Origin of the sequence: Salipiger bermudensis (assembly GCF_017309175.1) — a bacterium.
GTDB classification, from domain to species: Bacteria; Pseudomonadota; Alphaproteobacteria; order Rhodobacterales; family Rhodobacteraceae; genus Salipiger; species Salipiger bermudensis.
The window spans coordinates 112,964-228,306 of the sequence record NZ_JAEKJV010000004.1 but is presented as its reverse complement, the minus strand read 5'-3'; the positions used below and the strand labels follow the sequence as shown (position 1 = coordinate 228,306).

80 protein-coding genes and 1 pseudogene (1 of these 81 cut by a window edge) are annotated in these 115,343 nt (G+C 67.4%); 44 read left to right on the top strand and 37 right to left on the bottom strand.

Annotated elements, in window-relative coordinates:
* From JF542_RS07490 to JF542_RS07480, 3 genes are all read right to left on the bottom strand, one after another.
* On the bottom strand, positions 1-25,760 hold the 5' portion of the coding sequence (locus JF542_RS07490) for a hypothetical protein (RefSeq protein WP_207075366.1). It extends 4,363 nt beyond the left edge of the window; only the first 25,760 of its 30,123 coding nucleotides appear in the window; its start codon is at positions 25,758-25,760; its stop codon lies off the left edge, out of view.
* Between the two features lie 168 nt (positions 25,761-25,928).
* Complete coding sequence (locus JF542_RS07485) at positions 25,929-26,501, bottom strand: AAA family ATPase (RefSeq protein WP_207075365.1); 573 nt, start codon at positions 26,499-26,501, stop codon at positions 25,929-25,931.
* Positions 26,498-27,493, bottom strand: coding sequence for a methyltransferase (locus tag JF542_RS07480; protein ID WP_207075364.1), 996 nt, complete (start codon positions 27,491-27,493; stop codon positions 26,498-26,500). Before JF542_RS07480 ends, JF542_RS07485 begins: the two co-directional genes overlap by 4 nt.
* Before the next feature lie 80 nt (positions 27,494-27,573).
* On the opposite strand from JF542_RS07480, the gene JF542_RS07475 reads away from it, so the two are divergent.
* Positions 27,574-28,386, top strand: coding sequence for an efflux RND transporter periplasmic adaptor subunit (locus JF542_RS07475; RefSeq protein ID WP_242533645.1), 813 nt, complete (start codon positions 27,574-27,576; stop codon positions 28,384-28,386).
* 42 nt (positions 28,387-28,428) lie between these two features.
* Here JF542_RS07475 and JF542_RS07470 read toward each other — a convergent pair whose 3' ends face one another.
* From JF542_RS07470 to JF542_RS07455, 4 genes are all read right to left on the bottom strand, one after another.
* Positions 28,429-29,589, bottom strand: coding sequence for a YbfB/YjiJ family MFS transporter (locus tag JF542_RS07470; protein WP_207075363.1), 1,161 nt, complete (start codon positions 29,587-29,589; stop codon positions 28,429-28,431).
* Positions 29,590-29,798: 209 nt separating this feature from the next.
* A complete protein-coding gene (locus tag JF542_RS07465; RefSeq protein WP_207075362.1) occupies positions 29,799-30,767 on the bottom strand; it encodes an MYG1 family protein in 969 nt (322 codons plus the stop codon).
* A 140-nt stretch (positions 30,768-30,907) separates the two neighbouring features.
* Positions 30,908-34,069, bottom strand: a complete 3,162-nt coding sequence (locus JF542_RS07460) for a multidrug efflux RND transporter permease subunit (RefSeq protein ID WP_207075361.1) — start codon at positions 34,067-34,069, stop codon at positions 30,908-30,910.
* A 4-nt stretch (positions 34,070-34,073) separates the two neighbouring features.
* A complete protein-coding gene (locus tag JF542_RS07455) occupies positions 34,074-35,204 on the bottom strand; it encodes an efflux RND transporter periplasmic adaptor subunit (protein ID WP_207075360.1) in 1,131 nt (376 codons plus the stop codon).
* Between the two features lie 498 nt (positions 35,205-35,702).
* Here JF542_RS07455 and JF542_RS07450 point away from each other — a divergent pair, with 498 nt between their 5' ends.
* The 8 genes from JF542_RS07450 (at position 35,703) to JF542_RS07415 (ending at position 45,626) form a co-directional block, all read left to right on the top strand.
* The gene (locus tag JF542_RS07450; RefSeq protein ID WP_007801862.1) at positions 35,703-36,746 is read left to right on the top strand and encodes a substrate-binding domain-containing protein; all 1,044 of its coding nucleotides are present in this window, start codon (positions 35,703-35,705) and stop codon (positions 36,744-36,746) included.
* 103 nt (positions 36,747-36,849) lie between these two features.
* Positions 36,850-38,346 (top strand): sugar ABC transporter ATP-binding protein, encoded by a 1,497-nt coding sequence (locus tag JF542_RS07445; protein ID WP_207075359.1) that lies wholly within the window; start codon positions 36,850-36,852, stop codon positions 38,344-38,346.
* A complete protein-coding gene (locus JF542_RS07440; protein ID WP_007801858.1) occupies positions 38,343-39,344 on the top strand; it encodes an ABC transporter permease in 1,002 nt (333 codons plus the stop codon). Before JF542_RS07445 ends, JF542_RS07440 begins: the two co-directional genes overlap by 4 nt.
* Positions 39,345-39,346: 2 nt before the next feature.
* Positions 39,347-40,318: a sugar-binding transcriptional regulator gene (locus JF542_RS07435; protein ID WP_207075358.1), complete on the top strand. Its 972-nt coding sequence runs from the start codon at positions 39,347-39,349 to the stop codon at positions 40,316-40,318.
* Positions 40,315-42,033 (top strand): glycerol-3-phosphate dehydrogenase/oxidase, encoded by a 1,719-nt coding sequence (locus JF542_RS07430; protein ID WP_207075357.1) that lies wholly within the window; start codon positions 40,315-40,317, stop codon positions 42,031-42,033. The genes JF542_RS07435 and JF542_RS07430 overlap by 4 nt, the downstream gene beginning before the upstream one ends.
* On the top strand, positions 42,030-43,568 hold the full coding sequence (locus JF542_RS07425; protein WP_207075356.1) for an FGGY-family carbohydrate kinase: 1,539 nt from the start codon (positions 42,030-42,032) through the stop codon (positions 43,566-43,568). The genes JF542_RS07430 and JF542_RS07425 overlap by 4 nt, the downstream gene beginning before the upstream one ends.
* Positions 43,561-44,451 carry a 3-hydroxy-5-phosphonooxypentane-2,4-dione thiolase gene (gene lsrF / locus JF542_RS07420; RefSeq protein WP_207075355.1) on the top strand — a complete coding sequence of 297 codons (891 nt, stop codon included), beginning with the start codon at positions 43,561-43,563 and terminating at the stop codon, positions 44,449-44,451. The genes JF542_RS07425 and lsrF overlap by 8 nt, the downstream gene beginning before the upstream one ends.
* Positions 44,448-45,626 (top strand): class II aldolase/adducin family protein, encoded by a 1,179-nt coding sequence (locus JF542_RS07415; protein WP_207075354.1) that lies wholly within the window; start codon positions 44,448-44,450, stop codon positions 45,624-45,626. Before lsrF ends, JF542_RS07415 begins: the two co-directional genes overlap by 4 nt.
* 58 nt (positions 45,627-45,684) lie before the next feature.
* On the opposite strand, the gene arsH is transcribed toward JF542_RS07415, so the two are convergent.
* Together arsH and arsB are read right to left on the bottom strand one after the other, a co-directional pair.
* Positions 45,685-46,347 (bottom strand): arsenical resistance protein ArsH, encoded by a 663-nt coding sequence (arsH, locus tag JF542_RS07410; protein WP_207075353.1) that lies wholly within the window; start codon positions 46,345-46,347, stop codon positions 45,685-45,687.
* A gap of 37 nt (positions 46,348-46,384) precedes the next feature.
* On the bottom strand, positions 46,385-47,431 hold the full coding sequence (gene arsB, locus JF542_RS07405) for an ACR3 family arsenite efflux transporter (protein ID WP_207075352.1): 1,047 nt from the start codon (positions 47,429-47,431) through the stop codon (positions 46,385-46,387).
* Between the two features lie 113 nt (positions 47,432-47,544).
* Here arsB and JF542_RS07400 point away from each other — a divergent pair, with 113 nt between their 5' ends.
* Positions 47,545-47,883 (top strand): ArsR/SmtB family transcription factor, encoded by a 339-nt coding sequence (locus tag JF542_RS07400; RefSeq protein WP_007801847.1) that lies wholly within the window; start codon positions 47,545-47,547, stop codon positions 47,881-47,883.
* Positions 47,884-47,915: 32 nt separating this feature from the next.
* Here JF542_RS07400 and JF542_RS07395 read toward each other — a convergent pair.
* Together JF542_RS07395 and JF542_RS07390 are read right to left on the bottom strand one after the other, a co-directional pair.
* Positions 47,916-48,065, bottom strand: a pseudogene (locus tag JF542_RS07395) (SDR family oxidoreductase); the annotation flags it as partial.
* Between the two features lie 58 nt (positions 48,066-48,123).
* Positions 48,124-49,017 carry a LysR substrate-binding domain-containing protein gene (locus tag JF542_RS07390; protein ID WP_007801843.1) on the bottom strand — a complete coding sequence of 298 codons (894 nt, stop codon included), beginning with the start codon at positions 49,015-49,017 and terminating at the stop codon, positions 48,124-48,126.
* A gap of 127 nt (positions 49,018-49,144) precedes the next feature.
* Between JF542_RS07390 and JF542_RS07385 the strand changes: the two genes are divergently transcribed.
* The 14 genes from JF542_RS07385 (at position 49,145) to JF542_RS07320 (ending at position 64,287) form a co-directional block, all read left to right on the top strand.
* Positions 49,145-50,275, top strand: a complete 1,131-nt coding sequence (locus JF542_RS07385) for a TauD/TfdA family dioxygenase (RefSeq protein WP_242533644.1) — start codon at positions 49,145-49,147, stop codon at positions 50,273-50,275.
* The gene (locus JF542_RS07380) at positions 50,272-51,003 is read left to right on the top strand and encodes a class II aldolase/adducin family protein (RefSeq protein ID WP_207075350.1); all 732 of its coding nucleotides are present in this window, start codon (positions 50,272-50,274) and stop codon (positions 51,001-51,003) included. The genes JF542_RS07385 and JF542_RS07380 overlap by 4 nt, the downstream gene beginning before the upstream one ends.
* On the top strand, positions 50,930-51,973 hold the full coding sequence (locus tag JF542_RS07375) for a LysR substrate-binding domain-containing protein (RefSeq protein WP_242533643.1): 1,044 nt from the start codon (positions 50,930-50,932) through the stop codon (positions 51,971-51,973). The genes JF542_RS07380 and JF542_RS07375 overlap by 74 nt, the downstream gene beginning before the upstream one ends.
* 102 nt (positions 51,974-52,075) lie before the next feature.
* Complete coding sequence (locus JF542_RS07370) at positions 52,076-53,110, top strand: ABC transporter ATP-binding protein (RefSeq protein ID WP_340689145.1); 1,035 nt, start codon at positions 52,076-52,078, stop codon at positions 53,108-53,110.
* Between the two features lie 91 nt (positions 53,111-53,201).
* Positions 53,202-54,314 (top strand): ABC transporter substrate-binding protein, encoded by a 1,113-nt coding sequence (locus JF542_RS07365; RefSeq protein WP_007801833.1) that lies wholly within the window; start codon positions 53,202-53,204, stop codon positions 54,312-54,314.
* 55 nt (positions 54,315-54,369) lie between these two features.
* Complete coding sequence (locus JF542_RS07360) at positions 54,370-55,179, top strand: ABC transporter permease (RefSeq protein ID WP_007801831.1); 810 nt, start codon at positions 54,370-54,372, stop codon at positions 55,177-55,179.
* The gene (locus JF542_RS07355) at positions 55,176-55,994 is read left to right on the top strand and encodes an ABC transporter permease (RefSeq protein WP_207075348.1); all 819 of its coding nucleotides are present in this window, start codon (positions 55,176-55,178) and stop codon (positions 55,992-55,994) included. Before JF542_RS07360 ends, JF542_RS07355 begins: the two co-directional genes overlap by 4 nt.
* 77 nt (positions 55,995-56,071) lie before the next feature.
* Positions 56,072-57,232, top strand: coding sequence for an acyl-CoA dehydrogenase family protein (locus JF542_RS07350; RefSeq protein ID WP_207075347.1), 1,161 nt, complete (start codon positions 56,072-56,074; stop codon positions 57,230-57,232).
* 3 nt (positions 57,233-57,235) lie between these two features.
* Positions 57,236-59,281 carry an acetate--CoA ligase family protein gene (locus JF542_RS07345; protein ID WP_207075346.1) on the top strand — a complete coding sequence of 682 codons (2,046 nt, stop codon included), beginning with the start codon at positions 57,236-57,238 and terminating at the stop codon, positions 59,279-59,281.
* Entirely contained in the window at positions 59,278-60,060 is a 783-nt protein-coding gene (locus JF542_RS07340) for a carnitinyl-CoA dehydratase (RefSeq protein ID WP_007801823.1), read from the top strand. Before JF542_RS07345 ends, JF542_RS07340 begins: the two co-directional genes overlap by 4 nt.
* A gap of 9 nt (positions 60,061-60,069) precedes the next feature.
* Complete coding sequence (bcoG, locus tag JF542_RS07335; protein ID WP_207075345.1) at positions 60,070-60,990, top strand: 3-dehydrocarnitine:acetyl-CoA trimethylamine transferase BcoG; 921 nt, start codon at positions 60,070-60,072, stop codon at positions 60,988-60,990.
* Positions 60,987-62,408 (top strand): carnitine 3-dehydrogenase, encoded by a 1,422-nt coding sequence (locus tag JF542_RS07330; protein ID WP_207075344.1) that lies wholly within the window; start codon positions 60,987-60,989, stop codon positions 62,406-62,408. The genes bcoG and JF542_RS07330 overlap by 4 nt, the downstream gene beginning before the upstream one ends.
* A gap of 15 nt (positions 62,409-62,423) precedes the next feature.
* Positions 62,424-63,158, top strand: a complete 735-nt coding sequence (locus JF542_RS07325) for a class II aldolase/adducin family protein (protein ID WP_207075343.1) — start codon at positions 62,424-62,426, stop codon at positions 63,156-63,158.
* Between the two features lie 121 nt (positions 63,159-63,279).
* Complete coding sequence (locus tag JF542_RS07320; RefSeq protein WP_207075342.1) at positions 63,280-64,287, top strand: zinc-dependent alcohol dehydrogenase family protein; 1,008 nt, start codon at positions 63,280-63,282, stop codon at positions 64,285-64,287.
* A 274-nt stretch (positions 64,288-64,561) separates the two neighbouring features.
* Here JF542_RS07320 and yghX read toward each other — a convergent pair whose 3' ends face one another.
* A complete protein-coding gene (gene yghX / locus JF542_RS07315) occupies positions 64,562-65,455 on the bottom strand; it encodes a YghX family hydrolase (protein WP_207075341.1) in 894 nt (297 codons plus the stop codon).
* A gap of 472 nt (positions 65,456-65,927) precedes the next feature.
* Between yghX and JF542_RS07310 the strand changes: the two genes are divergently transcribed.
* Entirely contained in the window at positions 65,928-66,413 is a 486-nt protein-coding gene (locus tag JF542_RS07310; RefSeq protein ID WP_207075340.1) for a peptidase associated/transthyretin-like domain-containing protein, read from the top strand.
* 13 nt (positions 66,414-66,426) lie between these two features.
* The gene (locus JF542_RS07305) at positions 66,427-67,044 is read left to right on the top strand and encodes a ferric reductase-like transmembrane domain-containing protein (RefSeq protein ID WP_340689144.1); all 618 of its coding nucleotides are present in this window, start codon (positions 66,427-66,429) and stop codon (positions 67,042-67,044) included.
* A gap of 164 nt (positions 67,045-67,208) precedes the next feature.
* Here JF542_RS07305 and JF542_RS07300 read toward each other — a convergent pair whose 3' ends face one another.
* Genes JF542_RS07300 through JF542_RS07290 form a run of 3 tightly spaced genes read right to left on the bottom strand, consistent with a single transcriptional unit; the run spans position 67,209 to position 70,124 of the window.
* Complete coding sequence (locus JF542_RS07300; protein ID WP_207075339.1) at positions 67,209-67,919, bottom strand: FadR/GntR family transcriptional regulator; 711 nt, start codon at positions 67,917-67,919, stop codon at positions 67,209-67,211.
* Between the two features lie 58 nt (positions 67,920-67,977).
* Positions 67,978-69,000, bottom strand: a complete 1,023-nt coding sequence (locus JF542_RS07295) for a four-carbon acid sugar kinase family protein (protein WP_207075338.1) — start codon at positions 68,998-69,000, stop codon at positions 67,978-67,980.
* A gap of 5 nt (positions 69,001-69,005) precedes the next feature.
* Positions 69,006-70,124 (bottom strand): iron-containing alcohol dehydrogenase, encoded by a 1,119-nt coding sequence (locus tag JF542_RS07290; RefSeq protein WP_207075337.1) that lies wholly within the window; start codon positions 70,122-70,124, stop codon positions 69,006-69,008.
* A gap of 387 nt (positions 70,125-70,511) precedes the next feature.
* On the opposite strand from JF542_RS07290, the gene JF542_RS07285 reads away from it, so the two are divergent.
* From JF542_RS07285 to pdxA, 6 genes are all read left to right on the top strand, one after another.
* On the top strand, positions 70,512-70,967 hold the full coding sequence (locus tag JF542_RS07285) for a tripartite tricarboxylate transporter TctB family protein (protein ID WP_207075336.1): 456 nt from the start codon (positions 70,512-70,514) through the stop codon (positions 70,965-70,967).
* A 38-nt stretch (positions 70,968-71,005) separates the two neighbouring features.
* Positions 71,006-71,965: a Bug family tripartite tricarboxylate transporter substrate binding protein gene (locus JF542_RS07280; protein WP_207075335.1), complete on the top strand. Its 960-nt coding sequence runs from the start codon at positions 71,006-71,008 to the stop codon at positions 71,963-71,965.
* Positions 71,966-72,074: 109 nt separating this feature from the next.
* Positions 72,075-73,559, top strand: coding sequence for a tripartite tricarboxylate transporter permease (locus JF542_RS07275; protein ID WP_207075334.1), 1,485 nt, complete (start codon positions 72,075-72,077; stop codon positions 73,557-73,559).
* 15 nt (positions 73,560-73,574) lie between these two features.
* Entirely contained in the window at positions 73,575-74,462 is an 888-nt protein-coding gene (locus JF542_RS07270; protein ID WP_207075333.1) for a dihydrodipicolinate synthase family protein, read from the top strand.
* Positions 74,462-75,442: a phosphoglycerate dehydrogenase gene (locus JF542_RS07265; protein ID WP_007801795.1), complete on the top strand. Its 981-nt coding sequence runs from the start codon at positions 74,462-74,464 to the stop codon at positions 75,440-75,442. The genes JF542_RS07270 and JF542_RS07265 overlap by 1 nt, the downstream gene beginning before the upstream one ends.
* A gap of 31 nt (positions 75,443-75,473) precedes the next feature.
* The gene (gene pdxA / locus JF542_RS07260; RefSeq protein WP_207075332.1) at positions 75,474-76,463 is read left to right on the top strand and encodes a 4-hydroxythreonine-4-phosphate dehydrogenase PdxA; all 990 of its coding nucleotides are present in this window, start codon (positions 75,474-75,476) and stop codon (positions 76,461-76,463) included.
* Between the two features lie 234 nt (positions 76,464-76,697).
* Here pdxA and JF542_RS07255 read toward each other — a convergent pair whose 3' ends face one another.
* Complete coding sequence (locus tag JF542_RS07255) at positions 76,698-77,480, bottom strand: UTRA domain-containing protein (RefSeq protein WP_207075331.1); 783 nt, start codon at positions 77,478-77,480, stop codon at positions 76,698-76,700.
* Positions 77,481-77,839: 359 nt separating this feature from the next.
* Between JF542_RS07255 and JF542_RS07250 the strand changes: the two genes are divergently transcribed.
* Positions 77,840-78,442, top strand: coding sequence for a flavin reductase family protein (locus tag JF542_RS07250; protein ID WP_207075330.1), 603 nt, complete (start codon positions 77,840-77,842; stop codon positions 78,440-78,442).
* Positions 78,443-78,523: 81 nt separating this feature from the next.
* On the opposite strand, the gene JF542_RS07245 is transcribed toward JF542_RS07250, so the two are convergent.
* From JF542_RS07245 to JF542_RS07235, 3 genes are all read right to left on the bottom strand, one after another.
* The gene (locus tag JF542_RS07245; protein ID WP_207075329.1) at positions 78,524-79,561 is read right to left on the bottom strand and encodes an ABC transporter substrate-binding protein; all 1,038 of its coding nucleotides are present in this window, start codon (positions 79,559-79,561) and stop codon (positions 78,524-78,526) included.
* Positions 79,562-79,629: 68 nt separating this feature from the next.
* On the bottom strand, positions 79,630-80,478 hold the full coding sequence (locus JF542_RS07240) for an ABC transporter permease (protein ID WP_207075328.1): 849 nt from the start codon (positions 80,476-80,478) through the stop codon (positions 79,630-79,632).
* On the bottom strand, positions 80,475-81,320 hold the full coding sequence (locus tag JF542_RS07235) for an ABC transporter ATP-binding protein (protein WP_207075327.1): 846 nt from the start codon (positions 81,318-81,320) through the stop codon (positions 80,475-80,477). Before JF542_RS07235 ends, JF542_RS07240 begins: the two co-directional genes overlap by 4 nt.
* Positions 81,321-81,847: 527 nt before the next feature.
* On the opposite strand from JF542_RS07235, the gene JF542_RS07230 reads away from it, so the two are divergent.
* Genes JF542_RS07230 through JF542_RS07220 form a run of 3 tightly spaced genes read left to right on the top strand, consistent with a single transcriptional unit; the run spans position 81,848 to position 85,469 of the window.
* A complete protein-coding gene (locus tag JF542_RS07230; protein ID WP_207075326.1) occupies positions 81,848-83,953 on the top strand; it encodes an acetate--CoA ligase family protein in 2,106 nt (701 codons plus the stop codon).
* Entirely contained in the window at positions 83,950-85,122 is a 1,173-nt protein-coding gene (locus tag JF542_RS07225) for a thiolase family protein (protein ID WP_207075325.1), read from the top strand. Before JF542_RS07230 ends, JF542_RS07225 begins: the two co-directional genes overlap by 4 nt.
* A complete protein-coding gene (locus JF542_RS07220; protein ID WP_207075451.1) occupies positions 85,122-85,469 on the top strand; it encodes a Zn-ribbon domain-containing OB-fold protein in 348 nt (115 codons plus the stop codon). Before JF542_RS07225 ends, JF542_RS07220 begins: the two co-directional genes overlap by 1 nt.
* A gap of 42 nt (positions 85,470-85,511) precedes the next feature.
* On the opposite strand, the gene JF542_RS07215 is transcribed toward JF542_RS07220, so the two are convergent.
* The gene (locus JF542_RS07215; RefSeq protein WP_207075324.1) at positions 85,512-86,996 is read right to left on the bottom strand and encodes a class I adenylate-forming enzyme family protein; all 1,485 of its coding nucleotides are present in this window, start codon (positions 86,994-86,996) and stop codon (positions 85,512-85,514) included.
* A 162-nt stretch (positions 86,997-87,158) separates the two neighbouring features.
* On the opposite strand from JF542_RS07215, the gene JF542_RS07210 reads away from it, so the two are divergent.
* From JF542_RS07210 to JF542_RS07200, 3 genes are all read left to right on the top strand, one after another.
* Positions 87,159-88,121, top strand: coding sequence for a TAXI family TRAP transporter solute-binding subunit (locus JF542_RS07210; RefSeq protein ID WP_207075323.1), 963 nt, complete (start codon positions 87,159-87,161; stop codon positions 88,119-88,121).
* 70 nt (positions 88,122-88,191) lie between these two features.
* On the top strand, positions 88,192-90,498 hold the full coding sequence (locus JF542_RS07205; protein ID WP_207075322.1) for a TRAP transporter permease: 2,307 nt from the start codon (positions 88,192-88,194) through the stop codon (positions 90,496-90,498).
* Positions 90,495-91,319 carry an alpha/beta fold hydrolase gene (locus JF542_RS07200; RefSeq protein ID WP_007801767.1) on the top strand — a complete coding sequence of 275 codons (825 nt, stop codon included), beginning with the start codon at positions 90,495-90,497 and terminating at the stop codon, positions 91,317-91,319. Before JF542_RS07205 ends, JF542_RS07200 begins: the two co-directional genes overlap by 4 nt.
* Positions 91,320-91,343: 24 nt before the next feature.
* Here JF542_RS07200 and JF542_RS07195 read toward each other — a convergent pair whose 3' ends face one another.
* Genes JF542_RS07195 through JF542_RS07160 form a run of 8 tightly spaced genes read right to left on the bottom strand, consistent with a single transcriptional unit; the run spans position 91,344 to position 97,718 of the window.
* Positions 91,344-92,204: an amidohydrolase family protein gene (locus JF542_RS07195; protein ID WP_207075321.1), complete on the bottom strand. Its 861-nt coding sequence runs from the start codon at positions 92,202-92,204 to the stop codon at positions 91,344-91,346.
* Positions 92,205-92,235: 31 nt separating this feature from the next.
* A complete protein-coding gene (locus JF542_RS07190) occupies positions 92,236-93,375 on the bottom strand; it encodes an acyl-CoA dehydrogenase family protein (RefSeq protein ID WP_207075320.1) in 1,140 nt (379 codons plus the stop codon).
* A 3-nt stretch (positions 93,376-93,378) separates the two neighbouring features.
* Complete coding sequence (locus tag JF542_RS07185) at positions 93,379-94,149, bottom strand: ABC transporter permease (protein WP_007801762.1); 771 nt, start codon at positions 94,147-94,149, stop codon at positions 93,379-93,381.
* 1 nt (position 94,150) lies between these two features.
* Positions 94,151-94,900, bottom strand: coding sequence for an ABC transporter ATP-binding protein (locus JF542_RS07180; RefSeq protein WP_007801759.1), 750 nt, complete (start codon positions 94,898-94,900; stop codon positions 94,151-94,153).
* A gap of 27 nt (positions 94,901-94,927) precedes the next feature.
* Positions 94,928-95,938 (bottom strand): ABC transporter substrate-binding protein, encoded by a 1,011-nt coding sequence (locus JF542_RS07175; RefSeq protein WP_207075319.1) that lies wholly within the window; start codon positions 95,936-95,938, stop codon positions 94,928-94,930.
* 37 nt (positions 95,939-95,975) lie between these two features.
* Positions 95,976-97,331, bottom strand: a complete 1,356-nt coding sequence (locus tag JF542_RS07170) for an amidase (RefSeq protein WP_207075318.1) — start codon at positions 97,329-97,331, stop codon at positions 95,976-95,978.
* The gene (locus JF542_RS07165; RefSeq protein ID WP_007801756.1) at positions 97,328-97,525 is read right to left on the bottom strand and encodes a hypothetical protein; all 198 of its coding nucleotides are present in this window, start codon (positions 97,523-97,525) and stop codon (positions 97,328-97,330) included. The genes JF542_RS07170 and JF542_RS07165 overlap by 4 nt, the downstream gene beginning before the upstream one ends.
* A gap of 4 nt (positions 97,526-97,529) precedes the next feature.
* Entirely contained in the window at positions 97,530-97,718 is a 189-nt protein-coding gene (locus JF542_RS07160) for a hypothetical protein (RefSeq protein ID WP_207075317.1), read from the bottom strand.
* A 190-nt stretch (positions 97,719-97,908) separates the two neighbouring features.
* Here JF542_RS07160 and JF542_RS07155 point away from each other — a divergent pair, with 190 nt between their 5' ends.
* Positions 97,909-98,691 carry a GntR family transcriptional regulator gene (locus JF542_RS07155; RefSeq protein ID WP_207075316.1) on the top strand — a complete coding sequence of 261 codons (783 nt, stop codon included), beginning with the start codon at positions 97,909-97,911 and terminating at the stop codon, positions 98,689-98,691.
* A 71-nt stretch (positions 98,692-98,762) separates the two neighbouring features.
* Here the strand turns inward: JF542_RS07155 and JF542_RS07150 are convergent, their stop codons facing one another.
* From JF542_RS07150 to rocF, 9 genes are all read right to left on the bottom strand, one after another.
* A complete protein-coding gene (locus JF542_RS07150) occupies positions 98,763-100,463 on the bottom strand; it encodes an ABC transporter ATP-binding protein (RefSeq protein WP_207075315.1) in 1,701 nt (566 codons plus the stop codon).
* Between the two features lie 8 nt (positions 100,464-100,471).
* Positions 100,472-101,245, bottom strand: coding sequence for an ABC transporter ATP-binding protein (locus JF542_RS07145; protein ID WP_207075314.1), 774 nt, complete (start codon positions 101,243-101,245; stop codon positions 100,472-100,474).
* Positions 101,242-103,179, bottom strand: a complete 1,938-nt coding sequence (gene fhuB, locus JF542_RS07140) for a Fe(3+)-hydroxamate ABC transporter permease FhuB (protein ID WP_207075313.1) — start codon at positions 103,177-103,179, stop codon at positions 101,242-101,244. The genes JF542_RS07145 and fhuB overlap by 4 nt, the downstream gene beginning before the upstream one ends.
* Entirely contained in the window at positions 103,176-104,012 is an 837-nt protein-coding gene (locus tag JF542_RS07135) for an ABC transporter substrate-binding protein (protein ID WP_207075312.1), read from the bottom strand. Before JF542_RS07135 ends, fhuB begins: the two co-directional genes overlap by 4 nt.
* Before the next feature lie 47 nt (positions 104,013-104,059).
* On the bottom strand, positions 104,060-106,174 hold the full coding sequence (locus JF542_RS07130) for a TonB-dependent siderophore receptor (protein WP_207075311.1): 2,115 nt from the start codon (positions 106,172-106,174) through the stop codon (positions 104,060-104,062).
* 49 nt (positions 106,175-106,223) lie between these two features.
* A complete protein-coding gene (locus JF542_RS07125) occupies positions 106,224-107,129 on the bottom strand; it encodes a helix-turn-helix domain-containing protein (RefSeq protein WP_207075310.1) in 906 nt (301 codons plus the stop codon).
* Positions 107,130-107,377: 248 nt separating this feature from the next.
* Positions 107,378-108,376, bottom strand: a complete 999-nt coding sequence (locus tag JF542_RS07120; protein ID WP_207075309.1) for a siderophore-interacting protein — start codon at positions 108,374-108,376, stop codon at positions 107,378-107,380.
* Positions 108,377-108,639: 263 nt separating this feature from the next.
* Positions 108,640-109,704, bottom strand: a complete 1,065-nt coding sequence (locus tag JF542_RS07115; RefSeq protein ID WP_207075308.1) for an ornithine cyclodeaminase — start codon at positions 109,702-109,704, stop codon at positions 108,640-108,642.
* Positions 109,704-110,633, bottom strand: coding sequence for an arginase (rocF, locus tag JF542_RS07110; protein WP_207075307.1), 930 nt, complete (start codon positions 110,631-110,633; stop codon positions 109,704-109,706). Before rocF ends, JF542_RS07115 begins: the two co-directional genes overlap by 1 nt.
* Before the next feature lie 119 nt (positions 110,634-110,752).
* On the opposite strand from rocF, the gene JF542_RS07105 reads away from it, so the two are divergent.
* The 4 genes from JF542_RS07105 to paoC all read left to right on the top strand — a co-directional run bounded on the left by JF542_RS07105 (position 110,753) and on the right by paoC (position 115,324).
* A complete protein-coding gene (locus JF542_RS07105; RefSeq protein WP_207075306.1) occupies positions 110,753-111,223 on the top strand; it encodes an Lrp/AsnC ligand binding domain-containing protein in 471 nt (156 codons plus the stop codon).
* Between the two features lie 330 nt (positions 111,224-111,553).
* Positions 111,554-112,195, top strand: a complete 642-nt coding sequence (paoA, locus tag JF542_RS07100) for an aldehyde dehydrogenase iron-sulfur subunit PaoA (RefSeq protein WP_207075305.1) — start codon at positions 111,554-111,556, stop codon at positions 112,193-112,195.
* Positions 112,192-113,142 carry an FAD binding domain-containing protein gene (locus JF542_RS07095; protein ID WP_207075304.1) on the top strand — a complete coding sequence of 317 codons (951 nt, stop codon included), beginning with the start codon at positions 112,192-112,194 and terminating at the stop codon, positions 113,140-113,142. Before paoA ends, JF542_RS07095 begins: the two co-directional genes overlap by 4 nt.
* Position 113,143: 1 nt before the next feature.
* Positions 113,144-115,324 (top strand): aldehyde oxidoreductase molybdenum-binding subunit PaoC, encoded by a 2,181-nt coding sequence (gene paoC, locus JF542_RS07090; RefSeq protein ID WP_207075303.1) that lies wholly within the window; start codon positions 113,144-113,146, stop codon positions 115,322-115,324.
* Positions 115,325-115,343: the final 19 nt, after the last annotated feature.

Genomic DNA, 115,343 nt, shown 5'->3' with positions numbered 1-115,343 from the left:
ACGGTGTTGTCCGAGAATGTGTTGGTGGCGAGCACGGTGAAGTCGTCATCCGCAGCGCCAAGCAGAACGTCGACGATCTCGACGTTGTTCATGGTGATGCCCTGCGCGTAGCTGACGATCTCGGAGCCGTCCTGTGCAATGCTCTCGTCGAAATCGACGGTGCCGGTGCCCATGCCGAGCCCGTTGACCAGCAGCCGCTCGGTGTCGTCGGGCAGGGTGGTTGTGGTCATGTAGCCCGCCGCGCCGGTCACGTCGGTGTCGTTGAAGATGTTCACGCGGTCGTTCTGCTCGGTCTCGTCGGTGACGATCTCGAGCTCGATCGGGCCCGGATCGCTTTCGGTCGGCAGCATCACCGGTGCCAGCAGGGTGCGGTCCTCGGTCGGCGCGCCCTCGATGATCAGCGGGCCGTAGACCTTGGAGGCGGTGTGCTCCTCAGCCGGGAACACCTTGGTGATGTAGTCGGTCTCGGAGGGTACGTAGTCGGGATCCGCCTCGAGCGTCACCGCGACCTCATCGAACCAGTTCGCGGTGGTGAAGGTGATCTGCGCCGCGGTGACGGTGAAGCTGGCGCTGCCGCTCTCGTCGGTGAGGCTCTTGCCGCCCGAAACGTAGAGCCGCGTGCCATCCGCCGAGACCGCGCCGATCAGCACCGCGCCGTCATTGGCGCCGCTGCCCGAGATGTCGAGGGTCTGGCCCGAGCCGAAGCCGCTATCGGCCCAGCTTTGACCGTCGCTGCGCTCGATGTAATCGGCGCCGTCCGCGACCTCCACGAAGCTGACCGCGAGCGTTTCGTCCGCCAGCGTGGCGAGCGACACCCGTCCGCCGGGCACGATCCGGGTCTGGCCGTCGTCGAAGATCGAGATGGTGACATCCGCGGTGGGCGCCTTGGTCAGGCGCACGGTATAGCTGTCGGTCTCGTCATAGGCATCGTCGGCGCTGTCGATCACCACCGTGTCGCCCTGCGTCTCCTGGATCAGCACGCCGGCATCGTCGCCGTCGATGGCGGTGAGGGTGAGATCCTGCGCGCCGGCCGAGGCATAGGTCGGGCCGTCGCTGCTGACGGTATGGGTGACGATGATGCGCTCTGCATTTTCAACGCCGTCATTCGCATTGGCGGTGACGGTGACGCTTTGCGCGATGTCCCAGTTCGAGGCGTCGAAGCTGAACACCGTCTGGCTGAAGCTCAGGTCGCCCGAGTTCGAGTTGTCGCTCAGAGTGATCGTGACGGTCTCGCCCGCCGCCGGGGCGCGCGACAGTTTCAGCGCGTAGCTGTCGGTGATGCCCTGCACGCCTTCCAGCACCAGCGTTTCCGATCCGGTCTCGGTGATTTGCAGCTCGGCGAGATCGTTGTCGCGAACCTCGACCACGAGGTTCTGCACCTGTGCGGCGTCGAACGCCGGATCGACCGACTGCACCGAGTGGCTGATCACCACGTCGCGGCTGCCCTCGGCGGCGGCGTCGTCCTGCGCCTCGATGGTGACGGTTTGGGCCTGATCCCAGTTGCCGGCGTCGAAGGCCAGCACGATGGCATCGCTGAAGCTGGTGCCGTCGGCGCTGATCAGGACGGAGTCCGCCTCCTGTCCGGTGAGGGTGATGCCGGTGTCGCCATTTGCGGCGATGGCGAAGGTCTCTTCGACGACGATCTCGGTCGCAGTGACCGAGACGATCTTGTAGACGCCGTCGGCATCGCCGTCGGTGGTGCCCGACAGGCGGATCGACTGGTAGATGTCGAAGCCGTCGTCGAGGAAGCTGCCGCTGTCGCGGGTGATCGTGCTGCCGCCCTGCGCGAAGCTGAGCGCGGTGCCGTCGGCCACGGCCGGAACCGCGAGATTGCGGTCGGCGCTCGAGGCGCGGGTGGCCGAGACGGTGACATAGACCACGCCGGTCGGCACGTCGGTCAGGCGGATCGAGTAGACATCGGTGCGGCTGCCTTCGGCCTCGCTCACCAGCGTCTCGCCCGGGGTTGCGTCGCCTGCCACCTCCTGGCTGATGACGATCGCGCCCTGGTTGCCGTCGGCGACCGTGGTGCCGAGCCCTTCGATGAAGGTCTGGTCGTAATCGTCGTCGGCACTGCTGGCTTGGTGGTTGATCAGCCCCGAGCGCCCGGCGAGATCCGCCGAGACGATCTGCTCGGTGACGTCGCCGGTCACGTCGAACGTGTCGGAGCCGAGCCCGCCAATGACGCGGGTCACGGAGCTGGCCGAGGTCGACAGGATGAAGAAGCTGTCATCGCCCTCGAGGCCGTCGACCTCGAGCAGTTCTTCCGTGTTCGACAGCGACACGTTGAGCCCGGCGCCGAACACGCCGTCCTCGGTGATCACGAAGGCGTCGTCGGCCTCGGTGCCGAGCACCACGACCTTGTCGAAGCCGGCCCCGCCGTCGATGTCGAGCGGCGCGTTGATGTTGTAGCGGATCAGGTCGTCTCCGCTGCCGGCATTGAGCTCGGTGTCGTCCTGCAGCGACGAACTGCCGTCGCTGTCGAGCAGGAAGGCACGCACGGTGAATTCGTCATTGCCGCTCTCGCCCTCGAGCTTGAGCTGGGCGCGGTTGGCGTAGACGGTGAAGCTGTCCTGCCCCTCGCCGCCGAAGGCGACTGTGGCGAAGCTGATGCCGTCCGACAGCCAGCCGCGGGTGGTGAGCACGGCGTTGATCTCATCGCCCGGGGCGATGCCGTTCTCGGTGCTGGGGCTGTTGGGGTCGTTGCCGAAAAGCTGGCCGAACTGGAAGCTGTCGTCGCCGAGGCCGCCATCGAGGGTCATGATCGCGGCGTTGTCGTCGGCGATGAAGGTATCATCGCCCGCCTCGCCGAGCAGGGTCACCCGGCCGTTGATCGCGCGGTCGTAGTTGATCCGCTCGACGGTATCGGGCCGGGTCGGGTCGTCGCCGCGCATCTGGTCGATATCGCCATGCAGCACCGCGAAGAAGGTCGAGCGGCTGAGGAACACGTCGTCCTTCTCGGTACCGATCACGACCATGCTGTCGGCGTCGAGGGGGCTGCCGGTGTCGAACACGTCGATGATGTAATCGACCAGCTCCCCGTCGACCGAGCCGTGGGTCTGCAGCAGGATATCGTCGGAGCCGTCTCCGCCGTCGATCCAGAAGCTGTCGGTGGCGCGGTTCTGGCTGACCAGGCGGACGATCTCGACAAGATCGTCACCGGCCCCGGCGAGCACGGTGGCGTGGCCGGTCATGGTGGTGGCGTCGAGGAAGCGGATGGAATCCGCCCCCGCACCGCCCTCGACGAGGATCTCGGTCGCCGCCGTGAAGCCGCCGGTCAGCACCATCTGGTCGTCACCACCGCCGAGCGCGATGGCGATGTTGCCGCCCGAGACGAAATCGCCCGAGATGTCGAGGAAGTCGCGGGTCTCGCCGGTATCGACGGTGAGCGTCGTTCCGGCCGAAAGCAGGCCGGAGATATCGAGCCGGTCCTCGCCCTCGGCGGTGGTGACGGTGAGCGTGCTACCGGAGAGCATCGCGCCGGAGATGTCGAGCAGGTCGATCCCGGCGCCGGTGTCGATGGTGGTGGCAAGCGCCGTGGTCATCGTGCCGGTGACGGTTACGCTGTCATCGCCGGCCCCGGTGGAGATGGCGCTGTTGCCGCTCGCGCCGGTGGTTCCGTCGATCGTCACCGCATCCTCACCGAAGCCGGTGGAGACCGAGAGATCGCCCGCAAGGACCGAGCCGGTCGCGCTGACGGTGACCGCGTCGTCCCAGGCGCCGGTGTTCAGAGCCACGGTTCCGAGGCCGTCCAGCGCGCCGTCGATCAGGATATCGGCCCCGACGGCTTCCCAGCCTGCAAGGTCCGCGTTGAGGGTGATGCTGCCGGTCTCGGCGATCAGGCTGGCGCCGGTCTGCACGTGCATGTCGTCGCCGGCGGTGAAGACGATGTCGCCGCCGGTCGAGCGCACCTCGACCCCGGCGTTGACGGTGAAGTTGTCGTAATTGTCGGGCGCCGATTCCGTCGCCGTCTCGATGATGTCGCCGGCGGCGAGAATGTCGTTCTCGATGGTGATCGGGCTCGACGCGACGGTGTAGATGTCGCCGCCCGACTGCTGGCCGTAGCCGGCGCCGCCGTCGATGGTCAGCAGCGTCAGCGCGCCCTGGTTATCGACATAGGTGGAGCCGGTGGTCGAGAGCGACTGCAGCGCCCCGATCTCGGTGTAGATCCAGTTGTCGGAGGTGCCGATATCTCCCTGTGCGATCAGGTAGGCGCGCCCGCCGAGCACGTTGCTGGTGTTGGGCGGCTGCACGCCGTTGTAGATGCTGCCCACCACGGCGGTGAGGTAGGCGGTGGCGAGAAGCGGATTGCTCTGGGTCACCTCGACGGTGTTGAGCCACATGTCGCCCGCCTGCTCGATCAGGAAGGTGTTCTCGCGGCTGGTCACGGTCACCACGCCATCGCTGCCGGAGCGACGGCTGTCGATGTCGAGTTCGTTGCCGAAGGCGCCGATATAGCCCAGATCCGCGGTCAGGGTGATGTTGCCCGCCGCCAGCACGTCCGCGGCGAGGCGCGATCCGGTGTCGTTGCCATCGGCGCTGGTCTCGGGGCTGGTCGGATCGACCAGATCGACCGCGTCGAAGATCGACAGCTGGGCGTAAAGCTCCACGTCTCCGCTGCGCGACAGCACGTTGCGGATGTTCATGTCGCCTTCCTGCTCGTAGACGATCACGTCGCCCTCGGCGGTGAGCGTCAGCAGACCGAGATCGTCGCCCAGATCGCCGCGCGCCTCGACCTCCAGCGCGTTGCCGACCACGCCGATCGAGCCGGTCTGCGCCGTGAGCGTGATGCTGTCGGCCTCGATGTTGACGAACTCGGTGTTGTTGTGATCGAGGATCGAGCCGTCGGCCACCAGCGTGACGTCGCCGCCTGCCGAGTAGACCGTGTTGATGTTCATGTCGCCGGCGCGCTCGGTGATGTTGATGTCGCCGGTGCCGCGCGCGGTCAGGGTCGCGCCGACAGTCTGGTCGACATAGACCATGCCGTCGCTGCCGATGCCGCCATCGCCGGACTCGAGCACGAGGTTGTCGGAGGTGATGTTGGTCGAGGCGCTGTTGCCGCCGTTGCTCAGCTCGCCCTGCGCCCGCACCCGGAGGTTGCCGTCGACATTCAGCGAGCCAAGCTCGATGGCGGATTCCGAGCCCACATAGCTCTCGCCGCCTGCGGTGACATCCAGCTGGCCGGTCACCACGATGTCGAGATCCTCGCGCAGTTGTACCTGCACCATCGACAGCTCGACATACTCGTTCACGTCGAGCGTGACGCCGGTCTCGGTGGTGAGCGCGGGGCCGTCCACGGTGATCGTGGTGGCCGTGGCAGCGGTTATCTCGTAGAGCGTCTCGTAATCGTTGGCGTTCTCGGTGTCGCCGGCGAGGATCAGCTTCATCCCGGCGCGGTAGTCCGAGAAGTCTCCGTTGCCGCTGAGCAGCGTGATGGTGTTGCCCGAGATGTCGACGGTCATGTCCTGAAGGTCGACGCCGCGCGGATCGAGCGCGAGGCCCGAGACATGCACCGCGACGTTGGTCTCCGACGACGTCAGCAGCACGCGCGAGGTGTCGAGTTGAAGCGTCGTGCCGCCGTTGGTGATCGCTTCCACGGTGTAGAACGGGCCTTCCTCGGTGGCGTTGGCGCTGTTGCCCTCCACTTGGATGACCTGACCGACGAGATCGCTGTCCCAGGTGCCCGAGCTGCGGGTGATGGTGTTGGCCGAGGCGTCAAAATCGACGGTCGCGCCTAAGCGGTCGGTGGTCAGGAAGAACAGGTCGTCACGCTCGGCCGCCGAGAGCAGCACGCGCTCATCGGGCGTGAGTTCGGTGTCGGGGTCGATGGCGATGGACTCGAAGCCCTCGGTGGCGCCGATCTGGCCCGAGACGTCGAGCTCGACATTGGCGCCGACGATGTTGGGATCCTCGATCACCGTGTCGGTGTCGGTCACCGGCACCAGAAGGCCCGCGCCGATGGCGTTGATCAGCTCGTCCTCGGTCCAGATCTTGATCGAGCTCTCGATCAGCTCGTTCTCTTCGGTGGTGAGCTCGTATTCCCACGTCTCGTCATAGACATCCGGATCAAGCGGGTTCGAGATCCCGCCGGTATAGCTGCCCCAGACGGCGTCGAGGTTGCGATACTGCTCGGTGCGGCTGGTGCGCAGTGTCAGGATCGCGTTGGCAACATAGGCGGCCACGTCTCCGGCCCCCTCCGAGATCGCCTGCGCGGTGTAGAACTCCTCGTAGTAGGCTTCCTCGTCCTCGGTCAGCAGCAGCATCTGAGCCGCATCGTATTCCGAGGAACCGGGCCGGAAGGTGAGATAGAAGTCCGCCGCCGCGGCGTCGAGCGTGGCGTCGTCCCAGCCGGGATTGGCCTCGGCCAGATCGAGACGGTATTCCTCGACCTGCGCCAGACGGGTCTGCCAATACTGTTGGTACTCCGAGGTCTTGGCGTTGGCGAGCGTGTCCTTGACCTCGTTGAGCTTGTCGGTGGCGTTGCCGGTATAGACCTCGACGCCGTTCTCGTCGGTCTCGTAATCGGTGAGCTTGAGCGCACCCCAGACACCGTCGCGCAGCTCCGAGACGGCGCGTTCATCGGTCTCCTCGATCTGGTTGCCGTCAAGCAGGTCGCCGGAGAGCACGCCGAGATAGACATCGCCCTGGGCCTGGATCTTGAAGAGCCGCAGGTCGCCATCGGTTTCGACCACGTAGACCGCGCCCTGCAGCGCCGTCGCGGTCAGCAGCGACTGGTCGCGGGTGCCGGTGTCGATCTGGATGGCGCGCGCCGAGGCGCCGATGTCGCCATCCTCGGCGATCAGGTCGATGGCATCGCCGATGATTCCGTGGTTGCTGGACGCGGCAAGGATCGAGCCCGCCGAAGTGATCACCGCGTCATAGCCGCCATTCGCTGCCGAGATCATGCCCAGCGTCAGGTCGCCGACGGTCTCGTAGAGGCTGACGATGCCGTCGCTCGCGGTGGCATCGATGCGCTGTCCGGTGACACCCTCGATATCCGAGAGGTTGACGTGCACGTCCTCGAAGGCGCTGCCGATGGCGCGGGCGCTGAGGCCGATGGTGCGGCCACCGATCTCGCCCGAGATCGCACCGCCGGTGTTGGTGGTGATCACCCCGGTGGTGTTGAGCTGGGTGTGGCCGTATGCGTTGCGCAGCGGCCCGTCGACGGTGATGTCCGAGGCCCCGGCATTGACGACGATCGAGCCGGCATCGTGGCCGATGAATGTGATCCCCACCGGGCGGTCGGCCTCGATGGTGTGGGTCACGTATTCGACGCTGTCGGTGACGGTCGTGTACTGGAACCAGCTGTAGTTGGTGCCGTACCAGGTCGACCAGTGGTCATAGCCGGTGCGGTTCGGCCCGTTCACGTTGCCAACCACCTCCACGCTGTCATAGGTGTAGGCGTCGCCATCCTTGGCGGTGTCGAGATAGAAGTAGTTGGAATCCGGGACAAGCTCGCCCTCGGTCTTGGTGCTGTCGGTGCGGTCGGGCGCGCGGCTGTCGGGCGCGAAGGCGTCGATGCCGAGCCAGTCGCCCTCGGTCCACTCCTCGACCAGCACCTCGCGGGTGCCCTGCGCCAGCATCCAGCCGTAGCGGTAGCCGGCTTCCGGCGTGTAGGTGAACTCCTTGTCCGAGCCCTGGCCGACGAAGCCGCCGCCATTGTCGCTGATCTCGACCACGCCGTCGTCGTTGACCTGGTAGATCGTGGTGTAAGGCACGCCGTTGGTATCCGGCTTGGCCAGGTCCTTGATGATCAGCTCGCCGGTGCCGCGGGTGGTGGCGTCAAGCTCCTGCACGATGATCTCGGGGGTGTAGCCGCCCGCGAACACCATGCTGTTGGTGATCTCGATCTCGGGATAGCCGCCATAGACGATGATCTCACCGTTGCGGGTGTTCATAACCCGTGCGGTGATGTCGACATAGCCGCCGCCGGGACGCAGCGGCGTGACGAGCACCGCGCCAAGCCCGGCATTCGCGGTCGGGTCGAAATAGATCTGGAAATCGGGGTTGGTGGTCGGCAGCAGGATGGTGGTCGACGAGCCGCTCTGGCGATGCTCGTCGATCTTGGCGCGGGTGGTGTCGTCGAGGGTGACGTGGAAGTCCTCCTCGCCCGACTGGATGATGCCGTTGATGTTGAGATACTGGCTCTCGATATAGATCCGGTCACCGGTGATCGACGCCTCGGTGGGCGTCACCGCGAGGAAGTCGTCGATGGCGGTCTGATCGACCTCCTCGGCGTTCTCCATCCCGGCGGTGCGGTTGACATAGTCGTCGCCGGTCAGGTCCGAAGTCTTCCACTTCGCGTAGGGCTCGCCGGCAAGGTGGTCTTGCGTCGCGCCGGTGTCGAGGATCGTGGTGCCGTTCGACAGGGTGCGCACCTCGAGGCCGTTGACCTCGGCGTTGATGATCACCGAGCCGGTGGACGATCCGTAGCCCGAGTTGTTGTCGAGCGTGATGTCGCCGCGCAGGTTGAGCACCGGGCCTTCGATGAACAGGTCGGGCCACACGGCGGTGTTGGTGTTGGGATCGCCATCGTTGAGCACCGCGCCAAGCGCGTCGTAATCGATGGTGATGTTGATCTCGGGCACGCCGCCCGAAGGCGTGGTCGAGGCGGCGGTAAAGCCGAAATTGGGTGCGATCGTGGTCCAGTAGCCGCCGTCATCCTCGAGCACCTCGGCATTCTCGGCAAGGATCGCCGCGCCGGGATCGCCAAGCATCGAGACGTCGACGCTGTTGAAATAGACCCCGCCATTGACCTCGGGGATTTCGGCCCCGTTGATCACGAGATAGGCGGCGGTCTGGTTGGTGATGTTGATCGAGGCGTCGCGCGGCGTGTCGAAGGTGCCCGAGCCGTAGAGCTGGTCGGTGATGATCTCGACAAGGCCCGCCTGCGCGAAGACCGGGTCGACCTCGATGACCTGCACCGTCGGTTGCAGCGCCACCAGCTCGTCTTGATCGATGTCGATCACACCATTGTTGTTGTTGTCGAACCAGTTGGCCTCGCCGAAGGCCAGCATCTCCTCGAGGATGCGCTCGATCTGGTCCTGGTAGAACTGCACGAGGTCCTCGTTGACCAGTTCTCCATCCGCGTCGGTGACGTTGTAGAGCGCGAGGTTCTCGCGCGCGATGTCGAGCTGGGCCGAGCGTGTCGTCTCGACCTGCTCGAGCTTCACCGTGAAGGGAATGTCCGACTCTTGCCCGTTGGTGGTCAGGTCGAAGCTGCCGGTGCTGTCGGGCCCGGTTATCGAGCCGGGATCGAAGGTCCAGGTTTGTACGCCGGCGCTGGTGGTGGAGGTGCCGATGAAGCTGTTGGTGTTGGCGTCGAAGGTGATCGTGAGATCCTTGTTGCGCTGTGCGCCGGTGCGGATCGTGCCGTCATTGACCACGCTGCCACGCGCCACCGCGGCGCCGAAGCCCGGCCCGAGATTGGCGTTGTTGCCGCCAAGCGCGGAATCGATGGCATCGCCCACCGCCGATGCCCAGTTCACACCCTTGGCCTTCACGTCGAGATTGGCGATGCCAAGCTCGTCGGAGAACAGGTTGATATTGGCATACCCCTCGAGCAGCGCGCCGCTTTCGACGGTGATGGTGTTGTCGGTGATGACCACCGCGCGGGTCTCGAGATCGTCGATCGGGATCAGCGAGCCGGCGAAATTGTCGACCCGAGCCTTGAGGCTGTGGTCATAGATCCTGCGGTCCATATCGGTGCCGGTGGTCAGGTATGCATCGCGCCCGGCGGTGACGGTGCCGCCGATGGTGATCAGGTTGTCGGGGGCGAGGTCGATCTTGGCATGACCCAGCGCCACGGTGCCGAGGCCATAGGTCTCGGACTTCGAATGCAGGTCGATGTCGTGAAGGCCGTTGGCCTCGAGGATCAACTGGCCCGCCGCGTCGATCACCGCGTCGTCGCCGACCACGATCTCGGCCAGCAGCGTGTCGGCATGCAGATCGATATAGGCGCCTGCGCCCGAAAGCGCGCCGGCGGTGAACAGCGCCACGTCATCCTCGATGTCGAGCGCGTTGAAGGCCTTGGCGGTGAAGCTGCCGTATGCGTCCGTGGTGGTGATCTGGCTGTGATCGTCGACGACGACCTGCGTGGTGAGGGCAATGTCGATCTGCGACGAGGACAGCGCGCCGCTGGCAAGACCGCCGGCGTCGCCATCGAGATGGTTGCCGCTCACACCGTCCTTGACGACGGTGTTGGTGGCGGCGGCGAAGATGCTTTCGGCGGTGACGTTGGCACCGGTGGAGTCATCGTCGGCGGTGCCGAAACGGACCACCACGTCGGCGGTCACGTCGGTGTTGGCCTCGGCGCCGCTGCCGGCGATCAGGCCGTAGCTGTCGGTCTTGACCAGCGCGTTGGGGCGCGAGGTGAAGGCGGCGGTGACATTGAGCCCGCCGGGCACCTCGTCGATCTGGTCGGCGTAATAGGCGAGGATCGAGGCGTTGTTGGTCGCGACCTCGATGTCGGCGCCGTCGTTGATCTGGGCAAGAACGTCCGCATCGATGGTGGCGGTGGGTGCCGCGCCAGCGCCGGCAACCGCGCCACCGGACCCCGCGCGGGTGTCGGCGGTGGCCTCGGCCTCGCCGTCGGCGCTGACGTTGACCAGCGCGGCGGAAATATCGGCATTGTTGCCGACCCGCGCGGTCGAGCTGACATCGGCGTCGGCATTGGCGATCGAGGCCCCGATCCCCACCAGGCCGAAGGCGGCGGAGTTGGCGTCGGCGTATTGCGAGCTGTCCGCGATGGCCGCCACGTCGACCACGATCAGCGCGGTGATGTCGGCATTGGCACCGATCTGCGCGGTGACGTTGTCTTCGACCCGGGTTTCCGCCAGCGTGGAGGTTGCGCCGATGAGGCCGCCCGCGGCGGCGTGCGCCTCGGATATGGCGTTGGTATTGTTGTTGAATTCGTCGGTGCGCGCTTCGACACTGAGAGTGTCGACCGTCATCGTGCCGCCGCCGGTGGCGGTAACGTCGCTGGCGACGAGGACATCGACGAAATTGGCCGATGCGGCAAAGCCCGAGGCCAGAGACACGCCCACGGCGAAGCCGTCGGCCATGGCGCGCGAGGTGGCGCCGATGGCGACGTCGGTGGCATCGACCTGCACGCCGGTGACGCTTGCGGTGACCTCCGGTGTCACGTCGAGATCGACGAAGCTGCCTGCCGCGCCGAAGGCGGCAAAGCCCAGAGACAGCGAGGCGGTGACGGTTTCGGCCTCGACCCGCGGACGGGCCTCGGCGGTGACGGACATGTCACCCGAGAGCGTGATGACGTCGTCGGTGCCGCTGCCCGAGACCAGCGCCTCGGTGGTCGAGCTGTTGCGCCCGCGCACCTCGGTGCCGGCGCCGGCAACGCTGAAGCCCAGCGAGATCGAGGCCGAGACGGCGGCGGCGGCCGCGGCGGCGTAGGTGTCGCTGTCATCCTCGGCATTGACCGCGAGATCGGCGGCGGTGACATCGGAATTGTCGACCTGCGCGCGGATCGTGTTGTCGACGCTGTTCTCCGACAGGCCCACGGCGATGGAGACCGAGCCTCCCACGAGACCGGCGGAACCCGCGACGCTGGCAGCGCCGACGAAGCTGTCGATGACGGAATTGTCCTGCGCATCGACGGTGACGGTGTTGCCCGAGGCGGTGACGCCGCTGTCGTCGATCTCGGCGATGACGGCGTAGTCGATCTCGTTCAGCGCGTCCGAGCCGCTGCCCGCGGCGGCGCCGGCCACGGCGCCGCCTGCAATGGCGACCGAAAGCGCCACAACGGTGGCATCGATCGTCGCGTCGTCCATCTTGGCCAGCACGTCGACATCGCCGCCGGCGGTGACCGTGCTGCCGTCGATGGCGGCGAACACGCCCGATCCGTCGCCGTTGCCGATGCGGTTCTCGGCGAGGCTGACGCCGATCGAGGCGCCGAAGCCCCCCGCGCCGACGCCGATGGCCGCGGCGGCGGACAGCACGATGGCGTCGATGGTGGCATCGCTCTCGGCGCTCACCAGCACGTCGGTCTGTGCATCCACGGTGGCATCCGTGATCCGCGCGGCGGTGGCGCCGATAATCTCGTTCTCGGCGTAGGCGCCGGCGCCTGCGAAGCTCACCCCGACGAGCCCGCCCGACACCGCAAGGGCGGCGGCGGCGGTGCCGGCGGTGATCGCGGCGGTGTTCATCGCTTCGATGGTGACGGCGCCTGCGGTGCTCTCGACCCCGTCATCGGTGTTGCGGATCTCGGCCAGCACGTCGCTGCCGATGGCGTTGAAGCCGATGCCGATGCCGGCAGAGACCGCCACGCCCACCATGCCGAAGCCCGCTGCCACGGCGACCGAGCCGCCATAGGCGTCGATGGTCGAGGCATCCTCGGCCGAAACGCTGACCGCCGAGGCGCTGATGCCAGTGCCGTCGCCGTCGATATAGGCCTCGGTGGTGGCGTCGATGACGTTCTCGGCATAGGCGCCGGATCCTGCGACCCCGACGCCGACCTGACCGGCGGCGACCGCTGCGGCGCCGGCGAAGGTCAGAGCGCGGATCGACTGGGCGCTCTCGGCGTGGATCGTCAGATCGCCGCTCAGATCCATCGTCGTGTCCGAGGCAAAGGCCGAGACCGCGCCGGTATCGGCGACGGTGTTGCCGGTGAGGTCGCGACCGATGAAGTTGCGCGCCACCGAGACGCCGATGCCCACGCCGACGCCCACCTGGCCCGCGGCCACGGCGGCGGAGACCGCCAGCACGGCGGCGTTGATCTCGACATCCGAGCGCGCGTCGATCACCACGTCGCCGCTGCCGGTGGTGGTGAGATCGGCGCCCGAGGTGGAGGCCGCGACGTTGGTCTGGATGGCGTTGAGCGCCACCGCACCGGCCCCGGCGATGCCGACCCCGATCTGGCCTGCCGCGACCGAGAGCGCCGCCGCGCCGGAGACCGCGTTGATGCCGGCCTTGCTGGCGAGGATCTGTCCGTTCACGAGGCTGAGCGCGACCGATCCGCCTTCCTCGTCGATCGCGGTCCAGCGCTCGCCCTCTTCGAGGGCCGCGACCTTGACCGTGCCGACGATTTCGAAGCCCTGTCCGCGAAGCGCGTCGGCAATGCCCTCCGCGAGGATTGCATCGGCGGCGAAATCGACTTCGTCGCGGGTGTCCTCGCCGTCCATTTCGGCCACCGCGAGGTCATCGAGATCGCTGACGCTGACCGGGATCACCACGTCGGCGACGGGCGCGTCGATCGGCAACTCGGGCGTCGAGGCACTGATGATGATGCCCTGCGCGCCGCTGGTGCTGACCGCACCATCGGCAATGGTGGCGGTGACATCGTTGGCGATGTTGTTGATCGCGACCGAGATCCCGATGGACACCGCAACGCCGGTCTGGCCGAAGGCCGCCGAGATCGCCATCGCCGCCGAGACCGCGTCGATGGAGGAGATGTCGTCGGCGTTGACCACCACGTGGTCGGCCTGCATGTCGGTCGCGGCGCCCGCGATGCGGGCCGAGACGTCCGAGTTGATGCGGTTCTCGACCGCCGAGCCGCTGCCCGAGACCGCCACGCCGACCTGTCCGCCAGCCACGGCAACCGCGCCGGCGAGGCTCGCCGCCCTGATCGCCTGAGTGCTCAGCGCATCGACGGTGACCCCGCCATCCGCGGTCACGTCGCTGCTGACGATGGCGGCGTCGACGACGGCCGCGGCCTCGTCGAGATTCACCAGCTCCCACAGGTCGGTGTTGCCGTAATCCTGCGAATTCAGAGCGTAGGGCGCGGTATTGTCATCTTCGTCGATGACGTTATCGGCCTCGGTCACCGTGTCGCCGATATAGCGGTAGACGTCGCCCTTGCGGGCGCCCTGCTCGATCAGGACGGTGGTCGAATTCTGGGTCAGCTGAGTGACACTGTCGCCGGTGGTGTTGCCATAGGCCACGGTGCCCTGCTGGTAGCCGATCAGGTTGCGCGACACCGCGACGCCGATCGAGGCGCCGACTCCGGTCTGGCCCACCGCAACGGCGGCAGACGCGGCGATGACGATGGCGTCGATGTCGCCCGAAGCCTCGGAGGTCACCGAGACGCCGCCCAGCGTGGCGGTCACGTCACTGCCCGAGATCAGCGCGCGGGTCTCGCTGCCGATGCGGTTGGTGGCCTCGGCGCCGGCGCCCGAGACCGCGACGGCGGTCTGCCCGAAGCTTGCGGCGATGGAGGCGGCACCTGCGAAGGCCGAGATGTCGGCGGCATTGTCCGCCGCCACGGTCACGTCGCCGCTGCGCGCGGTCACGCCGTCATCGGCGTTCTGGATGCGAGCGATGACGGTGCCGCCGATGTCGTTCTGTCCGAGGCCGAGCCCGATGGAGACCCCGACGCCGGTGCTGCCCACCGCGACCGCGACCGAGGCCGCTCCCGCGAAGGCATTGATCTCGGAAGTGTTCGTGGCCGAGACGGTGATCGCGTCGCCTTGCGTGTCATCCGCCAGAGCGCCCGCGTCGCCGTCGATGGCGGCGAGCACGTCGACATTGATGGCGTTCTCGTTCCACACGCCCGAACCCGAGACCGCAACACCGGTGGAGCCGACCGACACCGCGACCGAGCCCGCGAAGGTCAGCGCGTTGATGCTCTGCGCCGCGTCTGCGGTGAGGATGAGATCGCCGCCCGCGTTGACGCTGCTGTCGGAGAGATAGGCCTTCACCTCGAGCGCGTCCTCGTTGCCCAAGCGGTCCTGCCCGAGGAAGTTGCGCGCGATGGCGACGCCGATCGAGGCGCCGACACCGGTCGAACCCGAGACGGCCACGGCGGCGGAGGCGGCGATCACCGTGGCATTGATGGTGCTGTCGCCCTGTGCGTCGACCACCACGTCGCCGGCGGTGCCGACCGTGGCATCGTCGATATGGGCCAGCGCGGCCGAGGTCACGACGTTCTCGGCATAGGCACCGGCGCCGCTGACGGAGATCGAGTTGGACGAGCTGACCGAAACCGAGACCGAGGCGGCCGCGGCGATGGCGTTGATGGTGGTGCGCTCGACCACCAGATCGCCGTTGTCGAAGCTCAGCACGAAGCTGCGGCCCGCGCCCTCGCCATCGCCGTTGCTGTCCTCGACCACGGCGAGCCACTTTCCGAACCCGGCGCTCGAGACGCGCAGCGTGTCGGTGTCCGAGACCTGGTCCTGCGGTCCGAGCGCGCCGTTCAGCGCATCGCGCAGATCGTCGAGGATCGCGGTGTCGGCGGCGAGATCGGCGGCATCGCGCGAAACGGTGTCGTCTTCCTCGTCCTCGGGCGTGCCGTTGTCGTCGTTGACCATCGCCGCTTCGGCGGCGTTGTCGAGGTCGTCGCCATCGAAGCCGGGCGAGCCGACGCTGAAGCTTTCGCCCGCCGAGGTTTCGGCCGAGACGATCAGCGAGGTGGTGTCGAGCGGCTCGACCGCGCCGGTGCCGCTAACCGCGACATCGGCGTCGGCGACATAGGCTTCTGCCTGGTTGGAGATCTCGTTCATCGAGATCGCCACACCGAAGGCCACCGAGACCGCGTTGGCCGAGGTGCCGACGCCCACGGCCACCGAGGCCGCACCGGTGATGCTGTCGATGGTCGAGCGGTCGAAGGCCTGCACCCTTCCGGTGGCGAGCTCCAGCGTGCTGCCGCCGTCGCCGCTGATATAGGCCGCGGCATCCGATGCGATGCGGTTGCGCGAGAAGCTGCCGCTGCCGCCCACGGCGGTGCCAGACTTGCCAACCGCCACCGCCACGGCGCCTGCCAGCACCAGCGAGCTGATGCTCTGCTGGGTCAGGGCTTCGATCTCGAGCGCCGCGTCGGCGCCGAGCCCGGTGGTGATGCTGCTGTCGTCGAGATGCGCCGAGGTCAGCGCGCCCTCGCGCGAGAGGCCGACCTGCTTCCACTTCTGGGTGTCGCCGTAATCCTCGACCGAGAGATCGACGGCGCTGGCCTGACCCGCTCCGATATATTCGTAGAAGCGCCCGCGATGCGCCCCTTCGGTGACCTCGACCACGTCGCCTTCGGCCAGCGCTGTGCTGTCGTCGCTCTGGTGGTCTGCGGCGACGGCAGTGTCCTGCCAGCCGATCATGTTGTCGGAGACCGAGGCGCCGATGGCCACCGCGGTGCTGTCGCCCGAGGCGGAGACCGAGACCGAGGCGGCAACGGCGACCACGGTGGCATCGATGCGCGAGACGGATTCCGCCTGGATCGATACGGAGTTCGCCACGAGATCGCTGTCCACGATGCTGGCCTCGGCGCCGCCGAACAGGCGGTTGACCGCGACCGCGCCGCCGACCGAGACGCCAACCGCGTTGCCGTCCGCCGCGCCCGAGACGCTGGCCGCGACCGCGGCGGCGGTGGATTCGATCACCCCGTCGCGGCTGGCGATGAGGGCGATCTCGCCGGTTGTCGCCTCGACGCCGCTCGACGCGATGCCTGCGTCCACGGTGTTGCGCAGGGTGTTGCGGGCGATCGAGGTGGCCACGGCCACCGAGAGCGACTTGCCGGTGCCGACCGCGATGGAGGCGGAGGCTGCGATGTTCTCGGCGTGGATGAAGCTGGTGTCGATCGCCGAGACCGAGACGTTGCCGGTGGCGGTCTCGACCGTGGGCGCGTTGAGGATCTGCGCTTCGGCGGCCGAGCTGCCCCGGTTCAGCGCCACGATGGGCGCCACGGTGATCGAGGTGTTGTCCTCGAGCGCGATGGAGGTGGCGAGCGCCGCGTTCAGGATATCCGCGGTCAGGTCCATGTCGCTGGTGGCGTCGACCGAGACCCCGGTCTCGGCGGTGACCTCGCTGCGTGCGATGCTGGCCGAGGCCATCGCCGGGATCTCGTCGGCGGGCAGCAGGCCGAACAGGGCGTCAATGGTGTTGAACAGCAGGTTCTGGCTGTTCACCCCGACCGAGTTGAAGGCCAGTGTGACGCCGATGCCGTAGCTCTCGCCGCCGCCCTCGGCCACGGTGGTCATGTCGATGTCACTGTCGATGAAGGCGGTGTTCGCCGCCTCGACCGTGACCGCTCCGAGCGCGCTGTCGACATCGCTGTCCTCGAGCGAAGCCTCGGCGGTCGAGAGCACCACGTTGGTGGCGATCAGCGCGTTGACCGCGAGCGTGGTGCCGCCCTCGCCGAAGGCGCTGCCGCCATCAGCGGAGACATCGCCGATATTGTGTGCCTCGATGCCGGCATTCTCGGTGGCGATGATGGCGATGTCGCCGGTTGCGGTGTCGACGGTGGCCTCGTCGACGCGGGCAATGACGCCGCCGCGCACGTCATTCATAGCGGCCATGCCGCCACCTGCGGTGGCATCGGATTCCGAGAAGTTGAGGTTGATGCCAGGCGGCAGCAGGCTCTCGATATCGAGCGGGTCGATCTTCACCCAGTCGGCATCGGCATCGTAGTCGAGCGTGGAAAGATCCACGTCGGTGCCGGTCTGGTCGGCGCCGAAATAGATGTAGAGCGCCTCGGGCTCGGCTTTGTTGGCGTCGTAATCGTCGGCGATGTAGACCATGTCGCCGAAGGTCACGCCGCGCTGCACGCCCGAGCGGGTGGTGTACTGGTACTCGTTGACCACGTTCTCGAGCGACGTGAAGATGATGCCGAGACCCGCGTCGTTGGTGACCGTTGTGGTCACCTCGAGCGTGTTGGTGACGTCGATCAGGTTGTTGTCGGTGGCCTCGACCCGCACGCTGCTGCCGGCGTCGATGTCGTTGGCATAGCCCGAGTCGTCGCCGACATCGGTCCAGAGCGTGGCGCCGAAGCTCTCGGAGGCGAGGTCGATCACCGCCTCGGGGCCGCTGTATTCGTAGACCGTACCGTCGAGCGCGATCACACGGTCGCCGGTCTCGACCCTCTGGGCGCCGTCGGCGGCGCGCAGGTTGGCCACGTCGATATAGGCCTTGGCCGCGCCCGACACCTTGTTGGTCGCCACGATGGCGCCCACGGCGGTGCCGCTGGCGTTCTCCAGCGCCGCGGCGGCGGATGTGGCCTCGTTGCTGGTGGTGGCGATGATCTTGGCATCGTTGCTGCCCAGCACCTCGACTTTGCCCGCGGCATTGACCGAGGAGTTCAGGATGTAGGCCTCGGCATCGACCGGTGCCTCGCCGTTGAAGGCCGAGGAGATCAGCGGATCGCCGAGGATCCCGTCGAGCGTGTTGAACAGCACGTTCGACGGCTCCCAGCCGACCGAGTTGAAGGCCAGAAGCACACCGACGCCGGTGTCGCCGCTGCCGACCATGGCGAGGTTCTCGGCGGTCAGGTTGGCGGTGTTCATCGCCTCGACCCGCACGTTGCCAAGCCCGCTGCCAGTGTCGCCGGCGGTCAGCGCGCTGTCGAGCACCGCCGCGTCGGCGCCGCCCTGCAGGACGTTGGTGGCGATCACGCCGTTGAAGGCGATGGAGGTGCCCTCGCCGAGATTGCTGCCGCCAGAGGAGGATGTGGAGGCATCGACATTGGCCTCCATCGTGGCGTTCTCGATTGCCTCGACGACGATGTCGCCGTCATCAGAGCCGACCGTTGCGCCACGGATCACTGCCTCGACATCCGACCGCAGATCGTTGAGCACGACCAGTGTGCCGACGCCGACGGAGTCGCTCTCGGAGACATTGCCGAAGCTCGGGATGCCCTGCGTCGTCTGCGTGGGCTTCCAGAGGTTCTTGTCCTCGTAGTTGACGCTGTTGATATCGATGATGCTATCGGTGCCGAGATACTCGTAGACACCGCCCGCGACGCCGCCGCCGCTATAGCCGTCGTCAAGGCGCACCATCTCGCCGAACTTGACCGTGACCTCCTGGAGGCCGGCACCGCTCAGCGCCAGCCAGTCGGCCTGTTGCAGATCGTTGAGGGTCTCGGCCGCGACCGCCTGGCCACCATCGTTGGTGGTGGTCGAGCTGCTCACCAGCTTCGAGTTCGACCACAGGCCGATATCGTCCTGAGCCCGCACCGTGACGGTGCCGCCCGCGCTGATCTCGGTCAGGGCGGGGGCATCTTCGTTGTCGATCGCCGCGTAGGCCCGGCCGCTCACCTTGTTCGAGGCCAGCACCACGCCGACGCTCTTGCCGCTGGCATCGGTCTGCGCCGAGGCCTCGGAGACGGTGGAGTTCGACACCGTGGCGTTGAGCTTCTCGGTCGAGAGCGCCTCGACGGTCAGGTCGGTGCCGGCGGTGAGGTCGCTGTCGATCACCAGCGCGCGGGCCATCGAGGGGTCTTCGCCGTCGAGCGCTTCGGAGATCAGCGGATCGCCGACCAGCGCGTCCACCGCGTTGAACAGCAGGTTCGATGCCTCCCAGCCCAGCGTGTTGAAAGCCAGCGTCACGCCGACGCCGGTGTCGCCGGTGTTGGTCTCGGTCTGGGTGGTGGCGTCGAGCACTGCGCGGTTGTCGGCGAGGATGTCGATGGCGCCGCCCGCGTCGAGCACGCTGTCGCGCACCAGTGTGGTCGCCGAGGCGCGCACCATGTTGGTGGCGATGGTGGCGTTGACCGCAAGCGACTCGCCGGTGCCCCAGGCGCTGCCGCCCGAGGACGTGACGTTGGAGGTCAGCCGCGCCAGCATGGTGGCGTCGGCCTCTGAGGAGACGGTGATGCCGCCGGAGGTGGCGGTCAGATCGATGCTGTCGACCGTGGCGCGGGCCTCGGAGCGCACGTCGTTGGTGACCACGATGCCGCCCACCGCGCGCGAGTTGCTCTCGGCGAGGTTGCCGACATTGGGGAAGATGTCCTGCGGCTCGACATTGCCGTTGAGCACCGTCCAGTTGTCCTCGTTGCCGAGATCCAGCGCCGGGATGTCCGCAAGGTCATAGCTCTGGATCGGGCCGGAATACTGGTAGTACTTGCCCGCCTCGGCGCCGCCATTGGAGCCGATATAGATGACGTTGCCTTCGATCAGGGTCTGGGTGCCGGAGAACGAGGTATAGACGTACTCGTTCTGCAGCGCCTGATTGGCGAGCGCGGTGAAGGCGTCCATGTTGTTGGACACCACCGCCGAAACCTCGATGTTGCTGTCGGCGCGGATATGGGCATTGTCGGAGGCCGACACGGTGATCTCGCCTCCCGCGGCGACACTGCCTTCGGGCAGGGTGTCGTCCTTCTGCTGCCAGTCGGCATTGTTGGCGTAATCCTGCGCCAGATCGCTCAGGTCGATGCTGAGGGGCGCGTTGCCGAGGGTGAAATCGCCGGGCTGGCCGTCGATCACGTCAAAGAGCACGATGGGGTCGTAGCCCGGCTCGGGCGGGTCGGTCTCGGTCGAGGCGAGGGTGGGGCCGGAATAGACCACGATATCGCCCTCGGACCACGCCCCGTGATCCTCGTGGATGCGGATGCGGTCGCCGGCCTCGAGCAGTTGCACGTCGCTGCGCGACGAATAGAGGAAGCTCTGGTCGGCGCTCTGAGTTTCGCCGACATATTCGTAGACCTCTGCGCCCACGCTGACTGTCTCGCCGGTGCTGAGGGTCTCGGGCGTGTCGGCATCGTCATGGCTGGTCGTCGTGCTGTTGCTGATCCACGCCGCGGTGTCCGAGGCGATGCGGTTGGTGGCCAGCAGACCGCCGCCGGCCGTGCCGTTGGCGCCGTACTTCAGATCCTTGATGCCCTTGCCCTTGTTGTCCTCCTTGGAGCCTTCGACATAGGCGTCGAACAGGGCGCGGTTGTTCTTGGCGATGGCCGAGGTCTCGTTGCCGACGCGGGCGTCGAGCAGGTTGGCCTCGAGCAGCACCAGCGTGCCTTCGCGGTTCTCGATGATCCAGGTGCGGCCGACGTCGTCCGAGACATACCAGCGGAACTGGGTCTCGACGGTCTCCACCGAGAGGCTGCCCTCGAAGGCGATGTCGGCGGCCTCGAACTCGGCCTGCAGGTTCTCGAGCGCGGCGGCATCGCCGGCTTCGTCCTCGTCGTCGAGCAGCTTTTCGTCGGCCATGTCGTCGAGCAGCTGTGCGGTGGTGTCGGTGAAGGCGATGTCGGTCAGCTCGGCGCTGGTTTCGGCAGTGACCGAGACGTCGCCCGTGGCCGAGACCACGGCATCCTCGATATAGGCCTGCGCGCCCACCGGCTCGGCCTCGATCAGGTAGTCCGAGCCGAGGATCGCGTCGATGGTCTGGAACAGCACGTTGCTGCCGTCGAAGCCCACGGAATTGAATGCCACGACCACGTTGATCGCGTCGCTGGCACCGGTCATCGAGCTGAGCGTTGTGGCATCGAGCACCGCGAGGTTCAGCGCCTCGACGGAGACGTCGCCGGCGGTGGCGGTCACGTTGCTCTCGGTGATCCGCGCCGAGGCGCGGGAGTTCAGCTCGTTGGTGACCATCAGGCCGCCATAGGTCTCGGTGGCGTTGATGGTGGAGCCATCGACGGCCTTCATCGTGGCGCGCTCGCGGGCCTCGACCGAGACCGAGGCGCCGGTGACATCGTAATCGTCGATAAAGGCGTTGGCGCCGCCCTCGGCCTCATTGCGGCTGACCATGACGTAATAGGCCTTGGCCGAGCCGGTCTTGATGCCTGCGCCCTTCGCCGCCACGCCGATCAGGGCAGGGGGGATGACGTTGGTTTCGTCGAGCTCTTTCCACAGGTCGATATCGGTGTAATCGGCGGTGACCAGCGGCACCGAAGCGCCCGAGCCCATGTACTGGAACCGCTTACCGTGCAGGTCGCTGTTCGCATGGTTGGTGCCGATGAAGACACGGTCGCCGAAGACGAGCGCCGGAGAGCCGGACTCGGTGGTGTACTGGTAGGTGTCGAGCAGTTCCTGCGCGAGGTTGTTCAACAGCCCGAGACCGAGGTCATTGGTCCGCGAGGCCCCGGTGTCGATCAGAGTCTGGCTCTCGAGCACGACCTCGTCGCTGGCGGCGACGCGCACCATGGCGGCGGCGGAGGTGACGCTCTCGCCCGAGGGCGTGGCATCGGTGTCGTCGATGAAGGCGTTGGCCGCCCCGGCGAGCATGTTCGAGGCCAGCACGCCCTGCGCCGCCATCGCTTCGGCGCCCTGGAAGGCAGAGGGGTCCGAGCTGACATCGGTGCCGATGCGGGCGGTCAGTTCGGCCGAGTTGGTGGCGGTGACGGTGACGCCGGCCTGGCCGGCCACGTCGCTGTCGATGATCCGCGCCTCGGCGTCCGAGAAGCTCTTGTCCCCGATATCGGTGCCGATCAGCGCATCGACGGTTTGGAACAGGATGTTCTCGGCCTCGTAGCCCAGCGTGTTGAAGGCGATGAGCACACCGACACTGTCACCGGCCGAGCTGATCGCCGCGTCCAGCTGTGCGTCCAGCGAGGCGATGTTGTCGGCCTGCACGGTGACGTGGCCTCCACCGGAGGCCACGTCGGCGGATTGCTCGACGGTGGCCAGCGCACTGGCATTGGCGGTGTTGACCACGATCAGCGCGCCCACGGCGACGGAGTCGCCCTTGTCGCCCTGCACCGAACCGCCGCCCGAGCTCGACACGCCGACATCGCCGGTCGAGGTCAGGCTGGCCATCTCGACGGCCTTCACGGTCATGTCGCCGACGGATTCCACGTCGGCGTTCGAGATCCGGGCTACCGCCTGCGCATCGAAGGTGTTGCGCACCGCCATGCCGCCGACGCCGACGCTGTCGCTGTCCGACAGGTTGGTCCCGGTGGGGATCAGCTCGGTCTCGGGCACCCGCATCCAGAAATCGGTGTCCTCGAAATCGGTGTCCAGAAGATCGATCTGGTCGGTGCCGTCGCCCATGTATTCATAGACCGTGCCGGCCTGGCCATTGGCGTCGTTGAAGGCGAGCCAGTCATAGTCGAGCCCGACGCGGTCGCCGAAGGAGACCGCCCATGTCGGGCCCGCCACCTGAGCGCCGGAGGAGTCCACCACTTCGGCGCCGTTGGTGCTGTAGGTCGCGGGCAGCAACGTGCCGAGCGCGGCGTCGACACCCGAGAGGCCGCCGTCATTGGTGGTGACCGACGAAGAGGTGACCTTGGCGTTCGAGGCGAGGGTGGTGGTGTCTTCGGCGGTCACGTCGAGCGCGCCGCCGGCGGTGATCGCACCATCGGCCGGCGCATCGACGATCTCGGCCACCGCGTCGGAGGCAATCTTGTTGTTGGCGAGGATCAGGGCAAAGCCCATGCCCTGCGCATCGTAGAGCGGGTTCGCGGTGGCGCTGTCCGAGGCCTGCGAGGTGGCCGAATTGGTCACCGTGGCGTCGATCAGGCTCTCGTTCCGGGCGCTGACGCTGAGCGCGCCCGCGGCGGCCACGTCGGAGGCCGAGACATAGGCATGCGCGTTCGACGGGTCCTCGTTGCCGAGATACTGGTTGATGCCGATCAATGTGTCGATGCCGAGCGCGAAGGCGTCGAGCACGTCGATGTCGAAGCCGATCAGGTTGAACGAGATGCTGACCCCGACTGCCGAGTTGTTGCCGCTGGTGACCTTGGTCGAGGCCTCCGAGAAGGTGTCGAGGATGGCGGCGTTTGTGGCGCCCACGGCGATGGTGTCGCCGGACACGTCGGCCCCGTTGCGGATCGCCGCGATGGTCTCGCCGCGCATCTCGTTGAAGGCCAGCGTGCCGCCGAAGGCGACGGTCTTGCTGCTCGCCACGAGGCTGGCCTTGCTGGGCGTGTTGCGGGTGTCGCGCACGCTCAGCGCTTCGGCATGAGAGACCAGCGTCTGGGCGTTCTCGGCCTCGACGGTGACGTTGCCGGTGGCGCTGACCGAGGCGCCGTCGATGGCCGCCTCGACGGTCTTGTCCATCTCCGAGATCGCCGCGGCGACCTTGATATCGGCGTTCGACTGTTCGCTGAGGTCGATGGCGGTCAGCTCGTCGAGATAGGCGTCGAAATCGTTCGACATGGAGGTGAGGCTGCTGGTGTCCAGCGCCGACACGTTCAGCGCGCCGGCCAGCGAGATCGTGCCCCCCTCGACCAGCGCGCGGGTGCTGCCGCTGATCGTATTGACCGAGATCTTGGCGGTGACGTCATAGCTCGAGCTGTTGCCCGCGCTGACGGACAGACTCGTCCCGGTGAAGTCGCCGGTGAGCTGCGCCAGAACGGTATCCGAGGCATAGAGATAGGTGGCGCCGATCAGCGACGCCTGCACCTTGTTCTCGAAGCTGCCGTCATTCATCGCCTCGATCGCGAAGGCGTTGCCCGAGGTGATGGTCCCGTCGACAATCGCTTGCGTGTCGCGGGTCACCGTCATGATGCCGATGGAGACCTCGAAATCGTCAAGCATCGAATTGATGATGCCGGTGGCGTCGGCGCCTTCGGTGCCGTCCTCGTCCGGTGTCACGTCGAGGATCAGCGACGAGCTGTCGCTCGCCCGTACGAGACCCGAGACGGACTCCCCCTGCAGGGTCGTGCTGCCGACGTTGATCTCGGCGCCCGACTGGATGGTGGCATGGGTGGTCACGTCGGCGATCACCGCGTTGGCGAAGGATCCGAGCACCGACTGGCTGCCGTCGATCTCGACATCGAGCAGGGTCGAGGCTTCGAGGCGGAAGGCGTCTGCGGTGATCTCGGACGTGCCGGCCACGTTGGCTGTGGCGCTGACCGTGGGCATCTGCAGCGGGTTGCCCTCGCTGAAGTTGAAATCCGAGAAATCCCCGGTGGCGTCGAGCACGCGCTCGGCATGGGCCGAAAGCGCGACGGTGCCCGAGGAATGGATGTCGCCCTGCACGTCGAGCGAGGCCGAGACCGAGCCGATGCCGGTGAGTTGCAGCAGGGTCAGCCCGACGCCCGACGCGGCGTTCGACGCCTCCAGCGTCACGTCGCCCAGCGGATTCAGCGCGGTCCCGAGCGAAACGCCGCTGGCGAGGGTGATGCCCTCGGTCTGGACGCTGAAGTTCATGCCCTCGGTCGCGGTGCTGTCCCAGCCGTCGATGCTGAGCGCGACGTCGGGGTTCAGCAGGCCGAACTCGCTCACGATGGAGAGGCTGTCGGTCGGTGCGTCGAAGGAGAGGCTTTCGAGCCCAGGGCCGTCGATGATGAAATCGAACCCGCCCGGATCGAGATCGAGCGAGGCGCTCTGCGTGCCGGGCAGCAGCGTCTGCATGTCGATGGTGATCGTGCTCGCGGTGTTGGTCAGGTAGACCGGCTCGAGCCCGGAGAAGCGCAGTTCGGTGCCGTCGATCAGGAAGCTGCCGCTGTTGGGATCCTCGGGCAGGTAGGTGACGCTCTCGCGCTGGCCGTCGATCACCAGCGTGTCGAAGCCACCGTCGCCGCCGTCGATCCCACCGGAGAGGGCGCCGCTCGCATCCAGAGTGAAGGTGTCGTTGTTGTTGGCGGCGCCGGTCAGGGTCTCGACATTGTCGAAGCTGAGGCTGACGAAGCCGTCGGTGGCCACGCCCGCGTCGGGCGCGCCGATGGTCCACTCTACGTCATTCGCCGTCTCGAAGGCGAGGCCATCGAGCCCCTCGCCGCCGTCGAAGCTGAAGCTGAGCGGGGTCTGGTCGCCGAAGCTCAGGCCGTCCAGCGTGATCACGTCGCTGCCCGCGCCGCCGGTGATCGAGACGCCCGAGATCTCCGCGAGGTCGCCGAAACTCAGCACCGTGCCGCCGCTTCGGTCGATGATCTGGACCCGCTGCACCTCGGTGGCGGTTTCGCCCTCGCCTTCGATCTCTTCGTGCAGTTGCACCAGCAGGTCGGTGTCGCGATTGTCCTGATAATACGCGCTGAGATCGAGCGCCAGGACGTCGCCGTTCAGCAGTACGCGCTGCTCGAGCGGGTCGAGCATGAGCTGCCGCGCCGCCCGTTCGAGCGCTGCGAAACGCCGTTTGTCTTTCCGTTTCAGTCGGCTCTTCACGCGACGGGTGAAGGGAATCCGCGGTAGCTGGCCGGGGCGTTGCTGGGCGAACGGAAATGACATGTCAAAATTCCAGAACTGAGTTCCAATCTGCCCAAATCTCGCCACCTTGTCCCCAGGCGGCGCATGTCTTGCGACATATGTGGCTCGGGCATAGCTACTATGCGCATCCATTGGTTGTGGGGCAACGGTTTATGTTTCTTGTGTGGTGAGGTGATGTTGGCGGAAATCTCAGTTTTCGTGATTTGTGGCTGCTGACATTCTAGGTATGAGATCCGTAAGTGCGGATTCCGCCGGGATTGTCCCGTCAATCTCGCAATCACTGCGCGACCGCAGCCGCTGGCGCTGGATCTGACAAGCGTGGTGAACGAAATCCTGATACGCCGCAAGATAGCCGCCGAGCCACCGGAGAAACCGTGGTTCCTGCCCGTTCGGAACCGAATCGTTCAATTGTGTCAACTTTCGGGCAAGGGCGACGTCCAACGGAAGCTCGATCCAAACGGCAAAGGCGCGACGTTCGCCAAGCGCCGGATCGAGAGGGCCGAGCGGGGTGTCGAGGAGCACCGTCGCTCGCGATGCCAGTGCACGCTCGATGGCATTGGCAAGGCCCGGAGCCTCCATTTCCTCATAGGGCGCCCCGCGCGCGATCCAGTCCCGCATCGCGGCGGGGCCGTTGCGGGTGAAGGTCTCGAAGTCGTCGTAGCGGAGCAGCGTCGCCCCGGTCCTTTCGGCGAGCGCCGTCGCGAGCGTCGTCTTGCCACTGCCCGGCGGGCCCGAGATCGTGATGAGCCGGGGCAGGGTCATGCAGGCTTCTCCGCTGCGGTGACGTGGAAGGTCATGTCGAGCCGTGCTGAAAGCGGCGGCAGGGGGCGCAGCCCGGCGGCCTCCATCCAGCCGCGATAGACCGTCGGTGGCCGGTAGAACGGCCCAAACACCAGATTTGCCGCCGCTGCGAGGCCCGATGGTATCGGCTCATCCGCCAGCGCACCGCGCTCGCAGACGATGAGCCGCCCGCCGGGAGGCAGGTGCTTGGCCGCTTTATTCAGAAAGCCGCGGGCCTCTTCCGGCGCCCAGTCATGCAGCACCGACTTGAACAGCACCGCGTCCGCTTCGGGCCAGGCGGTGTCGCGGGCGTCGCCGGGCAGGAAGGTCAGGCGCGGTTCCGGCGCAGGTTTCATCCGGGTGCGGCCAAGCTGGCAGACTGCCGGCAGGTCGAGCACCGTGGCGTGCAACGAGCGGTGCCGCGCCAGCAGCGCTTCCGCCATCACGCCGGTGTTGCCGCCGATCTCCAGCAGGCGCGTGCAGCCCTCGAGCGGCATCAACGGCGCCAGCACCGGGGCCTCGCGGCGCGACAGCGCGGTGACGTAGGCGACCCACGGGGCGGTGTCCTCGATCTGTGCCGCGCCGGTGCCACGGGCGCGCTCATAGCGGAAGAAGCCGAAGGTCTCGGCCCGCGACTGAAAGGCCTGCACCCTGGACGACAGCGCCGGGCCGTGGCGCAGCATGTCGCAGGCGGCCAGCGCGGTGAACTCGACAAGCGCGGCCAGATCGTCGCGCGCGCGCAGCAACTCGGCCATCGGGGGGCTTGGGCGCCATCCGGCATCGGTGGCCCGGAGCGCGCCGCGTTCGGAGAGGATCTGCACCGTCCATGCCTCCTCGGAGCGCGGGCCGGGGGCGGGCAGACGGTCGAAGAGGCGATGGTGCAGCGCCGCCCGCAAGGCCGACAGTGCGGGCACCTCGTCGAGCAAAGCGTCTTGAAGATTTCGGGCCTCTTCGTGCAATTCTGGGGTGTTCATCCAGTACTCCGGTTTCGGCAAGCTTGCGCCAGCGGCAGGCGCCATGCAACATGCCCGCACGCCTTACCGGAGGATGAGAGATGTCCGCTCGCACCCGATTGCCGGCGCTCCTGCTCGGCTTGACCCTTGCTGCGCCCGTCAGCGCGCTGCCGCATGATTGCCTGATCGAGCCGCAGGCGGTGATCTCGCTCACCTCGACCGAGCAGGGCCGTATCGACGAGGTTCTGGTGCGCCGGGGGGATCGCGTAAGCGCGGGCCAGCCACTGATCCGGCTCGAGGAGTCGATCCAGCGCCTGCAGCTCGAGATGGCCAGCGCCAAGGCGGGCACGGATGTCGAGCTGCGGGCCGCTGCGGCACGGGTCGATTTCCGCCGAGAGGCGCTGGCGCGGTCCGAACGGCTCTTCGCCAAGCAAACGGTCACCGAGGCCTCGGTCGAGGACAAGCGCATTGAGCTGACCCTGAGCGAGATGGCGCTGGAGGAGGCCCAGGTGGCGCGGGAACTGGCGCAGATCGAGCGCCGGATGGCGAGCGCGCTGCTCGACCGGCGCACGATCTCGAGCCCGGCGGACGGCATCGTGCTCTCGGTCGAGGCGGCGCCGGGCGAATACGCCTCGGACACCGAGGAGATGATGGTGCTGGCGGTGATGGACCCGCTGCTGGTCGAGGTCTTCGTGCCGCTCGATTATTTTGACCGCATCGCCGTGGGCGATAGCTACGAGGTCGCGCAGGTGGCGCCGCTCGACGGCCGCTTCGAAGCCACCGTGCGGACCGTGGATCGCGTGTTCGACGCCGCCTCGGGCACGTTCGGGGTCCAGCTCGAAATGGCCAATCCCGGCACCGAGATCCCCGCCGGGATACGCTGCACCGTCGACTTCGATCAGGCCTCGCACTGACGACAGTGCCCGGCCGAACCAGCCGCGGTCGGGGCAGGCGCGTCAGGACAGGCGGCGGCTGAGGAACAGAGCCACGATGCCGAGCGCCATCAGCAGCGCTGCGAGCAGCAGGGCCAAGGTGTAACTGCCCGTGACGCTGCGCAGCGCGCCTGTGACCAACGGTCCGCCGACCTGCCCGATGCCATACATCAACGTCATGCGCGCCATGGCCCGGCCCGGCTCGGCTGCGCGGATGCCGGCCTCGGCGAGCGATAGCGAGACGATGGCGATGAAGGTGCCTCCGAACAGCGCGGCAGAGAGGAGCGCCAGGGACTCTGCCATCGGGACCGCGAGCATCGCGAGTGCAACGATCTGCACCACGTAGCAGCCGGTCAGGGTGAGATGCGCGCCGAAGCGCCGGGCGAAGGCGGAGCCCGCTATGGCGCCGGCGCTACAGGCCAGACCGAGCAGGATCCAGAACATGTTGCTGCCGAGGATCGAGACATAGAACGTCGCGCCGACCGCGTAGCCCCATCCCGCGGTCAGGTAGGCGAGGCCGAAGAGCCAGAACCACGCGGCCGAGGAAGCAGGGCGTGTCGGCTGCCCGGTGCCGTCGGCTCGGGTGGGCGCGGGGCGCGGCGCCGGGGCGGGGACGAGCAGCCAGCAGGCCGGCGCCAGCACCAGCGCCAGTGCGCCGAAGGCGAGCCACTGGCCGTCCCAGCGCAGTTCGGGGATCATCAGCGCCACCACGCCGCTCAGGGAGATCCCGAGGCCCAGCCCGGCGAAATGGGGCGCCAGATCGCGCGAGCCGCCGCGCGCGGTCAGCCAGCCAAGGAGGAACTCGCTGGCAAGCAGCATCCCGGCGGCGCCGCTGGCCCCGGCGAGAAAGCGAGAGATGGCCCAGAGGAGGCTGTTCTCGGCGATCGCCATGGTGAAGCAGGTCAGCACCGCCAGCACGATCCCGGCCCGATACAGCGCCCAGCGGGTCGCGGGCGCCCGGACGAGGCTCAGCAGCAGCGTTGCGGCGAGGTAACCGGCATAGATCGCACCGCCGAGCAGCCCGCCGGTCACAGGCGACAGCGCCGTCTGCTCGAGCATCACCGGCAGCAGCGGGGTGAAGGAAAACCGTGCGATGCCGATGGTCAGCAATTGCGCGGCGATGCCGCCCGCGAAAACCATCGCCACGGTGCGTCGGCGCCCGCTGCCCGTCATTGCCTGTTCCATGCCACCACCTTCGGTTCAGCGAGGCGGCATCCCGGTCCGGGGCCCCCGCTGTTGCCATCACGCCGATGCATGACACCCCGGGCCGCAATTGGCGAGGTCGGAACCGCGCCTTTCACGATGCGGTGGCGCATCTGATGCGGTCTCCGGCAACAAGCAGGCCCTGCGTCGCTAGAGAAGGCGCAGTCTGCCTGCGACGCCCGCATGAGGTCTCAGGACCTTGCGTCGGCGGCCTCTTGCACGTCGCCCGTGGGCTCGAGGCGGCGGGCCTCGTCGACGGCCAACTCGGCCATCTTGATGATGGCCTCCCGGCTCGAGGCAGCGGCGATGAAGCGCGCCTTGTGACAGAACTTGGCGCCGGGCACGCCCGAGACCTGCTCGAGCTCGGCGCCGGAGAGGCCGGCCCAGGCCGCAGGCAGATCGGCCCGCTGCTCGAACCCCTGCTCGTGCTTGCGGATGCCGCCAAGGGTCCACTCGCCGGCGCCGCGCGGGGTCACCACGAAGAGCAGGTGATCGGCGCCCGCCTCGATCACTGCGGGCCGGAAGGGCATCCCCGTCGGCAGCTCGAGGATCGGGCTGTCTCCGGCGGCACGAATGGCCTCGGCGGCCAGCACCTCGGCACGCAGCTTGGCGGCGCTGCGGCCGATGCGGGCCTCGACGAACTGCCGCGCGATCCCGACCGCGGCATGGAAGGCGCGGGTCTCGCTCTCGGGGTCGGTGTCGTCGAAGACGGGCTTCAGCGTTTCGATCAGGCCGGGCAGGGTCATCGACGACAGCGGACCTGCCTCGGACAGGCTCACCGTGCCGTTGTCGACCTGATCGACCGGCAGCACGAAGCTGCGGTCGAAGGAGGCGTGCACCGTCTCGAGATGCGCTTCGGGAATATCGAAGCTCTTCAGGAAGTCGATTCCAAAGTGCTTCCAGACGAGCCCGAAGGAGCTGTAGGGGGTGTCGTCCTCGCGCAGCGGGCTTTCGCGCTGGTGGTGATCGAAGATCCCGGCATCGGGGTCGTAGGCCCCGCCGACATCGTAGATCAGCCTGCCGTCTGCGGGCGTGATCCACTCGGAGGACCGGCTGCGGACGACCTCGGCCTCGGGGTAGAGGCGGGTGAGGATGACGGTCGACAGCACTTCATCCGCATGGAAGCCGCCGGAATGGGTAACGAGGGTGCTGATGGCCATCTGGGTCGTCCTGCTGCTGGGAATGCCCGCCCCCTATGGCATCGCTTGCGGGGCCGCAAGATGCGACCCGGTCAAGGCCCGCCCGCGCAACCGCTCTGGCAGGGGGCGAGCTTGCTCCGGCTCCGGCAGGAGGTCCGGTCTCAGGTGTCGCCTTCAGCGGCCTCGGCCCTGTCGGGGGCGGTGTGCCCCGCGCCGCCATGGCGCCCGGAAAGCTTCTCGCGTCCCGACTGCAGCGCGACGTAGAGGATCGGCGTGAGGATGACGCCAAACGTGCTGGCAAACGCCATGCCGCCGAACACCGCGATGCCGATGGCCTGCTGGCTTCCCGCCCCGGCGCCCGAGGCGATCACCAGCGGCACCACGCCCAGCAGGAAGGACAGCGCCGTCATCATGACGGCGCGGAAGCGCAGCCGTGCCGCCTCGGTGCCGGCGTCGAAGATCGACCTTCCCGAGGCCCGCAGATGCATGGCGTACTCGACGATCAGGATGGCGTTCTTGGCGCCGAGCCCGATCAGCATGATCATCCCGATCTGGGTGTAGAGGTTGACGTCGCGCCCGGCGATCAGCACGGCGACATAGGCGCCCAGCAGGGCGAGCGGCACGGTGAGCAGGATCGCCAGCGGCATCGTCCAGCTCTCGTACTGGGCGACCAGGAAGAGATAGGCGAAGATCACCGCCAGCCCGAGGATGATCACAACGATGCCGCCCGACTCCTGCTCCTGCAGGGCCGAGCCGGTCCACTCGAAGCTGTAGCCCGGTGGCAGGGTCTCGGCCGCGACCTGCTCGAGCAGGGCGATCGCTTCCCCGGTCGAGGTGCCCGGGCTGGTGTTCGCGGTCAGCGCGGCAGAGCGGTAGAGGTTGTAGCGCGGCAGGTTCATCGGTCCGACGGTGTTCTCCACCGTGACCAGCGTGCGCAGCGGCACCATCTCTCCGGCCTGCGAGCGCACGTAGAGATTGGCGATGTCGTCGGCGGTGTCGCGGAATTCGCCCTCGGCTTGGATCTTTACCTGATAAACTCGCCCGAACAGGTTGAAATCGTTGACATAGATCGACCCGAGATAGGCCTGAAGCGCGGTGAAGACCTCGGAGACGTTGACCCCGAGCGCCTTGGCGCGCTCGCGGTCGAGATCGACGAAGAGCTGCGGCACGTTGGCCCGGAAGGTGGTGTAGCTGCGGGCGATCTCGTCGCGCTGGTTGGCGGCGAAGATCATCGACTTGACCACCGCGTCAAGCTCCTGCGGGGTGCCGGCGCCGGTCTGCTGGATCTGCATCGTGACGCCGTCGCCGCTGCCGAGGCCAGGGATCGGCGGCGGGCTGAAGGTGATGATCGAGGCGCTGGGGATTTGCTGCAGGCGCCGCTCGACCCGGCCGCGGATCGCCTCGGCGTGCAGCTCGGGATCGCTGCGTTCGTCCCACGGGTCGAGCACCACGGCGAGGAAGGCGCCGTTGGCGGCGGCCCCGCCGGAGAGGATCGAGAAACCGTTCACGGTGACGTATTCCTTGACGCCCGGCGTGTCGGCGATGATCTCGCCGACCTCGCGCGCGACCGCTTCTGTGCGCGCCAGTGTTGCCGCGTCTGGCAGCTGGATGTCGATGGCGAAGGTGCCCTGATCCTCGTTCGGGATGAAGCCCGTGGGCGCGATCCGCGACAGCCCGCCGAGCCCGAACAGCACCACGCCGACAAGGACGATCCCGATGATCGACACCCGCGCGAGCCGCGACACGATCCCGACATAGCCGTTGCGGGTGACCGAGATCGCGCCCTCGAAGACGCGCAGCAGGCCACGCGGCTCGCCCTTGCGGGGCTTCAGGATCAGGCTGCAGAGCGCCGGCGACAGGGTCAGTGCGTTGAGCGAGGAGATCAGCACCGCACCGGAGATGGTGATCGCGAACTCGCTGTAGAGCCGCCCGGTGATTCCGGGCATGAAGGTCACCGGAACAAAGACTGCCAGCAGCACCAGCGTGGTGGCGATCACCGGCGCGGTGACCTCGCGCATGGCCCGCCGGGTCGCCTCTTTCGGGGCGAGCCCCTCGGCGATCAGGCGCTCGGTGTTCTCGACCACGACGATGGCGTCATCGACCACGATGCCGATCGCCAGCACGAGGGCAAACAGCGAGATCGTGTTGAGGCTCATACCCGCCGCCTGCATCACCGCGAAGGCGCCGATCAGCGAGACCGGGATGGCGACCGCCGGTATCAGCGTCGCGCGCCAGCTGCCGAGGAAGATGTAGACAACCGCGAGCACCAGCACGAGCGCGAGGAGCAGCGTCTGGATCACGTCGTCGATCGAACTCTCGATGAAGTCGGTGTTGTTGTAGGTCACCGCGTAATCCATGCCCTCGGGCAGGTTGGCGGCGAGGCGGTCGATGGTCGAGATGACCCCTTCCGAAACCGCCACGGCGTTGGCGCCCGGCGCCTGGTAGACCCCGATGACCGATGACGGGACGCCATTGAAGGAGCCGGAATAGGTGTAGAACTGCGAGCCCAGCTCGACCCGGGCGACATCGCCCACGGTCACCTGCGCGCCGTCGCGGCCGGTGCGCAGCACGATCTGCTCGAACTCTTCCGGTGCGTCGAGAAGGCCCTGCGCGGTGACGGTATAGGTCAGCTGCGGATCGTCTCCGCCCGGAGGTCCGCCCACTGTCCCCGCGGGGACAATGGCGTTCTGATCCTGGATCGCGGCGACGAAATCGCTCGGGGTCATGCCAAGCGCGGCAAGGCGCTCGGGATCCATCCAGATCCGCATCGCGTATTTCAGGTCGGTCAGGACGTCGGCCCGGCCGACGCCGGGCACCCTGGCCAGCGGATCGCGGAGGTTGATGTTGGCATAGTTGGACAGGAACAGCTCGTCATAGCTGCCGTCCTCGGAATAGAGCGCGACCATCAGCAGCATGTTGCTGCTCGACTTGCTGGTCGAGACACCGTTGCGCACCACGTCGGCCGGCAGCTTGCTGTTGGCCTGCGAGACCCGGTTCTGCACGTTGACGGTGGCGATGTCGGGATCGGTGCCGACCGCGAATGTCACGGTCGTGGTGTAGAGGCCGGAATCTGCGCTGCTCGAGGACATGTACATCATGTCGTCAACGCCGTTGATCTGCTCCTCCAGCGGCGCCGCGACCGACTCTTCCACGGTGGTCGCACTGGCGCCGAGGAAGGCGGTGGAGACGTTGACCTCGGGGGGCGTGATGTCGGGGAACTTCTCGACCGGCAGGGTGAGGTAGGAGATCAGGCCAAAGAGCGAGATCACCAGCGAGATGACGAGGGCGAATTTCGGGCGGTCGATGAAGAAGGACGAGAACACGGGCCTACTCCTCCGTCGCTGCGGCTCCGGCCGGCGCGGCCGCCGGGACCGGTTCGACCGGCTGGCCGATGCGCACCCGCTGCAGGCCCTCGACGATCACCTGCTCGCCTGCCTCGGCCCCCGACAGCACCACCACGTCGGCGCCGAGATTGTCGCCCAGCTGCACGTAGCGCTGCTCGACAAGATCGTCCTCGCCGACCACAAGCACGTAGCTGCCCTGCTGGTCCTGTTGCAGCGCTGCCTGTGGCAGGATGTTGCGGATCTCGGGGTCGCGCCGGCCGATCTCGACATTGACGAACATGCCGGGCACCAGCGTCTCGGAGACGTTGGCGAACTCTGCCCGCAGGTCGATCGTGCCAGTGGCCGGATCGACGCGGTTGTCGACGAAGACCAGCCGACCGTCTTCGTCCAGCATCCGCTCGTTGGGCAGTTGTACGCGCACCAGCACCGCCTCGCCGGTGCCGGCGTCGCGGGGGTTGCCGCCGCCGGCCCAGTCGATCAGTGCGACGAGATCGCGTTCCGACAGCCCGAAATTGACATAGATCGGAGACATCCGGGTGATGTTGGTGAGCGTCCCGCTGGCCGGCCCGACGACCTCGCCCTGGCTGAACTCGATGCGTCCGATGCGGCCATCGAAGGGCGCTTTCATCTCGGTATAGCCAAGACGGATCTCGGCCTCCTGCCGGCGCGCCTCTGCCGCCTGAAGCCGGGCCTCGGCGGTGGCGCGTTGGGCCACGGAGGCGTCGTAGTCGGCCTGAGAGATGGTGTCTCGCTCGAGCAGCTGGGTGTTGCGCGCCAAATCGACCGCGGCAAGCTCCAGCGCCGCCTCGGCCTCGGCGACCGAGGCCTCGGCCTGTGCCAGAGCGGCCTCGTAGGGCGCAGGTTCGATCTTGAAGAGCGTGTCGCCTTCGCTGACGCGCTCGCCCTCGCGGACCCGGCGCTCTTCGAGGAACCCTTCGACACGGGCGCGCAGGTCGGTGGTGTCGACCGCCTCTGCCCGGCCGATGAAGCGTTCCGTCTCGACGACGTCGCGCGAGGTGACCTCGGTCACGACCACGGAAGGCAGCGCCCCGGATTGCGCGCCACCCTCGGCGTCCTCCTCGTTGCAGGCGGAAAGCGCGATCGCCGTAAACATGGCGAGACCAAAATGAAAAATACTGCGTCCGAAACGAGGCATATGCTGTTCAATCTCTATCTTGGACTCACGAAGAGACAATATGTCTTAGGTTAACAGCACTTTTTCGCGTTCTGCACCTGTCAATCGACGCACTGGCAGGCGAATGGTCGCAGGTTGCCGCTATCAGGGCGCCTTAGGTCTTCTCTGGACGCGAGTTTTTCCGGTCTCTGCCGTGCCTGAAATGCCAGCGTCTCCCGCATGAGACGATGCGTCGCGCAACGCGGCGCGCGCCATTAAGCACCGCGCCGGCGGCACGCCGACCCCCCCCGTCCCGGGGGCGATGCGGTGGTCGCATCCTGGCCCGAGAGGCGGCATTCGCTGCCGCGATGCGGCATCGTGAAATAAATTTCAGGCCTCAGGATTTATTGACAGCAGCGGTGCCGGTCCGCATCCTGAGCCCATCAGACACCGGCCCCGCCATAGGAGAGAGTGGGCCCGGATCAGGGAGGACATCCGATGAAGACCAATTTCCTTGCGGCGGCAGCCGCCTCTTTTGTCGTGGCCGGTGCTTCGGTCGCCAGCGCACAGGACGCCGACGCGCCCTGGGAACAGAGCCCGTTCCGCTGCGAGCCGGGCGAGACCTACGTGATGAACGTGATGGTGTCGGGCGTGGAATACTGGTTCCCGGTCTACGAGATGTTCAAGCAGGCGGCGCACCAGTTCGGTTGCGAGGCGGATTACACCGGCACGCCGGAATATGACGTCAACAAGCAGATCGCCACCTTCGAACAGGCGCTGGCCAAGCAGCCCGCCGGCATCCTGCTGCACCCGATGAACCCCGATCCCTTCGTCGAGCCGATCAACCGTGCGACCGAGGCGGGCACCGCCGTCGTCACCTTCGCCGCCGACAGCCCCAATTCGAAGCGCGTGTCCTACGTCACCTCCGACAACGCCCGCGAGGGCCGCGTGGCCGCGCAGCAGGTCGCCGAGGACATGGGCGGCAGCGGCCAGTACGCGGTGCTCGAGAACCCCGGTCAGGACAACCACGACCGCCGCGTCGCCGCCTTCATCGAGGAGATGGAGGACAACTACCCCGACATGGAGCTGGTGGGTCGCGCCTCGACCGGTCAGGACCCGAACAAGGCCTATCAGGCGGTGCTCTCGCTGGCTCAGGCCAACCCGGAACTGGGCGCGGTCTTCATGCCCGAGGCCTCGTCCGCGATGGGCGCCGCACAGGCCGCCAAGGAAGCCGGCGGCGACATCCGCGTGATGTCGGTGGACGTGAACGCCAGCGTTCTGGACATGATCCAGGCGGGAGAAATGTTCGGCGCGATCAACCCCAACCAGGGCACGCAGGGATATTACGGCTTCCTGCTGCTGTGGCTCGCCAAGCACCCCGAGCTGATCGACCCGATGAACGACCATGCCGAGGCGGGCTTCAACCCGATGGGCATTCCGGTGCTCGACAACGGTTACTCGGTGGTGACGCAGGAGAACGCCGAGAGCTTCTACTGGGACAAGTACCTCAAGAAGCGCGGCACGCGCGGCATCGAGGGCTGATCCTCATCCGATCCCGCGCCCGCCCGGTTCGAGGGCGGGCCTCCTCCCGGCGGATCGCCTTCGCGCGATCCGCCGCCCACTCCCCGCATATCCGGAGGCCACCATGCCGCCCCTTTTGCAACTCAACAGGATCGCGAAGAGCTTCGGCCCGGTGAAGGCGCTGCGCGACGTGTCCTTCGAGCTGCGCGCCGGAGAGATCCACGCCCTCGCGGGCGAGAACGGCGCAGGCAAGTCGACCACGATGAAGATCGTCGATGGCATCCTGCAACCGGACGCCGGAGAGATCCGCGTCGACGGTCAACGTCGCCGCATCCGCTCTCCGCTGGAGGCGCAGGCGCTCGGGATCGGCTTCGTGCATCAGGAAATCGCGCTCTGCCCCGACGTGAGCGTGGCCGAGAACATCTTCATGAGCGCCACCGCCACGCAGCGCGGCCTGATGAACTTCGCCGCGCTGGAGCGCAAGGCAAAGGCGGTGCTGGCGGAACTTTGCGACGTCGATCCCGCCGCAACGGTCGGGAGCCTGAGCATCTCGAACCAGCAGCTTGTCGAGATCGCCAAGGCGCTGACGCTGGATGCGCGCATCCTCATTCTCGACGAGCCGACCTCGGCTCTGACCGAGACCGAGACGGAAAAACTGTTCCGCATCGTGCACCGACTGCGCGAGCGGGGGCTTGGCATCATCCACATCTCGCACCGCATGGCCGAGATCTTCGAACATTGTGACCGCGTCACGGTGTTCCGTGACGGCGAATATGTCACTTGCCTCGACATCCCCGAGACCACCCCGCAGGAGGTGGTGAACAACATGGTCGGGCGCGAGATCTCACATCTTTACCCGGCCAAGGCCACGCAGGCGCCGGGCAAGCCGCTGCTCGAGGTCGAGGGTGTGTCCTGTGACGTGCTCAGCGATGTGTCGCTGACGCTGCGCGAGGGCGAGATCCTGGGGCTCGGCGGTCTCATCGGAGCGGGCCGGTCCGAGCTCGCCAAGGCGATTTGCGGGCTGCGGCGCAGCAGCAAGACCGTGCGCCTGATGGGAGAGCCGGTCGACATTCCCGATTTCTCCACCGCGCTCGAGCGCGGCATGGTCTACGTCTCCGAGGACCGCAAGGGCGAGGGACTGTTCCTCGACATGCCGATCTCGCAGAACGTCTCGTCGCTGCGCCTGAGCCAAGTGACAAAGGGCGGGCTGGTGGACCGCGCGGCGGAAACTGCGCAGGCCGAGACGCTGGGCCGCCGGCTGCGGCTGAAGGCGGGCAAGCCCGAGGACCCTCCAAGCACCCTGTCGGGCGGCAACCAGCAGAAGGTTGCGCTGGCGCGGATGCTGTCGGTGAACCCGAAGGTGGTGTTCCTCGACGAGCCGACACGCGGCGTCGATGTCGGCGCCAAATCCGAGATCCACGCCATCCTGCGCGAGCTTTGCGAACAGGGAGTCGGCGTCGTGGTGATCTCGTCCGAACTGCCCGAGCTGATCGGGCTCAGCGACCGCATCGTCGTCCTGCACGAGGGCGAGATCACCGGCGAGCTGGGCGCTGACGAGATGACCGAAGAGGCGATCATCCACCTTGCCTCGGGCCTGCACATTCAAGGAGACGCAGCATGAGCGAGACCAGCCTTCCCGGCGGCATGACCGAGACCCGCGCCCCCGGCGCCCTGCGCAAGCTTGCCGGCATGCGCGAAATGGGGCTGCTGTGCATCATCCTCGCGCTTTGCGTCGTGATGAGCTTTGCCAGCCCGTATTTTCTCACATGGTCGAATTTCCGCACCATCTTCCTGAGCTTCTCGATCGAGGGGATCGTTGTGATCGGCATGACGGTGCTGCTGATCGTCGGCGGGCTCGACCTGTCGGTGGGCTCGGTGGTCTGCCTTGCGATGGTGGTCGCGGGCAAGCTGTTCCTGCTGGGCGTCGACCCGTGGCTGGCCTCGGCCGCCGGGGTCGGCGCGGCGGCGGCGGTGGGTGCTGCGATGGGGCTCTTCGTGGTCCGGGTCGGCCTGTCGCATTTCATCGCGTCGCTGGCGGCCATGGTGATCGTGCGCGGCCTGTGCCTGCTAATCACCAAGGGCACGCCGCTGTCGCTGTTCTCCCTGCCCCCCGAGTTCAAGTTCGTGGGCCAGGGCAGCCTTGGCGGGCTGCCGGTGGTGGTGCTGATCTTCGTGGTGCTGGCGGTGGTCTTCGACTTCCTGCTGCGCCGGTCGGCAAAGTTCCGGACGATCTTCTACACCGGCTCGAACGAGAAGGCGGCCGAGTATTCCGGCATCCGCACCAAGCGCGTGATCTTCTGGGTGACCGTGCTGTGCTCGACCCTGACGGGTCTGGCGGGCGTGATCTTCATGGCGCGCTTCGGCTCGGCCACGCCGCAGTTCGGCGTCGGCATGGAGCTCAACGTCATCGCCGCGGCGGTGATCGGGGGCGCCTCGCTCAAGGGCGGGCAGGGCTCGATCTTCGGCGCGGTTCTGGGGGTGGCACTGCTGTCGCTGGTGACGTCCTCGCTGATCCTGCTCGACGTGAGCGTCTACATGCAGGACATGATCAAGGGCTTCATCTTGCTCGCGGCGGTCAGCTTCGATCACCTGATGAACAAGCGCGGAAAGCGGGGCTGATCATGGACCAGCTTCAGGACATCGCGCAAGTGCGCCGGATCTACACCGCGCTGACGCTGCACTACGTCGACGGTCTGACCCAGGCCCAGGTGGCAGAGCGGATGGGGCAAAGCCATTCCACCGTGAACCGGATGATCAAGGCGGGCCACGACATGGGCATGGTCGAGATCACCATCCGCTCGCCGTTTCAGGATCATCTCGCGCTGGAGCGCGAGCTGGCCGAGGTCTCGGGCCTGCGCGAGGTGGTGATCGAGACCACCGCGTCCGACAACCCCGAGGCCGTGCTGACCCGGGTCGGCATCACCGCCGCCGAGTTGCTGGCGAGCAAGCTCAAGCCCGGCATGACGGTCTGCCTGACGGGCGGCAAGGGTGTCAGCGCCTGCGTCGCCGGCCTGCGCCAGGTGATGCCGCTGCGCGGCATGACGGCGGTGCCCGCGACGGGCCTCGTGCAGGGCAAGCACTACACCGACGTCAACCACGCCGCCGCCACGCTGGCGCGGGCCTTCGGCGGCGAGGCGGTGCAGATGCTCTCGCCGATGTTCGCCGAGACCGAGGAACAGCACGCGATGATCACCGGCATGAAGACGGTGAGCCGGGTGATGGAAGCGGCGCGGGCCGCCGACGTGGCGCTCGTCGGCATCGGCGGGCTGCGCGAGAAGGCGACCTCGTATTTCGATCTGCACCGCGACGTGCCGGCCGAGGAAGAGGCGCTCTATGCCTCGGGCGCCGTGGCGGAGCTGATGGCGCATGTGCTCGATGCCCAGGGCGCAGTGACCGGCTACGTGCGCAACCGCCTGGTCGTGGCGATCTCACCGGATGATCTGGCCAAGGTGCCGGTCAGCATCGGCGTCGCCGCCGGGCAGGAGAAGGCCGAGGCCATCTGCGCCGTCGTGCGCGGCGGCTATATCAACACGCTCGTCACCGACGAGGCCACCGCCAGGCTTGTGCTGGCGCGCCTGAAGGAGGCCGCATGACCCTGCAAATCGTTCCCCCCACGACCCGTGCCGCGCGGCTCGATGCGATGGACGGTGCCGCGCCGAAGGTGCTGGTGATCGGCGGCGGCATCAACGGCGCCTCGGTTTACCGCGAGCTGGCGCTGAACGGCGTGCCGGTGATGCTGGCCGAGAAATCGGATTTCTGCGCGGGGGCCTCCTCGGCGCTGAGCCGCATGGTTCATGGCGGGCTGCGCTATCTCGAGAACGGCGAGTTCGATCTGGTGCGCGAGGCGCTGGACGAGCGCAACCGCCTGCTGAAGAACGCGCCGCATCTCGTGAGCCCGCTGCGCACCATTGTGCCGATCGACAGCTGGGTGTCGGGCGCGCTGAACGCGCCGCTGAAATTCGTCGGCCTGTCGAAGGCGCCCTCGCGGCGCGGCGCCCTCCCGGTGAAGCTGGGGCTGTCCTTCTACGACCTCTACACCCGTGGCAAGGGTGGACTGCCGCGCCACGCATTCTGGTCCTCGGACAAGGCCAAGGCGCGGTTTCCCTTCCGACCCGCAGTGCGCTGCGCTGCCACCTATTACGACGGTCAGGTCAGCCACCCCGAGCGCGTGGTGACCGAGATCTTCGAAGACGTGGCGCGCAGCGGCGCCGATGCGGTGGCGCTCAACCATCTCGAGGTCACGCGTGTGGGGACAGAGGTCGCGCTGACCGACCGCATCGGCGGGCGCGAGATCACCCTGCGCCCCGAGATCGTCGTCAACGCCACCGGAGCCTGGATCGACCGCACCAATGCGCGCGCCGGCACCACCGGTGAGATGGTGCAAGGCACCAAGGGCGCGCACCTTGTGCTCGATCATCCCGAACTGCGCGACATGCTTGGCGACGACATGGTCTATTACGAGAATGTCGACGGGCGCATCTGCATCATGTTCGGCCTGCACGGGAAAGTGCTGATCGGCTCGACCGACATCAAGGTGCCGGACCCCGACAAGGTGCGCTGCGAGGCGGACGAGCGGGCCTATATCCTTGAAGGCATGTCCTGGGTGCTGCCCGGCGTGACGGTGCGGCCCGAGCAGGTGCTGCACGTCTTTGCCGGGGTGCGGCCGCTGCCGGTGAGCGGGGCTGGCACTACCGGGCAGATCCCGCGCGGGCATTTCAACCGCTGGACCGAGGGCGCGATGCCGGTGCTGAGCATGATCGGCGGCAAGTGGACCACCTTCCGCGCCTTTGGTGAACTGGCGGCGGATGACGTGATGACGCGGCTCGGAATGGCGCGCACGAGCGGCACGCAGGAGCTCGCCATAGGCGGCGGTGCCGATTTTCCGGAGGACCGCACCGCGTGGTGCGCCGAGGTCGCGGCGGTTTCGGGGCTGGCTCAGGCGCGCGTCGCGACGTTGCTCGAGCGCTATGGTACGCTGGCGAAGGCGCTTGCGCAGGCCTTCGCGGGTGAGCGGATGCTGCCCGGTCTGCCGGGCTATTCCGAGGCCGAGATCGACTACCTGATCGCTCACGAGCAGGTCGAAACACTGGCCGATCTGGCGCTGCGCCGCACGGTGGTGGCGCTGGCAGGCGGGCTCGACGCGGCGGCGCTCGAGACGCTGGCCGACCGGCTGGCGGCGGCGAAGGGCTGGAGCCCGACCCGCCGGGAGGAGGAGTTGCACGGCTTCCGCGTGAAGCTGGCAACGGATCACGGGGCCGACCCCGAAAGGATCGGCCTGCATCGCAAAGGGGAGGTTGCGGCGCAATGACAGGGTATCTCATCGGCGTGGACGCCGGAAACACCATGGTGAAGGCGGCGCTGTTCGACGCCTCCGGCCAGACGCTCGCCGTTGCCGCGCGCAGCTCCGAGACGCTGCAACCGGCACCGGGCTTTGTCGAACGCTCTCCGGAGGGCTTGTGGCAGGCCGCCTCGGGCGCGATCCGCGATTGTCTCGAGCAGGCCGGGGTGAGCGGCGCGCAGGTGCTGGCGGTCGGGGCTGCGGGCCACGGCAACGGCCTTTACCTGCTGGACCGGGAGGGGCAGGGCCTGGTCGGCATCCAGTCGATGGACAACCGGGCCGAGACGCTGGCTTCCGAGATCGCCGCCGCACATGGCGACGAGATCCTGAGCCGGGCGCAATCGCGCCCCTGGCCCGCAATGACCCCTGTTCTGCTGCGCTGGATGGCCGAGAACCGGCCCGAGATCATGGCGCGGGCGCATGTCGCGCTGCTGTGCAAGGACGTGATCGTGCACGGGCTGACCGGTCGCATGGGTTCCGAGGTCTCGGACCTTGCAGGCGCCGGGCTGCTGGCGCTTCCCGCCCTGCAATACGATGACGCGCTGTTGCGGCTCTACGGGATCGAGGGGCTGCGGCATATCCTGCCCGAGCCGGCGCAGAGCGATGCCGTCGTGGGCCATGTCACCGCCGCCGCAGCCGACGCCACCGGCCTCGCCAAAGGCACGCCGGTGGTGGGCGGGCTCTTTGACGTGCTGGCCTCGACGCTGGGGGCGGGAACTTCGCAGCCCGGTGAGGCCTCGATCGTGGCGGGAAGCTGGTCGATCAACCAGGTCTTCGCCCGCGCGCTACCCGAGAAACCCCGCGCGCTGCTCGCCAGCGTGCTGGGGCGGGACACCTGGGTCAGCTGTGAATGCTCGCCGACCTCGGCGGCGAACCTCGAGTGGTTCGTGCAGACCTTCCTCGCGGACGAGGCCAAGGCCACCGGCGAGGACCCGTTCGCGCTGTGCAACCGGCTGGCAGCCGGCTCCGACCCGGAAAGCGACCTGCCGGTGTTCCACCCGTTCCTCTATGCCGGGCCGGTGCCCGGGGCCCGCGGTGGCTTCAGCGCCATGGGCGCGTGGCATTCGCGCGGCGACATGGTGCGTGCGCTCTACGAGGGGGTCGCCTTCGGGCACCGCGCGCATTTCGAGATCCTCGACCCGGACCGCGCCTTCCGCACCGCGACGCTGTCGGGCGGGGCCGCCAAATCGCAGCTCTGGGCGCAGATCTTTGCCGACACGCTCGGCATGACCCTGCGCCTGTCGGATTGCCTCGAGACCGGTGCGCGGGGCGCGGCCATTGCCGCCGCCATCGGCGCGGGGCTGTTCGACGGCTTCGACGCGGCGACCGGTGCCATGGCCCGGCACACCGAGGAAATCACCCCCGATCCGGCGGCGCAGGCGCAGCTGGACGCGAGATACCGGCGCTGGTGCGCCTACCGCGATGCGCTCGGGGCGGCCTGGGCGCCGCCGCAGGTGCTCGCCTTCGAACCAAGAGAGACACAGGAAAGGACATCACATGGCTGATCTCGACGACATCATCGACGGCAAGGATTTCGGGCTGACGACCCCTGCAAAGAACGATCCGTTCTTCCTCAAGGGTGCGGGCGCCTATGACTGGGGCATGCAGAACCGGCTGGCGCGCATCTTCCGCCCCGACACCGGGCGCACGGTGATGCTGGCCTTCGACCACGGCTATTTCCAGGGCCCGACCACCGGGCTCGAGCGGGTCGACATCAATATCGCGCCGCTGTTCGAGCATGCCGATGTGCTGATGTGCACCCGGGGCATGTTGCGTACCTCGGTGCCCGCTTCGACCCGCAAGCCCATCGTGATGCGCGCCTCGGGCGGCAACTCGATCATGTCCGAGCTGTCGAACGAGACCATCGCCGTCGACATGGAAGACGCGCTGCGGATGAACGTGGCGGCCATGGCGGCGCAGGTCTATATCGGCTCGGAGTTCGAGCATAAGAGCATCACCAACATCATCAACCTGATCGACCGGGGCAATCGCGTCGGGATGCCGACCCTCGCGGTCACCGGCGTCGGCAAGGACATGGCGCGCGATGCGCGCTACTTCGGCCTTGCCACTCGCATCGCCGCCGAGATCGGTTCGCAGTATGTGAAGAGCTACTACGTCGACGAGGGCTTCGAAAAGGTCTGCGCCGGCTGCCCGGTGCCGATCGTCATCGCCGGGGGCAAGAAGATCCCTGAGGCCGAGGCTCTGGAGGTGGCGTTCAAGGCCATTGATCAGGGCGCTGCGGGTGTCGACATGGGGCGCAACATCTTCCGCGCCGGTGATCCGGTGGCGATGATCCAGGCGGTCTCGGCGGTGGTGCACGAATTGCTCCCGGCAGCGCAGGCGTTCGAGATGTACAACGATCTCGCCACGCGCAAGGCGGCGGCATGACACTGACGCTCGACGAGGCAGACGCGCTGCTGGCGCAGCGCGTCGAGAGCTCCAGACAGCTCGGAGGGAACCCCGAGCTGTCGATGCATGGCGGTGGCAACACCTCGGTCAAGGTGATGCGAGAGGGCCGGCGGGTGCTGCACGTCAAGGGCTCGGGCTGGGATCTGGCGACGATGGAGCCGCAGGGCATGCCCGGCCTCTGGCTCGACCCGCTCTTCGAGGTCAAGGACGGGCCGCGGCTCAGCGATACCGAGATGGTGCGCCTGCTGCGTGCCAACCTGCTCGACCCCGCCGCGCCGAACCCGTCGGTCGAGACGCTGCTGCACGGCTACCTGCCCGCGCGCTTCGTCGATCACGGGCACGCCTCGGCGGTGCTGGCTCTGGCGAGCCGCCCCGAGGCCGAGCAGCGCGAGATGGTTGAGGCGCTTTTCGGCGACAGCATGGTTTTTCTGCCTTACGTCTTTCCGGGGTTCGACCTGTCCATCGAGGGCGCGCGGGCCGCTGCGGCGCAGCCGCAGGCCACCGGCATGTGGCTGGCACAGCACGGGCTTTTCACATGGGGCGACACGGCGGACGAGAGCCTTGGCCGGTTCCGCGATGCCGTGGCCGTCTGCGAGGCGCATCTTGCCGCCCGCGGCGCCGCGCTGATGCCGCCAACCGCGCGCGAGGGCAACGCGGTGCTCGAGGCGCTGCGGCCACATCTGCGCAGCGCGTTGCCGGGCTTTGCCGAGCACGACCTGCGCGGGGCCGAACCGCTGGCCCGTCTCTCGGGGCAGGACGGCATGGCCGAGGCCGTCAGCCGCGGAACCGTGACGCCGGATCATGTCATCCGCATCAAGCCCTGGCCGATGGTTATCCCGGCGGACGCGGATGCGGGCACCGTCGCGAAGGCCGCCGAGGCTTTCGCCGGGTCCTATACCCGCTATTTCGAGGCGCACACGGACGGCAGCCTGACGATGCTCGACCGGTCTCCGCGCGTGGTCTTTGTTCCCGGTGCCGGGGTGATCGGCCTCGGGCGCAACAAAACCGAGGCGCGGATCAACGCGGATCTGGCCGAGCAGAACCTGCGCGTTGCGGCGTCTGCCGAGGCGCTTGGCGGCTACCAGCCGCTGCCTCGGCACGAGCAGTTCCGCATCGAATACTGGGAGTTGGAGCAGGCCAAGCTGCGAAAATAGAGGCAGACCGGGCCGACGGTTGCGAAGGCCCGGTCGATGACCGCCCGGAGCCGGGTGGTCACACCGCCTTGGACTGGTTGACCCGCGCCGATAGCGCCGCGTGATCCTCGACCCGTTCCGAGTAACGGTCCACGAGGTGGTCGCGGATGTCACGGGTCAGGAGGGTGAACCTGACCAGCTCCTCCATCACGTCGACGATACGGTTGTAATAGGGCGAGGGCTTCATCCGTCCGTCCTCGTCGAACTCGTCCCAGGCCTTGGGCACGGAGGACTGGTTGGGAATGGTCAGCAACCGCATCCAGCGCCCGAGGATGCGCAGCCGGTTGACCGTGTTGAACGATTGCGAGCCGCCGCAGACCTGCATCACCGCGAGCGTCTTGCCCTGCGTCGGACGCACCGAGCCCAGTGACAGCGGGATCCAGTCGATCTGGCTTTTCATGATGCCTGTCATCGCGCCGTGGCGTTCGGGCGAGGACCAGACCATGCCCTCGCACCAGCTTACCAGGTCGCGCAGTTCGGCCACCTTGGGGTGATCGGTCGGGGCGCTGTCGGGCGCGGGCAGGTCGCGCGGATCGAAGAGCTGCACCTCGGCGCCGAAGCGGGTCAGGACGCGGGCGGCCTCTTCGGCGGCAAAGCGCGAGAAGCTGCGCTCGGACGGAAACAGCGCGTCGGGATCGATGGGTGCGAAGGCGGCATCGGTGATCTGCGGCGTGTCGGTCATGTCGGACTCCTTGGGACGAGGCGCGTGGCAGCGCGGCTCAGGCCGCAGCCCCGGGAAAACGGGCACGCGTGCGGTTGGCGAAGGCCACGAGCGACAGCATCACCGGCACCTCGACCAGCACACCCACCACCGTGGCCAGCGCCGCGCCGGAGTTCAGGCCGAAGAGGCTGATGGCAACCGCGACGGCCAGTTCGAAAAAGTTCGACGTGCCGATCATGGCGCAGGGCGCGGCGATCCGGTGTGGTACCTTCAGCAGGAAGGCCGCGCCATAGGCCAGCGCGAAGATGCCGTAGCTCTGGATCAGGATCGGCACCGCGATCAGGGCGATGATCCCGGGGCGCGAGAGAATGGTGTCGCCCTGCAGGCCGAAGAGGATTGCGACGGTGGCGATCAGGCCGATCATCGACAGCGGCTTGATGCGGGCGGTGAAGGCCGCGATGGCGGCGTCGGACCCGAGCGCGCGGCGCGTCAGCAGCCCCGCCACCAGAGGCAACACCACGTAGAGCACCGTGGCCAGCACCAGCGTGTCCCACGGCACCGCGATCTCGGTCACCCCGAGGAGCAGTGCCACGATCGGCGCGAAGGCCACCACCATGATCAGGTCGTTCACCGAGACCTGCACCAGCGTGTAGGTGGCATCGCCGCGGGTCAGCTGGCTCCAGACGAAGACCATCGCGGTGCAGGGCGCGGCCCCGAGGAGGATCAGCCCGGCGATGTATTGCGCGGCATCTTCGGGGGCGATCCACGGCGCGAAGAGGTGATCGAAGAACAGCACCGCGAGAAAGGCCATGGTGAAGGGCTTGATCAGCCAGTTGACGACCAGCGTGACCATGAGCCCCTTGGGCTGTCGCGCGACCCCGGCCACGGCGCCGAAATCGACGCTGACCATCATCGGATAGACCATCGCCCAGATCAGCACCGCCACGACGAGGTTGATCGAGGCGACCTCGGCCGCCGCGATGGCGTTGACCAGCCCCGGCGCCGCCGTGCCGATGGCGAGGCCCGCGGCCATCGCTATCGCAACCCAGACCGTCAGAAGGCGTTCGAAGCGGCCCATCGGGGCGGGGGCGGACGTGTCGGACATGGAGCCTCCGGAGCTTTGATGAATTCGTCATTTCGCGCATTTACGAATTGATTGACGGATAGGTCAGACGTGGCTCGCTTGTCAACATTCCTCATTTCGCGTAATGACGAATTATGGAACAGACCGCCGCCATCGACGCCTTCAGCGCGCTTGCCCATGACACCCGGCTCAGGATTTTCCGGCTCCTTGTCCAGCGCGGCCCCGGGGGCACGCCGGCGATGGAGATCGGGCGGCTGCTGGACATCAAGCCCTCGACCCTGTCGGGCCATCTGGCCGCGCTGAAGCGCGCCGGGCTGGTCAGCAGCGAACGCCAGCACCGCGAAATCCAGTACGCGCCGCGCCTGGACGCGGTGAACGGGTTGGTGCGGTTCCTGCTCGAGGATTGCTGTGGCGGCGACGAAGGCGCCTGCTCGGGGATCGGTCTGACGGGGCAGGGCTGCAAGACGGCATAGGGCGCGGCCTTTGGGCCACGTCCTCCCCCCGGTCAGTCGGCTGTCCAGCCGCCATCCACCATCAGCGACGTGCCTGTCACGAGGGCCGAGGCGTCGGAGCCCAGGTAGACCACTGCGCCCATGATGTCCTCGATCTCGCCGCCGCGGCCGAGCTTGATCTTGTCCTCGATCCACGCCCACCGAGGCCTGGTAGGTGTCGGGGAAACTGGCGTTCACGACCGGCGCCAACGATCCGAAGGCTCAGCCCTCGGCGTGCTCCGTGGCGCTGATCCAGTCGAGAAACGTTTTCGCGGGGTGCGACGGTCGGCGCGCGCCGGTCACGAAGTAGGATGTCCCGAGATCGAGCTCGCCCCCGGGCCACATGCGCAGCGCGCCGTCGCGCACCGCGCCGCTGGCAATCGAGCGCCAGCCAAGCATCACGCCGCGCCCGTCCAGTACCGCCTGCGCCGCCTGCACGTAGTTGTTGAAGGTCTGCCCCGAGAGCCGGCTGCGCGCGATGCCGCGGGCGCGCAGGTAGTCCTCCCAGCCGGCCCAGTGCTGGTTGTGCGGGCTGCGCACGTGGATCAGCGGCGCCCCGTCGAGCCCGATGCCCTCGGCCTCGAGGCGGTCCAGCAGGGCGGGCGCGGCGACCGGACAGACGCGCTCGTCGAAGAGCTTCTGCGTCGTGCCCTCGCGCCAGCCTCCGGTGCCGTAGCGGATGGCGATGTCGATGCCCGGCGACAGGTGCGGCAGGTCCGTCGCCGGAGCCTGCACGTTCACCGTGATCTCGGGGTGGCTTGCATAGAACTGCGGCAGCCGCGGCATCAGCCAGTAGGTCGCCATGCCGAGCGTGCAGGACACCATGACCTGCGCGCCGTCCTGGCCGCTGAGCGCGCGGATGTCCTCGAGCGCCGCCGAGATCTGCCCAAGCCCGTCGCGTACCGCCCGGGACAGGAGCTCGCCCGCCTCGGTGAGTTGCGCGGGCCGGGTGGCGCGGTCGAACAGCGTCGTGCCGACATGCTCCTCCAGCGCCTTAAGGGCCTGGCTGACCGCCGGCTGGGTGACGTTGAGCCGTGCCGCCGCCAGCCGCATCGAGCCATGACGCGCGACGGCCTCGAAGGTGGTGAGCAGGCGCAGCGGTGGAAATCGCTCCATTAGATTAACCCCGGGATTAAGTTAGCTTCACGCTAATCCGCCTGTTGGCCAAAAGGAAGACGTGGAATGCTTCTTTGCAGAATCCTCCCCAATTCACGCCAACACATCGAGAACACGCATGAATGTCATGACCTCCCCTGTGGCTGCCCCGGTCCTCAAGGACAAGGGGCTCGAGATTATCCTCTCCGATGGTGAAAGCCATTACTTCAACTACCATTGGCTGCGCGACAACTGCCCGAGCTCGTTCAGCGCGGCCACTCGTGAGCGCAGCTTCGACATCTTCCACCTCGACGCGGCGCCGCGGGCGAAGACCGCCGAAGTGGCCGGCGACGCGCTCGAACTGACCTGGGAAGCCGAAGACCACGTCACCCGCTTCCCCATCGCATGGCTCGAGGCCTACAAGGTGCCGCAGCGCCGCCCCGATCCGGCGGACCTGCCGCGCAAGGCGTGGTATGGCGATCACTACCCGGACGTGCCGCGCTTCAGCCAGCCCGAGCTGCTGGCAGACGAGGCGCTGCGGGCCAAGTGGATCGAGGCAATGCTGGTCGAGGGCTTCACCATCCTCACCGATATGCCCGACAGCAACGCGGGCCTCACCGAGACGGCCGAGATGATCGGTCAGGTGCGTCCGACCTTCTTCGGTGACTATTTCGACGTGAAGACCCACATCAACCCGACCAACACCGCCTACACGGCCTCGGCGCTGGAGCTGCACACCGACACCCCCGCCGAAGAGCACGCGCCGGGCGTGCAGTTCCTGCATTGCCGTGCCAACACCGTGGATGGCGGCAACAGCCTCTACGCCGATGGCGTGGCGGTGGCCAACGACTTCCGCACCCGCGACCCCGAGGGGTTCAAGCTTCTCTCGGAGGTGCCGGTGCCGTTCTTCTGCGAGCATGACAATTACGACATGCGCTCGCGCCAGACGATCATCGAGCTGGACCAGCATGGCGAAGTGTCGGGCCTGACGATCAGCCAGCACATGCTTGACCTCTCCGATCTCGACCAGCACTTGCTCGACAGCTGGTACCCGGCCTTCTGCCGCTTCGGAAAGATGCTGCAGGAAGAGAAATACATGATGACCTTCCTGATGAAGGCAGGCGAATGCATGGTGTTCGACAATCACCGCATCGTGCATGGCCGCGCCGCCTATACCGCCGAAAGCGGCGACCGTTACCTGCGCGGCTGCTACACCGACCGGGCCGAGATGCGCTCGACCTATCGCGCGCTGGTCAGCGAAGGGCGGTTCAAGGCATGAACGCGCACAGCCTTCCCGACGAAGAGACTGCCGCCCTGCGGCAGGATCTCTCGGCGGCGTTCCGGATCTGCCACCAGATGGGATGGAGCGAATCCGTCGGAAACCACTTCAGCGCGGCGGTGTCCGAAGATGGCGCCGCGTTCCTGCTGAACCCGTGCTGGCAGCACTTTGCCACCATCCGCCCCGAGGACCTGCTGCGCATCGATGCCCGCGACGGGCGGGTGCTGGAGGGGCAGGGGACGCCGGATGCCTCGGCCTGGTGCGTGCATGGCACGCTGCACCGCAAGAAGCCGGAGGCGCGGGTGGTCCTGCACGCGCATTCGCCCTATGCCACGGCGCTGGCCTGCCTGAAGGATCCGACCGTCGTGCCGATCGACAACAACACGGCGCGGTTCTATGGGCGCACCGCCTATGATCTCGACTTCGGTGGCATCGCCGATGCCGAGGAAGAGGGCGAGCGGCTGGCCGAGCGGCTGGGCGACAAGTCGGTGCTGGTGATGGGCAACCACGGCGTCACCATCGTTGGCGACACGGTCGCCGCGGCCTTCGAGGATCTCTATTTCTTCGAGAAGGCGGCGCAGACGCTGATCCTCGCACGCTCGACGGGCGCGCCGCTGGCGGTGCTTTCGGACGCGGTGGCGCAGAACACCGCCGATGGCTGGCGCGCCTATGCGGGCATGGCCGACCGGCACTTTGCCTTCCTCAAGGCGCAGCTTCCGGCGCTCTGAGCCCTCGCATGACAGCCCTCGCCGGTGTATCCAGCGGGGGCATCCACGCGCGAGGCCCGTCATCAAACGTTATCCTTCCATCCAGGCGCTGCGCGCCATCGAGAGCGTCGCCCGCAACGGTGCGCTTTGGCGTGCCGCGGCCGAGCTCAACGTCACCCGCAGCGCGATCAGCCACCAGCTGCGGCTGCTCGAGGCCGATCTCGGCTTCAAGATCGTCGAGCGCAGCGGCAACAAGTCCGAGATCACCCCCCGCGCCCGTGCCTATGCCGAGGACGTGCGCCGCGCGCTGAGCATGATCGCCAGTTCCACCGCGCGGGTGGCGCAGGAGGGGCTCACCGGCTCGCTCACGATCAGCGCCACGCCCGGTTTTGCCGATGGCTGGCTGTGCCTGCACCTTGGCGATTTCATCGCCGAGCATCCCGACGTGGTGGTGACGGTGCTCAGTTCGCACAAGATGGCCGACACCACCAATCCCGAGATCGACACCTTCATCACCTTCGGGCACGAGCCGCGCGCCAATCTCAGGAGCGTGCCGCTGTTCTCGGTCGAATTCACGCCGCTTTGCAGCCCGGCCTATCTCAGCCGGTTCAAGAGCTTCAACGACCTGCGCATCCTGCAGCAGGCGACGCTTCTGCACATGAGCGACTTTACTGACTGGGAAGACTGGATGACCCTCTCGGGGCTGCCCTCCGAGGATGCCCGGCGCGGCATCTGCTATTCCGACATGAACATCGTGCACACCGCGGTTCTCGCGGGCGAGGGAATTGCCATCGGAGACACCGTTCTGTGGGGGAAGGATCTTCGCGAGGGGCGTTTGATGCGGCCTTTCGCGGCATCATTGCACGAAAGCACGGGTTATTTCATTTGCACGCCAGAGGAGAACGTCGAAAATCCCATCGTCGATGAATTCCACAAGTGGCTGAAATCTAAGATTGAATTCTCCAGACTCACACCCATCCGGAAGTCGTGACAAAAGAAGTTTGTCGAGCGTCTGAATAAGTTTCATTTGCAGTTCACCTCTTGCCGCCTCACCCTTGGGCCAACACGGACAGGAATGAAAAGCGAGGCGATTGTGTCGAACACAACGCAGATCGAAGCACGTTCGGTCGGAAAGACATTCGGGAAGTTCCACGCGCTGCGTGATGTTTCCCTGCAAATCTCTGAAGGCGAGTTCCTCTCGCTTCTGGGCCCCTCCGGTTCGGGCAAGACCACCTTTCTCACGCTGCTTGGCGGCTATGAGCCGGTGACGCGGGGCAGGCTGATGCTGGAAGGGCAGGACATGACCACGTGGTCGGCCAACCAGCGCGGCTTCGGCATGGTCTTCCAGGGCTACGCCCTGTTTCCGCACCTGACGGTGGCCGAAAACATCGCCTTCCCGCTGAAGGTGCAGAAGCGCTCCAAGGCGCAGGTCACCGACCGGGTCGCGCAGATGGTCGAGATGGTCGGGCTCTCGGGCCACGAGCACAAGAAACCCAAGGCGCTCTCCGGTGGCCAGCAGCAGCGCGTGGCGCTGGCGCGGGCGCTGGCCTACGAACCCAAGGTGCTGCTTCTCGACGAGCCGTTCTCGGCCCTCGACAAGAACCTGCGCGGCCAGATGCAGGAAGAGCTGCGGCGCCTGCACCGCGATCTAGGCACCACCTTCGTCTTCGTGACCCACGACCAGGAAGAGGCGCTGGCGCTGTCCTCGCGCATCGCAATCTTCAACCACGGCGAGTTGCAGCAGATCGGGACCCCGGACGAGGTCTATGAGCGTCCGGCGAACCGGTTCACCGCGGAGTTCCTTGGCGACATCAACATCCTGTCGCTCGACGCCGAGGCCGGCGGCATCGCCGGTACGCCGCTCGAGCTGCCTGCGAACGCAACCGCTTACGAGCATGTCGCCATCCGCCCCGAGCACATGCGCCTCGCCGCGGCAGGGGACGGCAACCAGCTTCCGGCACGGGTGCGCGACCGGGTCTATCTTGGCTCCAAGTCGCGGCTGCTGCTCGAGACCCGCGCCGGCGAGGAGCTGATGCTCTACTTCGACAACGGCCCCGGCCTGCCGCCGCCGGACCGGGGGGGCGAGCTGAACGTCGCGTGGGACACCCGCGACAGCTTCGCCATCTGACCATTTCCCGACAGCCGATCCCGTGAAACCGGGGCGCCTCAGCGCCCGGGGCGGGAAAGGTCTACCCGATAACCAAGCAACAGGTGAGACAATGACCAATCACTTCCAGAACGACCTCGTGGAAATCCTCAAGGAACGCACCGCGAAGGGACAGATCTCGCGCCGCCAGATGCTGCAGGGGCTGGGCGCCCTGATGGGCACCACCGCGCTCGGCCTCGGCGCCGGCAGCGCGCAGGCTCAGGAGGGCCGGCTGGTGTTCGTGAACTGGGGCGGCGACGCGCTCGACGCCATGGACGCGGCCTTCGGCCAGCCCTTCGCCGAGGAAACCGGCATCAACGTGCTTTATGACGGTTCCGGCCCGACCGAGGGCGCAATCACCGCGCAGGTGCAGGGCGGCCGTCCGACCTGGGACCTCGTCGATGCCGAGCCGTTCTCGTCGCAGGCGCTGGGTCGCCAGGGCATGATGGAGCCGATCGACTATGACGTGGTCGACCCGGCCAAGCAGCGCGAGGGCTTCCACTGGGAGTACTCGTCGTCGTGCTATTTCTACAGCTACGTCATTGCCTACGACGCGACCAAGTACGACACCCCGCCGACCTCGCTGGCCGATTTCTTCGACACCGAGAAATTCCCCGGCAAGCGCTCGATGTACAAGTGGGGCGCCGGCATGTGGGAAGCGGCGCTGCTGGCCGACGGCGTGGCGCCCGAGGATCTCTACCCGCTCGATCTCGACCGGGCGCACGCCAAGATCGAGGCCTTCAAGGAGCATGTCGGCGCGTTCTGGGGCGGCGGTGCCGAAAGCCAGTCGCTGCTGCTCAACGGCGATGTCTCCATGGCGCTGATCTGGAACACCCGCGCGAGCCTGCTGCACAAGGACACCGAGGGCGAGATCACCTTCACCTGGGATGACGGCATCATCGGCCCGGGCGGCATCGGCGTGCTCAAGGACAATCCGGGCGGCAAGGAAGCGGCGATGAACTACATCGCGGCGACCCAGGAGCCCGAGCGCCAGGTGGTGCTGTTCCAGATGCTGGGCAACGGCCCGTCCAACCCGGCGGCGGATGCGCTGATCCCAGAGGAGGAGCGCCGCTTCAACCCGATGGACCCGGCGAACCTGCCCAAGCAGGTGGCGCTCGACATGGCGTGGTACGAGGAGAACTACAGCGCCGCGCTCGACGCGTATCTCCAGATCATCTCCGCCTGATCCCCCGAAACCGCCGCCCCCGTCCCAGTGGCGGGGGCGGCGTCAAGGAGCCTACATGCGCCCCGTTCTCTTTCTCATCTGTCCCGTGCTGCTGTTTCTCGGAGCGAGCTACCTGCTGCCGTTCCTCGGGATCGTGCAGCTCAGCTTTACCGACCCCGACCCGGGGCTCGCGCAATATGGCCGCGTGCTGACCGAGGATCTGCCGACCGGCGTGATCTGGCGGACCCTGCGGCTCTGCGTCATCGTCACCGCCGTGTCGGTGAGCTGCGCCTATGTCATCACCCTGCTCTGGGTGCGGGGCAGCCCGCTGGTGCGCTCGATCACCGAGCTCTGCATCATGATCCCGTTCTGGATCTCGGTGCTCAGCCGTGCCTTCGGCTGGCTGTCGATGCTCTCGAACCGTGGCCTGCTCAACACCTGGCTGCAGGATCTCGGCCTGATTGACAGCGCCATCCAGATGACCCGCAACGAGTTTGCCGTCGTCGTCGGCATGTCCCACTACCTCATTCCCTTCGCGGTCTTCCCGCTCGCCACCGCCATGCGCAACGTGGACGAGCGCGTGCTCACGGCCGCCGACGGCATGGGGGCCTCGCGGCTGCGGATCTTCTGGCAGGTGTTCCTGCCGATGACCGCCAGCGGCATCATGGGCGCCACGCTGCTGGTCTTCGTCTTCTCCATCGGCTTCTACGTCACGCCCGCGCTTCTGGGCGGCGGACAATCGGTGCTGGTGGCCGAGCTGATCTACCTCTGGCTCTTCCAGATCCCGCAATGGGGCATGGCCGCCGCGATGAGCGTCGTGCTGATGCTCGGGGTCGGCGGCATCCTCTTCATCCTCATGCGTCGTTACGGGGAGATGGCAAAATGAACCGGCTTCGTCCCGGCGTGCTCGCCACGCTTCTCTCCTCGCTCGTCGCGCTGTTCCTGCTGATGCCACTGATCGCGGTGGTGCCGGTGAGCTTCACCTCGCGCCGCTACCTGTCGCTGCCCAATGGCGACTGGTCCTGGCGCCACTACACCGCGCTGTTCGAGGATCCCGACTGGGGCAGCAGCCTGCTGACCTCGGTGCAGGTCGGCGTGCTGGCGAGCCTGTTGGCGGTGGCGCTCGCCGCGGCCTTCTGCATCGGCATCTGGATGCTGCGCCCGCGCGGCGCGGGGCTGATGACCGGCTTCGTGCTGCTGCCGATGGTGGCGCCGCCGGTGGTGTCGTCGCTGACGCTTTACTTCTTTCTCAACCAGCTGGCGCGGTGGAACTCGCTCGTCGCCTACGACAAGCTCGGCGGCGTGGTGCTGGCCCACATGGTGATGATCGTGCCCTACGCGGTGGTGGTCATCATGGTTTCGCTCAGCCAGCTCGACCGGCGCATGGATCTTGCCGCCCAGTCGATGGGCGCCAGCGTGCCGACCCGCGTCTTCGGAGTGATCCTGCCCAACATCCGCTTCGGGCTGCTGGGCGCGTTCTTTCTCTGCTTCCTGCTGAGCTGGGACGAGATCGGCGTGACGCTCTTCGTCACCTCGGTCGAGACCATCACCCTGCCGCGCCGCATGTGGATGGGCCTGCGCGACAATGTCGATCCGGCCATCGCCGCGCTGTCGGTGCTGCTGATCCTCGTGGTCACGGTACTGGTGGTGATCCGTGCCGCCATGCTCATGCGCAAGGAACGACGGGCCCGCGGCGCCTGACCCGACCTGCGCCGCCGGAGCGGCGCGGCTCTCCCTCTGCAACCCACACACTCCCGACCCAAAGAAAAGGGTGACCCATGCATTTTGGACTGACCGAAGAACAGGAGATGATCGTCTCCACCGTGCGGAGCTTCGTCGAGAACGAGATCTACCCGCACGAGGCGCTTGTCGAGCGCACTGGCGAGGTGCCTGCCGAGATCGCGCAGGAGATCAAGCAGAAGTGCCTCGACCTGGGCTTCTATGCCTCGAACTTCCCCGAGAGCGTCGGCGGGCCGGGCCTCAGCCACGTGGATTTCGCGCTGGTCGAGCGCGAGCTCGGCCGCGGCTCGATGGCGCTGACCCATTTCTTCGGGCGCCCGCAGAACATCCTGATGGCCTGCGAGGGCGAGCAGGTCGAGAAGTACCTTATGCCTGCCGTGCGTGGCGAGAAGATGGACGCGCTGGCGATGACCGAGCCCGACGCGGGCTCGGACGTTCGCGGCATGAAATGCCAGGCCGTGCGTGACGGCGGCGACTGGGTGCTGAACGGTTCGAAGCATTTCATCTCGGGCGCCGAGCACGCGGATTTCGTCATCGTCTTCGTCGCCACCGGCGTCGACGAGACCCCGCGCGGCCCCAAGAAGCGCATCACCTGCTTCCTCGTGGATCGCGGCACGCCCGGCTTCGAGATCGCGCGCGGGTACAACTCGGTCTCGCATCGCGGCTACCAGAACTCGATCCTCTATTTTGACAACTGCCGCCTGTCGGATGCGCAGGTGCTGGGCGAGGTCGACGGCGGCTTCGACGTGATGAACGAGTGGCTCTATGCCACGCGCATCACCGTGGCGACCAACTCGGTCGGCCGCGCCCGCCGGGTCTATGACCACGCGGTCGCCTATGCCGCCGAGCGCAAGCAGTTCGGCCAGCCGATCGGCAAGTTCCAGGGTGTGAGCTTCCAGATCGCCGATATGATCACCGAGATCGATGCCGCCGACTGGCTGACCCTCTCCTCGGCATGGCGCCTTGACCAGGGCCTTCCGGCGAACCGCGAGATCGCCTCGGCCAAGGTCTATGCCTCGGAGATGCTCGCGCGTGTGACCGATGCCGCGCTGCAGATCCACGGCGGTATGGGCCTGATGGACGAGCTGCCCATCGAGCGCTTCTGGCGCGACGCCCGCGTCGAGCGGATCTGGGACGGGACTTCGGAGATCCAGCGCCACATCATCAGCCGGGAGATTTTCCGGCCGCTGGGAGCCTGAGCCATGTCGCCGCTGAGCCGTTTCTTCTCGCCGAAGGCCATCACCGTGATCGGTGGCGGCGCATGGTGCGAGGCGGTGGTGCGCCAGTGCCGCGCCACCGGCTTCACCGGTCCGATCTGGCCGGTGCATCCCAAGAAATCGGAGGTTGGCGGCGAGCCGGCCTATCCCGATCTCGCGTCGCTGCCCGGCGTGCCGGATGCCGCCTTCATCGGCGTCAACCGCGAACTGACCGTCAAGATGGCGGGCGACCTATCTAGGATGGGCTGCGGCGGCGCGGTGTGCTTCGCCGCCGGCTTCTCCGAAGCGGTCTCCGAGCTTGCCGACGGCGATGACCTTCAGGCAGAGCTGGTTGAGGCCGCGGGCGAGATGCGCGTGCTTGGCCCCAACTGCTACGGCATCGTCAACGCGCTCGACGGTGTCGCGCTCTGGCCCGACCGGCACGGAATGAGCCCGGTCGAGAGCGGCGTGGCCGTGATCGGCCAGTCGTCGAACGTGCTCATCAACCTGACCATGCAGCGCCGTGGCCTGCCGCTCGCCGCCGTTGTCGCGGCGGGCAACCAGGCACAGACCTCGATGTCGGACCTCGGCATCGCGCTGCTGGAAGATCCGCGCATCACCGCGCTTGGCCTGCATATCGAGGGGATCAGCGATCTGCCGGCCTTCGAGGCGCTGGCCGCCCGCGCCGCCGAACTGGGCAAGCCCATTGTCGCGCTGCGCGTCGGCTCGTCCGAGCAGGCGCAGGCGGCGGCGGTGTCGCACACCGCCTCGCTCACCGGTTCGGACGCGGGGGCACGGGCGCTCTTGCGCCGCCTCGGCATCGCGCAGGTGGAGACCCCGACCGAGCTGGTCGAGACGCTGAAGATCCTGCATGTCACCGGGGGCTTGCGCTCTGCGCGCATCGCCTCTGCGTCGTGCTCGGGCGGTGAAGCCTCGCTGATGGCCGACATGGGCGAGATCGCCGGGGTCGCGTACCCCGCGCTCACCGACACCCAGAAGACCGGCCTGCGCGCCGCGCTCGGCCCCAAGGTCGCGCTGGCCAACCCATTGGATTACAACACCTATATCTGGGGCGACGAAGACGCTTTGACGGCGACCTTCACGGCTCTCTGCGATGCCGGGGCCGCGCTTGGCCTGGGCTGCGTGGTGGTGGATTACCCGCGTGATGACCGGTTCGACGCGCCCGATTACGATCAGGTGCTGCGCGCCGTGGCCAAGACCCGCGATGCGACGGGCACTCCGATGGCAATGGTCTCGCTGCTGGCGGAAGGGCTGCCCGAGCCGGTGGCGCGACGGGCGCTTGAGGTGGGCGTCGTGCCGCTCTGCGGCATGGGCGATGCACTGAAGGCGATCCGCGCCGCTGTCGCCGTGCCGCCGGGGGGGAATGCGCGCCCCGATCCGGTGACCTTGCCGGTCAACGGCAGCGGCGCGGCGCGGGTGTTCTCCGAGGCCGAGGCCAAGGCGCTGCTCAGCGGCGTCGGTGTTCGGGTGCCCGGCTCCGGTCGCGCGGCGGATGCAGCCACGGCGGCCGAGACCGCCGCCCGGATCGGCTTTCCCGTGGTGCTCAAGGGCGAGGGCATCGCTCACAAGACCGAGGCCGGGGCGGTGGTGCTGAACCTCGCCTCCGCGCAGGAGGTCAGCGACGCGGCGGCAGGAATGCCGGCCGAGAGCTTCCTCGTCGAGGAGATGATCACCGGCACCGTCGCCGAGCTGATCCTCGGGGTGACGCGCGATCCGGCGCATGGCTTCGTGCTGACGCTGGGCCTAGGGGGCATTCTCACCGAGCTCATCCGCGATACCGCCTCGGTGCTGATCCCCGCCAGCCGCGACGACATCGCGGCGGCGTTGCAATCCTTGCGCACCGCGCCGCTGCTGACCGGCTACCGGGGCCGCCCCGGGGCCGACATGGACGCGATCATCGACACCGCCATGGCCCTGCAAACGCTTGTACAGGACAACGCGAGCGCCCTGCACGAAATCGAAATCAACCCGCTGATCTGCCGCGCCACGGACGCGGTGGCGGCGGATGCCCTGATCAGGATGGAAGAATGACCCAGAACGTCTTGACGACGCGCCGCGGTGCGGTGCTTGAAGTCACCCTGAACCGGCCCAAGGCCAACGCCATCGACATGGCGACGAGCCGCGAGCTGGGCGAGATCTTCACCGAATTCCGCGACGATCCCGCGCTGCGCGTGGCAATCCTCACCGCGCAGGGCGAGAAATTCTTCTGCCCGGGCTGGGATCTCAAGGCCGCGGCCGAGGGCGAGGCGGCGGATGCCGATTACGGCGTTGGCGGGTTCGGCGGGTTGCAGGAGCTGCGCGGCCTCAACAAGCCGGTGATCGCCGCCGTCAACGGCATCGCCTGCGGCGGCGGGCTCGAGTTGGCGCTCGGCGCCGACATCATTCTGGCCGCCGATCATGCCAGCTTTGCCCTGCCGGAGATCAAGTCCGGCACCGTGGCCGATGCCGCGACGATCAAGCTGCCCAAGCGCATCCCCTACCACATCGCGATGGAGCTGCTCTTTACCGGGCGCTGGTTCGACGCCGAGGAGGCGCATCGCTGGGGCCTGATCAACCGTATCCTGCCCGCCGCAGACCTGATGGCCGAGGCGCGCAAGATGGCGGACGAACTCGCCTCCGGCCCGCCGCTGGTCTTTGCCGCGATCAAGGAGATCGCCCGCGAGGCCGAGGACATGAAGTTCCAGGACGTGCTCAACCGCATCAATGGCAGCCAGTTCGAGACCGTCGAGCGGCTCTACCGCTCCGAGGACCAGAAGGAAGGCGCCCGCGCCTTCGCAGAGAAACGTGACCCGGTCTGGAAAGGCCGGTAAGGAGATCCTATGACCCTCCAGATGAACCGCAAGCCCTTCATCACCGCCGCCATCACCGGCGCGGGCGCCACGCAGGACAAGAGCCGGCTCGTGCCGCGCTCTCCGGCCGAGATCGCCGAGGCCGCCATCGATGCCGCCAAGGCCGGTGCGGCGGTGGTGCATTGCCACGTCCGCGATCCCGAGACCGGCGCGCCCTGCCGCGACCGGGCGCTGTTTCGCGAGGTGACTGACCGCATCCGCGCGTCCGAAGTCGACGTGGTGCTGAACCTGACCGCCGGCACCGGCGGTGACCTGACCTTCGGTGATGTCGAGATCCCGATGGAGCTCGACGGTCCCAATACCGACATGGCGGGCGCAACCGAGCGCATGGCGCATATCCGCGACTGTCTGCCCGAGATCTGCACCCTCGACTGCGGCTCGATGAACTTCGGTGACGGCACCTACGTGATGACCAACACCACCGAGATGCTGCGTGCCATGGGCCGGATGATGACCGAGCTTGGCGTGAAGCCCGAGATCGAGGCTTTCGACACCGGCCACCTGTGGTTCGCCAAGCAGCTGGTGAAAGAAGGCGTGCTCGACGATCCGGCGCTGGTGCAGCTCTGCATGGGCATCCCGTGGGGCGCGCCGGGCGACATGAACACCTTCATGGCGATGGTGAACAACGTCCCCGAAAGCTGGACCTGGTCGGCCTTCAGCCTTGGCCGGGACGAGATGCCCTATGTCGCCGCCGCGGCGCTTGCGGGTGGCAACGTGCGCGTGGGGCTCGAGGACAACCTCTATCTCGAGCGCGGCGTGATGGCGACCAACGCGCAGCTCGTCGAGAAGGCCGCCAGCATCCTGTCCAACATGGGCGCCTCGCTGATGGGGCCTCAGGAGGTCCGCGACCAGCTCGGCCTCGTCAAGCGCGCCATGCCGGTGCCCGCATGAGCCGGGCAGCCATCATCGGCGGCGGCGTCATCGGCGGTGGCTGGGCGGCACGCTTCCTGCTCAACGGCTGGGACGTGGCGCTGTTCGACCCGGATCCCGAGGCCGCGCGCAAGGTCGGGGCGGTGCTCGATCGCGCCCGCGCCTCGCTGCCGGCGCTCTACGACCGGCCTCTGCCGCCCGAAGGCGCGCTGCGCGTCTGCGATACGCTCGAAGACGCCGTGCGAGGCGCTGACTGGGTGCAGGAAAGCGTCTCGGAGCGGCTGGAGCTGAAGCACAAGGTCTATGGCCAGATCGCCGCGCTCCTGCCCGAGGGCGGCTTCATCGCCTCCTCGACCTCAGGCTTCAAGGCCTCCGACCTTGCCGCGACCGGTGCACCGGTGGTGGTCGTGCATCCGTTCAACCCGGTCTACCTGCTGCCGCTGGTCGAGATCACCGGCGCGCCCGAACTGCGCGCAAAGGCCCTGCCCGTGGTGCAGTCGCTCGGGATGTTCCCGCTCGAGATGCAGACCGAGATCGACGCCTTCATCGGCAACCGCTTTCAGGAGGCGATCTGGCGCGAGGCGCTGTGGATGATCCGTGACGGCATCGCCACCACGGCGCAGATCGACGATGCCATGCGCATGGGCTTTGGCCTGCGGCTGGCGCAGATGGGCCTGTTCGAGACCTACCGCCTTGCCGGCGGCGAGGCCGGCATGGCCAGCTACATGGAACAGTTCGGCCCGTCGCTGCACTGGCCGTGGTCAAAGCTGACCGACGTGCCCGCGCTCGACGCCGCGCTGGTCAGAACGATCAGCGACCAGTCCGACGCCCAGTCGGGCCACCTGAGCATCGCGGAGCTGGAGCAGCTCCGGGACGACAATCTCGTCGCCATCCTGCGCGGGCTGCGCCGCACCGAGAGCGGGGCAGGGGGCGTCATCGTCGCGCATGAGGCGCAGCTTGCCGCGGGTGGCGAGATCGACGGCCTGCCGATCACCTCGCGCCGCGCCGTGCCGGTCACCTGGACCGACTACAACGGCCACATGAACGAGGCCGCTTATCTCGAGCTTGGCACCTGGGCCACGGATGGCCTGATGAAGCTTGTGGGCGCCGACGAAGCTTATGTCGCGAGTGGCAAGAGTTTCTTCACTGTCGACACCCGCATCCGCTATCTCGACGAGGTGCACCGGGGCGCGCTGCTCACGGTGACCACGCAGGTGCTCGAGGGCGCCGGCAAGAAGATGAAGCTCTTCCATCGCGTGCTGACCGAGGACGGCAGCCTTGCCGCCACCATCGAGACGCTAATGCTGCACACCGACCTGACCACCCGCCGGGCCTGTCCGCCGGAGCCACAGGTGGCGCGGGCGCTCGAAGACCTTGCCGCCCGCCACACCGGGCGCCCCGCCGAGGGCGCAGGCGGGGCGGTCGGCCAACGCAACTGACCAACGGAGATCGCCATGTCCCCCGAAGAGAAACAGACCCGCGAAGAGCTCGCCGCCTGCTACCGGCTGGCGGCGCTGCACAAGTTCACCGACCTGATCTACACCCACATCACCGCCCGGGTGCCGGGCGAGGACGGGCATTTCCTGATCAATCCCTACGGCTGGCGCTGGGAAGAGATCACCGCCTCGTCGCTGGTCAAGATCGACGTGGACGGCAACAAGGTCGACGGCAGCCCGCACCGGGTGAACCCGGCCGGCTTCACCATCCACTCCGCCGTGCACATGCACCGTCACGATGCGGCGTGGATCATGCACACCCACACCCGCGCGGGCGTTGCGGTGTCGTGCATGGAGGAGGGCCTTCTGCCGCTGAACCAGATCTCGCTGCAATTCCACAACCGCATCGCCTATCACGACTTCGAGGGCATCGCGCTCGATCTCGAAGAGCGCGAGCGCATCGTGGCCGATTTCGGCGATCACCCGGTGCTGGTGCTGCGCAACCACGGGCTCATCGCGACGGGCGGCAGCGCGGCGGAGATGTTCAACAACATGTTCTACCTCGAGCGCGCCTGCGAGATCCAGGTCGCGGCGACATCGTCGGGGCAGCCGCTGCGGCTCGTGGATGACGAGATCGCCAGCCATGTCCATGCGCAATACGCGCAGATGAACGAAGAAGACGGCGACCTGCAGCTCGAATGGGAGGCGCATCTGCGCTCCATCGACGGGCTTGGCAGCGACTACCGCGCCTGACCTCTCGGGCCGGCATCAAGCGGGGCGCGCGCCGGTATGGCCGCGCCCTTTTTGCAGGCTAGGTAAGCGCCAACGCCCGCGTTCCGGCGGGCCGACACGATACAGGACGAAAGGCAGTCTCATGAAACAGGTGGCGATCAAGGCGCCCGGCGGGCTCGACAATCTGGTGGTAAGCGACGTTGCAGATCCGGCGGCCCCGGGCCCCGGCGAGATCACCGTGCGGCTCCATGCCAGCTCGCTCAACTACCACGACTACCGCGTCTGCGCGGTCGAGGGGGCGCTGCCGGACGGGCGTATCCCGATGGCCGATGGTGCCGGCCTGGTCGAGGCGATCGGTGCAAATGTCGACGCGTTCGCGGTGGGCGACAGCGTCGTGTCGGGCTTCTTTCCCGACTGGCAGACCGGGGACGAGCGCCCCTGCGATTTCTCCACCACGCCGGGCGACGGTCGCGACGGTTATGCCCGCGAGCGCGTCACGCTGCCGGCGACCTGGTTCACCCACGCGCCCGAAGGCTGGTCGCACGAGGAAGCCGCGACGATCACCACGGCGGGCCTGACCGCGTGGCGGGCGCTGGTGGTGGATGCCGGCATCAAGGCCGGCGACGTTGTCGCCGTTCTCGGCACCGGCGGCGTCTCGATCTACGCGCTGCAACTGGCCAAGGCGATGGGGGCGACGGTGATCGCGACCTCGTCCTCGGATGCCAAGCTCGACCGCCTGCGCGAGCTCGGCGCGGATCATGTCATCAACTATCGCAGCACGCCCGAGTGGGGCGAGGAAATGCGCCGCCTGACCGGCGGTCGCGGCGTCGACATCGTGGTCGAGGTCGGCGGACCGGCAACGTTGGCGCAGTCGATTGTCGCCGGCCGTCCGGGGGCGCATCTCGCCCTCATCGGCGTCTTGACGGGCCGTTCGGGCGAGATCCCCACCGCGCTGCTCATGGCGCGGCAGCAGCGGCTGCAAGGGCTGATCGTCGGCTCGCGTGAACATCAAGAGGACTTCGTGAAGGCGCTTGAAGCGCTCGATCTGCGCCCGGTGATCGACCGCAGCTTCCCGCTGGCGGAGCTGGCCGAAGCGTTCCGCTACCAGGAGAGCGGCGCGCATTTCGGCAAGATCTGCGTCACCATCTGACGGATCGACCCAAGGCAAAGCCCTGGCGCGACGAGACATGCTCGGCGGCCCACTCTTGAGTGGGCCGTCAAGCGCGTGTGCATAACCACCTGCCATCGCGCCGAAAAACTCGACGGTGCCGACGCGACACTGGTGACCGCGTCTGACATGCGAGACGCGTGACCCTCTCGAGGCCATCGCCGTCTTTCGAAGTGCCTCGGGGCCGCGCTGCGGCGGGCCGATGCGTTGCAAGGTGGCGCGGCGGTCCCGGTGAACGACCGCGCCGGTCAAAGGGTCAGCCCAGATATTTGCGAAACCAGTCGAGCGTGCGCGTCCATGCCAGTTCGGCGGCATCCTCGTCGTAGCGCGGCGTGGAATCGTTGTGGAAGCCGTGATTGGCGCCCTCGTAGATATACGCCTCGTAGGTCTTGCCATTGGCGTCGAGCGCCTCCTTGTAGGCTGGCCAGCCGGCATTCACTCGCTCGTCGAGCGCACCGTAGTGCAGCAGGATCGGAGCCTCGATCTTCGGCACGTCCTCTGCGGCGGGCTGGCGTCCATAGAAGGGCACCGCCGCGCCGAGCTCGGGATAAGCGACCGCGGCGGCATTCGAGACGCCGCCGCCATAGCAGAAGCCGGTGATGCCGACCTTTCCGGTCACCTCCTCCTGCGCCATCAGGTATTCGATCGCGGCAAAGAAGTCGTTCATCAGCTTCTCCCCATCGACCTGGCGCTGCAGTTCGCGGCCCTCCTCGTCATTGCCGGGATAGCCGCCCATCGGGGTCAGACCGTCCGGCGCCATGGCGATGAAGCCGGCCTTGGCCAGCCGCCGCGCCACGTCACGGATATAGGGGTTGAGACCGCGGTTCTCGTGCACGACGACCACGCCCGGCGCGGTCTCGAGTCCGGTGGGTCGGACGTAATAGGCGCGCATCTCGCCATGGCCGTTGGGCGACGGGTAGGTGATCCACTCCGCTTTGATGTCGGGGTCATTGAAACTGACCTGCTCGGCCATGGCATAGTCCGGTGACATCATCCCGAGGATCGCGGCTGCGGTCAGCCCGCCGACGGCAAACTTGCCGGCGCGGTCGAGAAACTCGCGCTTGGTGATCATGCCGTGGGCGTAGAAGTCATAGAGCTCGAGCAGCTCCGGGGCGAAATCCTTCGCGGTCATGCGGGGTTGCTGTGTCATGCGGTCGTCCTCCTCAGTTGACCTCTGTGCGGCGAGCCCTCCGTGGGGGCCGTGGCGTGGTTGGCGGAATCGGATGCCCTCCAAGAGCGAGTAGAGCACGGGCGAGACGAGGAGCGTGAGCACGAAGGCGTGGGCCGCGCAGTTCGGGGGCGCTGCCTCCGTGCCGCGAGGCGGGCGCTCGCACCGTCCAGCGCGTCCGTAGGCGGGGAGCGTTCTGGTGTGGAGATCGTGCGTGGCGTGGCGAGCCCCGAGAAGATCGAGGCGCGGAGATGCGATAGACCTGCGTGACGCGAGACCGGGCGAAGGGGGGATGCAGGCTCGGGCCCGCTTCCGATCAACGGATTTTTACCGCAAGTCATCTCGATCAACCGGCTTGAACTTTGGTGCCGAGGCTTCGACGCGCTACACTTCGCTGACCCGAGCGGCTGCATGGCCGCCGGACCCTAACAGGGACTGACAGGGAGATGCCCGGATGACCACCCTCATCACACGCCGCCACCTGATCGCCTCCAGCGGGGCGGCCATCGCCGGCGCCATCGCCGCCCGGCCCACCCCCGCCCGCGCGCAGGGGCTTGCCCCGACCCCGTCGATGCGCGGGGGACGCAACAACTACCGCCCCGGCGCGCCCATCGTCGAGCGCATCGGCAATGGCGGGTTCTGGATGACCGGAACCGTCCGGCGCGCCGGGGACGGGGCGCCTCTGGCCGGCCAGCGGATCCAGATCTGGGCCCACACCACCGAAGGTCACGAGCGTGACCCACAGAGCCACGGCGCGACGCTCACGGACGCCGACGGGGTCTTCCGGCTCGAGATGCCGCAGATCGTGCCGGCCTTCGGACAACCGCACGGCCATCTGGCCTATGACAGCGGCGACTTCGAAACCGTCTTCCTCCGGCCCTTGATGAGCAGCGCGCGAGACAGCAGTCTCGAGGCGCATTTCGTGCTGCGCCCGGTCTGATCGGGGTTCGGGCTTGAACCATCGTCAATCACAGAGGCTCCGGGCGGTGTTCGTCTGGGGAGCGCTCGCGCTCGCAATCGCCGTTCCGTTGCTCGTCGCGGCGGGCAGTCCGCTCTTGGCGTGGCGGCGGCCTGTCTACATCGTCGCGGGCTTTGCTGGCATCGCCGCGATGGGCGTGCTGCTGCTGCAGCCGCTGCTGGCCACGAGCCGTCTGCCGGGGCTGCACGGAGTGCGTGGAAGGCGCATGCACCGACGCGCCGGGACTGTTCTTGTCCTGTGTATCTTGGTGCATGTGGCGGGCCTGTGGATCACAAGCCCTCCGGATGTCGTCGACGCCCTGCTGTTCAGGTCGCCGACGCCTTTCTCGGCATGGGGGGTGATCGCCATGTGGGCGCTTTTTGCAATGCAGGGCATGGCGGTGACGGGGAACAAGACCCGGCGCTGGCATCTGGTGCACCGCGTGCTGGCGGTCGTGGTGGTCGTCGGCAGCGTGGTGCATGCGCTTCTGATCGAGGGCACCATGGGCACGGCGTCGAAGGCGCTGCTTTGTGGTCTCGTCGTGCTGGCCTGTGGTCTGACGGTTCTACGACACCGCATCCGCGCGCCGCGTTTGAGTCCACGCAGGAGCTGATCACCGCCGCGGACCTCGCACAAAGGTCGCGCTGGACCGGTCGGGGTGTTCGGCGGCTCCACGACTGGAAGCACGTGGGCTCTCGGTGCCCCCCCCGGTCAAAGCCTTCCCGTCCAAGCCTTCGCTTACAGGCGATCGCGGTCACGGCAATTGTCGCCGAGCGTCTAGGAGTCCTGATCTTCGGGCATCATGAGGTCGAGCACGCCGCCGCCGAACAGGCGGTCGCGCGAGTGCCGCAGGTGGTTGAGCATCTCGCGGCGGGCCTCTTCCGGTGCGCGCGCACGGATCGCCTCGAAGATTGCCGTGTGCTCGGCCAGAACCTCTTCGAGGCCCTTGCGGCCATCATTCATCAGCGACTCGCCGTGCAGCTTCATGCCCACGTTCACATGGTCGCGCAGGGCCCGGAAGGTGGCCTCGAAATACTGGTTGTTCGAAGCCTGTGCCACGGCGCTGTGGAACATGAAATCCGCATCCTCGCGGTGCTGCAGCGTGCCTGTGGCGGCGCGCAGCAGGTCGAGCGCCTGCTCGATCTCGGTGAGAGCGGCGGTGTTGCGGCGCACGGCGGCGAGCGCCGCCGCCTCGGTTTCGAGGTTGATGCGGAACTCGTAGCAGCGCTGGATGTCGGCCAGCGTCTCGACCTTGGCAAAGCCCAGCGGCACGTTGGGCTGCGTCGCACGCACGAAGCTCCCGGCCCCCTGACGCGAGACCACGAGACCTTCCTCGCGCAGGCGCTCCAGCGCGGTCCTCAGAACGGGGCGCGAGACGCCGAACTCTTCGGCGAGCTGGATCTCCGCGGGCAGCTTGTCATTGGCGGGGTAGTCGCCATTCACGATGCGGGCGTGCAGCGAGTGATAGACCTTGTCCGCCAGTGGCATCCTGGATCTGGGTTTCCCGTTCGGCATGTGGGGTTCGGCTCCGTGTCACCCTCTGGGCTTAGCCATTCACGAGGAATTTTACAAGTTTGACAAGCGTGTCGGGCGGTCCGAAGCCGCCGGACTTGGTGATCAGCAGCAATGGCGGCCCGTCTGCACATCGCGCGACCGGCACCCCGGGCAGCGCTTCGCCCAACACGTCGAGCTGGCCGATCTTCAGCCGCGCCAGCAGCGCCGCAGCGCTCTCTCCGCCGCAGGCGAAGAGCGTCGCGGGCTGCAGGCGGTCATGGGCCGTGGCGATCGTCTCGGCAAAGGCCGCGCCGGCCTGCGCGCCGTCAATGGCCTCGGATCCTTGGGTCATGCGCAAGAGCAGCAGTGGCACGTCGGGCAGGGCCGGGCATGCGCCGTTCGGGGCCTCGGCCAGCGGAACATCGCCAAGCGCGGCGAGCTGCGCCGAGGTCACCGGATCGCGTGAACCGATGGCGAGCAGCGCCGGCAGGCCGGGCCGGGGCAGGGCGCGCGGCTGCGGCGCGGGCCAGAGTCGGCGGGCGAGCGCCTCGGCCAGGCCCGCCGCGCCGACAAAGACCGTTTCTTCAAGTCTATCAGGCAGCTGCGCATCCAGAGAGGCCTGGTCGGGCGTGTCCGGAACGGCCACCGCGCGGCCGATCCGGTCGGCCACGGCAATGGGCGTCTCGACGCCGGCGCCGGTGATCGCGCCATCGCTGCAATAGCGTCCTAGCGCCGGGATGGACGGATTGACGCGAAGCGAGGCGCCTGCGGGAACCAGAGCGTCGAGCTCAGCTCCGATATGCCCCTTGAGCCGGCTGTCGATTTTCTTGAAGAGCAGCCCGTCCCGCCCGTCGAGTGCTTGTGCCACGATGCGCGCCTTAGAGATCGCGTCGGCCTCGCTGCCGTCGCGCGTGCCTGTCGCCACCGCGACCACGTCGGCCCCGGAGGTCAGTGCGGTGGCGAAATCCGCAGGCGTGCAGGCCACCCGCACCCGGGCGCCCCGCGCTGCGAATGTCGCCGCGCTGTCGAGCGCGCCGGTCAGGTCGTCGGCAACAATATGGACGCGCGGCGGCATGGCGCTCAGAACGCGCGTCGGTAGATTGCCTCGATCTCGTCCACCGAGAGATCGCGCGGGTTCCAGTCAAGCAGCCGGCGGATGCCGTGGGCCTCCTCGGCCATGGCGCGTAGGCTGTCTTCGGTCACGCCATGGGCGCGCAGCCGCATGTCCAGGCCGAGCGCTTCGCAGAACGCGGTTGCGCCGGCGCGGACCGCGTCCTCGCTGCCGCCGTCGAAGCCGAGCGCGGCGGCGATCTGCGCCGTCTTCTCGGGGCGCGCCTCGGCGTTGGCGGCCAGAACATGCGGGAAGATCAGCGCGTTGGCGATGCCGTGCGGGAGCACGTAGCGGGTGCCGAGCGGGTAGCTCAGGGCGTGGCCGGCGGTGGTGTTCACCGGTCCGAGGCAGACGCCGCCATAGAAGGCCGCGAGCGCGAGCCCGGCGCGCGCCTCGGCATCATCGCCATTGTCGACGGCGCGTTTGAGATACTGCCCGACGAGCTCGATCCCCTGCAGCGCGTAGCCGTCGATCAGCGGGTGGGCGCGCTTGGAGGTGAAGGCCTCGGCGCAATGGGCCATGGCATCGACGCCGGTGGCGGCGGTGACATGCGGCGGCACGGTCATCGTGAGATCGGGGTCGATGATCGCCAGATCGGCGAGCATGTGGGGGCTCTCCGTGGCGATCTTGCTGTTGGTTTCCGGATCGGTCACCAGCGCACGTGTGCCAACCTCGGAGCCGGTGCCCGCCGTGGTCGGGATCTGCACGAGGCCGACCTTGCGGGCGGGGGCGCGGTTCGGGCCGCTGATCTCGGACAGCGGCTTGTCCTGTCCCATCATCACCGCGACGAGTTTGGCGAGATCCATCGCCGAGCCGCCGCCGAAACCGATCACCAGATCGGCATTGCCTGCCGCCGCGACCGCCTGGTTCAGGTTGTCGGTGCCGGGCTCGGGCACAACCTCGCCAAAGCAGGCGACGGCGCCGAGACCGAGCGCCTCGAGGCGGGCTGCGTTGATCGGGTCGGCGACCACGAAGGGGGTACTGTAGCCCTCGGCCGCGATCCACTCGGCGAGCTTTGCGAGCGTGCCGCTGCCGTAGTGAACAAGAGCCGGACGGCGCAATTCGATGGGGGTCGTCAGGTTGTGCATCGCGAATCCTCCTCGGGGACGAAATCGGCGTCTCGCCGCTGGTCTGAGTCGGCGCCCATGGGGGTGAGTGCCGGAAATATGGCCTCAGGACTGGCGCAAGTTTTACAACTTGTCAAATGGTAACTCTCAACCTGAGCGAGGCGCTCTCGCGCGCATGTGGTGCTATAGAGGGGTGAAAGTGTTGAGAAAATGCGAATGAAAATAGTTATTTGAATGCGGTATTTTGATGTGGCGTCCGTCTTTCAGCTCGGCGTTTCCACGGGCGGATCGTCAGAATTTCAAGAAATATGGTTTCACCAATTGACAGGTTGTCAGCTTGTCGCCATGTTGACCGGCAAGACTCGGGAGGCGGCGCGTCCGCCTTCCCCGACGCGAGGAGGACCATTGATGATCGTTCGTGAAGCTAGGGCAGATCTCTGGATCGGCGGCGGATTGCTGGCGCTCTGCGGCTTTGCCGGCTGGCGTGCAACCTACATCAATCAGGGTTTCAATCCGGGTGTTGCCGGGCCGAGTTTCGTGCCGTGGCTTGTCACCGTCCTGATCGCCCTGCTGGCCGTCCTGCTGATCATCCGTGCGCTGCGGGCCGAGCACGATCCCGCCTCCGACGTCTCGCTGCCGGGCAAGTCGGTGCTGCTGTCGATGGCCGCCTTCACGCTGGTGATGATCGGCTACGCCGCGGCCTTCATGCCGGTGGGCTACCTGCCTTCGACGATGGTGGCCTTCATCCTCGGCCTGCTGCTTCTGGGCGAGCGCAACTGGCTGGTGGTGATCCTGTTTCCGATCGGCATGACCCTCGCGATCTACTTTGGCTTTACCGAGCTTCTCTCGGTCTGGCTGCCCTGAGCGTTATTGCACTCATTCAATCTGAAGGGAGGAACTTCATGTTCAAGACGACATTCATCGGCGCCGCCGTGGCGGCTATCGCGGCGACCGGCGCCCTGGCGCAGGATTTCCCGCAGCGCCCCGTGCAGGTGGTGGTGCCCTACTCCGCGGGCGGCTCGACCGACCTGTCGATGCGGGTTGTCGCCGACGCGTTCGAGCGCATCTTCGACGACAGCACCATGGTGGTGCGCAACCAGCCCGGCGGCGGCGGGGCGATCGGCTCCTCGGCAGCGGTCAATGCCCGTGCCGACGGCTACACGCTGGGCGCCGGCGCCCAGGGCCCACTGGTCATCAAGCCGCTGATCGGCGGCACCGATTACCAGCTTGACGATGTCGAGTTCATTGGCCTCTACGCCCGTTCGCTGCAGGTCATGGTCGCCTGTGCCGACGCGCCGTTCTCGGACTATGACAGCTTCATCGACTATGCCGGCGAGAACGCGCCGCAGGTTGGCAACTCGGGCGCCGGCGGTGCCAACCAGATCTCGGCCGAGGCTTTCGCCGCCGCCGCCGACATCTCCATCGAGTCGGTGCCGTTCAACGGCTCGTCCGAGGCCCGCACCGCCTGCATCGGGGGTCATATCGACGCCATGGTGGCCTCGCCCGCCGAGGCCAAGTCGGCATCGGATGCCGGCCAGATGACGCCGCTCTTCGTGATGGAAGACGAGCGTATCGACCTGTTCCCCGACACGCCCACGGCGGTCGAGAAGGGCGTTGATTTCACCTGGTCGTCCTGGAAGGGCCTGATTGGTCCCAAGGGCATGGACGAGGCAACGCTGACCTGGCTGCGCGACGCGGTCGAGCAGATTGCCACGGACGAGCAGTTCCGCGAAACGCTGACCGACATGGGCGAATTCGTCACCTTCGAGGATGGCGAAGCCTTCGAGGCCCGCGCCCGCCGCGACATGGAGACCTCGCGCACCGTGCTCGAGAACCTCGGCATGCTCGGCATGAACAACTGATCTGACTTGCGCCTTTGGGCGCATGACACCGGGGCAGGGCGCATCCGCGTCCTGCCTCTTCCCCGCACCGGCCCGCGCAGGGGCCGCAGGACAGAGCTTCAGGACCGTCATGGACTCGATCGCCTTTCTTACGCCGCTTCTCGATCTGCAGGTGCTGCTGACCATCGCCGCCGGCACGCTGGGCGGGCTCGTCATCGGCGCACTGCCCGGGCTGACCGCGACCATGGGCGTGGCGCTGCTGATCCCGCTGACCTTCGGCATGACCCCGGTGATGGGGCTCAACATGCTGATCGGCATCTATATCGGCGGCATCTACGGCGGCTGCGTCTCGTCGATCCTGCTGCGCACGCCGGGCACCCCGGCCTCGGCCGCGACGGTGCTCGACGGCTACCCGATGGCGCAGAAGGGCGAGGCCGGCAAGGCGCTTGGCATGGCGACCATCGCCTCGACCGTGGGCGGCCTGATCGCCGCCATCGTGCTGGCGACGCTCGCGCCGCAGCTGGCCGGCATCGCGCTGGAGTTCGGCGCACCGGAATATTTCGCGCTGGCGCTCTTTGGTCTCACCATCATCGCCTCGCTCTCGGGCGACCTGCTCAAGGGCGCGATCTCGGGCCTGCTGGGCATCCTGATCTCGACGGTCGGGGCCGACCCGATCTCGGGCGTGATGCGCTACACCTTCGGCATTCAGGGCTTTGCCTCGGGCTTCTCCTTCACGCCCGCCCTGATCGGCCTCTTCGCGCTGTCCGAAGTCTTTACCCAGATGGAGCGCATCGCCGCCAAGGAAGAACCGATCAAGAGCGTCTCGGGCCGCTGGCCCTCGCGCGGAGAGCTCAAGGCCAGCCGCGGCGCACTGGTGCGCGGCTCCATCATCGGCACGCTGATCGGCATCGTGCCCGGCACCGGCTCGGGCACCGCGTCGTGGATCTCATACAACGAGACCCGCCGTGCCTCGAAGACCCCGGAGAAATTCGGCACCGGCTACGCGCCCGGCATCGCCGCCACGGAATCCGCCAACAACGCGGTCTGCGCCTCGGCCCTGATCCCGCTGCTGGCGCTCGGCATCCCCGGTGACGTGGTGACCGCGGTGCTGATGGGCGGTCTGCTGATCCAGGGCCTCGCGCCGGGGCCGATGCTGTTCCAGACCAACCCCGACGTGGTCGTGGGCATGTTCGGCGGCACCTTCATCGCGACGATCTTCATGTTCATCTTCGGCATGGCTCTGATCCCGCTGTTCAGCCGCATCCTGATGATCCCGCGCCGCCTTCTGGCCATGTCGATCGTCGTCTTCTGCTTCATCGGCTCGTTCTCGATCAACCTGAACCCGGTCGATCTCTACACCATGGTGGGCTTCGGCGTGCTGGGCTGGGGGATGCAGAAGTTCGGCTTCAGCCAGGCGGCGCTCTGCATCGCGCTGATCCTCGGGCCGCTGCTCGAATCCAACCTTCGCCGCGGTCTGCTGCAGAACGACGACAACGTGCTCGCCTTCGTCTCGACGCCGATCACGCTGCTGTTCCTCGCGCTGACCGTGCTCTCCGCCGGCTGGCCCTTCCTCTCCCGCGCGATCCAGCGCCGCCGCGCCGCGCAAAACATCTGACCAAGGAGTCCTCGCATGAGCTCGCAGAAAGAGGCCTTTGTCGCCCTCGTCACCTGTTTCAACGACGATGAGACGATCAACTACGAGGCCACCCGCGCGCAGGTGCGCCGACAGGTCGCCGCCGGCAACAACATCATGTGCGCCGGCACCAACGGCGATTTCTCGGCGCTGACCTTTGATGAGAAGGTAAGGCTGACCGAGGAGGTCGTGGCCGAGGTGGACGGACAGGCCAAGGTCATCGTCAACGCCGGCATGCCCGCCACCTTCGAGACCGTGGCGCTGGCGAAGGAATTCGACCGCATCGGCGTCGACGGGATCGCGGTGATCACGCCGTTTTTCATCGCCTGCACCCAGGACGGGCTGGTGCGCCACTTCACCACCGTGGCCGACGCTGTGAAGACGCCCGTCTATCTTTATGACATCCCGGCCCGCACCCAGAACCACATCGAGCCCGAGACCGCGCGGGCGCTGGCAAAGCACCCCAACATCGCCGGCATCAAGGATTCCGGCGGCGCGCAGGAGACGCTCGAGCAATACATGGCCGTGGGCCGCGACGAAGACGGCTTCGACGTCTATTCCGGTCCCGACCACCTCGTGCACTGGGCCTTCCAGAACGGGGCCAAGGGCGCGATCTCGGGCCTCGGCAACGTGATGCCCGAGGTGCTGGCCAAGATCGTCTCGTGCTTCAACGCCGGCGACGAAGAGGGCGCGGCCAAGGCGCAGGAAACCTACGGCGCGTTCCGCACCGATCTCTACAAGCTGGGATATCCGCCTGCGCTGGTGAAGCGCGCGCTCTGGGTCATGGACAATTCGGTCGGCGCGTCGCGCCAGCCCGCGCTGCTGCCTGATCCCGAGCAGGACAAGCAGATCGAGGCCATCCTCAAGAAATACGAGCTGATCTGATGCCCGATCGTAAACCGGTGATCGTCACCACCTCTCCGGGGTTCGGCAAGCATGGCCGCGTCCCGGAGCTGATCCGCGAACGTGGCTGGGAGTTCATCTCCTGCACCGATACGTCGAAACCGGACGGCGGGGTGTCCGAGCATATCGGCCGCGCCGATGCGCTGGTCGTCGGCCTTGTTCCGGTGACACCCGAGACGCTCACGCAGGGCGGCAAGCTGCGTGCCGTGATCAAGCACGGTGTCGGCGTCGACAATATCGACATCCCCGCCTGCACCGAGGCCGGGCTGCCGGTCTGCAACACACCCGCGGCCAATGCCGACGCGGTCGCCGAGCTGGCCGTGGGGCTGATGTTCTCGATGGCGCGCTGGATCCCGCAGGGCCACGCATCGGTGACCGCAGGCGGCTGGGACCGCCGCATCGGCACCCAGCTTGGCGGCAAGACGCTGGGCATCGTGGGGCTCGGGAATATCGGCAAGCGGCTGGCAAAGCTGGCGCGCGGCCTGGGGATGCAGGTGGTGGCCACCGACAAATATCCCGATGAAGCCTTCGCCGCCGAGCATGGCATAAGCTTCCTGCCACTCGAGGAGTTGCTGGCGCAGTCCGACTACATTTCGCTGCACGTCTTCGGCGGGGCGGATAATGCCGCGCTGATTAACGAGGCGACCCTCGCGCAGATCAAGCCCGGTGCGAAGCTCATCAATCTGGCGCGGGGCGAGGTTGTCGATCTCGACGCGGTGGCCAAGGCGCTGGAAAGCGGCCAGCTCGGCGGCGTGGCCATCGACGCCTATGTCTCCGAGCCGCCCGACACCTCGCACCCGGTGTTTAGCCACCCGAACGCGGTCTTCACGCCGCATTCCGGGGCCGACACCCGCGAAGCGCTCGAGAATGTCGGGCTGATGGTGATCGAAAGCCTCGACGCTGTGCTGGCGGGAGAGACCCCGCCGCGCATGTTGAACGCAGACGCGCTCGCCGCCCGCTGAGGGCGCGGCACGCAAATCCGGAGAGACCAAGATGTCAGAGCAACCCATCGTCATCACCATGGGCGACCCGTCCGGCGTAGGCGCCGAAGTCACCGTCAAGGCGATGGCCTCGCTTTCGCCCGAAGAGCGCGCCCGCTATGCGGTGATCGGTGATGCCGACACCATGGCGCGCGCCGTGAAGGCCTGCGACCTCGACCTCGCGCTGCGCGAACAGGGCGCCGGCGACGCCGCCGCGCTGCAAGTCATCGACGTGCCGACCGAGGGCCTCCCGGGAGAATTCGGCGTGTTGTCAGATGCCTGTGGCGAGGCCTGCTTCCGCTACATCAAGAAGGCCGTCGACCTGACCAGCGCCGGCGCGGCCTCGTGCATCGTCACCGCGCCGATCAACAAGGCGGCGCTGAACGCCGCGGGGCATCACTATGACGGCCACACCGGGATGCTGGCGCATCTGACGGGCTGCAAGTCGTCTTGGATGCTGCTGGCCTCTCCGACCCTCAACGTGCTGCACGTCTCGACCCATGTCTCGCTCAAGGACGCCATCGACCGCGCCACCCCCGAGCGCGTGCTCGAGACCATCCGCACCGGCCATAATCATCTTCGGCGCATGGGCCTCGAGCGTCCGCGCATCGCCGTGGCCGGGATCAATCCGCATTGTGGCGAGGGTGGGCTGTTCGGTCGCGAGGACGATCGGCAGATCGCCCCCGGGGTCGAGATGGCCAAGGCCGAGGGCATTGACGTGACCGGGCCGATCTCGGCCGACACCGTCTACCACCGAGCCAACACCGGCGCCTTCGACCTTGTGATCGCGCAGTATCACGATCAGGGCCATATTCCGATCAAGCTCATCGCCTTCGACACCGCGGTGAACGTATCGCTGGGCCTGCCAATCGACCGCTGCTCGGTCGATCACGGCACCGCCTTCGACATCGCCGGCACCGGCAAGGCGAACCACGTCAACATGCTGGCGGCGCTGGACTATGCCGGCAAGCTGGCGACCGCAAAGCGGGCCGCCGCAGCCTGAGCAGAGACACCGCGATTGGCGAACTGGCCTCCTCGCCGTCCTCCCGGGCGGGGAGGCCTCGTCTCTTCAGGGTGGCAGCTACAGAAGCAGGCTCGTCGAGTACGAGAATGCGGCCGTCCCCGCCGACCGCGCGCGTATTCTCTACCAGTTGCGGCATCGCGACCCCGAGAGAGCCAGGCACGGGGGTGGGGCGATATCAGCGTTTTTCCGGGCGAGGATGGGCCGGGGCCTTGGTCAGTCGCGGGGTGTCCAGGCGACACCGTCGAGATTTTCGTCGCGCAAGAGGTCTTGGGAATACTCATACATGTCGGGACGATATAGCCCCTCGAGGTATTCGACCGGCTTGCCCGTCGCGTCGCGTACCAGGCGGCGGATGCACAGCAGTGCCGAGCCGGGACTGACTTCGAGCACCTGTGCGACCTGATGGTCGGCCAGCCGCGCCGAGAGCGCCTGCGTCGCGGAGTGGATCCGGTGGCCCTGGGCTTCGAGCAGCAGCAGCAACGGCCGCGCTTCGAGGTCGGCCGAAGAGAAGTTCTGCCCGATTTCGCGGGGCACGTAGGTTGTCAGGTGCGAAAACGGCTTGTCGTCCGCCGACCGCACCCGAACGGCGCGCTGCACCTTGGCGTCCGGCGTCAGGTCGAGGGCGGTGCGGATGTCCTCGGGCGGCGTGACATAGGCGAACTCGATCAGCCGCGCACGGGATTTCAGCCCCATGGCGACGAGGTTGTCGAAGTTTCCGCTGATCTCGGCCCCGACGCTCGTCGTCTTGCGCGGCAGTTCCAGCGGGAATGTCCCTCGCCCCCGCGCCCGCGAAATCAGCCCCTCGGACTGTAGCCGTTCCAGCGCGCGGCGAATAGTGATGCGCGAAACACCGAACATCGCGGTCAGTTCGGGCTCTGACGGCATGGGCTTGTCGACCGGGTAAACACCATCCTCGATCCTCTGGCGCAGGAGCAGATAGGCCTGATGGTGTTTCGGCGTCACCTCTTCTTGGTCCAGCATGATGCGGTTGCGCACGGGATCTCCTGGCAGGAAAATTCTGGTGAAACATGGCCCGGCGAGGCCGGGAGTCGCAGCCCGAAAAAAGGCTGCCTATTCGTATTAGGACGAAAAACGCTAGGCGTCCATTATCGCGTAAATACTCGGCCTGCCCGATTTGCCATTCCCGTGCCGAACTTGACCAGCAGGGCAACAATTCCGGCCATTTGCCATGCCATTCCTGCATAAAGAGAATGCAGGGCTGCCCGAAAGCCGCTTCGATCGCTTCGTGTCGGGTATACAATACATTTTTCCGCCTCTACTTTTCCCATTAAATCCAAGCCCTTTCCGGCCGCCCCTCCCAGATCTCCGCGGCGCTCGCTGCAGTGCAAGAGACCATGACCGACCTAGATCCGACATCCCTGTCCGTCGCCGAGCAATACCGACTGCTGTCCAGTATCGTCGTGCCGCGGCCGATTGCCTTCGTGGTCACGCAAGGCCCGGCGGGCTGGAATGCCGCGCCCTTCAGCTTCTTCACCATGCTCGGCGTCGCACCGCCAACGCTGATCTTCTCGGCCGGGCCGCGCGACGGTGGCGAGAAGGATACCATCTGCAACCTGCGTGATCTGCCCGAATGCGTGGTGCATATCGTCCCCGAGGCGCTGGCGGCCCGGATGAACGCCTGCGCCGCGTCGCTGCCCCGCGAGCAGAGCGAAGTGGCCGAACGGGGCTTCGCCCTGAAGCCCTCGGTTGCGGTGGCGCCGCCGCGGCTCGCCGAATTCCCGGTGCAACTGGAATGCCGGGTGGCGCAATTCCTCGATATCGGCACGCGCCCCCACGTCGCGGTGGTCGCCGAGGTCCTTCGGGTGCATGCCCATGACGGGCTGATCGGACCGGACCTGTGCTGCGACGGTGACCGGCTGGGCGCCATCGGGCGCATCTCCGGTCAGGGGCATTACGCGCGCCTGACCGACACGTTCCAGATGAAACAGCCCGGCTGATCGCTCCGCACGCACGGACCTAAGCAGGGGCCCGCCGCCCGGGCGGGGCGGCAGGCGTCGATGCTCTATAGCGCGCAGGGGTCAGACCTGCGAGATGAAGCGGTTGGTATAGAACCGCTCCGGCGGGGTGCCGGGTGTCTCGATGGCGCCGGACACCTCGAGCAACTCGATCGCCTTGGCCCAGTCCGCCTCGCTGAAGGCCATCTGCGCCACGCCCTCGGGCGGTGTCATGTAGAATTTCAGCGCATCGAGGATCTTCTTGCCCTTCTCGACCTCACCGCCCTCGATGGGATTATAGGTTGCGAGGTAACCGATGATGTCCTCGTAGTTCGCCGGATCCTGCATCGCTTCGAGACCTCTCCGGCAGGCGCGCAGGAACTTGACGATGACCTCTTCATTCGCGGGGTCCTCGGCAAAGTCGGTCGAAGTGATCAGCGCGTCAGAGGGCAGGGGGGCGAAATCGTCGGCGGCGATGTAGTGCAGCTCGACCCCCTGCTCCAGCAATGCGGTCTTGGATTCGTAGAACACGAAGAAGCCGTCGACCTCGCCCCGCTCGAGAAAGGCATAGCCGCTGGGGCCGAGCCCGATGACGACCTTGTTGACGTTGCTCGGATCGAGCCCTTCGGCCATCGACATCAGGTCGAGGTGCTTGTCGATGGCGCCGCCAACAGAGGCGATGCCGATCGTCTTGCCCTGGAATTCGGAAGGATCGGTCAGCGGCTTGTCGGGGAGCGAGGCAATTTCCCAGAAGTTCCGGTAGCCGATTTGGCCGATCGACACCAGCGGGGCGCCCTGGTTGGCGATTGGCGGGCAGGTGGTCGAGGGGCCGGCGAGGCCGAAGGCGGTGGCACCAGCGGTCACCTGTTGCACGGCGATGGCGGTGCCGGTGCCGGGTTGCACGGTGATATCCAGCCCCTCGTCGGTGAAATACCCGCGCGCTTCGGCAGCAAGGATGAAGCCCTGGAACAGCGTCAGGCGCGAGGGGGCCATGTAGGTCTGCGCCATACCCTGCGCGGCGGCGGGCGATCCCAGGCCGAAGGTCACGCTGGCAGCGCCCAGCGTGGCGGTGACGGTCGCGCCCGAGGCGCCGGCAAGGAAGGTTCTTCTGTCGATGGTCATGTCGTCAAGCTCTCCTGTTGTGGATTTGCACGGGTGTCCGGGGATCGGATCCCGGGAGCGGGCCCGGTTCAGTCGTTCTGTGCTGAATCGTGCCAGGGCACGGCGATCTTCCGGATCGAGGCGATCACCGCGTAGAAAAGGAAGCCGAAGATCGCGAGGGCGACGATCGTGGCGAACATCTGGTCGACGCGCATGGCGTTCAGCGTCATGACCACCATCGCGCCAAGGCCTTCGTTGCCGCCGAGGTACTCGCCCACGATGGCGCCGGTCACGGCAAGCACGCTGGCCGTCTCGATGCCGGTCAGCAGGTAGGGAAGCACCGCTGGTACATCGAGCGACAGCAAACGCTTCCAGACCGGTGCGCGGATCACCGTGAACAGGTCGCGCTGTTCGCTTCCGATCGACCGGACGCCGAGGATCGTGGCCTTCATCACCGGGAAGAAGGACAGCAGCACCACCATCGCGATCTTGGATTGCATGCCGAAGCCCATCCACAGAAGGAACAGCGGCATCAGCGCCACCTTGGGTGTCACCTGCGAGGCGACGATGAAGGGCGAGGCGATGCGCTCGAACAGCTTCGAGCGTCCGAGCAGGATGCCCAGCCCCGCCCCCACCACGACGGCGAGGCCGAACCCCACGAGGATCTCGGTCACGGTGATGCGGAAGAAGTTCCAGAAGAACGGCTCCTGGAGCAGTTCGACCAGCGCCAGCGCCACCGCCTCTGGCGGGGGAAGCATGAAGGGGCTGATGTCGAGCACCACGACATAAAGCTTCCACAGCGCGATAAAGGCCAGCAGCAGCAGTGGCGTGGTTATCCAGGTCAGGTAAGTGTCGAGCAGTTCTCGAAGGGACCGCCCTTCCTCTGCGGGAGCCATGCTGCGGACGGGGCTTGCGTCGTCGCGGTTGGTCATCGTCATTCCCCCAGCTCCGTCCGAAGTTCGGCGACGAGCGACTGGAAGGCGTCGTCCTTGGTCAGTTCCAGCGGGCGGGGACGCGGGAAGTCGACCTTGATGACCTTCTGCAGCCGTCCCGGATGGGGCGACAGCAGGACGATCTTGTCGGCTAGGAAGGCCGCCTCGGTGATCGAGTGCGTGACCAGCACCACGGTCTTGCGAAACTCGAGCCAGATCAGCTGCAGGGCCATGTTCAACTCGTCCCGCGTGATCGCATCCAGTGCGCTGAACGGTTCATCCATCAACAGGATCGACGGCTCGGGCGCCAGCGCCCGCATGATCGCGACCCGCTGGCGCATCCCGCCCGACAACTGCCGGGGCAGGTGGTCGAGGAATTCGCTGAGCCCCGAAAGCTCTCCCAGCTCCTCGGCGCGGCGGCGCCGGTCGGGACGGGACATGCGCTGCACCTCCAGCGGCAAGGCGATGTTCTTCCATACCGAGCGCCACGGCAGCAGGTTGGCATCCTGGAACACGAACCCGAGGTCGCCGATGACTTCGGGCACGGCCTTGCCCTCCGGGGAATAGAGCGATTGGCCGCTGATGCGGATCGCACCGTCGGTCGGAGCCTGCAGGCCCGCCAGCGTGCGGAGCAGGGTGCTCTTGCCGCAGCCGGACCGGCCGATCAGAACGACGAACTCTCCCGGCTCGATTTCTAGGCTCACGTCTTCGACGGCCAGCGTGCGCTGACCCTTGGTGTCATAGACCTTGGTGATGCCATCTATTTCGATGGCGCCTTCACGCGTCGGGGCCGGCTGGCCCGAAGGTGCGGACCGGTCGGCGGCGGTCGGATCCGCTGCAATACTCATGATGATGTGGCTCCTTGATCGGCGCAGGGCGCAACGCATCGTCCGGCCTCTCCCGCGGGTCGAGGTCGATGCGCGGGGCGCCCGGCTTCAGTCAGTCAGAATTCACGTACGAAAGAGGCATGTCCGGTCGTGGGCGCCTCTCGTCGATTCCATTTGTTATAAAGGCATAATTAAATAACAACAAAAAATGCACATTTTGGGGGAGTGCGCCTCATGCCGGGTCACTGCGCTGGCAAAGTGCTGCCTTTCTTTGCATCTGAAGGTCGTGTGGCCGCGGGACCATGAATCCGATGGGAGATTGTCTGCCTTTCATGCGGTAGAGCAGAATGACTCTGCCTCTCGGCATCGCCATGCCTTGACCATGCGGCTGTGCAGACGAGCAACGTCCTGGCGACTAAACTTTTGGCCGAACAACGGAAACCGACCCCAAAAACGAGAAAATTGGGCAAGGCTGACAACAATCATTTGACCTCTGTATAATACAATTGTGAGGTTTGGAGCGCCCCTTTCCAGCACAGTGAGACACCATGCCGGCCAGCTTTCCCGACCTGAAACCGTTCTTTTCGCCCAAATCGGCGGCCCTCGTCGGCGCCAGCGCGGATCTGAGGAAATTCGGCGGCCGCTGTCTGAAGCAGCTTGTCGATTTCGGCTATGAGGGGCGGATCTACCCGGTCAATCCGAAGGCCGACACCATCCTGGGCATGCCCTGCTACCCCGACATCGCCAGCCTTCCGGAGGCGCCCGACCACGTCGGCATCGTCGTGCCCGGCAAGGCCATACCCGGCGTCCTGAAACAGTGCGGAGATCGTGGCGTGCGCCATGTCACGATCTTCAGCTCCGGCTTCTCCGAGGGCGGCAGCGCCGACGGCGCCGCCTTCCAGGCAGAGATCGTCGCCCTGGCACGGGAACACGGCATTCGCCTGATGGGGCCCAACTGCAACGGCCTGATCAACTATGTCGACGGTTTCGCCCTGACCTCTACCGCGACAATCAGCGGTCCGCGCGCGCCCAAAGGCGATGTCGCGGTCCTCGGTCATTCCGGCGGGCTGGCCCAGGTCAATGTGATGTACCGCGCCCAGCAGGCCGGGCTGGGGATCAGCTACCAGGTGTCCTGCGGCAACGACGCGGATCTCGACATCCTCGACTACGCGGCCTTCATGGTCGACGACCCCGAGACCCGTGTCATCCTGATGCTGGCCGAAACCATCCGTGACGGCGGCAAGCTGCGCGCGCTCTCCGACCGGGCGCGCGCCGCGGACAAACCCATCGTGATGATGAAGCTCGGGCGCTCGGAAGAGGGCATGCAGGCGGCGGTGTCGCATACCGGGGCGCTGGCCAGCAGCGACAGCGTGGCCGATGACGTCCTGCGCCAGCTCGGCATCCTGCGCGTCGACGATTGTCACGAGATGATCGACGTGGCGATGATGCTGCGCACTGGCCGGAGACTGAGTGGGCGCGGACTGGCGGCGGTGTCGATCTCGGGGGGAAACCTCGTGCACCTTGCCGATCAGGGTCCGATGCATGGCCTTGCCTTTCCCGACTTCGGCAGCGCGACCAAGACCCGGATGGCCGAGCTGATCCCGAATTACGGGCAGGCCTCGAACCCCGCCGACGTCACCTCGGCAGCGATCGGCTCGCCCGAGATCTTTGCCGGGGTGCTGGAGACAATCGCACAGGACCCTGCCGTGGACGTGATCCTGCCGGTCCTGACCCTGCATTCGGCCGAGCTTATCCGGGGTACGGCGCAGGCGCTTCTGGCAAGCCCCAAGCCCTGCGCGGTGATCTGGAGCGGCAACTGCACCGACGACGACACCCTGACCCATGCCGAGCTGGTCCGCATGGGCCTGCCGGTCTTCCGCGACATTTCCCCGGCCATGCAGGTCATCGATGCCGCCGCGCGCTACGCAGAGCTCGCACAGGCGGCCCGGCCGGTGGTCGCCCCGGTGCCGCCGGTTCAGGGGCTGGACACGTTGCCCGGCCAGCCGGACGAGGCAGACGCGAAGGCCTTCCTCGCCGCCAACGGCTTCGACGTTCCGCGCGGAATGGTGGCCGAAACCGCAGCCGACGCCGGACCGCTGGCCGACCGTCTCGGCGGGGCGGTCGCGGTCAAGATCCTGTCGGCGGAGATCGGTCACAAGACCGAACTCGGCGGTGTGCAGCTGAACCTGAGCGGCGCCACGGCCAGCGCCGCCGCCGAAGAGATGGGCGCGCGGATCCGCGAGGCGGCTCCGGACCTCGAGCTGCGGGGCTTCCTGATCGAGGAAATGGCGGCCCCCGGGGTCGAGATGATCCTCGGCCTGTCACGTGACCCGGTCTTCGGCATGGTGCTGACCGTCGGCTTGGGCGGGATCATGGCCGAGCTGCTGGAGGATGTGGCCCATCGCCTGCTCCCGGTGAGCGAGGACGAGGCGCTGTCGATGTTGCGCCAGTTGCGCGGGTGGCCGCTGCTCGACGGCCATCGAGGCCGGGCGCCAGCAGACGTGTCCGCGCTGGTGCGCTCGATCACGACGCTGTCGGATTTGGGCATGGGCAGCGATGGCCGCATCGAGACGCTCGACCTCAACCCGGTCATCGTCGGCGAAGCGGGGCAGGGTGCCACGGTCTGTGACGCGCTCGTGGTGCGCAGTCGATGAGGCGTGGCGCGGCCGCCATCGTCGGCGCGGGAGAAAGCCGCATCGGCAAGCACCCGGACAGCACCTCGCTGGGGTTGATGGCAGAGGCAGCCACCGACGCGCTGGCGCAGGCTGGCCTTGGCTTTGACGACATCGACGGGCTGATCACGACACCCACCCGCATCGACGGCTGGATGATGCCCTGTACCGTCGTGGCCTCTGCGCTTGGCATCCAACCGGATTTCTTCACCACGGTCGACATTGCCGGCGCCTCGGGAACCGCCATGGTGCATCAGGCGGCGATGGCCGTGGCCAGCGGTGCCTGCCACACGGTGCTGTGCGTCGCCGGTCAGAACCTGCTCAGCGGTCTGTCACGCGACGGCGCGGTGGCCGCGATGGCCCGCAAGGGGTCGGCCGCGCACGCCGAGCTCGAGCAGCCGCTGGGCCCGCCCATTCCTGCGCTCTACGCCATGGTGGCACAGCGCCACATGCATGACTTCGGGACCACTCCCGAAGCGCTGGCACAGGTCGCCGTCGAGGCGCGTCGCCATGCGGGCCGCAACCCCAATGCCCACAAGAGCCGTCCGATCTCGGTCGAGGACGTGCTGGACGCGCCGCGCATCGCAACGCCGTTCGGGCGGCTGGACTGCTCGCTGGTCTCGGATGGGGCAGGGGCGGTCATCGTGACGACGCCCGAACGCGCCCGTGCGCTGTCGCGCCGTGCGGCGTGGCTGCTCGGGTCGGGTTATGCCATGGGGCACCCCTGGGTCGGAGATTCCGCCGACCTGTCGACCACCGCCGCCACCCGGTCGGGGGCCTCGGCCTTCGCGACGGCGGGGCTGGCCGCGACGGACATGGATTTCGCCTGCCTCTATGATTGCTTCACGATCACCGTGTTGCTCGAGCTTGAGGACCTTGGGTTCTGCCCGAAGGGCGAGGCGGGGGATTTCGTGCTTTCGGGTGCCATCGGCGCCGAGGGCGCACTGCCGGTAAACCCGCATGGCGGGCTGCTGTCTGCGGGCCATTGCGGCGTGCCGGCCGGGCTCTTCCACGTGGTCGAGGCCGCACGGCAGATCCTCGGCCATGGCGGGGCGCGTCAGCTCGACCGCACGGATCATGCGCTGGTGCACGGCAACGGCGGGATCATCGGAGTACATTGCACGCTCGTTCTGGGCGGGGAGGACAGCTGATGGGCAACGCCCCCTTCGACACCGTGGTGCGCTGCGAGGCCTGCGGGCAACCTCGCGCCTACCCGCGCCCGCTTTGTCCCGCGTGTCATTCGCCGGACACCGTGCCGTTCACGCCATCTGGGCGCGGCACGGTCTACACCTTTACCGAAGTGCATCGCGCGCCCTCGCCCGCGTTCGAAGAGGAGGTGCCCTACACCATCGCGCTGATCGATCTCGAGGAGGGGCTGCGCCTTCCCGGTCGGCTGACCGGATCCGACGCGCCCCGCTGCGGCGCCCGGGTCGAGCTGGACGCAAGCCCGGATGGCTATCCCGTCTTCAGGCTGCTGCCCGAGGATGGACAGCCCTGATCGTGTCCGGTCCCGCCCGCTGCGGGACCGGCGCTGTCCGCGTCAGCTCTTCAGCGCGGCTTCCATCACCTTGGGTTTGACGACCTTTCCGCCGCTGTTCTTGGGGAAGCTGTCCATCACGAAGAAATGCTGCGGCAGCTTGTAGCGCGCCAGCTTCGCGGCGCATTCCTCGGTGATGCTGGTCTGCACCGCCGTTGCATCGGCACCGTCGCGCAGCACCACGGCAATGCCCACCTCCTCGCCGAAGGCGGCGTGCGGCACCGGGAAGACGCAGCATTCCGCCACTGCAGGCAGCGCCGACGCGATCCGCTCAATCTCGGGGGGATAGATGTTGACGCCGCCACGGATGATGACGTCTTTCGAACGGCCCTTCAGGGTCAGGAAACCGCCTGCGTCCAGCGCGCCGAGATCGCCGGGATAGAAATAGCCATCGTGGAAGGCCTTCGCGGCCGCGTCCTCGTCGCGGAAGAACCATTCGGCAACGCCGGGCCCGCGATATCGGACATGGCCGGTTTCGCCGGGCGCCACGGGGGCATGGGCGTCATCGACGATCTGCAGGTCGACCCGGAAAGCGGGGCGGCCCACGGTTTCGGGGTGCGCACGCTGATCCGCCGGGGCCAGCACCGAGACGCCGCCGCCCTCGGTCGAGGCGTAGTATTCGTAGTAATTCGGGGTCAGGCGGGCGCGCACGGCCTCGCGCTCATGGGCATGCAGCGGCGACCCGGACGAGATCAGCTGCCGCAGGCCGTGGAACCCGGCCAGCTCGGAGTCGGGCAGCTCGAGCAGGCGGCGCAGCAGCGTCGGCACGAGGAACAGCGCCGTGGTTTCCGTCTCGGCCACGGCGCGGGCCAGCTCCTGCGCCTTGAAGGGTGGGGTGTTCAGGATGAGCGTCGCACCGATGGCGATCTGCGAAAGGGTAAAGGCTCGCCCGCCGCCGAAGTAGAGCGGCGTCGCGGTCATGAAGCGATCGTAGCAGGAGAACCCCAGCGAGGCCATCTGGCTGACGGTGCGGGCATACATTTGCTCGTGGGTCAGAAGCGGGCCAGTGGGTCGTCCCGTGGTGCCCGAGGACAGCGACACGACCATGCCGAGGTCGGGCGCATGCACGATCGGCGCATCCTCCGAAGCCGTGGCAACCCGGGCCTTCCACACGTCATCGGCCAGCTGCACCGGGCAGCCCTCGATCCCGGGAAGCGGGTCGGCCGAGAACAACAGGCGCGGCGCGAAGAACTCGACCATCCGGCGCTTTTCATCCTCGTGCCAGCGGGCATCGACGGGCAGCGTGATCGCCCCGACCCGGGCCAGAGCGAACAGCAGGGCGACATATTCGATGCTGTCCTGCATGCCGAGCCCCACGAGATCGCCGCGCCCGATCCCGTCTTCGGTCAGAACGGTGGCGGTGCGGCGCACCAGAGCGGCAAACTCGGCGTGGCTGAGCGTGGTGCCGTCGTGGATCAGTGCCGGGTGATCCCCGCGCGATCGGGCCGCATGGTCCAGCGTTTCTGCAAAGTTGAATCCGCTGCTCATTTCATCATCTCCAGCCTGTCGGGAATACAAGAACGCGTTATTTTCGCGATACGTTAAATGTCTTATTGACATAAACTTTAGCAGTATGACCCATCAAGAAGAAAAAGACCGCTTCAGCGGCGAAGCTCATATCTGACCCGATTTCCACACAGGGATGCCTCAATGAAACGCACTTTTGTCATAACTGCCGCCGCTGCGGCCCTTCTCGTCGCCACCGGCGCGCAGGCCGAAACCTTCATCCGCATCGGCTCGGGCCTTGCAGGCACCTATCCCGTGGTGGGCGCCAAGATGGCCGAGATCATCAATGCCAATGTCGAGGGGGTCACCGCGACGACCATCGCGGGCGGCACCGAGGCGAACATGGCTCTGATGGCGCAGGGCGAGGTCGAGATCGTGCTGACCTACGGCTTCCTGACGCCGGTGGTCCAGCGTGGCGAGGGATCGCTTGGCGTGCCGACACCCCAGGTGCGCCACCTGATGACGCTCTACGGGGCCTACTTCCAGCCCGTCGCCTCGGCCGACACCGAGCTGACCTCGCTGGCCAACATCGATGATGAGGCCTATCGGATCTGGGGCGCCAACGCGACGTCGATCTTCCTGCCGATGATTGCCGAAGCGCTGGAGGCGAACGGCAGCAGCTTCGACGCGGTGCGCGCTGCGGGCGGCACGGTGGACGAGATCGGTTATGGCGACACGGCGGGCGCGCTTCAGGACGGGCGTCTCGACGTCGGCTTCTTTGCCGGGCCGGCGCCCTACAGCATGCTGATGCAGATCGAGAACCAGCCGGGCTTCACCCTGATGGGCTTCGACGAGGCGGCAGGCGAGGCCTATACCGCGGCTCTGGCCGGAACCACGATGCAGGAGCTGCCCGCCGGCACCTATGCCGGTCAGGACGAGGCGGTGATGCTGCCCTACCTGATGAACGAGGCCGTGATCTCGGCCGACGTGCCGGACGAGATCGTCTACGAGATCACCAAGGCCCTGGTCGAGAACGTTGGTGAATTCGAAGGCCTCTTCGCGGGCTCCGAGGAAATCCAGCCCGAGACCATGCTCGACCTTGCCTCGGTCGAGACCCATCCCGGCGCGATGATGTTCTACTCCGAGGCCGGACTCGCCGACGACTGATCGCGCCACCGATCCGTTCTCACGGGGGGCGGCGGTTTCGCCCCCCTCCACAAGACAGCACAGGTTCCGAATGTCCGACACCCCGCCTCAGAACGCGTTGAGCCTGCTCGTGCAGGGCTCCGGCGCTGCGCGCCTGAACGGTCTGCTGATCCTCTTCGGCGCCGTCTTCTTCTCGCTGATCCACCTCTACGCGGCGATCTACGGGGCACCGCCGACGATGCTGATGAACCCGCTGCACCTGACCCTCGCCATGGCTCTGGTGGTGCTGGTGCACCCGCTCGGACGGAGCTGGTCCGACCCGTTCAACCGCTGGTCGGTGATCGACGGGGCGCTGCTGGCCGGGGCGATCTGGTTGTCGTGGTATTATGTCAGCACGCTGCCGAACTGGGCCCTGCGACAGGTCATCATGTCCAACACCGACCTGTTCGCGGCACTGCTGACACTGGGGCTGGTGGTCGAAGGGGTGCGCCGGACGCTGGGCCCGATCCTGCTGTTCGTGGCCGGGGCCTTCGTGCTGCATGCGTTGTTCGCGAACCACGCGCCCGGCGTGTTCTACGGCCCGCCGACGAAACCGCTTACCCTGCTGCGAGCGCTGGTGCTGGGCGACAGCGGCATCTTCGGCACGCCGCTGGGGGTGATGGCGCAATATGTCGTGCTGTTCATCCTGTTCGGCAACCTGTTGGCCGTGGTCGGCGTCGGCAGTTTTTTCCTGCGCCTCGCCTTCTCGATGTTCGGGCACCGCACTGGCGGGCCGGCCAAGGCTGCCGTGGTGTCCTCGGCGATGATGGGCACACTGTCGGGCAGCGCCATCGGCAACGTGCTCACCACCGGAGCCTTCACCATTCCGCTGATGCGTCAGCTCGGCTATCGTCCGGCCTTTGCGGGCGGCGCAGAGGCCGCGGCCTCGACGGGCGGCATGATCATGCCGCCGGTGATGGGGGCCATCGCCTTCATCATGGCCGAGTTCCTTGGCCGCCCCTACTCGGAAATCATCCTGGCGGCCCTGATCCCGGCTCTGCTGTATTTCCTGGTGATCTTCGTCGCGGTGCATTTCGAGGCCAAGCGCACCGGCCTGCGGACGTTGCCGCGCGACAGCCTGCCGCGCACCTGGGAGGTGCTGCGGCGGCAGGGCTATCTACTGATCCCCATTGCGCTCATCATCGGCGGGCTCGTGGCCGGCTACTCCATCGTGTTCGTGGCTGTGATCGCGCTGGCCGGGACGGTCATCACCGGCTTTGCCAGCCGCCGCACCTGGCCGACACCGATGCGGCTCGCCGCGGCGATGGAGCAGACCGCGCGCTCGACCGCGGCGCTGTCGGTCACCGCGGCCGCGGCGGGCATCATCATCGGGGCCATCTTCTCAACCGGGCTCAGCTTCCAGATCACGCAGGGCGCCCTGTCGGCGGCGGGCGAACAGCTGTGGCTGCTGCTGGCGATGAGCGGGCTGGTCGCCATCGTGCTGGGCATGGGCATGACCGCCTCGGCGGTCTACATCACCATGGTCGCCACCATCGTGCCGATCCTGCGCGCCCTCGGCGTCGACGAAATGGCCGCGCACATGTTTGCCTTCTATTTCGGCATCGTCTCGAACATCACGCCGCCGGTCGCGCTCGCGGCCTTTGCGGCGGCGCCGCTCGCGCGGGCGAACCCGATGGCCACCTCGGTGGCGGCGGCCCGGCTCGGGATCGCGGCCTTCATCATCCCGGTGATGTTCGTCTACCAGCCCGCGCTGCTGATGCAGGGCAGCCCGGCCGAGATCCTGCAGGCCTCGTTGACGGCGGCCTTCGGGCTGGCAACGTTGTCGATCGCCTTCGTGGGCTACTTCTCCGCGCCGATCGCCCTGCCGCTGCGGCTGGTGATGATCGTCGGCGCGGGCATGATGATCGTCCCCGAGGTCCGCACGGACCTTGCCGGCGTCGCGGTGATCCTGCTGGCGCTGCTGGCATCGCGTTTCTTCACCGTGACCACCTCGGGCGACGGCTCCGCGCCGGGGGCGGGCAAAAAGGCCGCTGCGGCGCAGGGCGGACTTCTCGCGCGGCTGATGGCCCGGCGCATGCAGCGGGCTGCCGTGGGAGAGGGCGACGGCCAAGTCGCGGCGGAGGCCCCGCGCGATCTTTCGGACCTGACCCGCGAGGAAGAGCCCCCGGGCGGCATCGCAGCCCATGATCGTGCCGGTCTCTGGGGTGGATGGGCGATCTTCGGCGGGCTGGCCGTGGCCATGCATCTGATGGGGCGGGCGCTGATCCAGGCGCGCGAGCCGCAGTTCTGGGTCTTGCAGATGGCGGTGCTGAGCCTTGTCTTCACCCTGGCCCTTGCCGCGGTGCTGTGGCGCTCCATGCGGCGCGGCGCGCCCGACATGGCCGAGGTCCCGGCATGATCCGGCGCGGCTTTGTCGATGTCGCCGGCGGGCAGGTGCACTACCGTGCCGCCGGTCCCGAGGATGCGCCTGTCGTGGTGCTGATCCATGCCTCGCCGGGCTCGTCCAGCGGGCTGGTGCCCCTGATGGAGGCTCTTGCCGCGCGCGGGCGCCGGGTGATTGCGCCTGACACGATGGGCAACGGCGACTCCGCTGGCGACATGCCTGACGTGCCCGAGATCGACTTCTTTGCCGACCGGCTGGCCGAGGCGCTGGACGGGCTGGGGATCGCGCAGTGCGACCTCTACGGCACCCACACGGGCGGCTCGATCGCCGCAGCGCTGAGTATCGCACGGCCCGCGCGGGTGCGGCGGCTGGTGCTGGACGGGATCGGGCTCTATTCCGACGAGATGCAGGCCGAGATCCTCGACCGCTACGCGCCCGCGCTCGAGGCGGATCTGCACGGCGGGCATCTGAACTGGATCTGGCACTTCGTGCGCGACACCTACATGTTCTGGCCATGGTATGCGACCGATGCCGTCCACGCGCGCAAGATCGGCCTGCCGCCGCCCGATGTGCTGCACGAGAAGGTCATCGACGTGGCCAAGGCCTACCGGACCTATCACCTGTCCTATCGCGCTGCCTTCCGCTTCGACAAGCGGGCCGAGTTCCCACGTATCACGCGCCCCACGCTGGCGGCCTGCGGCGAGGGGGACATGCTGCTGCAATGGCACGCGGAATATGCCGCGCTGATACCAGAGGCCGAGGCGCGGGTGATCCCGTCGGTCACCGCCCGGCCCGACGAGGCCGCGGCGGCATTGCTGAGGTTCCTCGACGCCTGAACCGGACGCGGCGGCGCGGCGACCTCAGTCCAGCTTGTAGAGGCGGCGGGCGTTGTCGCGCAGGAACTTGCGCTTGGCGGCCTCGGGCAGCTCCATGGCCTCGATCTCGTTCCTTGTGCGTTCGAAGTCGAGGACCGGGAAATCGGTCCCGAACAGCACTTTGTCCTGCCCGTAGGAGCGGATGTAGTGCTTGAAGCTCTCCGGCCAGTACTTGGGCGAATGCGCGTCCGAGGCGATGTAGACGTTGCGGTGTTTCCACGCCATCGCGATCATCTCCTCGGTCCACGGGATGCCCACGTGAATGCCGATGAGCTTCAACTCGGGGAAATCGCAGGCCACGTCGTCGAGCGTGATCGGCCGGCCGACCGAGCGGCGCGGATAGGTCGGATCGTAGATCATCGACTGGCCGACCTGAAGCTGCATCGGCACGTCCAGCTCCACGCACTTGGCATAGAACGGGTAGTAGCGCGCATGGTTTGGCGCGAGCTCGAACCAGTGCGGATAGGAATGTGCACCGACAAAGCCCAGCTCGGTGATCGCGTGCTCCATCTCGCGTACGCCGGTCATGCCCTCGGTCGGATCGATGCCGATCATCCCGAGAAACCGGTCGGGATGCGCCTTCACCGCCCGCGCTACCATCTCGGGGGGCAGGCGGTAGCAGGCGGCGGGGCCCTCGGGGCCACATTTGGCGGCGATCAGGAAGGACTTCTCGATCCCTGCCGCATCCATGCGGCGCAGCATCTCGTCCAGCGAGACGCCGTTCATGGTCGAGTCGCTGACCTTCATCTTGCCTTGATAGAACTGCTTCCGGTTGGCCGGGCGCAGCGCCTCGACCTCGTCGGTGAACAGGTTCACAACCGTGTCGATGGCCATAATGTCGTGCATGTCGTCTGTCTCCCTTGCGCCTCGGCGCGTCTCAAAGGCCAAGCTGGCGCGCGATGAGGTCGCGCTGAATTTCGTTTGAGCCCTCCCCGAAGGAATAGAGCCGTGCGTCGCGCCAGTAGCGCTGCATGGCGCTTTCGCGGGCATAGCCGGCGCTGGCGAGGATCTGCATGCCGTGATCGGTCACGAATTGCAGGCATTCGGTGGCCTGAACCTTCGCCTGTGAGGCAAAGCGGCTGCTGTCGCGCCCCTCGGCGATCATCCAGGCGAGGTGGCGCACGACCAGCCGGGTGGCATCGACGCGCATCTGCATGTCGGCGATCCGGTGGCGGATGGTCTGGAACGACCCGATGGGGCGCCCGAACTGCTGGCGCTCTTTGGCATGGGCGATGGTGAGATCCAGCGCCGCCTGCGCACAGCCCAGCACCGTCGCGGCCATACTGGCGCGCGAGTAGTGCAGGGTCGACATCAGGCCGGAAAACCCTTTGCCCTCCTCGCCCATCAGCGCCTCCGCGCCCACCTGCACGCCATCAAGGCCGATCTCCCAGCTCGGCATGCAATTGTTGCCGACCTTGGGGATCTGGGTCATGGCGATACCGGGCGCGTCGCGCGGCACGAGGAACATCGAGACCCCGCGCGAGCCACGGCTGTCGGGGTCGGTGCGCGCGGCGGTCAGCAGGTAATCGGCGCCGCCTGCGTCGCTGATCCAGGTCTTGCCGCCGGTCAGGACCCAGCCATCGCCGCTGCGCTCGGCCCGGGTGCGGATTGCACCCGCATCCGATCCCGCCTGCGGTTCGGTCAGGGCCAGCGCGATCAGGCAGCGCCCGGAGGTGATGCGCGGCAGCAGCCGGGCCTTCTGGGCTTCGGACCCGTAGGACAGGACCGACATCGCCCCGAAGCCCACCACGCGGTTGACGATCGAGCCGACCGCATAGGCGTGCCAGGCCAGCCGCTCCTGCACCAGCGCCATGGTGGTCCAGTCCAGGCCCAGCCCGCCATGCGCCTCCGGGACGGGCAGTCCCAGAAACCCGGCTTCACCGAGATGCGGCAGCAGGTCATATGGCGGGGTGTGGGCCTCGTCCCGGCGGCCGGCCTCTTCGGACGGCATGTGGCGCGCCATGAAACGGTCGACCGTATCGAGGATCAGGCGCTGGTTCTCATCGGGTTCGAGCATGGCTCAGGACCCTGCCTTCTGGTTGTCCGACCATGAGACGAGCGCGCGTTTCAGCCCCGCCATCATGGCGTAGAGGACAAAGCCGATGAGCGTCAGCAGGATGATGATGACGAACAGACGGTCGGTCTGGAAGGCGTTCATCGTCGCCACGGCCATGTAGCCAAGGCCGCTGCTGCCGCCGAGGAATTCGCCGACCACGGCGCCGATCGTGGCCAGCACGATCGCCATCTCCATGCCCGCCAGAATGGCCGGCAGGGCCGAGGGAATTTGCAGCAGCCAGATGCGCTGCCACAGGGTGGCCTTCAGCGAATGGAACACATCCGCGTGCCCGGGCTGAACCGAGCGCAGGCCGAGAACGGTGTTCACCAGCACCGGGAAGAAGGCGATGACCGCCGCCACGACGATCTTCGAGGTCATGCCGAAGCCGAACCAGACCACGAACAGCGGCACCAGCGCCACCTTGGGGATGACCTGGCTCGCGACGATGAACGGGTGCACCGCGCGCTCGATCAGCGGCGAGGCGGCGACGGCCCAGCCCACGGTCATACCGATCACCGTGGCAAGCCCGAAGCCGGCCAGTGTCTCGGTCAGGGTAATGCTGGCGTGGCGCAGGGTGCGCGGATCCAGCGCGACGTCGAAGAAGATCGCTCCGATCTGGCTGGGCGGCGGCAGGATGAGCGGGTTGATCCCCGACATGCGGCAGTAGATCTCCCACACTGCGAAGAAGCCCACGACCGACACGATGCCGGGTGCGAAATGCCTGATCCGGTTCATGTCAGTGCTCCAACTGGCTGCGAAGGTCGGCCGCGATGGCCTGGAATTCGGGGGTGTTCTCGATCTGGGTGCCGCGTGGCCGCGGGAATGGCACGCGGGTCTCACTGACGATGCGACCGGGGCGCGCGCTCATCACCACGATGCGGTCGGCCAGCATGATCGCCTCGGTGATGGAATGCGTGACCAGAACCACGGTGGCGCCAGAGGCCATCCACAGCCGTTCCAGCTCGCTGTTCATGCGGGTCCGGGTCAGCGCGTCCAGCGCGCCGAAGGGTTCGTCCATGAGCAGAAGCTGGGGGTCATCGGCCAACGCGCGTGCGATCGAGACACGCTGCTGCATGCCGCCCGAGAGCTCGCGGGGCCAGCTCTTGGTGAAATTCTCGAGGCCCACGCGGCTGCAAAGGTCGCGCGCCGTCTCCATCCGGGTGGCCTTGGGCTGTTTCTTGAGACGCAGCGGCAGGGCCACGTTCTCCTCCACGGTCATCCAGGGCATCAGGTTGGCCTGCTGGAAGACGAAGCCGGTGGTGGTTTCACCGGCTTCGACAGGGGTCAGATCAAGCGAACCGGACGTATGGTCATGAAGCCGGCCGATCATGCGCAGCAGGGTCGTCTTGCCGCAGCCCGAGGGCCCCAGCAGGACGACGAACTCGCCAGGTGAAATCTCGAGATCGCAGGGACTCAGGGCATTCACCGGTCCGTTGCGGGTCTCGTAGGTCTTGCTGACCTGTTGGCATGAAATAGCGACAGTCATTGTGGTCCTGTTCGTGCTTGCGTTGGCTCAGAGCTGGTCCGAGATGGCGGTGGTGTAGGCGACCGAGGGGTCCATGTCGGGATCAGACAGGTTCGCGGCGGCCATTTGTTCCCAGCCCTTGGCAAAGGCCTCGGGATAGATCTTGCCGATGCCCTCGTCGCCCCGGGCGACCCACAGCTCCTTCTCGGCCTGCAGCGTCAGCGTCGCGGCCTCGGGAGTGTCGAGCTCCGGGAACGCAAAGGGCATCATCGCCTCGATGCTGGCGGCGCCGGTCTCGTCGGCCTCGATGACCTGAACCGCCTCTTTCACGGCACGCATGTAGGCGAGGCAGACATCGGGGTCGGTCTCAAGCATCTCGTTGGTGGTGAAGTAGACCTGCCCCGGCACGTCCATGTAGGGGTCGAGCGACATCGCGTGCATTGGCGCGCCGCGATCGTTCAGCGGTGCCCAGACGGACATGTCGCCGATGAAGCCGTCGAGGCGGCCCATCTCGATCAGGTCCATCGAGCCGGGCGAGTTGCCGACCACCTGGAAGGTGACCTCGTCCTTGGGCACGCCGGCGCCGGCCAGAAGGATGTCGATCACCTTTTCCGATCCGCCACCGGCCGAAACGATGCCGATGGTCTTGCCGCGGAAGTCCTCGGGGGTCTCAATCGGCGCGTCGGCGCCCGAGATGATCCACCAGGTCGAGGTGTGGGCGATGGTGCCGAACGCGCGGATCGGCGCGTTGCCGGTCGACAGCGCCGCGATCAGGTCGAGCCCGCCGGTGCGGGCGATCTGGACCTGGCCAGCCAGCAGCTGCTGGACCGACGCGGAGGAGCCGTTGCCGGGGATCAGGTTCACCTTGAGGCCCTGCTCCTCGAAGTAGCCATTGGTGATGGCCACGTAGTCGGGGGCGTAGACGGTGGAGTTGCCGTAGGGAGTGATGTAATTGATTTCCCTCAGCGTCTGTGCCGAGAGCCGGGTGCCCGAGCGGATCACCAACGGGGCGGCAAGTGCCATACTGGCAAAGGCGCGGCGGGTCATTTTCGTCGTCATTTTGTTTCTCCTGTTGGGGTGTTCGCGGGGTGCCGGGTCAGCCGGCAAGGGGCGGGAAGGCCGCAAGGTCGGTCCAATGGCGTTCGAAATCCAAGGCCGCGGACAGCAGCGTCGCCTCGCGTTCGGCGGGGGCGATCAGCTGAACGCCAAGGGGCAGCCCGTCCGGGCTCAGCGTGAAGGGCACCGAGATGGCGGGCAGGCCAAGGTAGCTGGCGGGCTGGGTGAAATGCGCAAGCCCGGTCACCTGTGCCCATGTCTCTGCGCGAGAGGTGTCGGCGATCGCGTCGTAGCGCAGCGCGGGCGAGCGGGTCGTCGGCGTCAGCAGCACGTCGCAATGGGCATAGGTCAGCTGGCGTGCCTCGGCCTGCATGACCGCGCGCAGCCTCAGGGCATCCACGTAATCCACCGCGAGGATCCCCTCGCCGCCGGTGATGAACTTGCGCACCGAGAGCTCGTAGAGCGCGGGGTGGCTCGACATCATCGCGCGATGGACCGCCGCGGTCTCGGTGCGCATCAGCGCCCGGTGCAGCGAGCGCATCTCGGTCGTCTCGACCACCGGAACGGGCACGATGCTGTGGCCGCACTGCTCGATATGCCGGATCGCCGCGCTGAACGCATCTGCCATCGCGGGGGTGAGGCCTTCTGTATAGTAGCTTTCGGGCAGGCCGATGCGCAGTGGACCCGCCGGGCGTTCGACCGGTGCAGGCGTTTGCCCCCGCGCCACCGCCGTCAGCAGGGCCGCGTCGGCCACGTTGCGCGCCAGAACGCCGGGCCGGTCCGCGGACCAGCTCAGCGGGAAGCAGCCGGTGCCGTCCAGCGCACCGTGTTCGGGCATGTAGCCGACGATGCCGCACAGCGCGGCAGGAACCCGTACCGAGGCACCGCTGTCGGTTCCGATCGAGCCGAAGGCCAGCCCCGCCGCGACCGCCACCGCCGAGCCGGACGAGGAGGCGCCGGTACAGAAGGCCGGGTCCCACGGGTTGCGGGCATCGCCCACCAGAGCGTTCGCGCCGGTCGTGCCAAGCGCGAACCCGGCCATGTTCAGCGGACCGAGGTCGATGGCGCCGGCCGCCTCCATGCGTGCCAGAAGCGGGGACGGAGGCAGTGGCGGACAGGGCAGCGCCCCGCGCACGACGCCGCACCCGGGCTGCCGGTCCGGGGTCGCGAAGATGTCCTTGTGAGCCAGCGGCACACCCGAAAGCGGCCCCGGTCGCGGGGTCTGAGCGGCGGCGCGCGCGGCTTGAGCGTCTATCGAGATGAAGGCGCCCAGTTCGGGATTCATCTCTTCGGCGCGGGACAGACAGGCCTCGGTCGTCTCGGAGGGCGTCAGGCTGCCATCAGAATAGCGCGCCTGAAGCTCGGCGATGGACAGCAGGCGGATGTCGCGGCTCATTTCCGGCGGCTCCCCAGTTCGAAGTCGAAGGGGCCGCAGCCGGGCGACAGGCGGTTGCGAAAGCCCGCAACATCCGCGCCGATCGCGGCGCTCTCGGCGGCACAGGGGGCCAGTTCTTCGTCCAGCAGGGCGCGTTTTCCGTCGAGCCGGTCGCGGATCAGGGCGGTGACGGGGTCGGGCTGTGTCTTTTCCATCGCCCTAGACCTCCCGCTGACCCGGGCAGCGCCTCTCGGCCATCTTTGCGTGGCTGCAGAGCGCCGCGCCGGTCTGCCTGGCAGAGGTGTCGTGGCTGCCGGGCAGCATGGCCTCGGCTTGGGTGGCAGTCGGCTCCGAGCGCTGCGTCAGCGCGGCGAAGGCCATGGGGTCAGGATTTGTGCTCTGTGTCATTCGTGGCTTCAATCCGGGCGTATCGTCAAAGGCAGCGAAACATAGTTGTATTATGTGCACTACAAATAGATGGCTATAATTTTGCACGTCAAACGGTTTGGTCCACTTGACACTTGCTTGGCTGGTCTGGCCGACTAACCTGCCCAAACAAGTGGCACTGCGTCGGGCCATTCGGTCGGGAGGAACAGGGATGAGTGGAACAATCGGTCTGGCTCCGGGGGGCAAAGCCCGTCGAGTCTATCTTCTGCTTCGCGACAGTCTGACCGCAGGGGCGCATGCGGACGGGGCGGCCTTGCCCGGGGAAACCCGCCTCGCCGCCGAGTATGGAGTCTCGCGCGCCACGGTGCGCAAGGTGCTGGCCGCGCTGGAAGACGAGGGCCTGATCCGGCGGGACCAGACCGGGGTCGTTCGTGGCCACGTCGCGGAGGCACCTCTGGACGCGGACTTCACGAAGTTGATCCCGCAGCTGGAACAGATCGGCCATGAAACGACCGCCCGCCTACTGTCCTTTACTTATGACATCGCACCGCCTCACGTGGCCGAACAGATGGCCATCGATCCGTCGGAGAGGTGCCAGACAGCGATCCGGGTGCGCTATTACAAGGACCGCCCGATGTCCTACCTGACGACCTACGTCCCCGAGCGGATCGCACGGAACTACACCGAGACCGACCTTGCGAGCTCGCCGCTCTATGCGCTGCTCGAGCGCTCCGGGGGCGAGGTGGAGAGCGCGCACCAGTCGGTCACCGCGACGCTTGCCCGCGCAGACGTGGCAGAGGCGCTGTCCGTCGCGACGGGCGCACCGCTCCTGTCGTTGCGACGGATCGTGCGCGATCGCGAGGGTCGAGGGGTCGAGTATCTGCAGGCCCTCTACCTACCCGAGACCTTCCGGCTCGAGATGACGCTGAACCGCGTCGGGCAGGGCGAGAGCCGAGAGTGGCGCCCGGTCATGGGCACCTCGGGTACGGAGTGAGCACACCGCCCGGCGCCGGTCCTATCGTCGCGACCTGCGTTGTGCCCCTTCAGTTGGCGCACCCCTGTGCGTCAGTCCAGCAGCCGGAAATAGGCCTCCTGGCGGGCGACCAGATCATCGTGGCTGCCGATCTCGACGATGCGCCCGCCATCCATCACCACGATGCGGTCGGCGTGGCGGATCGTCTCAAGCCGGTGCGCGATGATCAGCGTCGTGCGTCCGACCGCGAGCCGCGCCAGCGCCGCCTGCACCTCGCGCTCGGTCGAGCGGTCGAGCGCCGAGGTGGCCTCGTCGAGCAGCAGGATCGGCGGGTTGCGCAGGAAGACCCGCGCGATGGCGACCCGCTGGCGTTGCCCGCCCGAGAGCATCACCCCGCGCTCGCCCACCACCGTGTCGAGCCCGCCCGGCAGGCTGTCGACCAGCGGGCCGAGCTGGGCATCGCGCACCGCCTCGAGGATCTCCTCCTCGGTCGCACCGAGCCGGCCATAGGCGATGTTCTCGCGCAGGGTTCCCGCAAACAGGAACACGTCCTGCGACACCAGCCCGACCTGCCGGCGCAGGCTCTCGAGGGTCATAGAGGCCAACGGCAGCCCGTCGATGCGGATCTCGCCGGCGGTGGGCTCGTAGAAGCGCGGCACCAGCGCCATCATCGTGGTCTTGCCGGCGCCGGAGGGTCCGACCAGCGCCACGGTCTCACCGGGCTGCACCGTCAGTGACACGCCGTGCAAGACGCCGCGCGCCCCGTCATAGGTAAATTCCACGTTGTAGAAGGCGATCTCGCCGCGCAGGGCCGGGGCCTCGCGCGCCTCCGGGGCGTCGGCGATCTCGGGGTGCTGGTCCAGCAGCTCGAGATAGCGCCGGAAGCCGGCGATGCCGCGGGGGTAGAGCTCGATCACCGCGGCGATTTTTTCCAGCGGGCGGAAGAACACGCCCACCAGCAGCAGGAAGGCGACGTAGTCGCCGGTGCTCATCGCGCCCTCGAAGACAAAGCCAGCGCCTGCCACCATCACCACCACCTGCACCAGCCGCATGCCGGAATACTGCAGCGCGCTCAGCGCCGCCATGATGCGGTAGGCGTCGAGCTTGGTGGCGCGGTAGCGGGCGTTGTCCTCGGCGAAGAGCGCGCGCTCATGCGCCTCGTTGGTGAAGGCCTGCACCACGCGGATGCCGCCGATGCTTTCTTCGAGGCGCACGTTGAAGGCCCCCACGCGGCCGTAGATCGCCTGCCAGGTCCGCGTCATCCGCCCGCCATAGACCGCAAGAAGCCAGCCCATCGCCGGCACGATCACCAATGTCATCAGCGCCAGCGGCGGGTGCAGCCAGAGCATCAGCCCGAAGGCGCCGACAAAGGTCATGATGGCGATGAAGAGATCCTCGGGGCCGTGATGCGCGACCTCGCCGATCTCCTCGAGATCGCGGGTCACACGGGCGACGAGCTTGCCGGTCTCGGCGCGGTCGAACCAGCCCCAGCCCAGCCGGGTGAGGTGTCCGAAGGCGCGGGCGCGCATCTCGGTCTCGATATTGATGCCCAGCATGTGGCCCCAGTAGGTCACCACCAGCATCAGCCCGGCATTGATGACGTAGACGCAGACCAGCGCCACGGAGGCCAGCACGATCAGCCCCCAGTCGCCGCCCGGCAGCAGGTGGTCGATGAAGCCCGCGATGGCCAGCGGAAAGGCCAGCTCTAGCAGGCCCGAGAGCACGGCAGAGCCGAAATCGAGCCAGAAGAGCCGCATGTGCGGGCGGTAGTAGTCGAAGAACTGTTTGAGCATTTTGGGCCTTACACGGGGAGGGCGACGGGGGAGCCGTCGGCGCGGGTCATGACCTCCATGCGCGCGCCATAGATGTCATGAAGACGGTCCGGGGTCATCAGTTCGTCGGGAGAGCCTTCGAAGACCAGCCGCCCGGATTTGAGCGCGACGATATGGTCGCAATAGCGCGCCGCCATGTTGAGATCGTGCAGCACCACCACGACCGAGCGTCCGCGCGCGCGGCTGAGGCTCTGCACCAGCGTCAGGACCTCGACCTGATGCGCGATGTCGAGCGCCGAGATCGGCTCGTCGAGCAGCAGGGTGCCGGCCTCCTGGGCGATCAGCATGGCAAGCCACGCCCGCTGCGCCTCGCCGCCCGAGAGCGTGTCGACGCGGCGCGCGGCAAGGCCGTCGAGCCCGCAGGCGGCGATGGCGGCATCGGTGGCGTTGCGGTCCGCAGGGCCGGGCCGACCAAGCGCGCCATGCCAAGGGTAGCGCCCAAGGGCCGCCAGCTCGCGCACGCTCAGCCCCTCGGCGGCGGGCGGATGCTGGGGCAGGTAGGCGAGATGGCGGGCAAGCGCGCGTGTCGGCCAGTCGGGCAGCGGACGCTCTGCGAAAGTGATGCTGCCCCGCGTGGGCTGCGTCTGGCGCGAGAGCAGTTTCAGCAGGGTCGATTTGCCCGAGCCGTTGTGTCCGATCAGCCCGGTCACCTTGCCAGAAGGCAGGCTCAGGTCGAGCCCGTGCAGAAGCGTGCGCCCGGGCACGGTCAGGGTCACGTCGGAAAGGGTGTAGAGTGCGGTCATGTCGGGCGCCTCAGCATCAGCCAGATCAGCCAAGGCGTGCCCAGAAGCGACGCGAAGAGGCCGAGCGGCAGGTCATAGGGAAAGCTCGCCATGCGGGCGCCGAAATCGGCGGCGAGCATGAGGGACGCGCCGAGGGCGGCACTGCCAAGCAGGTGCGGCACCGCCTGCGCAAGCCCGCAGCGCCGGGCAAGGTGCGGCGCCATCAGCCCGACAAAGCTCAGCGGGCCGACGAGCACCGTGGCCGCACCGGTGGCCAGCGCCGCCAGCGCGACGACACAGAGCGTGGCGCCATACAGCGGCAGGCCGAGCGCGCGGGCAACCTCGGGACCGAGCGGCAGGATGGTGAGCCAGCGCGCCATCAGCACCGCCGCCGCGCAGGCAAGGGCGAGCAGGGCGACCAGCAGCGCCGCGCCGGATGCCGTGAGCGCCGAGGCCGAGCCCGAGAGCCACGCGAGCACGGCGAAGCTCTTCATCGTGCCGGCCGCCATCAGGATCGACAGCAGCGCCGCGGCCAGCGACGAGACCGCGACGCCGGCCAGAAGCAGGCGCTCGGGCCGTGCGTCGCGCCCCAGCACGGCGCAGGTGAGCACCGCCATGGCCAGCGCCCCGCCAAGCGCCGCGCCGGACGTCAGTGCGACGGCCGAGGGCGCAGCGGCGAGGAACAGCACCCCGGCATAGCCGATCGCGGCACCGCCCGAGACGCCCAGAACCTCCGGCGAGGCGAGCGGGTTGGCCGTCAGCCGCTGCAGCGCCGCGCCGGCCAGCGCCAGCAGGCCCCCGGCAGCGGCGGCCCCGGCGAGCCGTGGCAGGCGGTTCGGCAGGAACAGCGCGAGGCTTTCGCGGTCGAGCAGGCTCCAGCCGTCGGGCGTGCGCCCGAGCGTCAAGAGCAGGCCCAGCAGCACGACGGTCGCGAGGGCGATCAGCCCCATGCGTCGCAGCGGGCGAGCCGTGCGCGGAAGTTGCGTGTCGGGGGCTGGGGGTGGCGTGGCGCGCAGGCGCGGCAGCAGCCACAGCAGGAGCGGGCCGCCGATCAGGCCGGTGACGGCGCCGGTCGGGAACATCTCGGTGCCGTAGCCGGCGGCGGTCAGCACCAGCCCGTCGACCAGCGACAGCAGGACCGCGCCGGTGAGCGGTGCCAGCGCGAGGATCTGCCCCGGGCGGCGCGCTCCCAGCGCGCGGGCGAGCGCCGGGGCGGCGAGGCCCACGAAGGCCACCAGCCCAACGGCCGCAGAGACGCTCGCCGCCAGCACGCAGGCCAGCACCACCGCCAGCGCCCGCACCCGGTCCACCGAAAGCCCGAGCGCGCGCGCACTCTCGGCCTCGAGCCCGAGCACCGACAGCGGCCGCGCCATCAGCGCCGCGAGCCCGCCGCCGAGCGCCAGCACCAGCGCAAGCGCCAGCACCGGGCCCCAGCCGGTCTGCACCAGCGAGCCCCCGGTCCAGACCACCAGCGAGAACAGGTATTGCCCCTGCGCCAGCGTCAGCGCGCCTGCCAAAGACGAGGCGAAAAGCGAGACCAGCATGCCCGCGATCACCATGGTCACCGGGTGGAAGCCACGCAGTGCGCCCATCCCCATGACCAGCGCCGCCGCGGCGCCGGCGCCCGCCAATGCCACCGGCGCGCGGCCCCAGCCAAGCAGCCCCGGAAAGAGCACCGTCACTGCCACCAGTGCCAACTGCGCCCCGGACGAGATGCCCAGTGTCGAAGGATCGGCGATCGGGTTTCGCAGCACCACCTGCAACAGCGCCCCCGAAAGCCCGAGACAGCCCCCTGCGACCAGCGCCATCGCCCCGCGCGGCATGTGGCCATAGAGCATGAGTAACTCGTCGAGGCTCAGCGCCTCGGGCGCGAACCGATCCGGCAGGCCCGAGGGCGCGGCCAAGGCCCAAAGCAGGACCGAGAGCAGGACGGCAAGTGGCAGGACAAGCTTCATGCCATGCGCTCCAGCGCCTCGGTGGCGAGCCGGGCAAAGCGCAGCGCCGCGGGCACTGCACCGAACGGATTGACCGGCGGAAGGACCTCGAACCGGTCCTCGGCCACCGGCGTGAGCCGGTTCCACAGCACCGAGCGGCGCAGTCCCGGCGCTGCCTCCGGCGGGATGGGCCCGACCGACAGGATGCGCGCCTCGGGCCGGGCGGCGAGCCGCTCGAGCGGGGTGGGCGCGGCAAAGCTGAACTCGGTCGGCGCGGTCCACGCATTCTCTAGCCCGAGCAGGGCCGCGACATTGCCGAACATGCTGTCGGGGCCAAAGGCGCGACAATGCCGCGCGTCGCCGATCTGGACGATATAGACCGGGCGCGCACGCAGCGGCGCCAGCCGGGCGCGGAGGCTTTCGAGCGTTTGCATCGCGGCACGTTCTGCCTCGCGCGCCGCCGCCTCGCGGCCCAGCCGTTCGGCCAGCGCGGTCATCCCGGCGACGGCCAGCGGGAAGGGCGGCTCACCGGTGTAGACCGCGTGCGAGAACACGGGCGCAATCGCCTCGAGCCGCGGCGCGATCTGGGCGTACCATGGCGAGGTCAGGATCAGCGTCGGTCGGGTGAGCTGTAGCAGCTCGAAATTCGGAGACCCACGCAGGCCGAGGTCGGTGACGCTCTCGGGGACCTCCGGCTCGATGGCGTCGGCGCGGAAGCGGATCAGCTCGCAGGCCGCGACCGGCGTCACCCCGAGCGCCAGCGCCGTCTCGAGCATCGCCCAGTCGATCGCCGCCACACGCGCCTCCCCGCCAGCCGCAAGGCCGGGGGTCGCGGCGAGGGCCAGCGACGACAAAGCGCCGCGCAGGAGAGCGCGGCGCTTCAGGTGTCTTGTGCGAGAGCTTACCACTTCCAGGTCAGGCGGGCCTGCACGGTGCGTCCATCGCCGTAGTAGCAGCCGAAGGAGCCGCAATTGGCGACATAGGCCTCGTCGAAGAGGTTCGACACGTTGACCGACATGCCGAGATCCTCGGTGATGGCGTAGGAGGCTTGAAGGTCGACCAGCGTCACGTCCTCGAGATCATAGCTGTTGGCCGCATCGCCATAGCGCTCGCCGATGTAGCGCACGCCACCGCCGAGCTGCAGCCCGTCCAGCGTGCTGGCAGAGGCGAACTCGTAATTCAGCCACAGGCTCGCGTTGTGCGTGGGGGCATTGGCCAGCAACTTGCCGTCATTGTCGCCGCTCAGAACCTTGGTGTCGTTCCAGCTGTACTGGCCGCGGATGTTCCAGCCCTGCGCCAGATCGGCGGAGCCTTCCAGCTCGATGCCGCGCGACAGCACCTCGCCCTCCTGCCGGTAATCGCCGATGCCGTTCGCGTCGGTATAGGCCGAGAGCACGTTCTCCTGCCGGAGGTTGTAGACCGCCGCCGAGAAGAAGCCGTCGAAGCCGAGCGGCTGGTATTTCACCCCGGCTTCCCACTGCCGCCCGCGGGTCGGCTCGAAGGCGCTGCCGCTGTTGTCGGTGCCGATCTCGGGATCGAACGAGGTGGCATAGCTCAGGTAGGGCGCGAGGCCGTTGTCGAAGACATAGGAGATGCCGGCGCGGCCGGTGGTGGCCTCGTCCTCCTGATCCACCTGGGAGGTCCCGGCGAAATTGGTGTAGGTGCTGCCGGTCTGGCTGGTCCAGTCGTGGCGCAGCGCGAGGCTGGCGCGCCAGTTGCCGAACGACATCTCATCCTGCGCGTAGAGGCCGATCTGCTCGAGCGTCAGGTCGTCGGCCGAGACATACCACGCATCGCTGAGATTGGCGCCGTCATAGCTGGGGTCGGAATAGCTGATCGGGTCGGCATAGCGGAAGCCGGTCTCGCTCTCGACCCCGTAGCGCCGGGCATCAAGGCCGACGACAACCCTGTGCGCCACGGCGCCGGTGTCGAAATGGCCGTTGAGGCGCAGATCGATGTTCTGGGTATAGCTGTCCTCGGAGGTGTCGTTGGCCCCACGGCTGATGGTATCGCGATCGGCATCGACGCTGTTGACGTAGAAGCCGGTGTAGTCCCAGTCGAATTTCTGATAGCGGAAATCCGCATCGACCGACCAGTCGGCGTTGATCTCCTGATGTGCCGAGAAGCCGAGGTTGAGCATCTCGCGCTCGCTGTCATCGTCGCTCGGATCGCCGGCATAGAAGCTGCGCAGATCGTCGTCATCGACCTTGCCGACAAGGCCGTAGGGCACGCCCGCGGGCGTGATCGGACTGTCCTTCAGCCACGAGCCGAGGAATTCGATCTGGGTGGCGGCGGTCGGCGCCCAGCGGGTGGCGAGGCCGATATACTTGCGCTCGTTGGTCAGCTCTTCGACATCCTCCTCGCTGTCGCGGGCCACCGCGGTGATGCGGGCGGCAAAGGTGTCGGAGAAGGCGTGGTTGTAGTCGACGAAGCCCTCGGTGGCCTTGGGGTCCCCGACGCCCACGCCAAGCTCGCCGAAGCTGAGGAATTGCGCCCGCTTCTGGATCTGGTTGATCACGCCACCCGGAATGCCGGCACCGTAAAGCGCCGAGGACGGGCCCTTGAGCACCTCGACCCGCTCGAGCGAGTAGATCTCGAAGGCCGGCGCGCCGAGGTCGCGGATCAGGCGCAGGCCGTTGAGATACTGCGCATCCGACCCGTCGAAGCCGCGGATCGTCGGCGCGTCGAAGCGCGGGTCGGTGCCGTAGGGCTGCGCCGTCAGGCCGGCGGTGTAGCCCAGCGTGTCGCCCAGCGTGGTGGCGCCCTGATCCTCGATCTGCTCGCCGGTGATGACCGAGATCGACTGCTGCGTCTCGAGGATCGGCGTGCCGGTTTTGGTGGCGGTGGCGGCGGTGGTGGCGACGTAGCCGGGCACCGGATCGGAGGGATCGGCAGAGCCGTCGACCACCAGCGTGCCGAGGTCGTAGAGGTCAGCGGTCGACTGCGCCGAGGCGGCGGTGGCCAGCGCCAAGAGGCTTGCGCCAGCGGCAAGGGCGGCACGATGGGGAAGGGTCATGTCACTGTCCGGAGGGTTGTTGGCATTTCCCGATCAAATAGATCAGATATTATCGTGCCGCTTGTACAGGACCGGCGGGCTTTGAAGCATCCGGGACAAATCTTCTGCGTCTCCATTCTCCCGGCGTTTCGCCATGCCGGGCCCGGAAGGCGCGTGTGAGGTGGGCCTGATCGGCAAAGCCACAGGCGGCGGCGATCTCGGCGAGGCTGAGCTTGGGGTCGGGCATCATCGCCCCGGCGGCCTCGAGCCGCAGCGCCATCAGCCACTTCTGCGGCGTCTGTCCGCGGCTGGCGCGGAAGCCCCGGGTGAGCCAGCTTTCCGACAGCCCTGCCACCTCGGCCAGTTCGGCGCTGGGGATGCGACGGTGCAGCGCCGCGCGGGCGTGAGTCTCGAGCCGCTGGAGAAGGTGAGGAGGCAGGCCACCGCGCTCGCCGCCCGGGGCGGGCGGGCCGAGATCGAGCACCTCCGAAAGCAGCGCCGAGAGCAGGCCGTCACTCGAGATGTCGGGGCGGCCCGGGCGCTCGACCTCGTCCGCGATCATCCGTGCGAGCGTGTCGACCCGGGGCGTTGTCCGGGCCAGCCGGGGGCGTGTCAGCGCCTCTCGCGGCTGGTCGCGAAGGCGCTGCTGAAGAGGGCCCGCGTCGAGATGCAGGTCGAGATGCGCGTGATCCCCGCCCGTGTCGAAGCGGCTCCACAGTGGCACATGCGCGGGCACGTACATCACCGAGACATCGCTCTGCCACGGGCTGCCATCCTCGGTGCGCAGGTGAAGCCCCTCGCCACCGCCGAGAAACACCACCAGCCTTGGATCCGGGGCGCTGTAGAACCCGCCGCCACCGGCCTCCCCGTGCACGTGCCAGACATCCGCGATCACCCCCGGCCAGCGCCGCCAGCTGAGCGGGCGCAAGGTGCGGATGGCACGGGTCTCGGCGGTCATGCGGGGCATGAAGGTCATCGGGGAACGCTCGACAGAAAGGGCGGAGGACAGCCTGGCGGGCCGTCCTCCGGCTTGCTGAGCGCTGGAAGAGTCGCATTTCTGACAGGAATAGTCAATTAAGGGGCGCGGCCTGTCGCGCCGCCTGTGCCGAGGGCTTGCCCGACAGGGGCAGCAGCGAGACGGGCGGGTCGGACTCCGCGCCCCGCGTCGTTTGGTGCTTCGTCCAGGAACCGGGGCGCGGGATCCGGGCGTTCGGCGCGCAGGTCTCAGGACCAGTAGGCGGCGGAGATGAATTCGCCCTTCTTCAACCCCTGTTCCGGCAGCCACGCCCGCGCCGCCAGCGCCTGCACCTTCTCCCCCGCGAAGAAGACATAGCGATCCTGCGCTGGCACTATCAGCGTCTTCAGGGCCGCGAGCGGGGTCTCGTCACCGCCGCGCAGAACCCAGCGCAGCGAGACGCCCTCGGGATGCCTCAAGCTCTGGATGTCGGCGGCATCGGGCACGAAGAGCACCGCCTCGCCACGGGTGTTGTCAGGCATCGCCTCGAGGATGCGGATCATCACCGGCAGCGCAGTCTCGTCGCCGACAAGCCCCATCCAGCCGGCCATTTCAGGCAGTCCGCCGCCGCCGGGGCCGGTCATGGCGATCTCGGCGCCCGGCGCGACCCGGTCACACCACTCGGTCACCCGACCGCCCGCATGGCGGAAGACGTCGAAGGTGATGCGCGCGGCAGCGCCCGATACCTCGATGGCGCGCGTGGTGTAGACCGGGCGATGCCAGGCGGTCATGCCGCCGGGCCAGCGCGTGGCGCCGCCCGCGTCGGTCTCGGGCCAGCCGGCGCCCTCGGGTCCGAAGAGCAGGCGAAAATGCAGCCCGGCTTCGGCGAACCGCGCCAGATCCGGTCCCTCGATCACCACGCGGCTGTAATTCGGAGACAGCCGCCGCGCCGCGAGCACCGTGGCGCGCGACTGGTTGCCGGGTTGACGACCCGCCAGATCCTCCTGCCAGCGCGGCACCACGCCCTGAGAGGCCAGCTTCGAGACCAGCAGGTCGCGCGCAAGCTGCAGCGCGACCGCGTCCGGGCTCTCGATCCGCAGCCGTGTGCCAGCGCCGTCTGGCATCACGGTCAGGGATCCGCGAGGAAGCGCGACGGTGATGCTCCGGCCGTGGTCGGACACCGGCCGGCCGGCATCGGCGGCATAGTTTCGGAAGGTCGCGATGGCGGTGGTGCTGTCGATTTCGAGCGTGGCATCGGCGCGCTGCATGGGAACCTCGTCGGGTCAAACGCCGATATGCGGGCCACGAGCAGGCCGTCTGCGGCGAGAATGTCGGGGGAGGGGGACCGTCTCGGTCCGGCTGGGCGCATGCCTTGCTGCGCGCAATCTCTGCGAGCGCACGTGGCGTGTCAAGCTGCGTGGAATGCGGGCCCACCTTGGCGCGACGGGACGGCAGGCGATGCCCGGTCCCGCCGGCTTTCAGGATGGGAGTCGGGCCGGTCGTTCCGGCCCGGAGCGTGGTATGGCGCTGCTCACCCGGCGGAGCGGGTGAGCATCCCGAAGAGGTCGCGCGGGTCGTCCGGGTCGGCCAGCATGTCGAGCGGCTCGGCAAACGACGTGCCCTGCACCTTGTCGCGCACGTAGCGCAGGGCGGAGAAATCCTCGATCGCGAACCCCACGCTGTCGAAGAGCGTGATCTGCTTCGCATCCCGCCGCCCCGGCGCCTCGCCCCGCATCACCTGCCAGAGCTCGGTGACCGGGTGGTCCGCGTCGAGCGCCTGGATCTCGCCCTCGATGCGGGTCTGCTCGGGGTATTCGACGAAGATCTCGGCGCGCAGCAGGATATCGCGGTGCAGCTCCGTCTTGCCGGGACAGTCGCCGCCGATGGCGTTGATGTGCTGGCCCGCGCCGACCATGTTGTCGGTCAGGATGGTGGCGTATTGCTTGTCTGCGGTGCAGGTGGTGATCACCTGCGCACCCTCGACCGCCTCCTGCCCCGAGCCGCACCGTGTCACCTCGAAGCCTTGCGCGGTCAGGTTGCGGCTGGCCTTCTCGACCGCCTTCGGGTCGAGGTCGTAGAGCCGCAGCCGGTTGATGCCGCAGAGCGCGCGGAAGGCCATGGCCTGGAACTCGCATTGCGCGCCGCAGCCGATCATCGCCATGACGCTGGCATCCTTCGGCGCGAGATGGCGTGCCACCAGCGCCGAGGTCGCCGCCGTGCGCAGCGCGGTCAGCACCGTCATCTCGGTCAGCAGCACAGGGTAGCCGGTGGCGACCTCCGAGAGCACGCCGAAGGCGGTCACGGTCTGGTGGCCGGTGCGGGTGTTCTTGGGGTGGCCGTTGACATACTTGAAGCCATACAGCGCGTTGTCGGCGGTGGGCATCAGCTCGATCACGCCGCCGGGCACGTGCGAGGCGACGCGCGGGCTCTTGTCGAACTCGGGCCAGCGTTTGAAATCGGCTTCGATATGGCTCGCGAGCTCTTCGAGGAACGTCTCGATGCCGACATGGTGCACGAGGCGCATCATGTTCTCGACCGAGACGAAGGGCACGTAGGCCAGATCGGACGGGGCGGTTTTTGCGGCATCGGCGGTCATCAATAGGCACTCCGGGTCATGCGATCCATGACGCGGCGGCCGAACAGGCTCGCGGTCAGGTCGCACATCAGCTTGGCGGTCTTGCCGCGCTCGTCGAGGAACGGGTTCAGCTCGACCAGATCGAGCGAGCTCACCAGCTCGCTGTCGCAGAGAGTCTCCATGATCAGGTGCGCCTCGCGGAAGGTGGCGCCGCCGGGAACGGTGGTGCCGACCGCGGGCGCGATGGCGGGGTCGAGGAAATCCACGTCGAAGGAGACGTGCAGCATGCCGTTCGCCTCGCGAACACGGTCAAGGAAGCGGCGTAGCGGTTCGAGCACGCCGGTCTCGTCGATGGCGCGCATGTCATGGACCTCGACGCCAAGCTCGCGGATGCGGACCTGCTCGGCCGCGTCGACCGAGCGGATGCCCATCATGCAGATATTGGCCGGATCGACCGTCGCTGGCAGGGTTGGGTAGGCATCGCAGCCCGGCTGGCCGGTGAAATAGGCCACCGGCGTGCCGTGCAGGTTGCCGCTTTCGCTAGTCTCGAGCGTGTGCAGGTCGGGGTGGGCATCCAGCCACAGGACAAAGAGCGGACGGCCCGCCTCCTGCGCGCGGCGCGCCATGGCGGGCACGGTTCCCGCGGCCATGGAGTGATCGCCGCCCATGAAGATCGGCAGATCGCATGCCGCGCCGGCATCATAGGCGGCAGCGTGCAGCGCGGCGATCCAGGCCGAGGTCTCGGCGAGGTGATTCAGGGCGGGATTGGCGTGGGGCTGCGAAGCTTGCGGCGCGATGCTCACATCACCACGGTCCGAAACCTCCCAGCCGAGCCCGGCGAGACCCTCGGCGAGGCCGGCGGTGCGCAGGCTGGCCGGGCCCATGATGCAGCCGCGCTGCGAGGCGCCGGTCTCGATGGGGGCTCCGAGCAGGGCACAGGTTCCGGGCATGTCGATTGTCCTTTCCGCGAATGATCCGGTTTCGGGGCCTTGTCCCATGTTGCGTTGACATTTTCGACGGATTTGATGATCAATCGTTCTCTCAAGTTGCGCAAATTGGAAAGCTGATCGTGCAAAATGGTCAAACTCCGGCAGAGGCGACGGGAGCGCTCTCCGCGTCCGACCAGGCGCTCATCTCGGCGCTGCGGGACGATGCCCGCCGGTCGGTGACCGAGCTTGCCCACATCACCGGCCTGTCGCGCACCACGGTCCGGACTCGGCTCGACCAACTGGTGCGCTCCGGTCGCATCCGGCGCTTCACCATCGAGACCGATGTCGACGTCGAGGGCGAGGTGCGCGCCATCACCATGGTCGAGCTTCAGGGGCAGATGTCGCATCAGGTGATCCGGGCACTGGTGAAGATCCCCGGCGTCACCACGATCTGGTCGACAAACGGGGCGTGGGATCTGGTGGTCGACATCCGCACCGGCAGCCTCGTGGCCTTCGACACCGTCCTGCGCGAGATCCGAGGCGTGCCGGGCGTGGTGAACTCTGAAAGCAGCCTGCTGCTGGCGCATGCCGCGGGCATGAGCCGCCGCTAAGATCGGAACGCTGCGGCTGGCGCGAAAGGCGCGGGCCTTTCGGTAGACGCCTACAGGCTGCAGGAGAAGAACGGCGTCCCGATCAGCTGCCGACACGGAAGAACAGGGCCTTGGGTCCCACAGGACATGCGCGACCAACGCAGTTTCGCGGTCGCTCCAAACGATGACAAACGCTTGAAAATCAATTTGGTTTCATGAGCTCGATCGATTGTCATCATGAGACTCAATTTGCTTTGCTCTCCCCTTTCGAGCCCTAGCATTCCTTCCATCACGATCACCCGGCGCGGCTGTCTCCCGCCCCGACCGACCACGCGAGAGGAAGGAACTCTTATGAGCCCACCCATCGATTTCAGCCTGCGCCGCCGGACCCTTCTGGCCGGAACCGCCGCAGCCGCAGCCTTCTCTGCCGTCAATCGTGGCGGCGCCGCGGCACAGTCCACGGGGGCGACCGCAGGCCCGGAGACCACGACCGTCACGCTCTCGGTCAATGGCGAAGAGCGTGAGCTCACCGTCGACAACCGCACCACGCTGCTCGACGCGCTGCGCGAGCACCTGCAACTGACCGGCACCAAGAAGGGTTGCGATCACGGCCAGTGCGGCGCCTGCACCTGCACGGTGAATGGCGAGCGTATCAATTCCTGCCTGAGCCTCGCGGTGATGCATGACGGCGACGCGGTCGAGACCATCGAAGGTATCGGCCAGCCCGAGAGCATGGACCCGATGCAGGCGGCCTTCGTCGAGCATGACGGCTTCCAGTGCGGCTATTGCACCCCGGGACAGATCCAGTCGGCCCGCAAGGTCATCGAGGAGATCCGCGCCGGCATCCCCTCCCACGTGACCGGCGACCTGACCGCCGAGATCGCCATCACCGATGCCGAGATCCGCGAGCGCATGTCGGGCAATATCTGCCGCTGCGGCGCATACGCCAACATCCTCGCGGCCATCACCCAAGTTGCGGAGGAAAGTGCATGAGGGCCTTTTCCTACGAAAAACCCGCCGATCCCGCCGCTGCCGCGGCCCGCGCCGCCGAGGTCGAGGGCGCCAAGTTCCTCGCCGGGGGCACCAATCTTCTCGACCTGATGAAGCTCGAGATCGAGACCCCCCTGCACGTGATCGACGTGAACGGGCTCGGGCTCGACGAGATCAGCGAGACCGAAGAGGGCGGGCTGCGCATCGGCACGTTGGTGACCAACACCGCGCTCTCGGCTGACAGCCGCATCCGCCGCGACTATCCGCTGCTGACCCGGGCCATCGCCGCCGGTGCGACCGGCCAGCTACGCAACAAGGCGACCACCGGCGGCAACCTGCTGCAGCGCACCCGGTGCCCGTATTTCTACGACACCAACATGCCCTGCAACAAGCGCGCGCCCGGCTCGGGGTGTGGCGCGCTGACCGAAGGCGCGTTCTCGCGCCAGCTCGGCGTCATCGGCACCTCGGATGCCTGCATCGCGACGCATCCGTCCGACATGGCCGTGGCGATGCGCGCGCTCGACGCGGTGGTCGAGACGGTGACACCTACCGGCATGACCCGCGAAATCCCGCTCGAGGAGTTCCACCTGCTGCCGGGCGACGCCCCCGAGGATGAGACCGCGCTGATGCCGGGGGAGCTGATCACCCATGTGCGGCTGCCCGCGCCGGTGGGTGGTACGCAGGAGTATCACAAGGTCCGCGACCGCGCCTCCTATGCCTTCGCGCTGGTTTCGGTGGCGCTGGTCCGTCAGGCCGACGGCTCTGGCCGCGTGGCGCTTGGCGGCGTCGCGCCGAAACCGTGGCGCTCGGACGCTGCGGATGCGGAGCTGCCCAACGGCGCCTCTGCGGTGATGTCGGTGCTGCTCGATGGCGCCCGTCCCACCGAGGAGAACGCCTTCAAGATCACCCTTGCCGAGCGCACGCTCGCCGCCATGCTGAAGGAGGCCTGAGATGGAATTCAACCAACCGGTCGACAGCAATCTCTTCGACGACGCCAAGGTCGTGGGCAAGCCGATGCAGCGCATCGACGGTCCGCTCAAGGTCACCGGCACCGCGCCCTACGCCTATGAGCGCAACGACGCGGCGCCCGATGCGCTCTACGGTTACCCGCTCGGGGCCGCCATCGGACATGGCCGCATCACCCGCATGGACGCCGAGGCTGCGCGCAGCGCGCCGGGCGTGCGGGCCGTGGTGACCACACTCGAGATCGACCCGCTCGAGAAGGGCATGAACAACGTTGCGCGCCTGTTCGGCGGCGACGAGGTGCAGCACTATCATCAGGCCATCGCCGTCGTCGTGGCTGACACGTTCGAGCAGGCCCGCGCGGCGGCCGCGATGATCGAGGTCGAGTACGAGGAGGGCACCCCCGCCGACCTCGACCTCGACGCGGCCTTTGAGCGGGTTCAGGGCACCGGCGAGCCAGACACGCTGGTGGGCGATGTCGACGCTGCCTTCCGCGATGCTGCACAGGTCATCGACCAGATGTATCACACGCCCGGCGAGAGCCACACGATGATGGAGCCGCACAGCTCCACCGTCGACTGGTCCGACGGCGAGAACATGACGGTCTGGACCTCGAACCAGATGATCAACTGGAACCACCAGTCGATCGCCACCACCTTCGGCATCGACCAGGACCGCATCCGCGTCGAGAGCCCCTATGTGGGCGGCGGATTCGGCGCCAAGCTCTGGCTGCGCGCCGACGCGGTTCTGGCGGCGCTCGGTTCGCGCGCGGCTGGTGTGCCGGTGAAGCTCGCGCTGCCGCGCCCGATGGTGATGAACAACACCACCCACCGCTCGGCCACCGTGCAGCGCATTCGTCTCGCTGCCAACGCGGATGGTCACCTCACCGGCATCTGGCACGAGGCCGCGGCCTACTGCCTGCCCGGCGGGCGTGGCGAGAACGCCACCGCGCAGACCCCGATCTTCTATGCCGGCGACAGCCGCCGCGTGAAGAACCACGTGGTCGACATGCCGCTGCCCGAGACCGCCGACATGCGCGCTCCGGGCGAGGCGTCAGGCCTGATGGCGCTCGAGATTGCCATGGACGAGATGGCCGAGGCGCTCGACATGGACCCGGTGCAGTTCCGCATTGTCAACGACACGCAGGTCGACCCTGCCAACCCCGACATTCCCTTCAGCGACCGACATTTCGTGGAATGTCTCGAGCGCGGCGCCGAGGCCTTTGGCTGGTCCGAGCGCAACACCACTCCCGGTGGTCAGCGCGACGGTGACTGGCTGATTGGCCACGGCGTGGCCGGGGCCTATCGCGGCGCGCTCGTGTTGCCCTCGGGCGCGCGGGCGATCCTCGATGGCGGCAAACTGATCATCGAGACCGACATGACCGACATCGGCACCGGCTCCTACACCATCCTCGCGCAGACCGCCGCCGAGACCATGGGCATGGACGTGGCCGACGTCGAGATGCGCATGGCCAACAGTGCCTACCCGGTCTCGTCCGGTTCCGGCGGCCAGTTCGGCGCGCCGAGCTCGACCTCGGGCGTCTATGCCGCCTGCATGGCACTGCGCGAGAAGATCGCCGGCAATCTCGGCATTGATGAGGCGTCGTTCAACGGTGGCCGCGTCACCGGTGGCGACACCGACATGGCGCTCTCTGAGATCAACGAGGAGGTCTCGGCCGAGGACGCGATCCAGTGGGGCGACTTCCAGCAGGGCTATGCCATGGGCACCTTCGGGGCGCATTTCGTCGAGGTGGGCGTGCATGCCTATACCGGCGAGACCCGGGTGCGGCGGATGCTCGCGGTCTGCGACGCGGGGCGGATCATCAACCCGATCACCGCGCGCAGCCAGGTCATCGGTGGCATGGTGATGGGCGTCGGCGCGGCGCTCTCGGAGGATATGGCGCTTGATCGTGGCCGGGGCTTCTTTGCCAACCACGACATGGCCAATTACGAGGTCGCGGTGCACGCGGACATCCCCGAGCAGGAAGTGATCTTCCTCGACACGCTCGATGGGGTGGCAACGCCGCTCAAGGCCAAGGGCGTGGGCGAACTGGGCCTCTGCGGGGTGGCGGCGGCCATCGCCAACGGCGTCTATAACGCCACCGGCGTCCGGGTCCGCGACTACCCGCTGACCATGGACAAGTTCATCGACCGCCTTCCGGCGATCTGAGCCGGCCAACACGCTTTCG

What these genes read in the sequence shown, in the direction of transcription:
- JF542_RS07470 (WP_207075363.1), bottom strand. Translation starts at nt 29,589, where the DNA reads ATGGAACAGGCAATGACGGGCAGCGGGCGCCGACGCACCGTGGCGATG.
- JF542_RS07485 (WP_207075365.1), bottom strand. Translation starts at nt 26,501, where the DNA reads ATGACCCTGCCCCGGCTCATCACGATCTCGGGCCCGCCGGGCAGTGGC.
- JF542_RS07360 (WP_007801831.1), top strand. Translation starts at nt 54,370, where the DNA reads ATGCGCCCCGTTCTCTTTCTCATCTGTCCCGTGCTGCTGTTTCTCGGA.
- paoA (WP_207075305.1), top strand. Translation starts at nt 111,554, where the DNA reads ATGAGCCCACCCATCGATTTCAGCCTGCGCCGCCGGACCCTTCTGGCC.
- JF542_RS07340 (WP_007801823.1), top strand. Translation starts at nt 59,278, where the DNA reads ATGACCCAGAACGTCTTGACGACGCGCCGCGGTGCGGTGCTTGAAGTC.
- JF542_RS07310 (WP_207075340.1), top strand. Translation starts at nt 65,928, where the DNA reads ATGACCACCCTCATCACACGCCGCCACCTGATCGCCTCCAGCGGGGCG.
- JF542_RS07320 (WP_207075342.1), top strand. Translation starts at nt 63,280, where the DNA reads ATGAAACAGGTGGCGATCAAGGCGCCCGGCGGGCTCGACAATCTGGTG.
- JF542_RS07215 (WP_207075324.1), bottom strand. Translation starts at nt 86,996, where the DNA reads ATGAGCAGCGGATTCAACTTTGCAGAAACGCTGGACCATGCGGCCCGA.
- rocF (WP_207075307.1), bottom strand. Translation starts at nt 110,633, where the DNA reads ATGCCCGGAACCTGTGCCCTGCTCGGAGCCCCCATCGAGACCGGCGCC.
- JF542_RS07185 (WP_007801762.1), bottom strand. Translation starts at nt 94,149, where the DNA reads ATGAACCGGATCAGGCATTTCGCACCCGGCATCGTGTCGGTCGTGGGC.
- JF542_RS07365 (WP_007801833.1), top strand. Translation starts at nt 53,202, where the DNA reads ATGACCAATCACTTCCAGAACGACCTCGTGGAAATCCTCAAGGAACGC.
- JF542_RS07475 (WP_242533645.1), top strand. Translation starts at nt 27,574, where the DNA reads ATGTCCGCTCGCACCCGATTGCCGGCGCTCCTGCTCGGCTTGACCCTT.
- pdxA (WP_207075332.1), top strand. Translation starts at nt 75,474, where the DNA reads ATGTCAGAGCAACCCATCGTCATCACCATGGGCGACCCGTCCGGCGTA.
- JF542_RS07375 (WP_242533643.1), top strand. Translation starts at nt 50,930, where the DNA reads ATGGCTGGCGCGCCTATGCGGGCATGGCCGACCGGCACTTTGCCTTCC.
- bcoG (WP_207075345.1), top strand. Translation starts at nt 60,070, where the DNA reads ATGACCCTCCAGATGAACCGCAAGCCCTTCATCACCGCCGCCATCACC.
- JF542_RS07325 (WP_207075343.1), top strand. Translation starts at nt 62,424, where the DNA reads ATGTCCCCCGAAGAGAAACAGACCCGCGAAGAGCTCGCCGCCTGCTAC.
- JF542_RS07290 (WP_207075337.1), bottom strand. Translation starts at nt 70,124, where the DNA reads ATGCACAACCTGACGACCCCCATCGAATTGCGCCGTCCGGCTCTTGTT.
- JF542_RS07230 (WP_207075326.1), top strand. Translation starts at nt 81,848, where the DNA reads ATGCCGGCCAGCTTTCCCGACCTGAAACCGTTCTTTTCGCCCAAATCG.
- arsB (WP_207075352.1), bottom strand. Translation starts at nt 47,431, where the DNA reads ATGTCCGACACGTCCGCCCCCGCCCCGATGGGCCGCTTCGAACGCCTT.
- JF542_RS07280 (WP_207075335.1), top strand. Translation starts at nt 71,006, where the DNA reads ATGTTCAAGACGACATTCATCGGCGCCGCCGTGGCGGCTATCGCGGCG.
- JF542_RS07450 (WP_007801862.1), top strand. Translation starts at nt 35,703, where the DNA reads ATGAAGACCAATTTCCTTGCGGCGGCAGCCGCCTCTTTTGTCGTGGCC.
- JF542_RS07275 (WP_207075334.1), top strand. Translation starts at nt 72,075, where the DNA reads ATGGACTCGATCGCCTTTCTTACGCCGCTTCTCGATCTGCAGGTGCTG.
- JF542_RS07175 (WP_207075319.1), bottom strand. Translation starts at nt 95,938, where the DNA reads ATGACGACGAAAATGACCCGCCGCGCCTTTGCCAGTATGGCACTTGCC.
- JF542_RS07170 (WP_207075318.1), bottom strand. Translation starts at nt 97,331, where the DNA reads ATGAGCCGCGACATCCGCCTGCTGTCCATCGCCGAGCTTCAGGCGCGC.
- JF542_RS07130 (WP_207075311.1), bottom strand. Translation starts at nt 106,174, where the DNA reads ATGACCCTTCCCCATCGTGCCGCCCTTGCCGCTGGCGCAAGCCTCTTG.
- JF542_RS07205 (WP_207075322.1), top strand. Translation starts at nt 88,192, where the DNA reads ATGTCCGACACCCCGCCTCAGAACGCGTTGAGCCTGCTCGTGCAGGGC.
- JF542_RS07440 (WP_007801858.1), top strand. Translation starts at nt 38,343, where the DNA reads ATGAGCGAGACCAGCCTTCCCGGCGGCATGACCGAGACCCGCGCCCCC.
- JF542_RS07345 (WP_207075346.1), top strand. Translation starts at nt 57,236, where the DNA reads ATGTCGCCGCTGAGCCGTTTCTTCTCGCCGAAGGCCATCACCGTGATC.
- JF542_RS07145 (WP_207075314.1), bottom strand. Translation starts at nt 101,245, where the DNA reads ATGACCGCACTCTACACCCTTTCCGACGTGACCCTGACCGTGCCCGGG.
- JF542_RS07220 (WP_207075451.1), top strand. Translation starts at nt 85,122, where the DNA reads ATGGGCAACGCCCCCTTCGACACCGTGGTGCGCTGCGAGGCCTGCGGG.
- paoC (WP_207075303.1), top strand. Translation starts at nt 113,144, where the DNA reads ATGGAATTCAACCAACCGGTCGACAGCAATCTCTTCGACGACGCCAAG.
- JF542_RS07380 (WP_207075350.1), top strand. Translation starts at nt 50,272, where the DNA reads ATGAACGCGCACAGCCTTCCCGACGAAGAGACTGCCGCCCTGCGGCAG.
- JF542_RS07430 (WP_207075357.1), top strand. Translation starts at nt 40,315, where the DNA reads ATGACCCTGCAAATCGTTCCCCCCACGACCCGTGCCGCGCGGCTCGAT.
- JF542_RS07125 (WP_207075310.1), bottom strand. Translation starts at nt 107,129, where the DNA reads ATGACCTTCATGCCCCGCATGACCGCCGAGACCCGTGCCATCCGCACC.
- JF542_RS07385 (WP_242533644.1), top strand. Translation starts at nt 49,145, where the DNA reads ATGACCTCCCCTGTGGCTGCCCCGGTCCTCAAGGACAAGGGGCTCGAG.
- JF542_RS07190 (WP_207075320.1), bottom strand. Translation starts at nt 93,375, where the DNA reads ATGCTCGAACCCGATGAGAACCAGCGCCTGATCCTCGATACGGTCGAC.
- JF542_RS07270 (WP_207075333.1), top strand. Translation starts at nt 73,575, where the DNA reads ATGAGCTCGCAGAAAGAGGCCTTTGTCGCCCTCGTCACCTGTTTCAAC.
- JF542_RS07155 (WP_207075316.1), top strand. Translation starts at nt 97,909, where the DNA reads ATGAGTGGAACAATCGGTCTGGCTCCGGGGGGCAAAGCCCGTCGAGTC.
- JF542_RS07165 (WP_007801756.1), bottom strand. Translation starts at nt 97,525, where the DNA reads ATGGAAAAGACACAGCCCGACCCCGTCACCGCCCTGATCCGCGACCGG.
- JF542_RS07150 (WP_207075315.1), bottom strand. Translation starts at nt 100,463, where the DNA reads ATGCTCAAACAGTTCTTCGACTACTACCGCCCGCACATGCGGCTCTTC.
- JF542_RS07330 (WP_207075344.1), top strand. Translation starts at nt 60,987, where the DNA reads ATGAGCCGGGCAGCCATCATCGGCGGCGGCGTCATCGGCGGTGGCTGG.
- JF542_RS07235 (WP_207075327.1), bottom strand. Translation starts at nt 81,320, where the DNA reads ATGAGTATTGCAGCGGATCCGACCGCCGCCGACCGGTCCGCACCTTCG.
- JF542_RS07415 (WP_207075354.1), top strand. Translation starts at nt 44,448, where the DNA reads ATGACACTGACGCTCGACGAGGCAGACGCGCTGCTGGCGCAGCGCGTC.
- JF542_RS07435 (WP_207075358.1), top strand. Translation starts at nt 39,347, where the DNA reads ATGGACCAGCTTCAGGACATCGCGCAAGTGCGCCGGATCTACACCGCG.
- JF542_RS07115 (WP_207075308.1), bottom strand. Translation starts at nt 109,704, where the DNA reads ATGACCGCCGATGCCGCAAAAACCGCCCCGTCCGATCTGGCCTACGTG.
- JF542_RS07210 (WP_207075323.1), top strand. Translation starts at nt 87,159, where the DNA reads ATGAAACGCACTTTTGTCATAACTGCCGCCGCTGCGGCCCTTCTCGTC.
- JF542_RS07300 (WP_207075339.1), bottom strand. Translation starts at nt 67,919, where the DNA reads ATGCCACTGGCGGACAAGGTCTATCACTCGCTGCACGCCCGCATCGTG.
- JF542_RS07225 (WP_207075325.1), top strand. Translation starts at nt 83,950, where the DNA reads ATGAGGCGTGGCGCGGCCGCCATCGTCGGCGCGGGAGAAAGCCGCATC.
- JF542_RS07425 (WP_207075356.1), top strand. Translation starts at nt 42,030, where the DNA reads ATGACAGGGTATCTCATCGGCGTGGACGCCGGAAACACCATGGTGAAG.
- JF542_RS07120 (WP_207075309.1), bottom strand. Translation starts at nt 108,376, where the DNA reads ATGCAGCGCGCCGATGCCACGCTCGAAATCGACAGCACCACCGCCATC.
- yghX (WP_207075341.1), bottom strand. Translation starts at nt 65,455, where the DNA reads ATGACACAGCAACCCCGCATGACCGCGAAGGATTTCGCCCCGGAGCTG.
- fhuB (WP_207075313.1), bottom strand. Translation starts at nt 103,179, where the DNA reads ATGAAGCTTGTCCTGCCACTTGCCGTCCTGCTCTCGGTCCTGCTTTGG.
- JF542_RS07480 (WP_207075364.1), bottom strand. Translation starts at nt 27,493, where the DNA reads ATGAACACCCCAGAATTGCACGAAGAGGCCCGAAATCTTCAAGACGCT.
- arsH (WP_207075353.1), bottom strand. Translation starts at nt 46,347, where the DNA reads ATGACCGACACGCCGCAGATCACCGATGCCGCCTTCGCACCCATCGAT.
- lsrF (WP_207075355.1), top strand. Translation starts at nt 43,561, where the DNA reads ATGGCTGATCTCGACGACATCATCGACGGCAAGGATTTCGGGCTGACG.
- JF542_RS07245 (WP_207075329.1), bottom strand. Translation starts at nt 79,561, where the DNA reads ATGACCATCGACAGAAGAACCTTCCTTGCCGGCGCCTCGGGCGCGACC.
- JF542_RS07095 (WP_207075304.1), top strand. Translation starts at nt 112,192, where the DNA reads ATGAGGGCCTTTTCCTACGAAAAACCCGCCGATCCCGCCGCTGCCGCG.
- JF542_RS07465 (WP_207075362.1), bottom strand. Translation starts at nt 30,767, where the DNA reads ATGGCCATCAGCACCCTCGTTACCCATTCCGGCGGCTTCCATGCGGAT.
- JF542_RS07390 (WP_007801843.1), bottom strand. Translation starts at nt 49,017, where the DNA reads ATGGAGCGATTTCCACCGCTGCGCCTGCTCACCACCTTCGAGGCCGTC.
- JF542_RS07295 (WP_207075338.1), bottom strand. Translation starts at nt 69,000, where the DNA reads ATGCCGCCGCGCGTCCATATTGTTGCCGACGACCTGACCGGCGCGCTC.
- JF542_RS07200 (WP_007801767.1), top strand. Translation starts at nt 90,495, where the DNA reads ATGATCCGGCGCGGCTTTGTCGATGTCGCCGGCGGGCAGGTGCACTAC.
- JF542_RS07400 (WP_007801847.1), top strand. Translation starts at nt 47,545, where the DNA reads ATGGAACAGACCGCCGCCATCGACGCCTTCAGCGCGCTTGCCCATGAC.
- JF542_RS07265 (WP_007801795.1), top strand. Translation starts at nt 74,462, where the DNA reads ATGCCCGATCGTAAACCGGTGATCGTCACCACCTCTCCGGGGTTCGGC.
- JF542_RS07160 (WP_207075317.1), bottom strand. Translation starts at nt 97,718, where the DNA reads ATGACACAGAGCACAAATCCTGACCCCATGGCCTTCGCCGCGCTGACG.
- JF542_RS07455 (WP_207075360.1), bottom strand. Translation starts at nt 35,204, where the DNA reads ATGTTTACGGCGATCGCGCTTTCCGCCTGCAACGAGGAGGACGCCGAG.
- JF542_RS07445 (WP_207075359.1), top strand. Translation starts at nt 36,850, where the DNA reads ATGCCGCCCCTTTTGCAACTCAACAGGATCGCGAAGAGCTTCGGCCCG.
- JF542_RS07250 (WP_207075330.1), top strand. Translation starts at nt 77,840, where the DNA reads ATGACCGACCTAGATCCGACATCCCTGTCCGTCGCCGAGCAATACCGA.
- JF542_RS07180 (WP_007801759.1), bottom strand. Translation starts at nt 94,900, where the DNA reads ATGACTGTCGCTATTTCATGCCAACAGGTCAGCAAGACCTACGAGACC.
- JF542_RS07355 (WP_207075348.1), top strand. Translation starts at nt 55,176, where the DNA reads ATGAACCGGCTTCGTCCCGGCGTGCTCGCCACGCTTCTCTCCTCGCTC.
- JF542_RS07240 (WP_207075328.1), bottom strand. Translation starts at nt 80,478, where the DNA reads ATGACGATGACCAACCGCGACGACGCAAGCCCCGTCCGCAGCATGGCT.
- JF542_RS07285 (WP_207075336.1), top strand. Translation starts at nt 70,512, where the DNA reads ATGATCGTTCGTGAAGCTAGGGCAGATCTCTGGATCGGCGGCGGATTG.
- JF542_RS07195 (WP_207075321.1), bottom strand. Translation starts at nt 92,204, where the DNA reads ATGCACGACATTATGGCCATCGACACGGTTGTGAACCTGTTCACCGAC.
- JF542_RS07350 (WP_207075347.1), top strand. Translation starts at nt 56,072, where the DNA reads ATGCATTTTGGACTGACCGAAGAACAGGAGATGATCGTCTCCACCGTG.